At 61.8% G+C, this 86,927-nt stretch carries 69 protein-coding genes, 1 tRNA gene, 4 pseudogenes and 1 riboswitch (1 of these 75 only partly in view); of the genes and pseudogenes, 36 read left to right on the plus strand and 38 right to left on the minus strand.

Annotation, left to right across the window (positions count from 1 at the left end; genetic code table 11):
- Together rlmM and R3F00_RS03065 are read left to right on the plus strand one after the other, a co-directional pair.
- A protein-coding gene (rlmM, locus tag R3F00_RS03060) for a 23S rRNA (cytidine(2498)-2'-O)-methyltransferase RlmM (protein ID WP_371280234.1) crosses the window boundary here: on the plus strand, positions 1-634 show its 3' portion. It extends 434 nt beyond the left edge of the window; 634 of the gene's 1,068 nt are visible here — the last part of the coding sequence; its start codon lies beyond the left edge, outside the window; it ends in the stop codon at positions 632-634.
- A 122-nt stretch (positions 635-756) separates the two neighbouring features.
- Positions 757-3,570, plus strand: coding sequence for a lamin tail domain-containing protein (locus tag R3F00_RS03065; protein ID WP_371280235.1), 2,814 nt, complete (start codon positions 757-759; stop codon positions 3,568-3,570).
- A 94-nt stretch (positions 3,571-3,664) separates the two neighbouring features.
- On the opposite strand, the gene rsmI is transcribed toward R3F00_RS03065, so the two are convergent.
- Positions 3,665-4,501 (minus strand): 16S rRNA (cytidine(1402)-2'-O)-methyltransferase, encoded by an 837-nt coding sequence (gene rsmI / locus R3F00_RS03070; protein WP_371280236.1) that lies wholly within the window; start codon positions 4,499-4,501, stop codon positions 3,665-3,667.
- 157 nt (positions 4,502-4,658) lie between these two features.
- On the opposite strand from rsmI, the gene R3F00_RS03075 reads away from it, so the two are divergent.
- From R3F00_RS03075 to R3F00_RS03090, 4 genes are read left to right on the plus strand one after another with little or no spacing between them, the layout of a single operon-like run.
- Positions 4,659-6,476, plus strand: coding sequence for a penicillin-binding protein activator (locus tag R3F00_RS03075; RefSeq protein ID WP_371280237.1), 1,818 nt, complete (start codon positions 4,659-4,661; stop codon positions 6,474-6,476).
- 11 nt (positions 6,477-6,487) lie between these two features.
- The gene (locus R3F00_RS03080; RefSeq protein WP_371280238.1) at positions 6,488-6,844 is read left to right on the plus strand and encodes a YraN family protein; all 357 of its coding nucleotides are present in this window, start codon (positions 6,488-6,490) and stop codon (positions 6,842-6,844) included.
- A gap of 13 nt (positions 6,845-6,857) precedes the next feature.
- Positions 6,858-7,460, plus strand: a complete 603-nt coding sequence (locus tag R3F00_RS03085) for a BON domain-containing protein (RefSeq protein ID WP_371280239.1) — start codon at positions 6,858-6,860, stop codon at positions 7,458-7,460.
- Positions 7,461-7,482: 22 nt separating this feature from the next.
- A complete protein-coding gene (locus tag R3F00_RS03090; RefSeq protein ID WP_371280240.1) occupies positions 7,483-8,874 on the plus strand; it encodes an FAD-binding oxidoreductase in 1,392 nt (463 codons plus the stop codon).
- A gap of 1,160 nt (positions 8,875-10,034) precedes the next feature.
- On the opposite strand, the gene R3F00_RS03095 is transcribed toward R3F00_RS03090, so the two are convergent.
- Genes R3F00_RS03095 through ribH form a run of 4 tightly spaced genes read right to left on the minus strand, consistent with a single transcriptional unit; the run spans position 10,035 to position 12,437 of the window.
- Positions 10,035-10,526: a phosphatidylglycerophosphatase A gene (locus R3F00_RS03095; RefSeq protein WP_371280241.1), complete on the minus strand. Its 492-nt coding sequence runs from the start codon at positions 10,524-10,526 to the stop codon at positions 10,035-10,037.
- A complete protein-coding gene (thiL, locus tag R3F00_RS03100; protein ID WP_371280242.1) occupies positions 10,523-11,494 on the minus strand; it encodes a thiamine-phosphate kinase in 972 nt (323 codons plus the stop codon). The genes R3F00_RS03095 and thiL overlap by 4 nt, the downstream gene beginning before the upstream one ends.
- A 20-nt stretch (positions 11,495-11,514) precedes the next feature.
- Positions 11,515-11,976: a transcription antitermination factor NusB gene (nusB, locus tag R3F00_RS03105; protein WP_371280243.1), complete on the minus strand. Its 462-nt coding sequence runs from the start codon at positions 11,974-11,976 to the stop codon at positions 11,515-11,517.
- On the minus strand, positions 11,973-12,437 hold the full coding sequence (ribH, locus tag R3F00_RS03110; protein ID WP_371280244.1) for a 6,7-dimethyl-8-ribityllumazine synthase: 465 nt from the start codon (positions 12,435-12,437) through the stop codon (positions 11,973-11,975). Before ribH ends, nusB begins: the two co-directional genes overlap by 4 nt.
- 303 nt (positions 12,438-12,740) lie before the next feature.
- On the opposite strand from ribH, the gene metK reads away from it, so the two are divergent.
- The 4 genes from metK (at position 12,741) to R3F00_RS03130 (ending at position 19,153) form a co-directional block, all read left to right on the plus strand.
- Positions 12,741-13,937 (plus strand): methionine adenosyltransferase, encoded by a 1,197-nt coding sequence (metK, locus tag R3F00_RS03115; RefSeq protein WP_371280245.1) that lies wholly within the window; start codon positions 12,741-12,743, stop codon positions 13,935-13,937.
- Between the two features lie 116 nt (positions 13,938-14,053).
- Positions 14,054-15,100 carry a hypothetical protein gene (locus R3F00_RS03120; RefSeq protein WP_371280246.1) on the plus strand — a complete coding sequence of 349 codons (1,047 nt, stop codon included), beginning with the start codon at positions 14,054-14,056 and terminating at the stop codon, positions 15,098-15,100.
- An 83-nt stretch (positions 15,101-15,183) separates the two neighbouring features.
- Positions 15,184-18,084, plus strand: coding sequence for a hypothetical protein (locus R3F00_RS03125; RefSeq protein WP_371280247.1), 2,901 nt, complete (start codon positions 15,184-15,186; stop codon positions 18,082-18,084).
- A 280-nt stretch (positions 18,085-18,364) separates the two neighbouring features.
- Positions 18,365-19,153: a hypothetical protein gene (locus R3F00_RS03130; protein WP_371280248.1), complete on the plus strand. Its 789-nt coding sequence runs from the start codon at positions 18,365-18,367 to the stop codon at positions 19,151-19,153.
- Between the two features lie 155 nt (positions 19,154-19,308).
- Here R3F00_RS03130 and R3F00_RS03135 read toward each other — a convergent pair whose 3' ends face one another.
- Entirely contained in the window at positions 19,309-20,076 is a 768-nt protein-coding gene (locus R3F00_RS03135) for an isocitrate lyase/phosphoenolpyruvate mutase family protein (protein WP_371280249.1), read from the minus strand.
- 109 nt (positions 20,077-20,185) lie between these two features.
- Positions 20,186-20,272: riboswitch (S-adenosyl-L-homocysteine riboswitch) on the plus strand.
- 18 nt (positions 20,273-20,290) lie between these two features.
- Here R3F00_RS03135 and ahcY point away from each other — a divergent pair.
- The 3 genes and pseudogenes from ahcY (at position 20,291) to metF (ending at position 22,979) form a co-directional block, all read left to right on the plus strand.
- Positions 20,291-21,721, plus strand: a complete 1,431-nt coding sequence (ahcY, locus tag R3F00_RS03140; RefSeq protein WP_371280250.1) for an adenosylhomocysteinase — start codon at positions 20,291-20,293, stop codon at positions 21,719-21,721.
- A 65-nt stretch (positions 21,722-21,786) separates the two neighbouring features.
- Positions 21,787-22,128 (plus strand): annotated as a pseudogene (locus tag R3F00_RS03145) (four helix bundle protein); the annotation flags it as partial.
- Positions 22,125-22,979 (plus strand): methylenetetrahydrofolate reductase [NAD(P)H], encoded by an 855-nt coding sequence (metF, locus tag R3F00_RS03150; RefSeq protein ID WP_371280251.1) that lies wholly within the window; start codon positions 22,125-22,127, stop codon positions 22,977-22,979. The pseudogene R3F00_RS03145 and the gene metF, both read left to right, overlap by 4 nt.
- Before the next feature lie 181 nt (positions 22,980-23,160).
- Here the strand turns inward: metF and asnB are convergent, their stop codons facing one another.
- Positions 23,161-24,834, minus strand: coding sequence for an asparagine synthase B (gene asnB / locus R3F00_RS03155; protein WP_371280252.1), 1,674 nt, complete (start codon positions 24,832-24,834; stop codon positions 23,161-23,163).
- Between the two features lie 249 nt (positions 24,835-25,083).
- Between asnB and R3F00_RS03160 the strand changes: the two genes are divergently transcribed.
- Positions 25,084-25,674: a hypothetical protein gene (locus R3F00_RS03160; protein WP_371280253.1), complete on the plus strand. Its 591-nt coding sequence runs from the start codon at positions 25,084-25,086 to the stop codon at positions 25,672-25,674.
- 928 nt (positions 25,675-26,602) lie between these two features.
- On the opposite strand, the gene R3F00_RS03165 is transcribed toward R3F00_RS03160, so the two are convergent.
- Together R3F00_RS03165 and R3F00_RS03170 are read right to left on the minus strand one after the other, a co-directional pair.
- A complete protein-coding gene (locus tag R3F00_RS03165) occupies positions 26,603-27,139 on the minus strand; it encodes a hypothetical protein (RefSeq protein WP_371280254.1) in 537 nt (178 codons plus the stop codon).
- Between the two features lie 112 nt (positions 27,140-27,251).
- Positions 27,252-27,782 carry a hypothetical protein gene (locus R3F00_RS03170; protein ID WP_371280255.1) on the minus strand — a complete coding sequence of 177 codons (531 nt, stop codon included), beginning with the start codon at positions 27,780-27,782 and terminating at the stop codon, positions 27,252-27,254.
- A 3,188-nt stretch (positions 27,783-30,970) separates the two neighbouring features.
- Between R3F00_RS03170 and R3F00_RS03175 the strand changes: the two genes are divergently transcribed.
- Positions 30,971-31,321, plus strand: coding sequence for a hypothetical protein (locus R3F00_RS03175; protein ID WP_371280256.1), 351 nt, complete (start codon positions 30,971-30,973; stop codon positions 31,319-31,321).
- 50 nt (positions 31,322-31,371) lie between these two features.
- On the opposite strand, the gene R3F00_RS03180 is transcribed toward R3F00_RS03175, so the two are convergent.
- The 6 genes and pseudogenes from R3F00_RS03180 to R3F00_RS03205 all read right to left on the minus strand — a co-directional run bounded on the left by R3F00_RS03180 (position 31,372) and on the right by R3F00_RS03205 (position 34,968).
- A complete protein-coding gene (locus R3F00_RS03180) occupies positions 31,372-32,124 on the minus strand; it encodes a sensor histidine kinase (RefSeq protein WP_371280257.1) in 753 nt (250 codons plus the stop codon).
- 67 nt (positions 32,125-32,191) lie between these two features.
- A complete protein-coding gene (locus R3F00_RS03185) occupies positions 32,192-32,599 on the minus strand; it encodes a hypothetical protein (RefSeq protein WP_371280258.1) in 408 nt (135 codons plus the stop codon).
- A gap of 186 nt (positions 32,600-32,785) precedes the next feature.
- A pseudogene (locus tag R3F00_RS03190) lies at positions 32,786-33,464 on the minus strand (response regulator transcription factor).
- A gap of 395 nt (positions 33,465-33,859) precedes the next feature.
- Positions 33,860-34,585, minus strand: coding sequence for a 30S ribosomal protein S6--L-glutamate ligase (locus R3F00_RS03195; protein ID WP_371280259.1), 726 nt, complete (start codon positions 34,583-34,585; stop codon positions 33,860-33,862).
- Positions 34,564-34,860: a hypothetical protein gene (locus tag R3F00_RS03200; RefSeq protein WP_371280260.1), complete on the minus strand. Its 297-nt coding sequence runs from the start codon at positions 34,858-34,860 to the stop codon at positions 34,564-34,566. Before R3F00_RS03200 ends, R3F00_RS03195 begins: the two co-directional genes overlap by 22 nt.
- Positions 34,861-34,894: 34 nt before the next feature.
- Positions 34,895-34,968: transfer RNA gene (locus R3F00_RS03205), tRNA-OTHER, on the minus strand.
- 520 nt (positions 34,969-35,488) lie between these two features.
- Here R3F00_RS03205 and R3F00_RS03210 point away from each other — a divergent pair.
- The 3 genes and pseudogenes from R3F00_RS03210 (at position 35,489) to R3F00_RS03220 (ending at position 36,585) form a co-directional block, all read left to right on the plus strand.
- Complete coding sequence (locus R3F00_RS03210) at positions 35,489-35,776, plus strand: hypothetical protein (RefSeq protein ID WP_371280261.1); 288 nt, start codon at positions 35,489-35,491, stop codon at positions 35,774-35,776.
- A 222-nt stretch (positions 35,777-35,998) separates the two neighbouring features.
- Positions 35,999-36,214: pseudogene (locus R3F00_RS03215) on the plus strand (DUF6600 domain-containing protein); the annotation flags it as partial.
- A 65-nt stretch (positions 36,215-36,279) separates the two neighbouring features.
- On the plus strand, positions 36,280-36,585 hold the full coding sequence (locus R3F00_RS03220) for a hypothetical protein (protein WP_371280262.1): 306 nt from the start codon (positions 36,280-36,282) through the stop codon (positions 36,583-36,585).
- Positions 36,586-37,262: 677 nt separating this feature from the next.
- Here the strand turns inward: R3F00_RS03220 and R3F00_RS03225 are convergent.
- On the minus strand, positions 37,263-37,664 hold the full coding sequence (locus tag R3F00_RS03225; protein ID WP_371280263.1) for a hypothetical protein: 402 nt from the start codon (positions 37,662-37,664) through the stop codon (positions 37,263-37,265).
- 209 nt (positions 37,665-37,873) lie between these two features.
- Here R3F00_RS03225 and thiS point away from each other — a divergent pair, with 209 nt between their 5' ends.
- From thiS to R3F00_RS03245, 4 genes are all read left to right on the plus strand, one after another.
- Complete coding sequence (thiS, locus tag R3F00_RS03230) at positions 37,874-38,074, plus strand: sulfur carrier protein ThiS (RefSeq protein ID WP_371280264.1); 201 nt, start codon at positions 37,874-37,876, stop codon at positions 38,072-38,074.
- Between the two features lie 102 nt (positions 38,075-38,176).
- A complete protein-coding gene (locus R3F00_RS03235) occupies positions 38,177-38,968 on the plus strand; it encodes a thiazole synthase (RefSeq protein ID WP_371280265.1) in 792 nt (263 codons plus the stop codon).
- Between the two features lie 4 nt (positions 38,969-38,972).
- The gene (trmB, locus tag R3F00_RS03240) at positions 38,973-39,689 is read left to right on the plus strand and encodes a tRNA (guanosine(46)-N7)-methyltransferase TrmB (protein WP_371280266.1); all 717 of its coding nucleotides are present in this window, start codon (positions 38,973-38,975) and stop codon (positions 39,687-39,689) included.
- A gap of 52 nt (positions 39,690-39,741) precedes the next feature.
- Positions 39,742-41,592, plus strand: coding sequence for an SLC13 family permease (locus tag R3F00_RS03245; protein ID WP_371280267.1), 1,851 nt, complete (start codon positions 39,742-39,744; stop codon positions 41,590-41,592).
- 242 nt (positions 41,593-41,834) lie between these two features.
- On the opposite strand, the gene R3F00_RS03250 is transcribed toward R3F00_RS03245, so the two are convergent.
- From R3F00_RS03250 to R3F00_RS03260, 3 genes are all read right to left on the minus strand, one after another.
- Positions 41,835-43,754, minus strand: a complete 1,920-nt coding sequence (locus tag R3F00_RS03250) for a TonB family protein (RefSeq protein WP_371280268.1) — start codon at positions 43,752-43,754, stop codon at positions 41,835-41,837.
- Positions 43,751-44,155, minus strand: a complete 405-nt coding sequence (locus tag R3F00_RS03255; protein ID WP_371280269.1) for a BlaI/MecI/CopY family transcriptional regulator — start codon at positions 44,153-44,155, stop codon at positions 43,751-43,753. Before R3F00_RS03255 ends, R3F00_RS03250 begins: the two co-directional genes overlap by 4 nt.
- 182 nt (positions 44,156-44,337) lie before the next feature.
- Entirely contained in the window at positions 44,338-44,667 is a 330-nt protein-coding gene (locus R3F00_RS03260; RefSeq protein WP_371280270.1) for a Rieske (2Fe-2S) protein, read from the minus strand.
- A gap of 109 nt (positions 44,668-44,776) precedes the next feature.
- Between R3F00_RS03260 and R3F00_RS03265 the strand changes: the two genes are divergently transcribed.
- The 3 genes from R3F00_RS03265 to R3F00_RS03275 all read left to right on the plus strand — a co-directional run bounded on the left by R3F00_RS03265 (position 44,777) and on the right by R3F00_RS03275 (position 47,223).
- On the plus strand, positions 44,777-45,091 hold the full coding sequence (locus R3F00_RS03265; RefSeq protein WP_371280271.1) for a hypothetical protein: 315 nt from the start codon (positions 44,777-44,779) through the stop codon (positions 45,089-45,091).
- Between the two features lie 117 nt (positions 45,092-45,208).
- Entirely contained in the window at positions 45,209-46,132 is a 924-nt protein-coding gene (yedA, locus tag R3F00_RS03270; RefSeq protein ID WP_371280272.1) for a drug/metabolite exporter YedA, read from the plus strand.
- Positions 46,133-46,284: 152 nt separating this feature from the next.
- Complete coding sequence (locus R3F00_RS03275; protein ID WP_371280273.1) at positions 46,285-47,223, plus strand: hypothetical protein; 939 nt, start codon at positions 46,285-46,287, stop codon at positions 47,221-47,223.
- Positions 47,224-47,465: 242 nt separating this feature from the next.
- On the opposite strand, the gene R3F00_RS03280 is transcribed toward R3F00_RS03275, so the two are convergent.
- From R3F00_RS03280 to R3F00_RS03295, 4 genes are all read right to left on the minus strand, one after another.
- A complete protein-coding gene (locus tag R3F00_RS03280) occupies positions 47,466-48,782 on the minus strand; it encodes an ABC transporter permease (RefSeq protein WP_371280274.1) in 1,317 nt (438 codons plus the stop codon).
- Between the two features lie 10 nt (positions 48,783-48,792).
- Entirely contained in the window at positions 48,793-49,956 is a 1,164-nt protein-coding gene (locus tag R3F00_RS03285; RefSeq protein WP_371280275.1) for an ABC transporter permease, read from the minus strand.
- A 16-nt stretch (positions 49,957-49,972) separates the two neighbouring features.
- A complete protein-coding gene (locus tag R3F00_RS03290) occupies positions 49,973-50,659 on the minus strand; it encodes an ABC transporter ATP-binding protein (protein ID WP_371280276.1) in 687 nt (228 codons plus the stop codon).
- An 85-nt stretch (positions 50,660-50,744) separates the two neighbouring features.
- Complete coding sequence (locus R3F00_RS03295; protein ID WP_371280277.1) at positions 50,745-51,974, minus strand: efflux RND transporter periplasmic adaptor subunit; 1,230 nt, start codon at positions 51,972-51,974, stop codon at positions 50,745-50,747.
- A 100-nt stretch (positions 51,975-52,074) separates the two neighbouring features.
- Between R3F00_RS03295 and R3F00_RS03300 the strand changes: the two genes are divergently transcribed.
- The 6 genes from R3F00_RS03300 (at position 52,075) to R3F00_RS03325 (ending at position 59,786) form a co-directional block, all read left to right on the plus strand.
- Entirely contained in the window at positions 52,075-52,533 is a 459-nt protein-coding gene (locus R3F00_RS03300) for a DUF3052 family protein (RefSeq protein WP_371280278.1), read from the plus strand.
- Positions 52,530-53,216 carry a fumarylacetoacetate hydrolase family protein gene (locus R3F00_RS03305; protein WP_371280279.1) on the plus strand — a complete coding sequence of 229 codons (687 nt, stop codon included), beginning with the start codon at positions 52,530-52,532 and terminating at the stop codon, positions 53,214-53,216. The genes R3F00_RS03300 and R3F00_RS03305 overlap by 4 nt, the downstream gene beginning before the upstream one ends.
- A gap of 253 nt (positions 53,217-53,469) precedes the next feature.
- On the plus strand, positions 53,470-53,868 hold the full coding sequence (gene mscL, locus R3F00_RS03310; protein ID WP_371280280.1) for a large-conductance mechanosensitive channel protein MscL: 399 nt from the start codon (positions 53,470-53,472) through the stop codon (positions 53,866-53,868).
- Positions 53,869-53,979: 111 nt separating this feature from the next.
- The gene (locus R3F00_RS03315; protein ID WP_371280281.1) at positions 53,980-55,416 is read left to right on the plus strand and encodes a M20/M25/M40 family metallo-hydrolase; all 1,437 of its coding nucleotides are present in this window, start codon (positions 53,980-53,982) and stop codon (positions 55,414-55,416) included.
- A gap of 133 nt (positions 55,417-55,549) precedes the next feature.
- Positions 55,550-56,638 carry a transporter substrate-binding domain-containing protein gene (locus R3F00_RS03320; protein WP_371280282.1) on the plus strand — a complete coding sequence of 363 codons (1,089 nt, stop codon included), beginning with the start codon at positions 55,550-55,552 and terminating at the stop codon, positions 56,636-56,638.
- Between the two features lie 244 nt (positions 56,639-56,882).
- Positions 56,883-59,786: an EAL domain-containing protein gene (locus tag R3F00_RS03325; protein ID WP_371280283.1), complete on the plus strand. Its 2,904-nt coding sequence runs from the start codon at positions 56,883-56,885 to the stop codon at positions 59,784-59,786.
- 89 nt (positions 59,787-59,875) lie between these two features.
- On the opposite strand, the pseudogene R3F00_RS03330 reads toward R3F00_RS03325, so the two are convergent.
- From R3F00_RS03330 to R3F00_RS03360, 7 genes and pseudogenes are all read right to left on the minus strand, one after another.
- Positions 59,876-60,807, minus strand: a pseudogene (locus R3F00_RS03330) (TrmH family RNA methyltransferase).
- The gene (locus R3F00_RS03335) at positions 60,761-61,315 is read right to left on the minus strand and encodes a GNAT family N-acetyltransferase (RefSeq protein ID WP_371280284.1); all 555 of its coding nucleotides are present in this window, start codon (positions 61,313-61,315) and stop codon (positions 60,761-60,763) included. Before R3F00_RS03335 ends, R3F00_RS03330 begins: the two are co-directional and overlap by 47 nt.
- On the minus strand, positions 61,312-64,434 hold the full coding sequence (locus R3F00_RS03340) for an efflux RND transporter permease subunit (protein WP_371280285.1): 3,123 nt from the start codon (positions 64,432-64,434) through the stop codon (positions 61,312-61,314). The genes R3F00_RS03335 and R3F00_RS03340 overlap by 4 nt, the downstream gene beginning before the upstream one ends.
- The gene (locus R3F00_RS03345) at positions 64,431-65,486 is read right to left on the minus strand and encodes an efflux RND transporter periplasmic adaptor subunit (protein WP_371280286.1); all 1,056 of its coding nucleotides are present in this window, start codon (positions 65,484-65,486) and stop codon (positions 64,431-64,433) included. The genes R3F00_RS03340 and R3F00_RS03345 overlap by 4 nt, the downstream gene beginning before the upstream one ends.
- A gap of 129 nt (positions 65,487-65,615) precedes the next feature.
- Positions 65,616-67,148 carry a DHA2 family efflux MFS transporter permease subunit gene (locus R3F00_RS03350; protein ID WP_371280287.1) on the minus strand — a complete coding sequence of 511 codons (1,533 nt, stop codon included), beginning with the start codon at positions 67,146-67,148 and terminating at the stop codon, positions 65,616-65,618.
- A 143-nt stretch (positions 67,149-67,291) separates the two neighbouring features.
- The gene (locus R3F00_RS03355) at positions 67,292-68,410 is read right to left on the minus strand and encodes an HlyD family secretion protein (protein ID WP_371280288.1); all 1,119 of its coding nucleotides are present in this window, start codon (positions 68,408-68,410) and stop codon (positions 67,292-67,294) included.
- A 13-nt stretch (positions 68,411-68,423) separates the two neighbouring features.
- Positions 68,424-68,882: a MarR family winged helix-turn-helix transcriptional regulator gene (locus R3F00_RS03360; protein ID WP_371280289.1), complete on the minus strand. Its 459-nt coding sequence runs from the start codon at positions 68,880-68,882 to the stop codon at positions 68,424-68,426.
- A gap of 147 nt (positions 68,883-69,029) precedes the next feature.
- On the opposite strand from R3F00_RS03360, the gene R3F00_RS03365 reads away from it, so the two are divergent.
- Complete coding sequence (locus tag R3F00_RS03365; RefSeq protein ID WP_371280290.1) at positions 69,030-69,557, plus strand: O-acetyl-ADP-ribose deacetylase; 528 nt, start codon at positions 69,030-69,032, stop codon at positions 69,555-69,557.
- Between the two features lie 271 nt (positions 69,558-69,828).
- On the opposite strand, the gene R3F00_RS03370 is transcribed toward R3F00_RS03365, so the two are convergent.
- On the minus strand, positions 69,829-70,575 hold the full coding sequence (locus R3F00_RS03370; RefSeq protein WP_371280291.1) for an NYN domain-containing protein: 747 nt from the start codon (positions 70,573-70,575) through the stop codon (positions 69,829-69,831).
- 177 nt (positions 70,576-70,752) lie between these two features.
- On the opposite strand from R3F00_RS03370, the gene R3F00_RS03375 reads away from it, so the two are divergent.
- From R3F00_RS03375 to R3F00_RS03390, 4 genes are all read left to right on the plus strand, one after another.
- Positions 70,753-72,555: an assimilatory sulfite reductase (NADPH) flavoprotein subunit gene (locus R3F00_RS03375; protein WP_371280292.1), complete on the plus strand. Its 1,803-nt coding sequence runs from the start codon at positions 70,753-70,755 to the stop codon at positions 72,553-72,555.
- 33 nt (positions 72,556-72,588) lie between these two features.
- On the plus strand, positions 72,589-74,280 hold the full coding sequence (gene cysI, locus R3F00_RS03380) for an assimilatory sulfite reductase (NADPH) hemoprotein subunit (protein ID WP_371280293.1): 1,692 nt from the start codon (positions 72,589-72,591) through the stop codon (positions 74,278-74,280).
- Positions 74,277-75,002: a phosphoadenylyl-sulfate reductase gene (locus R3F00_RS03385; RefSeq protein ID WP_371280294.1), complete on the plus strand. Its 726-nt coding sequence runs from the start codon at positions 74,277-74,279 to the stop codon at positions 75,000-75,002. The genes cysI and R3F00_RS03385 overlap by 4 nt, the downstream gene beginning before the upstream one ends.
- A 243-nt stretch (positions 75,003-75,245) precedes the next feature.
- On the plus strand, positions 75,246-76,988 hold the full coding sequence (locus R3F00_RS03390) for a bifunctional sulfate adenylyltransferase/adenylylsulfate kinase (RefSeq protein WP_371280295.1): 1,743 nt from the start codon (positions 75,246-75,248) through the stop codon (positions 76,986-76,988).
- A gap of 311 nt (positions 76,989-77,299) precedes the next feature.
- On the opposite strand, the gene R3F00_RS03395 is transcribed toward R3F00_RS03390, so the two are convergent.
- The 7 genes from R3F00_RS03395 to murD all read right to left on the minus strand — a co-directional run.
- Positions 77,300-79,315 (minus strand): alpha/beta hydrolase family protein, encoded by a 2,016-nt coding sequence (locus tag R3F00_RS03395; RefSeq protein ID WP_371280296.1) that lies wholly within the window; start codon positions 79,313-79,315, stop codon positions 77,300-77,302.
- Between the two features lie 336 nt (positions 79,316-79,651).
- A complete protein-coding gene (locus tag R3F00_RS03400) occupies positions 79,652-81,688 on the minus strand; it encodes an alpha/beta fold hydrolase (protein ID WP_371280297.1) in 2,037 nt (678 codons plus the stop codon).
- A 43-nt stretch (positions 81,689-81,731) separates the two neighbouring features.
- Positions 81,732-83,171, minus strand: coding sequence for a mannose-1-phosphate guanylyltransferase/mannose-6-phosphate isomerase (locus tag R3F00_RS03405; RefSeq protein WP_371280298.1), 1,440 nt, complete (start codon positions 83,169-83,171; stop codon positions 81,732-81,734).
- Positions 83,168-84,112, minus strand: a complete 945-nt coding sequence (rfbD, locus tag R3F00_RS03410; RefSeq protein ID WP_371280299.1) for a dTDP-4-dehydrorhamnose reductase — start codon at positions 84,110-84,112, stop codon at positions 83,168-83,170. Before rfbD ends, R3F00_RS03405 begins: the two co-directional genes overlap by 4 nt.
- Complete coding sequence (gene rfbC / locus R3F00_RS03415; RefSeq protein ID WP_371280300.1) at positions 84,109-84,663, minus strand: dTDP-4-dehydrorhamnose 3,5-epimerase; 555 nt, start codon at positions 84,661-84,663, stop codon at positions 84,109-84,111. Before rfbC ends, rfbD begins: the two co-directional genes overlap by 4 nt.
- The gene (gene rfbA, locus R3F00_RS03420) at positions 84,660-85,550 is read right to left on the minus strand and encodes a glucose-1-phosphate thymidylyltransferase RfbA (protein WP_371280308.1); all 891 of its coding nucleotides are present in this window, start codon (positions 85,548-85,550) and stop codon (positions 84,660-84,662) included. Before rfbA ends, rfbC begins: the two co-directional genes overlap by 4 nt.
- 136 nt (positions 85,551-85,686) lie before the next feature.
- The coding region (gene murD / locus R3F00_RS03425) for a UDP-N-acetylmuramoyl-L-alanine--D-glutamate ligase (RefSeq protein ID WP_371280301.1) at positions 85,687-86,927 on the minus strand (1,241 nt) is incomplete at its 5' end.

The raw sequence follows: 86,927 nt of genomic DNA on the forward strand, positions 1-86,927 counted from the left end.
GACCTGCCGGTTGCATGTCTGCCTGACCGATGCGCAGAACGCCTTCATTGCCGAAGCGGAATCGGACAGGACGTGTCGCTGGCCCGGCGGCATTCCACGCCTGCGTTTTCCGGCGGCCGCGCCGAGCCGATCCACGCTCAAGCTCGAAGAAGCCCTGCTGACCCTGCTTGACGCGGACGAACGCGAGCGCTGGCTCAAGCCCGGCATGACCGCAGTCGACCTGGGCGCGGCACCGGGAGGCTGGACCTGGCAACTGGTGCGCCGTTCGATGAGCGTCACCGCGGTGGACAACGGCCCGATGGACCAGAAGCTCATCGATTCCGGGCTGGTCACGCATCTGCGCGAGGACGGCTTCCGCTATCGCCCGGCCGAGGCCGTTGACTGGATGGTCTGCGACATGGTCGAACAGCCGCGAAAAGTGGCCGCCCGCATGGCCGAATGGCTGGCTGGCGGCTGGTGTCGTCAGACCGTCTTCAATCTGAAATTGCCGATGAAGAAGCGATTTGACGAAGTCCAGCTTTGCCGGAACATGATCGAGGAAGCCGTTGCCACCAACGGCAAGCGCATCGAATGGCGAGCCCGGCAGCTTTATCACGACCGCGAGGAAATTACGGTTTTCGCCAGAACGGCCTGAGTTTCACTTGATCAGTCGGCATCGGCTACCCGATTCTTTCGAAACAATCAATACTCGCTGCGCAATGACAGTGTCAAATTCCACGGCTATCCTTTTTCGTTTGACCAAACCGTGGAGTGTTCATGTTCCAGCCCAGAGGATTTCTGCTCGCAGGCCTGCTGCTTTCATTGGCAAACCCTGCCAGCGCCCAGGTCGTCATCAGCCAGGTGTATGGCGGTGGCGGCAATTCAGGCGCGACCTATACCAATGATTTCGTCGAACTCTTCAATCGAGGCAACAGCGCGCAGAGCCTGGCCAACTGGTCGATCCAGTACAGCAGCGCAACCGGCACCGGCAATTTCGCCTCCAACCTGACGACCTTGTCGGGGACTATTCCCCCAGGCGGCTACTTTCTGGTGGGTCTCAGCAGCGGCGGCGCGGTGGGCAATGCCTTGCCGACACCGGATGCCACCGGGTCGATCAACATGAGCGGCAGTTCGGGCAAGGTCATCCTCGCCAATGTCGCGACTGGCATCGCGTGCAATGGCGGGTCCACGGCGTGTAGCGCCGGACAACTCGCCCAGATTGTCGATCTGGTTGGATTTGGCACGGCCAACTTCTATGAAGGCTCGGCTGCAGCCCCCACTCTGAACAATACGTTGGCCGCCTTTCGCGCTGGCGCAGGTTGCACGGATACCAACCAGAACAGCGCGGACTTCAGCGCGGCCACACCCGCCCCGCGCAACGCGGCAACCACGGCCGCCCCATGCGGCGGCCAAGGCATCCCGGCCATCAGTGTCGCGAACCTGTCCCTGGACGAAGGCGATATCGGCCTGACTCCATTCGTTTTCACCGTCCAGTTGAGCGAAGCTGCACCGAGCGGCGGTATCACCTTCGACTTCGCTAGCGCCGACGATACCGCTATCGCCGGCGTGGACTATCAGACCGCAAGCGGCAGCGAAACGATCGTGGAAGGCGAGGAGTCTGTGCAGATCACGGTCAACGTGATCGCGAATTCGACAAGCGAGCCGAACCGCGCGTTCACCCTTGCGCTGAGCAATGTCAACGGCGCGATTCCGGCCAGCCTGAGCGCAACCGGCACCATCCAGGACGACGACATCGGTACTTTTGCCATCCACGGCATCCAGGGGTTCACGGACACTTCGCCCGTGGCCGGCCAGCGCGTCGCGAGCAACGGCAACATCGTCACCGCAGTCGCCGCACAGGGCTTCTTCATGCAAAGCAGGGACGCCAGCGCCGATGCGGATCCGATGACGTCTGAAGGCATCTACGTCTTCACCGGATCAGCCCCCACCGTGCAGGTCGGCGACGAGGTCGACCTGGTCGGCGACGTGTCCGAATTCTTCGGCACCACCGAGCTGAGCAATATCAGCGATCTGGTCATCGTGTCGACCCTGAATGATCTGCCCACGCCCATTCAGTTCGACGCGAGCACGCCTTCGCCGGACCCGATCGCGTTGAGTTGTGGCTCGAGCAACTTCGAGTGTTTCGAAGGCATGCGCGTGCAGATCGACAATGGCATCGTGGCGCGCGCCAATCCGTATTTCAGCAGCGACAACTACGCCCAGATCTTCGTATCCGCCTCCGATACGCGTTCGTTGCGATCGCCGGGCCTGCTCTATCCGCTGGTTCCCGGCGTGGACAATCCGGACGCGGAAATGTTCAGCGGCAATCCGCACATCTTCGAGCTCGACGCCGATGCGCTCGGCGCAGTGCCGCCGAACACGGCGATCACGGGCGGCAGCCGATTCAGCGCAACGGGTGTCGTGGCCTACAACTTCGGTGACTATGAAGTCTGGCCCACCGCATTCACGGTCACCGAAGCCAACACCATTCCCCGACCGGTCAGGGCAGGCCAGCTCGGCGAGGAGCTGCGCATCGGCAGCTTCAACATGTATCGGCTGTGCGACACCCTGGCCAACACCACCTTCACCTGCGGCAACGGCGGCGAGCCGGACGAAGCGGCCCTCGCCCTCAAGGTGTCGCGCCTTTCCGACTATGTCGGCAATGTTCTTGAATTGCCGGATGTGCTCGGCGTCGTCGAAGTCGAGAATCTCGCCGTGTTGCAGATGCTGGCCGATCGCATCGCTCTCGATACGGGCGTGACCTATGCGCCGTTCCTCGAGGAAGGCAACGACGGCGGTGGCATTGATGTCGGCTACCTCGTGCGCAATGACCGCGTCGGCAATGCCGTCGTTACCCAGTTCGACAAGAACGAGATGTGGCTGGATCCGCGTGACGGACTAATGCATGAGCTGCACGATCGCCCGGCCCTCAAGCTCGAGGCGACGTTCTCGGGCCAGGCCTTCGCCACCATCATCGTGCATCCGAAATCGCGCAGCTGCGTGGATGCGCCATCGGGCGCCAACTGCACCCAAGCCGACGTCGACCGCAATCGACTCAAGCGCTTCACCCAGGCCAGCTCGATGGCGGCACGCGTGCAGCAGGAACAGGTCGCCCAGCCAGACCGCCCGCTGCTGGTCATTGGCGACTTCAACGACTATCAATTCAGCGATGGCTTCGTGAACATGACCGGCCTGCTCCAGGGCACCTATGACAATGCCGCCAACGTGATCGACCTGGCCGGCCCGAACATCGTCGATCCGCCACTCTGGAATGCGGTGACCTCGCTGCCGGCCAACGAGCAATACTCGTTCCTGTTCACCGAGCAGTTCGGCGAAATTTTCGGCTACACCCAGGCGAGTTCGTTCGATCGCGGCCGCGATGTGCCCATCATGCAGGTGCTCGATCACGCCCTGCTCAACGGGCCGGCCAGAGCCTGGTTCGCGGGCTTCGAATACGGTCGTGCCGACCTCGATGCCGCCGACCAGGACGAGCGCAACAGCACGACCGCGATCGGAGTATCGGATCACGATGGCTTTGTCGTGCGTCTGGCGACCGACCGGATTTTCGCCGACAGTTTTGGCGGCGACTAGCCGAGCGTTGCTTCAACAAGCAAAGCCCCTCTCCCCCCGCGGGAGAGGGGCAGGCGTGACCCTCCCCCGGTTCGGGAAGGAAAAGGATTTGCCGTCAGTCCGCCGGCTTGCCGTAGAGCAGCTTGCGCGGAGCACCGGTAATTGCCGCGGCCATGCGCGCCGCGCGTGCAGGCGCCATCTCTTCACTGAGCAAGGCGAACACGCGCCGACCTTCAACCAGGGTCGCGTCAGCCTGTTCCCCGCTGGCACCCGCCAACATGACGACAAATTCGCCGCGCTGCTGGTTGGAGTCGGCTTCGATCTGCTCGATGACCTCGGGCAGCGATCCCGACAGTACCGTTTCAAAAACCTTGGTCAGCTCCCTCGCTACCACTACCTGGCGCTCGTCACCGAGGATCGACTGTGCGTCCTTGAGCATCTCGACAATGCGATGGCTTGATTCATGGAAGATCAGGGTCCGTGTTTCGGCCACGAGCTGCTGCAAGCGCTCGCGCCGCGCCGAGGCCTTGGCCACCAGAAAGCCCTCGAAAACAAATCGGTCGCTCGGGAGTCCGGCCACCGAGAGCGCGGCAATGGCCGCACAGGGCCCGGGTACCGGCGATACCGGCACGCGGGCTTCGCGGGCGGCACGCACGAGGCGAAAGCCCGGGTCACTGATCAACGGCGTCCCTGCATCCGAGACCAGCGCCACCTCGGCGCCTCCCTGCACGGCCTCGATGATCCGATAAACCTGCTCACGCTCATTGTGTTCGTGCAACGCGATGGTTGGGGCGCGGCTGCCGATGCGCGCCAGAAGCGCGCCGGTGTGGCGGGTATCTTCTGCCGCGATCAGGCTCACCCTGCACAGGATGCTTTCGGCGCGCCCGGACAGATCATCGAGGTTGCCGATCGGTGTCGCGACGACCCAAAGCTTTCCCTGCACCGTATTCATGATTTTTCCTGCACGGGACCGATCCTTCAGGATAGCGGGTCGGCAGGGAAACTGCGCCTGAACGGTGCTTCCTGCAGTCGCCCGGACCACGGTTTCAGCCCGACAATCGTCCCATCCGGGCTATCATCCGGCTTTCACTTTTCGACCACACCGGCCCATGAGTGCATTGAATCGACTGCAACCGCGAATCTGGATGGTGATATTCCTGCTGGCTGCAGGCATTTCTGCCTGTTCGACGACGACCACCCAGGTACGCCCCGAGGTCGCGGATTCCGAACGCGCCGAACAACTTGTTCGCGAAGGAAGTTTGCAGGCTGCGGCGCAGGAATACCTGAATCTGGCGGACGACAGTCGCGGTTCCACCAGCGCCTACTACCAGCTGCGCGCCGGCGAAATCCTGCGCGAAGACGGTGACTACGCGGGCGCTGCCCAAGCCATTGAGGGCATCAAGCGCAAGCGCCTGGGCGGCGATGCGCCGCTGCGCCTGGACTTGCTGGAGGCCGAAATCGCGTTGCAGCGGGGCGATGTGCAGCGTGCATCGGCGTTGATGGTGGTCGATGAATCCGCGGTGCCGCCCAACCTGCGCGTTCGCGTGCTCGAGCTGCGTGCACGCATCGCCGAGGCCAGCGGAGACCCGTTCGCCTCCGCACGCATACGCGCATCGCTGGAAAGCGATCTGGTCGGCCCGGACCGGGACATCAATCGCGAACAGATCATCGAAACCCTGGCCAGCCTGGACAGCGCAACCTTGAAGGGTCGGGCGGCTTCGCTGCGCCCGGGGGATGCCCTGCTTCCGTGGATCGAACAAACGCTCAAATTGCGAGGCCAGGTGCTGCCCAGGGAAATCCCGCGTCCGCAGCGTCCCGTGGGCACCCTGATCCCGGATTCGGACAACGGCCTGCAGCGGGAAGGGTTCAACGCCGTGCTGCAGGTTGCCGTGATCCTGCCGCTGAGTGGTCAGGTCGCCGGTGTCGCCCAGTCCATACTTGACGGCTTCTTCGCCGCCTATTTTTCCGACGACAGTGCCGAGCGTCCGGTCGTGCGCACCTACGATGCCGGCGGCACGCCGCAGGAGGCGCTGGCGGCCTATCAGACTGCAGTCGCGGACGGTGCCGGGTTCGTGGTCGGACCGCTGCTGCGCGAAGCGGTAGGCGAGCTTTTCCGTCAGTCCCTTCCGGTACGCGTGCTGGCCCTCAACCATCCCGACACCGGCGAGGTACCGCCCAGGGGCAGTGCCGAATTCGGGCTGCTGCCCGACGCCGAAGGTGCGCAGGCCGCGGCGCGCATGATCAGCCTCGGCATCGACCGGGCTGCCGTGATCGTTGTCCAGACCGACTGGGCCGAACGCGCCGCGCTCGCGTTTCGCGCGCAGTACGAGTCGCTCGGCGGTCAGGTCGTCGGCGAGTCGCGTATCAGCGAATCCGAATTCAATTACCGGGGCCCGATCAAGGACGCTGCCGGATCGCTGGGCGATGTCGCCAATCCGGAGGAATCCGGACGGATGCCACAGCCGGGTGCCGGCATCTTCATCAGCATGCGCCCGCAACAGGCTCGCCTGCTGATGCCGCAGCTCAAGCTGGCCGGCATCAATGCACCGGTCTATGCCACCTCGCATGTGAACTCGGGCGAGACCAGCCCGAGTCTGAATCGTGATCTGGACGGTATCGAATTCTGTGATGCGACATGGCTGTTTTCACCAGTACCCGGTCGACCGGATCGCAACGAGATGGCGCACTATCTGAGCAGCGCGAATGGCCTGGGCGGGCGACTCTTTGCCTTCGGCATGGATGCCTATGCCTTGCTGCCCTACATGAACTGGCTGCTGGCCAATCCGGATACCTACCTGGACGGGGCCAGCGGGCAACTCGCTGCCGACAGCTTCGGGCGCATCCACAGGGTCCTGACCTGGGCGCAGTTCTCCGATGGCATGGCGCGGCCGGTTCAGGGCGCATTGAGCCCATTGCCCTTCCAATAGCAAGGGCATCGATGCGCAGTACCGGAAATCATTTCGAGGACCTCGCCCTGGCCCACGCACAGCGCAACGGATTGCGCCTGATTACACGCAATTTCAATTGCCGCTATGGTGAGCTTGATCTGGTCATGCGGGAGGCCGACACCATAGTCTTCCTCGAAGTACGCTATCGCCGCTCGCAAAGCCATGGCGGAGCCTTGGATTCGGTCAGTGCTTCCAAGCGGGAACGTTTGACCAGAACCGCGAGTCTGTTCCTGCAGGCCCATCCGGACCTGGCACGGCATGCCTGCCGGTTCGATGTCATGGCAATCAGCGGCACGCAGGATTCACCCAGCATTGACTGGCAACGCAACGCATTCGAAACCGCCTGAGGATGTCCCCGAAATGAGATTCAGTCTTCGCCTTGTCGCCATGCCCGCACTCCTGCTCGCCCCTCTGCTCGGCGGCTGTGTCGCCGTGGTCGCTGCGGGGGCGGTCACCACGGCCTCGTCAGTCAACGATCGACGCGGTTTCAGCACCGTCATGAGCGACAAGAACATCCAGCTCAGCGCTTACGACCTGCTCAATGCAGACAAGGAGCTGGTGCTGAAGAATCGCGTCATGATCTCCGTCTACGACGGCATGATGTTGCTGACCGGCGAAGTGCGCACCGAGGAACTCAAGCAGCGCGCAGAATCCCTGGTCACCGGCTTCGAAGGTATCGATCGACTGGTCAACGACATCGCTGTGATGGAGCCCGAGGGATTCTGGTCGAATCGCAACGACAACAAGATTACCGGACGCGTGAAGCTGGCCATGGCCGATGCCACCAGCTTGCCGGGCTTCGACGTCACCAAGATCAAGATCAGCACGGCGCATCGGGTGGTCTATCTGATGGGCATACTGACGCCGGAAGAAGAGGAAGTCGTTGTAGAGATCGCGCGAAACGTCCCCGATGTCGAACGCGTGGTGAAGATTTTCAAGTACACGGAAGCGCCGAAAAGCTAGCCAACCCCCACACGGAGCAGTCATGAGTCTGTCGACATCCGTGCTTCCTTCCCTGGAAGCCCTGTTCCCGGCTGATGCCATGAGCACCGAGGCGGCCGAGTGCGCGGTGTACGCCTATGACAATTCCCGCCGCGAGGCGATACCGGATGCCGTGGTCTTCCCATCGACGCACGAGCAGGTCCTCGCGCTGGTCCGTCTGTGCCGGGAACATCGCATCGCCCTGACCGCACGCGGTCGCGGCACCAACACCACCGGAGCCAGTGTTCCGGTTGCGGCAGGCATCGTGGCCAGCTTCGAGCGCATGAACCGGATCCTGAAAATCGATCCGGACAACCGTCTGGCCGTGGTCGAGCCCGGCGTGCTCAATGCCGACCTGCAGGCAGCCCTGAAGCCCCATGGATTTTTCTGGGCACCGGACCCGACTTCGGCGCCGTATTGCTCGATCGCCGGGAATATCGCCTGCAATGCCGGCGGTCCGCGCGCCGTGAAATACGGTGCCACGCGCGACAACGTATTGGCCCTGCGCGCTGTTGATGGTCGCGGTGAAGCCTTTCGCTCGGGCAAGCCGACCACCAAGGGCGCCACCGGTTACGACCTGACCCGATTGCTGATCGGCTCCGAAGGCACCCTCGCCATCGTCACCGAAGCGACGCTGAAGCTGACAGCGTTGGCCCCGGACAAGCGCACGCTGCGCGCAACCTATGTCGACATCAGTACCGCGGCCGCTGCCGTTGCGCGGATCATGGCCCAGCCGGTCACACCTTGCGCGCTGGAATACATGGATGGTGAGGCCCTGAAACTCGCGCGCAACCACGCTGGCGATTCCATTCCGGAAGCCGGCGCCATGCTGATCATCGAGGTCGACGGCGAGACCGGCGCCTTGCCCTCCGCAGTGGCGGCGATCAGCCGCGCCGCCACCGGCGACGGATTGATCGAGCTGCACGCCGCAAGCAACAACTCCGAGGTCGACGCCCTCTGGAGCGCACGCAAGGCCTTGTCGCCTGCGTTGCGCACGCTCGCACCGAACAAGATCAACGAAGACGTCGTCGTTCCGGTCAGCCGCGTACCCGATCTGATCGCCGGCCTGAAAACGATCTCGGAACGCAACGCGATCCCGATCGTCACCTTCGGCCATGCCGGCAACGGCAATATTCACGTCAACCTGCTTTATCGGCCCGAAGATCCCGTGCAGGCCGCCAACGCGCCCGGGTGTCTGTCGGAAGTTTTCGACCTGGTGTTCTCGCTTGATGGTCTGCTCTCCGGAGAGCACGGCATCGGCCTGACCAAGCGCGAGTTCATGCCGCGCGCACTCGATACGGTTTCGCTGGATTTGATGCGCCTGATCAAGGCGCAGTTCGATCCGGACGGGATCTTGAATCCGGGGAAGTTGTTGCCCGATCCCGCATCTTCCTAGGCCGTCGAAATAGAGCAACAAGGAACAGAGCTTGCACTCGCCTGCGGCGAGCGCCCTACTTTCTCTTGCGTACCTCTGCGCCGCAGAAGCGTCGCGAACTGAACAGCTGGCCTCCGCAGGGCGAAGTGCAGGATGCCCGTAGTCAAGAGAAGGCCACCTCAGGCACGCGCCTTGCGCACAGTCCCTGTGCTCCAGGTGCGCGAGTCAGCTCCGAGGTTTGCTGACAGAACGTCCCTGTGCTGGCCGCAACCTGGCACACGTCCTGTGGGTCATCCTTCGGACAGTTCCTGCACATCCTCGCCACGTGCGACGAAACCCTTGTGGCGCGTTTCCTGCGCGCCAAAGCCCCTCATCCGCCCTGCGGGGCACCTTCTCCCGCTACACGGGAGAAGGAAAGTCGCAAGCTAAAGCATAGCTGCATACTTGCGCGAAATTGCTGTTGCTCCCCCTTTGCTGTGCAGGAAACACAGTGACCGGTCCCCTCTGTAGCGGCGGTGCGGTGTAGGCGAGTGCATGGATGCACGAGGTAGAGCAACGCAGGAGCAGTTGCCGAGAAAGCCCGCAGGGTGGCTCGCATGGGTGCGAGCCAGTTCGCTGCCAGCACAAGGATGTGCTGTCAGCAACCTCCGGAGCCGCGCCGTGAAGTCGCAGGGCAGGATGCCCGGAGACCGCTGCATCGGGGTGGCCTTCTCTTTGGTGACCTTTCTCTTGGCCACTCAGGAGAAAGTGGCTCGCTCGCTGGAGGCGAGTGAAAAAAGGCATGGATGCCGCGCCGCGAAGCGGCGTAGCTTTCTAGATCACCTCGCACCGCTGCTCCAGCGCAGTGGTCGCGCATGGAAAAGTGACTCGCTCCTGGGCGTGTGAATGCTGTGCTCTGATGGCACGCCCCGTTGAGGCTCAAGTATCTAGAGGAAGCGGAAGATCTGGATTGCATGCTGCTCCTGCAGCATTTCCTTCCGGCCATTCGCTGCGCGAATGTTCGTTCCGGCATCCTGCCTCCACAATCCAGCCTTCGTCGGGATGACGAGCAGGGAATCATGAGCTTTGCTTCGACTCGCACGCCGCAAGCATGTGAAATTCCTGCACCACGAGTACGGCAATCCCGGACCGGGAGATCACGACCGCATGCAGGAAAATCGAGTCGGTCGACGCCAGAAAAATCAGAAAAAGTGCACCAGTACGGCGAGAGCCATGGCCGCATAAACCCCCGCCAGCGCATCATCGAGCATCACCCCAAATCCGCCCTTGACCCGCCGGTCCGCCCAGGAGCATGGCCACGGCTTCCACACGTCGAACAAGCGGAACAGGAAGAACCCGGCAACAATCCAGGCCCAGTGCGCTGGCCAGATCAGCAAGGGCAGCAGGGTGATCCACTGGCCGACAAACTCGTCCCAGACGATCACGCCGGGATCGCTGATGCGCAGTCGACCGATCACGACATTGGATGCCCAGACGCCCATCGCAAAGGCGAGCACGATGAGGACCGCCACGACGCCCAGGGACAGCTCTCGCATGAACAGCCACGGAATCAGGGCCGCTGCGGAGCCGGCCGTGCCCGGGGCAAACGGGCTGAGTCCGGACCCGAATCCGCTGGCTATCCAGCCTGCCGGATGTCCGAGGACGGCGCGACGCTGTTGTGCATCGAGCTTCATCTGAAATGATCCCATCCCTTGCTTGACGTTTCGCGGCGCCGGCCGTCGCGGTCCAGCACGTGAATGCCAGGCTCCTCGATGACGCGTCCGATCCTCGAGACACGACAGCCCAGTTTCTCCATCGTCGCACGCATGCTGTCGGCCCTGGCTTCGGCGATCGTGAAGGCTAGCTCGTAGTCGTCGCCGCCGAACAGTTGCAGGTCCCGGCAAGTTTCGGCATCGAAGCAATTCTGCAGCGCTGACGACATGGGCAGGCAGTCCTCGCCGATTTCGATGCCGAGCTTGCTGCTCGTGGCGACATGGCCCAGATCTGCCAGCAACCCATCGGAAATGTCGATGCACGCGCTGGCCAGATCGCGCAGCGCGATGCCGGCGGCGACCCGGGCTTGAGGACGATTCAGTCTCGCAACAAGCACCTGCTCGTCGGGGCCCGGATTTCCAGCGTTGGGGTTTGCCGACTGCAGGATGCGCAAGCCACCGGCTGCGTCACCGATGGTTCCGGTAACGAACACCACCTCGCCATGCTTCGCATCGCTGCGTCGCAGCGCTTGGCCCGTGGACACAATCCCGTGCGCGGTCACGCTGAGGGTCAACGGTCCGCGCGTGGTGTCGCCGCCGATCAGGGCCATCTGGTGTTCGTTCGCGAGCTGCGCGAAGCCCTGCATGAGTCGTTCGACGAAACGGGCGTCGGGCTCCGGCAAGGTCAGGGCCAGTGTCGCCCAGGCAGGCAACGCGCCCATCGCGGCAAGGTCACTCAGGTTGACCGCCAGCGCCTTCCAGCCGATGTCGGCCGGATCCGTGCTGTCCGGGAAATGCACTCCGGCAACCAGCGTATCGGTGCAGATCACCAGTTCGTGATCCGGCGGCACGCTGACCACCGCAGCATCATCGCCAATGCCGGTGCGCACGTCGCTGCGCGCTGCGCCGACGTGGCGCCGAATGATATCGATCAGGTCGAACTCGCTCATGCGCGCAGCCTGCTCCGCGTTCAGCGGCCCTTGTTGCGAAACTCGACTTCACGCCATTGCGCGGCGAGCTTGTCGAGCACGCCATTGACGTAGGTGTGTCCCTGATCGGCACCAAAGCGCTTGTTCACCTCGAGCGCCTCATTGATGATCACGCGATAGGGCACATCGGGCCGAAAGCGAAGTTCGTAGGCGCCAATGCGCATTACCGCGCGCTCGATCGGATCGACCTCTGATATTTCCCGATCGATATGCAGGCGAATGCCGGCGTCGAGCTCGGCAAGATGCTTCTCTACGCCGCGAAGCAGATCTTCGAAGTATTCGAGATCGGCGATTTCCATGTCCTGCTCGTGACGGAACTGCTCGATCACCTTGATCATGCGGTTGCCGCCTACCTGCCAGGCGTAGATGGCCTGCAGGGCACGCCGGCGCGAACGCGAGCGCGCGGCCAGGTCGACGCCCTCGGGGCGATTGGGATGATTCACAGTTGTCTCCAGAGATCGATCATTTCCAGGGCGGCCAGTGCGACCTCTTCTCCCTTGTTGCCGTGGGCGCCACCTGCGCGCGCCTCGGCGTCGGCATGCTTCTCGACAGCCAGCACCCCGTTGAGTACGGGCAGCCGGTACTTGACGGCGACGCGCATCAATCCATCAGCGCAGCCATCGGCGACATGTTCATAGTGGCGAGTATCCCCACGAATCACACAGCCAAGGGCGATGATTGCCGCGTATCTGCGCGACTTCGCCAGTTGCGCCGCCAGCACCGGAATTTCCCAGGCACCTGGAACGCGGAACAGCTCGATATCCTCCGCGGCCTGCCCGTGCTCGCGCAAGGCCCGCTGTGCACCATCCACCAGTGCGTCAAGAATGCGCGGGTTCCAGCGACTCGCGACGAGGGCGATTCTGGAATCCGGGGTCGCGCGGGCGGTTCCGCTGAAGACGGTCATGAAAGGTCGGCCGGAGATTTGGGCGGCCAGCGCAGGAAAGCTGCCCGAGGCCGCGCAGTTTAGCCGACAGACGCTTCAGGCAGGAACCATGAAAGGAGACGTCTGCCCGCTAGCCACGACCGACTCGCCGCCTCGCTGCGGCGGCCGGAGACCGGATTCCGTCATTCACGCGCGTCGCACCCTCTGCTGTGCGATGCGTTGGCCCTTGTGGACCCGGTCTTGCTACCCTGCAAATCCCCGAACACCCGTGTATGATTCGCGGCCCGTTCATCCCTCCATCCGCATAGAAGGATAGTTGCCGAAATGAGCAGCACCCTGTTCACCTCCGAATCGGTTTCCGAAGGCCATCCCGACAAAGTCGCAGACCAGATTTCCGATGCCGTCCTCGACGCCATCCTGATGCAGGACAAGCGTGCCAGGGTTGCCTGCGAAACCATGGTCAAGACCGGTGTCGCCATCGTCGCCGGCGAAGTCACCACGAGCGCCTGGATCGACCTCGAAACGCTGACGCGCAAGGTCATTCTCGACATCGGCTACGACAGCTCGCAGGTCGGGTTCGATGGCGAGACCTGCGGCGTGCTCAACCTGATCGGCAAGCAGTCCCCGGACATCAACCAGGGCGTGGATCGCAAGAAGCCCGAGCACCAGGGTGCCGGCGACCAGGGCCTGATGTTCGGCTACGCGACCAATGAAACCAACCAGTTCATGCCGGCCGCGATCCACTACTCGCACCGCCTGGTCGAGCAACAGGCCAAGGTGCGCAAGAAGAAGAACTCGCCAATGCCGTGGCTGCGCCCGGATGCGAAGTCGCAGGTCACCCTGCGCTACGAGAACGGCAAGGCCGTCGCCATCGACGCCGTTGTCCTTTCGACCCAGCACGATCCATCGGTCAAGCAGAAGGACCTGATCGAAGCCGTGCGCGAATACATCCTCAAGCCCGTGCTTCCGGCCAAGTGGTTGCACAAGGGCACCAAGTTCCACATCAACCCGACCGGCAAGTTCGTCATCGGCGGACCGGTCGGCGACTGCGGCCTGACCGGACGCAAGATCATTGTCGATACCTACGGTGGCTGGGCCCGCCACGGCGGCGGCGCATTCTCGGGCAAGGATCCGTCCAAGGTGGATCGCTCGGCTGCCTACGCCGCCCGCTACGTGGCCAAGAACATCGTTGCGGCCGGAATTGCCGCCCGCTGCGAAGTTCAGGTCAGCTACGCGATCGGTGTCGCTGAACCCACTTCGATCTCGGTGACCACGTTCGGCACCGGCCGCATCGCCGATGCGAAGATCGAGAAGCTGATCCGCAAGCATTTCGACCTGAGGCCGTACGGCATCATCAAGATGCTCGACCTGGTCCACCCGATGTACCAGCGCACGGCCAGCTATGGCCATTTCGGTCGCATTCCGGAAGTCGTCACTCTTGCCGATGGCAGCTCGTTCACGGCCTTTTCGTGGGAAAAGACCGACAAGGCCGAAGCACTCAAGGCCGACGCCAAGCTCTGACTGAGCTTCTGCACGATTGCCGGGGAAGCCAGCGGGTTTCCCCGGCAGCAGGCATGTTTTAGTCTGGTCGTCTCGGCGAAGGCCAATCTGGCCGCTGCAAGACTTCCGGAACCTGTATGCAAATAATTCGATTCTGCTCCCTTTCCCTGCGCAATATTCTCGCAACAGCCCTGATTGGCCTGGCCTGGATCTGTCCTCTGGCGCTGGCCGGCACCGTAGAACCCCCGCTGCACATGCTGTTTTCCGACAAGAACAGACTCGTCGTCGGGACGGTCAGCGAGATAAACCCGCCCAACCGCATCGTTTTCAAGCGCGAAAAGGTCTTTGGCGGGCACGATGACGTGCCCGAGCTGGTCGACCTGATTGCCGATTTCCCCGCCATGAAGAACGCCGAAATGGGCGAACGCTATGTCTTCGCCTACGGGTTGATCGAGCGTGACAAGCGCGCGCCTGCTGGCGTGGTCCTGAACAAGAAAGGCGCCACGATCATCACCAGCCTCGGCCTTGAGCCGGCCATGTTCCGGGACACGCGCGACCTGAGGAAGATCCTCGACGCATCGAACACCGAGGAAAAACGGGATTCCAGAGCCCTTCTGGACCTGCTCCTGAAGACCCTGAAGAGGGATGACATTCAGCTCAGGAGTCTCGCTGCGGCACAGATCGCGCTCGATGCCGATCTGGGCAAGCTGCTCGATGACAAGGACAGGCAGCAGATCCGCAGCGTTGCCGCGAATCCGGAAACTACCACCGAGACCCGCCGCGTTCTGCTCCAGGCTGCATTCCTCTATCCCTCCCTGTACGGAACCTGGTGGCAGCCAGAAGCCAAGGAAGTACTGGCAACTACGCCGCTAGACGGATACCCTGAGGGGGCTTGGGACCCGACTGGGCTCGTTCTGCTTGCGTTTGGAGTAGTCGAGAAGCCCGAAGTGCAGTTGCCGAGAGACTCACTCATTCGTTGGCTGCGCAGCCCGCAACCTCTGTTTCGGGAAAGGTCTCTGGCGCTGATCGGGAACAAATTCCCTGATCAGGAACGGGAAATGGTAGAGGAAGTCCTGAATGATCCATCCCTGAATGCCGGGTCCCGCACATATCTCGACGATCAAATGCGCCGCCTCGATCGGCAACCGCCTGGAAATGCCGCGCATGAGCAAGGAACCGAGTGATCGAAAACATTGACGGCGGATTCTGGTTTGATCCGTGCGTTGAAGAGCAAGAACGAACCGTATCTTGATGAGGAGCCTTCAACATGTATTTGCGATACCGATTGACCACCCTGGGTGCAGCAGCGTTGCTTGCACTCGGATCCACCGCACAGGCAGCCAATACGGTTGCGGCACCCAATCAGGTTCCCGAAGTCCGGTATGCCGTGCGCGCCGACGTTTCGGCTCCGATGCGCGACATCATTCGCATGATGCCGCCGTCCGAACCGGTAGGCACGACCAGCTCGCCATTCGAGATTCCGAATATCCTGCTGAAGCGCTCCGACTACCCGACTCTTTTCGAGCCAGACTACTCGAAGTCCCAAAACGCGCCGTTGGGCGTATCCGCACCTCCCGTCGACATTTCCTATGATGCGCTGACTCAGGCAACCGCCTGCGGCGGCTGTCTGCCTCCGGACACGAATGGCGATGTCAGCGATGTTCACTACCTGCAGACCGTCAACAGCCACTGGGCCGTCTACAACAAGACCACGGGCGCCGTCGTGCAGGGCTCCACGCCTGGCAACTCGTTCTATGTCGGTTTCGGCGGCAAGTGCGAAACCACCAATTCGGGTGATCCGACCGCACTCTGGGACGCACAGGCCAAGCGCTGGGTCATCAGCCAGTTCGTGACCAGCGCCCCGTTTGCACAGTGCGTTGCCGTTTCGACGACGTCCGACCCGCTCGGTAGCTATTACCGCTACGAGTTCCAGTGGCCGATCTTTGGCGACTATCCGAAGATGGGCGTGTGGACCGAAGAGTCCACGGCTCAGAACGCCTACACCCTGATCACTCACGATTTCGGCGGCAGCCCCCAGACTTTCCAGGGCGCTTCGCTGATCGCGCTTGAGCGCAACAAGATGCTGGTGGGCGACCCGAGCGCAGCGGTTGTGCGCTTCTCGGGAATCGATGCCTACGGTGTCCAGCCCATTCACCTGAGCGGCCTCAAGCCGGCGGCGGGTGGTGCTTGCCCGACCTTCGTGCATTTCGAGTTCAGTACCGCGCAGTACCGGTTCTGGGACATGTGTCTTGACTGGGAAACTCCGGCCAATACCGTATTCACGAATCCGCCGACATTCATCGACTCCGACGTTTTCGTCCCGTATGGCGGCGCCATTCCCCAGCTTGGAACGGCACAGCAGCTTGATGCGTTCGGTTCGAACACGATGTATCGCGCCACGGCCCGTGCATTCGATGCCACCGCCCCCAACCGCATGTCCCTGGTCATCAACCACGTCATCCAGGGCGGCGGCGGCCAGGCTGGCGTGCGCTGGATGCATTTCAACCTGAAGCCGGGCGCCGAATTCCCGATCACGACAGTCGATCGCATCTTTGGTCACGGCTATGAAGGCCCGGAGTTGCCGAATTCGGTTCCACCGACCCAGATGACCAAGACGGTCATCGACCAGGGCAACTTCACCCCGGACGGCGATTCACGCTGGATGGGCGGCATCGCTGTCGATGGCAGCGGCAACATCGGCCTGGGCTACTCGAAGTCGAGCGCGTCGCTGAATCCGAAGATCATGATCACCGGGCGCACACCGTCCGACCCGCCCGGCACCATGCGTGACGAAGTCAGCTGCACGCCCGGAACTACCGGCTCGCAGACCAGCACTTCGGGTCGCTGGGGCGACTATTCCTCGATGAGCGTCGATCCGGTCGACCAGTGCCGCTTCTACTTCACTACCGAATACCTGGCCACGACATCGGGCGCCTCCTGGCGCACGCGCGTCTGCTCGTTCACCTTCGCCGGTTGCGGTGATCCGGACTTCGCCCTGGTCGCCGAAACGCCGGCTCGCGTGGAAGTCTGCTCGGCTACGGATGCCGATCCGACCTGGGACGTGCGCGTTGGTGTACTGAACGGATTCAACAGCGCGGTCGCGTTCGCGACTCCGGGCATCCCGGGTGGCACCACGCCCAACTTCACGGTCGATCCTGTCGTTGGCGCGGGCACCACCGTGCTGACCCTGACCAACGGCGCGACGATCGCGGCAGGTGAGTATTCGTTCGCAGTATCCGGTGTCAGTGGTCCATTGACTCGCTCCCTGCCGCTTGAGCTCGGTGTCTCCGCTGCAGCAACCGGGGCTTCGAGCCTGGTCTCGCCGGCCAACAACTCGACCGGCAACAAGGTTCTTCCAACCCTGAGCTGGAGTGCGGTTGCCGGCGCACTGAACTACACCGTGGAAATAGCTACTGACGTCGCGTTCGCGAACATCGTCAGGACGGCAACGGTTTCCGGCACGACCTGGAAGGTCACACCGGCCCTGAACGAGTCCACGGCGTACTACTGGCGCATCACGCCGAACAACTACTGCGGCGCGGGCGCCACGTCTGTCGTGTTCCGCTTCGACACCGGCATCATCGGCCAGTGCCCGAGCGGCACCACTGCCACGAATGTCTTCGCTGACAACTTCCAGGGCGGTGTCAATGGCTGGACCACGGTGGGCACGGGCGCGACCAACTGGAGCCAGCTGGCTGCTCCGGCCGGCAGCGGCCTGACAACCACGGTCTGGGGAATCCCGAACAATGCCACTACCAGCGATCGCGGACTGGTCTCGCCAAGCATTGCGATTCCGGCCAACTCGCAGGCCACGTTCCTGATCTACGACACCTGGCACAACTTCGAGGATGACGGCCCAACCGGCTGCTACGATAACGCCACGCTCGACGTCAAAGTGGGCGCCGGCGCGTTCACCTACGTCCAGGGCAATTCGCTGTACACGGATCCGTACGACGGTATCGCCGCCAGCAACCTGCCGAACGCCGGCCTCATGGTCTGGTGCCATACGCCGCCGGGAGCCATCAACTCCATCGTCGACATGGATGATTACGTAGGCCAAAGCGTCCAGTTGCGCTTCCGCGCCTTGTCCGACGCGAATACGGTCGCTGCTACCAATCCGACCGGCTTCTACATCGACAACCTGGTCGTCAGGGCTTGCACGCCGTAAACCGGCAGACAACCTGAGATCCTTTGAACGGGCCGCTCTGCGGCCCGTTTTTTTTTGCCCGGCAACGGAGCCGATCCATGCCGACTGCCATGTTCCCCAGTCACATCAACTGCTAGAATTTTCCTCGCCCGGATCAAGAGCATCACGTCCAGGCCGTCGTTTCATACAAAAACATTTTGCCTTGCAGTGCTCGGAAGCGACGGGCGAGGGTTGACCTGCCACTGGCCAAGCCAAGGGCCAGGCGCATAGCGGAAGTGAGCACCTCGACATGGTCAACCCGATGACAACGAATCCCGAACTCTTCATTGCATCCGTATCCGTATCGCTGCTGGTCAGCATGGTCCTCATCTACGAACTGGGTCGTCAGATAGGGCGCGCACAGATTCGCCGGGATCCGAAAGGCTTGGCCAAGGGTATCGGCGCCGCCGAAGGATCGGTGTTCGGCCTGCTGGGACTGATCATCGCATTCACTTTCTCCGGAGCAGGGAATCGCCTCGAAGCGAGACGCGCACTGATCACCGAGGAAGCCAACGACATCGGCACCGCCTACCTGCGCCTCGACCTGCTCGCCGAGGACGACAAGATGGAGTTGCGCGAGCGCTTCCGCCGATACGCCGAGCTGCGCGCGACCCCGCCCCTGATCGACACGTTTACTGCCGCAGATGACTGGTATCTGCAAACCGACGAGATGCTGCGAACGCTCTGGAAGCGCTCACTGGAAGCCAGCCAGCGCTCAGAAGCCGATCCGGATGCGAAAAAGCTCCTGTTGCCTGCGCTGAACGCGATGATCGACATCACCAGTACGCGCAAGCGAGCGACCATGGATCATCCGCCCCTGGCCATCTACCTGCTGCTCGGCGGGCTCAGCCTGCTCGGCGCCTTGATGATCGGCTACGCCGCTGCCGACAACGACCGGCGCAACTGGCTGCATCCGATTGCATTCGCCGTCATTACGTCGCTGGCGGTCCACCTGATCCTCGACCTGGAATTTCCACGCGTCGGGTTGATAAAGGTGGACTCGTCGGACGCTGCGATCCTTGAAGCACGCAAGCAGATGAACGAGCCTTGATGCCGTGTCCCCAGCGCAGCGCGACGTCGTGATCGCAGCTGCGGCGCTTGCCGCTTCCTGCTGGAGGAGAATGATCTGTCGGATCCGGCGCACTCCGCAGCGCAGCGGCATCCGCACCTTGCATGCGAGGTCGCCTCTGCGGAGAACGCCGTCGATCAGGCCATGGCTGCCCTGCAGGCGTCTTCGAGCGCCTTCATCATCATCCGGTACGGACCCGGTCCGTGACTGATGCGCGCGACGCCCAGCTCGGCCAGCTGGGATAACCGGGGTGACGCGGCACTCTTCATGACATTGAGCGGAAGCGATGATTCCCTCGCCGCACGCTCGATCAGACCGGGATCCACCAGGCCCGGAATGAAAAGGCCGTCGGCGCCGGCAGCGGCATAGGCCCGGCCCCGCTCAAGGGCCAAGCGGAGCAACCCCAGGTCGTGCGCCTCGCGCGGCGCCTGCAGAAACTCGTCAGTGCGCGCGTTGATAAAGAACGGGATGCCGGCGGACTCGACGCCAGCACGCGCGCTTGCCACGCGCCTGGCCGCATCGGCAGGTTCACGCAGCCTGCCATTCTCGGGGAAGCTGTCTTCAAGATTGCAGCCAACCGCGCCGGCCTCGATCACGCGCGCAATGGAGCGCCTGACATGGTCCGGTTTTTCGCCGTAGCCGCTTTCGAGGTCAATCGTGACCGGAAGCTCGGTTGCCGCGACGATACGTTGAAGATTCTGGATGACGAATTCGAACGGGACCTGCTCGCCGTCATCGTACCCGTGTGCGGCCGCCACCGACCAGCTGCCCGTGCCCACAGCGCGAGCGCCGCCCGCAATGACGGCCCGGGCTGAGCCAGCGTCCCAGATATTGAAGATGACCAGCGGGTTCCCCGCGACATGCAGGGATCCAAACTGGGCGGCAAGCGCTTTTTGCGTCGACATGGGTCACTCCCGGCAGCGTCCGGCATCGGATTCCGGCCCGGAATCCTGCCATCGCAGGAGACAATATATCCTTTCATCGCGAATAAGCGATATACTATGCGCCCTCTTCGCTGCCGAGGGGCGCTGCAGGTCAGTTCCGCTAGCGGAACCGGACACAGGCTCGGCACGCGATTCCAGTCAACGGCGCCCGCCCCAATTGAACGGAGCGAACCGCATGAATGCCGTGGTAAAGAACACCCCGAATACCGACTACAAGATTGCCGATATCTCGCTGGCCGACTATGGCCGCAAGGAAATCGACATCGCCGAGCACGAGATGCCGGGCTTGATGTCGATCCGCAAGAAGTACGCAGCCGAAGCACCGCTGAAGGGCGTGCGCGTGACCGGTTCGTTGCACATGACTATCCAGACCGCCGTCCTGATCGAAACGCTGAAGGACATCGGCGCCGACGTGCGCTGGGCGTCGTGCAACATCTTCTCGACCCAGGATCACGCCGCTGCGGCGATCGCAGCCACCGGTACCCCGGTGTTCGCATGGAAAGGCGAGACGCTCGAAGAGTACTGGGACTGCACGCTGGATGCGCTGACCTTCCCGGGCAACAAGGGTCCCGAGCTCGTTGTCGACGATGGCGGCGACGTGACCCTGCTGATCCACAAGGGTTATGAGCTCGAGAACGGTTCGAAGTGGGTCGACGAGCCGGCTTCCTCCCACGAGGAACAGGTGATCAAGAACCTGCTCAAGCGCGTCGCCAAGGAGCGTCCCGGGTTCTGGCACACCGTCGTCAAGGACTGGAAGGGCGTCTCCGAGGAGACCACCACCGGCGTGCATCGTCTCTACCAGATGCTCGAAGCCGGCAAGCTGCTGGTCCCGGCCATCAACGTCAACGATTCGGTGACCAAGTCGAAGTTCGACAACCTCTACGGCTGCCGCGAATCACTGGCCGACGGCCTCAAGCGCGCGATGGACGTGATGCTGGCCGGCAAGGTCGCCGTGGTCTGCGGATATGGCGACGTCGGCAAGGGTTCGGCCCATAGCCTGCGTGCCTACGGCGCCCGCGTCGTCGTCACCGAAATCGATCCGATCAATGCGCTGCAGGCGTCGATGGAAGGTTTCGAAGTCAATACTGTCGAATCGACCCTGGGTCGCGGCGATATCTATGTGACCACGACCGGCAACAAGGACGTGCTGACCGTCGAACACATGCAGTCGATGAAGGACCAGGCGATCGTCTGCAACATCGGCCACTTCGACAACGAGATTCAGGTCGATGCGCTGTACAAGCTGGAAGGCGTGACCAAGCTCAACATCAAGCCGCAGGTCGACAAGTTCACCTTCAAGGACGGTCGCTCGATCTTCCTGCTCGCCGAAGGGCGTCTGGTCAATCTCGGTTGCGCCACTGGCCATCCGAGCTTCGTGATGTCGAACTCGTTCTCGAACCAGACCCTGGCCCAGATCGATCTGTGGGCGAACAAGGGCCGCTACGAGAACAAGGTCTACATCCTGCCGAAGAAACTCGACGAGGAAGTCGCGCGTCTGCATCTGGAAAAAATCGGCGTCAAGCTGACCACGCTGACCAAGGAACAGGCCGCGTATCTCGGCGTACCGGTTGAAGGGCCGTACAAGCCCGAACACTACAGGTACTAAGTGAGCGGTCGAGCGGTGAGCGGGAAAGTCCAGGGCAATGTCCTCGCCACTACGATCTCGACCTCTGGAAGGACGCGATGCGCCTTGTTCGAGAGGTGTATCGCGTCACTTCCGATTTTCCGGACCACGAGCAATTCAGTCTGACCAATCGGATTCGACGCTCGGCAATCAGCATTCCGTCCAACATCGCGGAAGGGGCTGGACGCAGTGGCCGGGTCGAGCTGGTCCGATTCCTCGTGATCGCTCGCGATTCTCTTTCGGAGCTGGATACTCAACTCTGGATCGCATGTGATCTGAACTATTTGAAAGACGCAGGCGAAATGCAGGATTCGATTCAACTGCATTTCGCAATACTCAACGCCCTGATCACATCCAAACGCCAGCCAGATACCCGAGGTTCGGAATGACCGCTCACCGCTCACCGCTATCCGCTCACGGCGCCCCAGTTTCTTTTGAGTTCTTCCCGCCCAAGACCGACGAACAGCGCGAAGCTTTGGACAGGACCGTCCGCCTGCTCAAGCCCGCATCGCCCGAATACGTATCGATGACCTTCGGCGCCGGCGGCTCGACACTGAGCCACACCGTCGATGCCGTGCGCAGCCTGCGCAGCAAACATGCGCTGGATGCAGCACCGCATCTGTCCTGCATGGGTGGATCGCGTGCCGAGGTCCGCTCCCTGATCGAAGACTACAAGTCACTGGGTGTCACCCGCATCGTCGCCCTGCGCGGTGATCTGCCTTCGGGCATGGCCAGCATCGGCGATTTCCGCTATGCCAGCGATCTGGTCGCATTCATCCGCGAGGAAACCGGTGATCGCTTCCGCATCGAGGTCGCCTGCTACCCGGAAGTCCATCCGCAAGCCAACGACGCGCTCGCCGATCTTGCCAACTTCAAGCGCAAGATCGAGGCCGGCGCCAACGGTGCGATCACCCAGTATTTCTACAATGCCGACGGCTATTTCCGCTTCGTCGACGCGATCCGCAAGATGGGCGTCGACGTGCCGGTGGTCCCCGGCATCATGCCCATCGCGAACTTCAGTCAGCTGCGCCGATTCTCCGACATGTGCGGCGCAGAAATTCCACGCTGGCTGGCCAAGCGCCTGACAGCCTTTGGCGACGATGCCTCCTCAATCCGCGACTTCAGCGCCGATGTTGTCGCGGACCTGTGCAGGCGGCTGGTCGAAGGCGGCGCACCGGGCATGCATTTCTACACGCTCAATCGCGCCAGGCCTACGATGGCGGTGCTTGAGCGGTTGTAGCGGGGTTCGATCACCAGCCAAACACGTCCGCCCTGGCGCGTTGCCTCGCAGGAGGCCCGTCAGGGGCGATGCTCCTGTTGTAGTGCACCAAAGAGCATCGCACATGACGGGCCTCCTGCAGAAGTCCGTCATTTTTGCGCAGCTTCGATACTTTCCACCTCGTATGGGCTTTGTTCTCCGCCTATGCGTTGGAAGCCATGTGCACCCCGGCAACAGCGCGACCTGAAGGATCGGCGGCATTGGCGAATGCGGGATCCCAGGCGATCGCCGCCGCGGACGAACAGGCAATCGACTTGCCACCCGGTATCGTCTGCGCGCAGGCGTCACCGGGGAAGTACTGCTCGAACAGGGAGCGATACCAGTAGGCTTCCTTCGTCGCCGGCGGATTGAGCGGAAACCGCTTCGCGGCGGCAGCGAATTCTCGATCGCTGACCTGGGCCTCTGCATGCGCCTTGAGGCCGTCGATCCACCCGTAGCCGACGCCATCGCTGAACTGTTCCTTCTGACGCCACAGGATCGAATCCGGCAGGGCGCCCTCGAAGGCTTCGCGCAGCACCGCCTTTTCGATGCGTCCGTTGCCGGCCATCTTGTGTTTCGCATCCATGCTCATGGCGATGTCGAGGAATTCCAGGTCAAGAAACGGCACGCGCGCCTCGACACCCCAGGCCATCATCGACTTGTTTGCGCGGGCGCAATCATACGAATGCAGGGCATCGATCTTGCGTACGGTTTCCTCATGGAATTCGCGCGCGTTCGGCGCCTTGTGGAAGTACAGATAGCCGCCGAAGATTTCATCCGAGCCTTCCCCGGACAGCACCATCTTCACGCCCATGGCCTTGATCCTCCGCCCGAGCAGATACATCGGCGTCGACGCGCGAATCGTGGTGACGTCATAGGTTTCCACGTGCCGGATCACCTCGGGCAAGGCATCGAGCCCTTCCTCGAAGGTGTAGCGGAATCCGTGATGCACGGTGCCGAGCGATTCCGCGGCGATTTCCGCAGCGGCAAGATCAGGCGAGCCCTCAAGTCCGATGGCGAACGAATGCAGGCGCGGCCACCAGGCTTCGGAAGCATCATTTTCCTCGACACGACGACGCGCAAAACGCGCCGCGCAGGCGGCCACCAGGGAGGAGTCGAGACCACCGGAAAGCAGCACGCCATAGGGGACGTCGGTCATCATCTGTCGATGCACCGCAGCCTCGAAGGCGGCGCGCAATTCCTGCGCAGGGACGCTGACACCCTCGGTGAAGGCATGATCGCGCCACGGCTTGTTGTAGTAGCGTTGCAGCGCGCCGGTTGCGCTGTCGTAGACGTGTCCGGGCGGAAATTCGGCCAGGTCAGCGCAAATACCCGACAGCGCCTTCATCTCTGATGCGACACAAAGCCGGCCTTCACGATCGTGGCCCCAGTACAGGGGACATACGCCAATCGGGTCGCGTGCGATCAGGTAACGGTTGTTGGCGTGATCCCAGAGCGCGAAGGCAAAGATGCCGTTGAGGGCGGCCACGCCATCCGCGCCACGCTCCCGGTACAGGGCGTTGATGACCTCGCAATCGGATCCTGTCTGGAACGCGTATGGCGTGTCGAGACCCTGCTCGAGCGCCTTGTGGTTGTAGATCTCGCCATTCACGGCCAGCACGAGTTCGCCATCGGCTGAACGAATCGGCTGCGCGCCACCGGCCGGGTCAACGATGGCCAGGCGTTCGTGGACGAGGATGGCGCGATCATCCGCATGGACACCGCTCCAGTCGGGCCCGCGGTGACGCTGGCGCTGACTGAGTTCAAGCGCGAGCCGACGCAAGGCCGGCTGGTTGTCGCCGGGCTGTAGGTCGAAAATGCCGAGTATCGAGCACATGATTGGCTTTCCTTTATGAATGAAACCCTGAAAAGCAAAAGGCCCGCTCAGTGGCGGGCCTTCTGCGTGTGTATGGTGTGTAATCCCTAGTGCACGCCGAGCCCGATTGTGGAACGCGCATTATTATTCGTGCCCTCGATCGGGGCAGTCAGGGCGGCATTCGAATGGACGGAAGCAGTGAACATGTGCAGCACTAGACCAGATCAGGGCGAACATGACAAGCCCGCTTCGCATCGGATTTGCTTGCAGATGAAACCAGCGTTCTTCCCGATTGCCCAGCTTCTCGTTGTCGCGATTGCCAGCGCGCAGGACGCAAACATTCACCGCTGCATTGGTGCCAACGGAGAGCCCACATTCAGCGATCAGAAGTGCGCGCAGTCCGGATTGTCGGTAGCACCCGCCGCACCACCCTCTGCGACAAAAACGCTCGACCCGAGCCTGAGCCCCTCGATCAGCCGGCCAGTCACCACGCAGACCTGCCCGACCTCGCCCGAAGACTTGCGTGAGCGCGTGGCGGCCGCCTTCGGAACGGCAAGCGGCGTTGGCCTGTCCGGCCTTTTCCTCTGGGACGGCTTCGGCCAGGGCTCATCCATGGCGCCGCTCAAGGAGCTGGCGGTGATGATGGGGGAGCCACTGATATCCATCGAGCTCGACAGTTACGCCGACGCTCCCGAGACCGTCCGGAGCCCGCGCTCGCGCGTGGACGTCCACAGTCCTGTCGCATATGAACTGATCATCCGCACCATGGCCGAACAGGAGCGCCGCGTCCCCTATGAAGCCGTCAGACGATTCGGCATGACCGAAACGCTCGGCTGCTGGTGGTTGCAGCTACCCTACTGATTCAATGCGCATGCAACCGAGGTCTGCGTGCCCCGACCTTCGAATATTGGGCTCGCCGAAGGATGATAGGCCTCGCCGAGCGGCACCTGTAGGCCAGAAGCGCGCCTCAAGAAGCACTGAGCCGAATCCAGGTGTCTGCTGGACCGGGGGAAGTCCAAACGGATAGTTCAGGGTGTCCACTAAACCGAGGGAATCGTCCAATCCGCTCTAATGCGTAGTTAGATGCCAACTCAGCGTACCTCGCCACGCAGGATGGCGAGTCGATTGGACGGCGCGTGGGGCGACACGAAATCAGGGATGGTCGATGGGGTTCGCCGGGGCCGAGACAGAAACTCTACCGGCCACTCTACAACTCGGCGCTCTTTGACGTGAAGGAACGTGCCGGGCTCCGGCTCGTCGATGAACTCCTCTTGTAACACCAAAGCGAGCGGCTCCTGTGCTCCGGCGGTCTGCTTCGAGAACTCTAGCGCCTCATCGTAGGAATCGAACGTGTAGTAGTAGTCTGACCCCTCACACTCGTCAGAGGCACCAGCGCTCGGGTAGCACCAAACTCGGTACTCGAGCACAGCATCCCAAACGTAGCCGCCTCCCGCCTTCGCAGAGGCGGGATAGCTGCCAACAAGCTCAGGATCCAAAACGTCAGGGTACTTCCGCATCCTATCCACCGGCATCTAACACCAAAGTTAACGCGCCGCACATGGACGCACGATTTTGGCGGCAACACATAACGGTCGCGTTGAACGCCTAGTTAGACCAGAACCTACACCAAAGTGAGACACTGTGGACGCCTTGTACTTTTTAGTTGTGGCGATGCGTTGGTGAGCGACTGGTGGCACGCTGCGAAATATGGCTTTGAATGGGGATGGCGTGCGATGTGCGCTGGTGTCTGAAACGAACCCGCCGCCGATGCCGCTGAATTGCCCACAGGCTACGGCCCGAGCTTGGCAGGTTGATTGGCGCCGGGCTGCGCGGGCACATTGTGTTCACGGCGCGCAATATCTTGAACGACGAATGCAACTGTCGTGAAGACAGTGACCATGAAAACAGCCACAGGCGTGTTTGGCCAGTTGGCGGCAGCGTACGTGCCACGCATTAGGCTGTTCGCAAATCCGGGACCGCTGCATACATCAAAGGCAGCGCACGACGCGACCACAAAATAGTGGAGCACTGGGTCTGCGATGGCCATACAGAACCCCACAGCGAACGCAGCCGCCACTACGCCTACGACTCCGGCGATGCGCTGGAGTATTCCCTTTCCGACGCGACCGAGCCTCAGTACGACGTATGCGCCTGCGGATAGCACTAGGCAGTGAATGCAAAAAAGCAGCGCCAAGATCAGCATCCGTGCGTACGAGTCCTGACTTTGCGCCTCGCAGTGCGCAAGAAGGTTCGGCGCCTCATCGCTGACCGCGAAAATGGCTCCAGCAATGACACCGACTGCTGCAAGAATGTTGGACCAGCGCATGTTGTGTGGACTTGTGGCCTAACGCTGTGGTAAGCGGCCTGCGGCCGACAGTGTTCGGTTCATTCGAAGTATCTCTCCGCAGGTCCGCTTGACCTGCCAGTTAGACTTCACCCTACCGGTAAATAAATTCAACGTCGCGGGCCCAGTGAAGATTGCCGAACTGGTCTCTAAGAGCCACATCGGCCTTGAAGGGCGTGCCTGGTTTGCACACGGGAGGAACGACCCAGAGACTTACACTGACCTGAGAGGTGGCTCTGGTAGGTATTGGGTACGAGCCGTATATGCTTTCGCCCTGCGATTGAGTCAGCACCATGCCGAACGACCTTGGCTTTCTGAGTTGCGCACCTGTGATCAACGCGTCGTAAACACTGATATTCGTGCACTTGAACTCTGCGACGATCTGCATGGCAGGCTCGCCACCCGAACTGCCCATGTGCCACCAGCAGGCCCCGGCCGCAGATAATGGTAGAACTACGAGGGTCTTTGATGGCACCTCAAGCAGCGCACTCGACTCTTTGCGCATAAAGACGTGCTTCAACCCCACCCACAACTTTCCGAACCAACCGAACACTACGCCCATCACGGTTACCGCGGTAAGGGCGATACCTGCAATTATCTGAAGTTGCGAGAGGTCAGGAGGCATGGTGAAGTGGCCAACACCTGAATTGAGCCGCAGGCTAGCACGTCGGCTCGAATGACTAGTTATGTACCAGGATCATCCAGACTTTCGCGATCGAAACGCATATCGCCAAAGTGCAAGATACTGGAGCAACAAGGACAATAGAGAAACTGACTATCGCGAGGAAGGCGAAATCCCGCTGTCCAATGCCTGCTGCAAAGAGCGCAAATCCAAACAAATTGTTTGCCACGACCGACGCAACAAAATACAACACCCAGAACAGCCGCCAGCCGACTGCAACCTGAGATATGTAGCCCCACAAGCCATTGCGTAAACGCGTTGACGATTCCAAATGCGAGCTCAATTGGCGGCTTACGCCCTGATAAGCGAAACGCACTCCAGAAGCAATGAGAGGGCGAAGTAGAACCACCAGATGGGCCCGGCAATGCGTTTTCGGGATGGCTTATTGAGTACAATAACACTGGAAATAAGCCGCTGCTAGCGGTTTGGCTTGATTGAACAGTTATGCGCTCTTCGTGACCTAAATATGCGGCGACCTAAAGGTATAGCGCCATAGTGCAACAAATAGCGGAGCTGCTAGGGCTGAGCTGATAGCGAGACCAGTAAAGAGCCTTCAAGGTGCTTTACGATACTTTCCGCGAGATAGTACAGAGTCACAAGTCCGCCAGGCTGCTATAGATAGCGTAGAAGACCCAAATGCCGCCAACCCATAGGCACCTGACGGATATAGCCCTACAGACCGACAAGAACTTCAGTGCACTCAGGGGAGATCCCATAAACTCAACCGTGATGAGATCTCCGGAACCAGATACACCGCCATGCAAACCGCAAGGAACACGAAATAGAGCTTCCAAAAGAACCCAGGTTGGGAATTTCTACTACCGTTCATGAAGGCATAACACCAGAGTTAAATGCTTCTGGCGCGTCAGCGGTCGGCTTGGACGAAAAGTTAGAACTCTTATACCCACCTAAGTACAGCCCGACGATTATGATTGAACCAAGGATAACAAGAGTAATGGTTTCCTCGACTCTCGCATACGACTTGTAATTAGCCGAATAGGGCTGACAGATGTGCGCCAGAACGCGATAGACAGAATGACAAGAGTGCCCGCCAACCAAGCAAACATAACTTGTTCTTTTGATCGAGACCAAAAGCCCGCCCAGAAACATCCATGCAAAGAAGACCAAAGCGATGGCCTGCAGCAAATAGTCAACTGGTGATTCGCGAACTGGAACAAGTAGCGCAGAGCAATTAGGCAACGACACGGCTTACGCGTGTTTGCGAACAGCCGAGATAAGATAGTTATTTCGCCCTCTTTGCATTCCAGGCATTGCGCTGTGGCCATTTAGTTCTAACGCCGTGGTAAGCGGCAGCGGCACGATGAAACATCCAGAAACACCATAGCCTCCCCCGCTGTCCGCTTGACCACATAGTTAGCCTTCACTGCGAGCATGTTTGGTCGCTTTGATGAAGCCACTCAGAGAAGCGGCGATCGCTTTGATACACGACGGCTACTCGGCCCTCACTGGGAACAAGAATAACCCTGGCTCGCCAACTTGCGGAATGGGTACTCCGCAACCGCCAATGAGAAGCTCCACGATGGACTCCGGCGAACCCTTGAGGCTATGTGTAACCAGTACTCGAACAGAGTATTCGAGCGTTAAACCCGCCCGATGTGTATTGATCTGTTGTTCTGATCCTTCTGCGATCTCACGAAGACGTTTGCGCTCATTCCACGAGTGTACTGCAACTACGTCACCTACGAAAAGTTGTGTGTACGACGGGAGCATTGAATCGAAAGGAACGTGCAGCACAGAGCACGCGCACGCCTGGCCCACTGCGAGAAGCAAACACAATTGCGAGGGCGGCCCTTGATCTCACGCTGCGAAAGTCCCTTCTGTGATGGCTAACACCGCTGGTCTGGCGCGCCGTTTGCAGCGTCGGCTTGAACCTTGGTTGGGCTGGATGAACTTCAACTTGCGCACCAACCAGGTGAAGCATTTGAATGGCATTGTAAAACTCTGCATTGACCAGCAACAGCTCAGATGACTCATGGCAAAAGACTGCCCGTACTAGCGCTTGCCTCCGTGTGACTCATTGGCGTGGATTTGCGAAGCTGGTCGACGAGCATATTCTTGGTATGCGCAATATCCGATGTCCACGCCTTCGCGGAATTCCCACTCGGTGATTTTCAATACAACTGATCGCATGCTTTTCACTAGGCCCAACTACCTTCGGTCCCCACAGTAGGATCTATTCCCACAACCTAACATGGAAAATTGACAAAAGCTGCGGACATTCTCTTAATAAATTCATCGTGTTCCGCCGTCGTGCGGTCTAATCCAACGGTCTAATCTGGGGATATTTCCTGCCTGGATAGCTCAGCATTTTGGGCACTGGCGCAAGGCGGCGCCAGGCAAGTCTTTGCTCGTCATCCCAGCGCAGGCTGAGATCCAGTTCTGCACTTGATTTGCCAAACCAAGATCAAGAACAGGATGACCAGCCGACGGCTGTTGAGAAGCGCCCAGCCTGCTTGGAATGGGAGAGCTTGAAGTCAGTGCCAATCGTGCCCGAATCCAGAGTCCAGGGGACGGTTCTGAATCTGTCGACTGATGCCCGTCGAAGAACAATCAGTTTGTCCGATCTGCTTCGGCACCCTTCGGCCCCCTGTGCCGGTGGATACCACCTTCCTTACTGGACCCGGGAAGCGCTGGATGCACCGTAGCAGGCGTCCAGCCCTTCCCCCTCTGAATCACCTGATTTGGCCCGGGGCCCAGCCGGTTAGCGGCGTGCGACCCGCCGGTTATCTGTTGTGGCTCCGCGATCAGGAATCCGACATGGCTGCGACCTATCCCGAGTTCATCTGGCGAACAGCAGATCAAACCCTGGGCCGAAGCGACCGTGCACGTTATGGCGCATGCCCTGCACTGGCTCCTCGGTCTTCGAAGGCATCCGCAGTTGAGACGCCGAACTGGCCCGGCGATCTTCCGCCTGACCGACCATCCTCAAGCGCCTCTCCTCTCTCGGCCAAGATCACGACATCCGTCATTCCCTACACGATCGACGAACTGGCGGCCGCCTGCCGTGGTAAGTCATCTGAAGAACAGCCTGACCAGGCTATCTGCGACCGGTCGCGTTTCGCGAACTGGGCGGCTTCGGCCTGTCGGCGGATACGCCGACAGATGTGGCCGTGGCGACCTGGGAATGGGCCTGTCTCGGGCCAGGCGTGTCGGCCGGTATCGGCGCCTGTGTTTCGAGCTGGAACCGGATGGCACCGAACACGATTCCGACCGGCGCCAAGGCCGGTGGCTATCTGTCCGGCCAGCTGACAGTCACGCAGGCGCATCGCCATAACCGGCGAAAGGCACCATCGCCTGGCCTCGACGGGTCTGCTCGAGCGCCGGCGAGAATCTGTTCCTGGTTTTCGATGGCCAGCTACTTCACCCCGGCCAGCGCAGCGTCCTCAATGGCATCACCCGGCATACCTGATGCGCTCGCGCGCAGACGGGGCATCGAAGTCATCGAACGCGACATGCCGTGAATACCTGTATCTCGCCGACGAAATCCTGATGTGCGGTACTGCTGCGGAAGTCACCCCGATCCGCTCGGTGGACGGCAAGGCGGTCGGCGAAGGCCGGGCCGTTGACGCGCAAGCTGCAGGACTTGTACTTCGGCCTGTTCACCGGCAAGACCGAAGATCGCTGCGGAACTGGCTGGATCCGGTTTCCTGATCTGCCGCTTCAGGGCCCGATCGGACGATAGTCGAACTGGGGTCGCCACGGCGCCACCTGCGGTGCGGTGCCAGATGCGTTGCATCCGTAGGATTCGCACAGGCGCACGATGGCGAGGCCGAGCCAGGCGCCAGGCCAGGGTCGTGCCGCGTTCCCCGCGTTCGAACAGGCGCTCGGCGTCTTCGGCGGCGATGCCGGGGCCGGTGTCTTCAACCGCAACCGACCGTGGCCGATGATCACGCAGACTTCTCCCCGCCTGGGTGTACTTGAAGGCATTGCTGATCAGGTTGGTCGGGGCCACCGCGACCACGGACGAGGGTGCTGCCGTCAGAAGCGGCTCTTCGACTTCCAGTCGGACTTCGACCGGCTTGTTGCCCAGGTGCGGTCGACTGATATCGATGACCTGCTCGGCAACCCTGGCCACATCCGTGGTTTCACGTCGAACAGGCGCCTGGCGTTCGCTGCGCGACAGCAGCAACAGGGCATCGGTCCAGCTCAGTGGATTGACAGGCCACGCGTTCGATCGCCGCAGGCGTTCGTGCGCCTTGTCCGGCAGGCCCATTCCCATCATCAGTTCCGTGGTCGACGCGATCACGGCCAGGGGCGTGCGCAACTCGTGGCTGACGTCGGCGTTGAACTCGCGATCACGCTCGACCAGGTGGGTGAGGCGCTCGGCATAGTCATCCAGCGCCCGTGCAGCTGGCCGACTTCGTCATCGGCGAATCGGGGCGCCATCGGCGTGCTGGGGTGCCATGCGCAGTTCCTTGAGCGTCCCGCCAGCTCGGTGACGGACTCATCACGCGCGAGGACAGCCACAGGCCCATGATCAGCGACAGCACCGCGAACACGAGCACGGTGAGCCCGGTACGACCAAGCAACTGGCGCTCGGTCCAGCTTCTGCGAACTTTGATCAGCAGGCACCCAGATAGGCCAATCGCTGTCGCCCGGGCCGCCAGCTTGTAGGAGCGCAACTGTCCGGAAGCGTCGAGATCCTGGATGTCGTAGACGCCCGAATCGAACGCTTGCCAGGCAAACGGTACCGTCGCCGTGCGCCCCGCACGCACGATCTGGGCTTCGAAAAGGGACATGCTCCAGCGCGTCCGGTTGCGGATACTCGCGCTTGAAATCGACGAAGTGGACCAGTTCGCGGGTCCAGCGTCTCATTGATGATCTGATCTTCCATGCGCACGCGCAGGTAGATCGTCGCTGCAACGAACAGCGCGGTCAGGCCGAGGCCCGACAGCGCAAACGAGATGATGATCCGGCTGCGGAGCCTACGCCGGTACTGCATCCGGATCGTCATGACGTAGCCAATGCCGTGACGAGTCGGATCAGCGGCTTGTCAAAAGGTTTGTCGATCGCGGCGCGCAGACCGTGGATGTGGACGCGCAAGGAATCGCTGTCTGGAAGTTCTTCGCCCCAGACCCGGGGTTTCCAGCTCCTGACGGGTCGCCACCGGTACCTTGTCCATCAGCGCCTGCAGCGGCGAGACCGATAGGATTGAGCTGGATCGACTTTCCGGCGCGGATACGATCCAGCGTATCGAGGTTGTAGGTGAATCGGCCAGCTTGAGCACGCGACTCTTGATGCCCTTGCCGCGACGACCCAGCACTTCGATGCGGGCAGCAGGCTCCTGCAGCGCAAACGGCTGACCATGTAATCGTCGGCCCGGAATCAAAACCGGTCAGCTTCTGCTCCAGCGCGTCGCGCGCCGTCCAGCATGAGCACCGGGGGTCTGGCGCCGGGCCTCCTGTGCAGCTTGCGGCAGACTTCAAGCCCATCCATGCCGGGCAAACTCGAATCGGCTGATGGCGTCGAATTCGTTGACCACGGCCAGAGTGGGCCGGTGACGCCGTCTCCCCGCGAAATCGACCCTGGCCAGACCGCGATCGGCGAGAAGTCACCGATATTGGCAGCGATATCACTGTTGTCTTCTATGACGAGTATGCGCATGACCTGCCTAAACAACTCGGAATTCTGGAAATTGATGCGGAAGCCCCGCGACGGTTTGTTCATTGGCTCTCTCGCGATCGGATCAAACCTGGGCATGCATCCATGCAACGGCTTTCGGCCGGCGCATCCGCACAGGCATGCAAACGGCCAAATCCAGTCGGGATTCGGGGGCTTGTCGCGGATGTGGAAGCGCGTGGATTCAATGTTGGAAGAAGTCGGAAGCAACACAAATAAAATAGCCAAGGGTGCCTTTGAAGACACACCTCGCTTGGGCCAAGCTTCTGCCCCCGATTACGTAATCTGCCTGTGACCTGACCTTACGCTGAGTGTCGAGCAGAACCTACAGTGAGCAGGACTATGAGGAGCAGGAGCTTAAATGGAGGTTAAAGCGCCCCTCATTCTTCCGTTAACCACCAGTTTTTGCAGGGCCGGTCAACCCTGCTCGCGTCTGTACCGCGGTCAGGCCATTGATGGGCGAGCGAAGCCGGCCTCGACTCCGGCAATGATGCTGCCGGCCAGATCCAGCCCGGTCGCCTGCTCGATGCCTTCGAGGCCGGGGACGCGTTGACTTCCAGTACCTCCAGGGGTCCGCGCCGCCAGGCCTCGGCAAGTCCACGCCGGCGATGCCCAGATTCAGGATTGCCACCGGCGCTCAGGGCGACACTTCGCTCTTCTTCGCTCAGTTCCACCTTGCTGGCCTTGCCGCCGCGATGCAGGTTGGCGGAAATCTCCACTCCGGAGCCCTGACGGTGCATGGCTGCCGCCACTTCATTGCCCACCACGAAGCAACGTAGATCGCCCCCGCCCGCCTCACCGATGATTCCTGGACGACGGTTGGCTGAGCACGAAACGCCTCCGATCGTGCCCTGTGACGACGAGCGTTTTTCCGCAGGCAGCACGCCCTGCCCCTGCGTGCCCTCGTTGAGCTTGATCGTGCGGCGGGTCGCCCAGCATTGCAGAAGGTCGACGGTATCGTCCGGATAGTCGCCAAAAACGGTTCTTGGCAGATCGATTCCCTCGCGTGCGAGCATCTGCAGCGAGCGCAACTTGTCGCGGGCACGCAGTACCGCATCAGAACTGTTCGACGTGTAGACCCCCATCATCTCGAACTGGCGCAACACGGCGGTGCCGTAGAACGTGACCGAAGAGAGCCGATGCGTGGAATGACCGCATCGAATCCGGCCAGGGGCCGACCCTTGTAGTGCATGTCCGAACTTGCCGCGCGAGATGCGCATGTGCGCAGCGCAAGGGATCGGCTCACACGCACGACATGTCCCCTGCGTCGACCCGCATCTACCAGGCGCGAGTCGAATACGGCGAAGCATTGCGTGAAATGATCCCAATTTTCATGGCGGATTCCGAGAGGCCGGGATTTCGCGGTGCGGACGATCCGCACATCAGGACAACAGATCGCCAGGAAGAATTGGAGCTGGAGCAGGTGAAGGGAATCAGACCCTCGTCAGTTGCTGGGAAGCAACAGCTCTGCCATTGAGCTACACCCCGCAGGGGAATACAGATTATCCGCGCGACCGCACAACCGGCAAAGCACCCTGCAACGAATTCCGTGCCGGTGCGGGCCGATGTGCGGCTTCCTCCACGGATTGAGGGCGACCCACATTCATCGCGGATCGATGCTCCCTCGCTGGCGGACGGTTCTCGTTCAGGCAGCATGGGTTCAGATACGCGTGCCGAAATCAGCTCGAGTTTCGCGCTGCCGGTCGGATATTCAGGAGACCACCATGTCGATTTCACGTTTCTCCCTGCCAGTATCCTGGCTTGCTGCATCCTTCATTGCCCTGGCAGGCCTGAGCGCGGCCAGGTACTCGCCGATCCCGCCGATGCGGGTCGCCCGGATCCAGCTATGTGAGCGGAGATGTCAGCATGCAGCCCGCCGGAGCTGGACGAATGGGTGCAAGCCTTGATCAATCGTCCGCTGAGCACCGGTGACGCACTCTATCTTGATCGCGCCTCCTCCTTGACTCGACATTGGTGCGGCCACCCTCCGCATTGACGAACGTACCTCGATGCGCATTCTGGATCTTGATGACCAGCGCGCCCAGATCGAGCTGACTGCCGGCACCCTGAGCCTGAGCGTGCGCAACGTGTACGAAGGCCAATACTACGAAATCGACACGCCGACGCTGGCGTTCGTGGTCGAACAACCCGGCCTGTACCGGGTGGACATTTCGCCTGCCGGCGACTCGACGATGATCTCCGTTGTCGACGACAGCAGCATCGTCTACGGACGCGACAACGCGAGCTACAGCGTCAATGATGGCCGCGCCTATCGCTTCTACGATTCGCCTGGATGACTGCCAGGTGTGTGGGCTGCCCTATAGGACAGGTTCGATCGCTGGTGCCTGCAGCGTGCGCAGCTACGACCAGTCGGTGTCGCGCCGCTACGTCTCCGAAGAAGTCATCGGCTATTCGGATCTGGATGAATACGGCAGCTGGAGCACAGCGCCCACCCGGCTCGATCTGGTACCCCACTCGCGTCGAAGCGGGCTGGGCGCCTATCGCAACGGGCACTGGGCCTGGATAGATCCCCTGGGGCTGGACCTGGGTCATGGTCGCCCTGGGGCTTCGCGCCGTTCCACTATGGACGCTGGGCCTACGTCGGCTCGCGCTGGGGCTGGGTACCGGGCCGCGCCGCATTCGTCCGATCCTATATGTCGCCCGCACTGGTCGCCTTTGTTGGCGGCGGTGGCTTTAGCGTCGGCATCTCGACCGGCCCGATCGGATGGTTCCCGCTCGGCCCGCGTGATGTCTACGTCCCGTGGTACCAGGGCTCGCGCAGTACTTCAACAACATCAACGTGCGCAACACCACGATCATCAACAACACCTACATCACCAACGTCTACAACGACTATTCATACGGTCGCCCGATCAACAACGGCAACTATGCCTATCGCAACAACGACCTCGCCGTCACCGCGGTAACGCGTGACGCCTTCGTCAATGCACGATCCGTGGATCGGGCGCGGAGTGCGCGTCAATCGGGCCGAGTTGCAGCAGGCTCAGGTCGTCCAGCCGGGTCAGGTCGCACCGACCACACAGCTTGCGGGTGGAAGTGTCGCGCGCGGAAATGGGGGCGCAAAATTGCGTACCGCAGACTTTGACCGCAAGGTCATCGCGCGAACACGCCTCCGGCTCGCAATCCCGATGCTGTGACACGCATCCAGGCGATCAGCCGCAATGACAACCAGCCTCTGGCGCGAAGCTGAAATGCGTGAGCTTGCCGCGCGCAAAGCCACGTACGAGTGGAAAGGACGGCAGTCGCGTCCAGGTTGTCGAGGCCGCCAGGCCGTGGCACGAAACAAGCCCTGCCGGCGAAGAGCCCTGCCGAAATCAGGGCCGCGGAACGCGCCGCGCCGATCGATCGCGATCAGGCCAGCCGAGAACCAGCGGCTCCGCAAGCGGTCGAGACAGAGTGAAGGACGTCCGCCGACAACCGTACGCCCGAGCGCAAGCCTCGGCCAACGACCGGCGCGGCGAGTGGAAGGAGTGTTCTCCCCGCCCGCGAAACGCCTGCTCAGCGCACGCCAGACGCACGCAACGAAGAAGCCGGCGCGCGCACCGGCACAGAGCGGCGTGGTCACCAGCCCTCGCAGCAAGCCGGCGACCCGAGAGAACCAGCCGCCGGTGCAGCGCCAACCGCAACCGACGCGCAGCGTACCGCAATCCAGACCCACGACTCGCCACTCCCGAGCCGTCGCAGCGCGTGTCGCCGCAGACCAAGCCGCGCGAAGTGCAACCGCGTTCGGCACCCGAGCCGCGTCCGGTGCAGAGGGCTCCCTCACCACCGCCACAGCAGAAGCGCGAAGTGCAGCCGCGTCAGGTACAGCAGCAGCCGGCACCGCCGCCCAAGCGTGAAGTACAGCAGCGTCCGACTCAGCAACCGCAGCCACGTTCGGTGCAGCAGCAGCCAGCTCCGCGACCACCGCAACAGGGCCGTCAGGCACAACCGCAGCGACCACCGGTCCAGGCCGCTCCGCCGCCGCCTCAGCAGCGCAAGCCGTCCAAGTCGAACAGTGATGACGAAAAGGACAACAAGGGCGATCGCAAGCAGCGTGGCGGCTAGCCTCCATCGTTCCCGATGAATCCCGAAACGCCACGGTTCGCCGTGGCGTTTTCGTATGCGTGCCCGAATGGCGATCGTGCCATCCTCGACGCCAGCGTGACCCTCCAGCGGTACCACCGGGATTTTCCGGTTGCGTGGATGCCCAGGCTTTTTTCCTGATATAGCGGTCGCCCTGGCTTCGACTGAAGGTTCGCCGAAAGGCCCTAGGCTCAGTCGCGGAAGCACGCGGCGCGTTGCCAGAAAATTCCCTGCGGCATGTACCTGCCTCCGACACGCGGGGCGATCTTCCGTGCCCCCTCATCAGGCGTTCGAGCTAGAATGCACGCATGATAATCACGCTGAACGGCAACGAGCGGGAAATTGGCGACAATGTGTCCTTGCTCGAACTGCTCGAGTCAACGGGTTTTGGTGGAAAACGGGTGGCCGTCGAGATCAATCGCCAGATCGTGCCGCGAAGCATGCATGCCGAGCGCCGCATCCTTGCGGGTGATCGGATAGAAATCGTGCATGCGATCGGCGGGGGCTGACCCGGATTGACCTTTTGGCTGGTCTGGACCAGCACCTTCGCTCAGCACGATACCGTTCACCCCACCGACCCGATACCCCATCCAGACCAGTCGAACTACGCAATGACCCCGATCGAAAACGACACACTCGTAATTGCCGGCCGCCACTATCGCTCGCGCCTGCTGACGGGTACAGGCAAGTTCAAGGACCTCGAGGAAACCCGGCTCGCCACCGAAGCCGCGGAATCCGAAATCGTCACCGTGGCCATCCGCCGAACCAATATCGGCCAGGATCCCGATCAGCCGAACCTGCTCGATGTGCTGCCCCCGGACCGCTACACGATCCTGCCGAATACTGCCGGGTGCTACACCGCCGACGATGCAGTGCGAACGCTGCAACTCGCGCGTGAACTGCTGGACGGGCACAAGCTGGTCAAGCTTGAGGTACTCGGCGATCAGAAAACCCTGTTTCCCGACGTGATCCAGACCCTCGAAGCGGCAGAACGCCTCGTGGCCGACGGATTCGATGTCATGGTCTACACGACCGACGATCCGCTGCTCGCTCGACGACTCGAGGAAATCGGCTGCGTCGCCATCATGCCGCTGGCTGCACCGATAGGTTCCGGACTCGGCATTCAGAACCGCTACAACCTGATTGAGATCGTCGAGAACGCCGGGGTTCCGGTGCTCGTTGACGCAGGCGTTGGCACCGCATCCGACGCGTCGATCGCGATGGAACTCGGTTGCGACGGCGTGCTCATGAATACGGCCATTGCCGGCGCACGCGATCCGGTGCTGATGGCGCACGCGATGAAGCTCGCGATCCAGTCCGGCCGCGCGGCCTTTCGTGCCGGACGCATTCCGCGCAAGCGCTACGCCTCGGCTTCCAGCCCGATCGACGGCACCATTGGCTGAAGGAATGACCGATCCACGCCACGCCAATCGTCCTTCGGAAACAGCCTCGGAATCGCGCCGCGTACGCAGCTTTGTCCTGCGTCAGGGGCGCATTACGCCGGCCCAGCAACAGGCCTTCGAGTCGCACTGGTCGCGCTTCGGCCTCGACTTCACGCCGACGAATGTCGATCTTGATGATCTGTATGGAAGGTCGGCCCCGGTTGTTCTGGAAATCGGCTTTGGCAACGGCGAGCAATTGCTGCATGCGGGAATCCACGAGCCGGAAAAGAACTTCATCGGAATCGAAGTCCATCGACCGGGAGTGGGCCGGCTGATGAACGGACTCGCCGAAGCCGGCATCGACAACGTACGCGTCAGCAATCATGACGCGGTGGAAGTTCTGGAAAAGCAGATTTCACCGGGCTCGCTGGCCGAAGTTCGCATCTATTTTCCGGACCCCTGGCCGAAAAAGCGCCATCACAAGCGTCGCCTGATCCAGCCGGATTTCGTCAGGCTGCTCGCGACGCGGGTGGCGCCCGGTGGCCTCCTGCATCTGGCCACCGATTGGGCCGAATACGCCGAACACATGCTCGAAGTGCTCGATGCGAGCGCGGAATGGCGCAACCGGGCCGGTCTCGGGGCATACTCTCCGACACCTGCCTGGCGCATCAACACGCATTTCGAAAAACGGGGCGTCCGACTGGGTCATGGAGTCTGGGATCTGATCCATGAAAAAGTCTGAGACTGCATCCCGCCTGCCCGCAAGCTTGCCCCTGGATTCATAGATCAGCGCAATGGACATGAGCCTGACCTTGACCACCGACATGGCCCTCGTGCTGGGCCTGCTGGTGTTCACTGTGCTCATGCTCGTGCTTGAATGGGTGCGTGGCGACCTTGTCGCCCTGCTGGTCATCGTGGTCATCGGTGTGACCGGCCTGATGCCGGTCGAGCAGCTGTTTGACGGATTCGCCGGCAATGCGGTGATGTCGCTGATCGCGGTGATGATCATGGGTGCCGGTCTGGATCGAACCGGCCTGCTCGGCAAGGCCGCCTCCTTCATCCTGCGACTGGCTGGCGGCGTCGAGACGCGCGTGTCGCACCTGGTCAATGCCATGGTCGGCAGCATGTCGGCGATCATGCAGAGTCAGGCTCTGGCAACCCTGTTCATGCCGGTGGCCAGCCGTCTCAGTTCCCGCACCGGCATTCCACTCAAGCGACTGCTGCTGCCGATGGCCTGCTGCATCCTGGCCGGCACCAACATCACCATGATCTCGAATTCGCCGCTGATCCTTCTCAACGATCTCGTTGCCAGCGCGAACCGCAACCTGCCGCCGGGTGCGCAAAGCATCGAGCCGTTCGAACTGTTCGCGATTGCGCCGATCGGCATCCCGCTGCTGCTGGTCGGTCTTGCCTACTTCGCATTCGTGACGCCGCGACTGTGGCCGAGCGAGGAGGAAAAACAGAAAGTCACGCCAGGCCGCACCGAAACCTACTTCGCCGAAATGTACGGCATCGATGGCGAGGTCATGGAACTGACCGTGACCGCCGAGAGCCCGATGGTCGGCATGAGCGTGGTGGAAGCCGAGCGCCTGCATGGCGCGCCGCTGATCCTGGCCCTGAAAACCGGCAACGAGGCGCGTCTCGCACCGCCGGCCGACCAGATGATCTGGGTCGGCAGCGTGCTGGGCGTGCTCGGCAAGCGCGATGAAATCAATGAATTCGCTAACAATCAGCTGTGCCGCGTGCAGTCGCGCCTGCGCAACTTTGGCGACATGTTCAACCCGACCCGTGCGGGCATTTCCGAAGTGGTCGTAGCGCCCAATTCGCGCTGGATCAAGCAACTCGTCGGCGACCTGCGCCTGCGCAAGCGCTTTGGTGTCAGCGTGCTTGCGGTGACGCGTGGCGACCAGGTCTTCCGCGAGGATGTACGCGAGGTCTCGCTGCGGCCTGGCGACACCCTGGTCCTGCACAGCCTGTGGCGCGATCTGACCCTGGCCGCGGAGTCGCGCGATTTCGTCGTCGTCACCGACTACCCGCAGGAAGAGCAGCGGCCGAGCAAGATCTGGCATGCCGTGTTCTTTTTTGCCCTGGCCATGGGTCTGGGATTGTTCACCGACCTGAAACTCGCCGTGGCCATGCTGGTAGGCGCCGTCGGCATGCTGCTTGCCGGCGTGCTGAGCATGGACGAGGCCTATCACGCGATCAACTGGAAAACGATCTTCATCCTCGCCTGCCTGATTCCGCTTGGCGGCGCTCTCGATTCAACCGGCACGGCGGCCTGGATGGCGCAGGAAGTGATGGTCTATCTCGGCGATCTGCCGCAATGGGTCATCCAGGCCTTCATTGCCATTCTTGCGCTGGCCTTCTCGCAGGTTATCTCGAACGTCGGTGCCGCAGTGATGATGGTGCCGATGGCGATCAACATCGCCCTGGCGTCAGGCGGCAATCCGGCTGCCTACGCGCTGATCGTGGCGATCTCGACTTCGAATACCTTCCTGCTGCCGAGCGCGAATCCGGTTCTGCTCGTTGTCGCCGGTCCCGGTGGCTACAAGACCCGGGACTTCCTCAGGGTCGGCCTGCCGTTGACCGTGCTGATCCTGGCAACGACCCTGATCACGGTCAACATGGTATTCAATCGCGGGTGATCCGCTGCCGCTGCGCCTTGATGCCGGATGCCAAACCCTGAGAGGTCGCTGGCGGGCAGTCACAAGGAAATGCGTGACCGGGGCAACCCCGGTCTTCAGCCTGGTCTGCGCCAGGAACTCACTTCCATTGACCGGGAAAGCGACGCGCGCAGGAAGGCGGAAGACGCTCACCCTGCACGAGGCAGACGCCCGACCGAGGTACTGCCAGCGCTTTCTGGCGTATCGGCTGCAAACAGCGATGGCTAGTGGCTACCGCCCGCCAGGATGATCAGGTGTGCAGCCGTCGCGACTTCAGGCTGTTCATTCGGGTATTCCGAGCCGAGTCCACCGGTTGGACGACACACCAGCGATCCGGTAGGGGGCGTGCAGACGATTTCGCCGGCCCGTGCCAGCTCGAGCGCCTCGTTTTCCCGTTCGATGGTCTTTGCAACCGGAGCCCCGGTAGCACGGACTTTCCGACAGACGTGTGATCCCATCGGGGGCGTGCAACCGAGCTGACTGGCAGCCGCCACGCGCTCGCGTGCGACGAACTCGAAATCCTGGCGGAACCTGGCGCCCGTACCTGCCTGAACCGTGGCGGGGTCGAATTCCCATTGCGACAACGCCCGCCGTGCGGCGGCGGTGAAAGCTCCGGAGCGATCACCCGAAACGACGCGGATATCGCGCACATGGCCCGACGGGTCGATGCCGAACACAAATCCCACTCTCGCATGTGTTTCGCCCGGGCTCGGGTTCGAAAATTCGGGCGATACCTTGCGCAGGATCGTCGGTTGCTCGCTGTCGAGCGACTCTGCGGCCAGGCTCGGCGCAACCGCAACCGCGGGCGCGGCCAGGCGGGTATCCGCAACATCAAGGTCACCCACCTCGATCGGCAGACGCGACACACCTGGCGCCGATGGCTGCTGCAGCACCGCCAGTTTTACCGGCCGGTGAGCGGTGGCGGCTACTTCGGCCTGCTCCTGTTCGGCAACCGTCGATGCGAGCGCAAGCGCGCGGGTGTCCGGTGCGGGCTCGATGGCCAGTGCAAGATCCGGGGCTGCTGCAAACACATCCGGCATGGATGGGGTGACAGCGAAGGGGGCGGGCTGGTCGAAGTCGGACCGCAGGGCAGGTGCGATGACGGAACGTGCGGATGTTTCGAGGCCTTCGGGCTCGCCAGGTTGCGACATGAAGGCGATCGAGACGATCAGTCCTGCACTGCCTGCAGCGACCAGCCAGGCGCCTCGATGCGAGCGCCGGGACGGATGCCGGGCCCCTTTCGAACTGATGATCCGCCGGACACGATCGAGCAGCATGCCTCCGGACGCGGCCACGGCAAGCTGCGGAGACATCTGGCGCACGTCCTCCAGTGCAGCCAGTGTGCGGGCATATTCACTGGGCTCGCTTTCGGTCAGGCTGAGCACGAGGTTGTCGCAGCAGATCTCGCGCTCGTGGCGGACCTCGCGCGAAATCCAGTGCACGACCGGATGGTAGAAGAGCAGGGTCTCGACCACGGTCTGGCCGAGGTTGACCAGATGGTCGAGCCGACGCAGATGACCCAGCTCGTGGGCAAGGATCAACTCTAGCTGTTGACGTGGAAATCCGATCACCACCGCAGCGGGGAGAAGGATCACGGGCTTGATCCAGCCCATCAATGTCGGTGTATCGATGTGCCGGGAAACCAGGATGCGGATCCCGCGCATGCCACCAAAACGGTCCGCCACCTTGAGCAGCAGCGCTTCTATATCGGCCTGTCGATAGGCCAGTTGCGTGGCGATGCGGTCCAGCGCGCGCCACTGGTGGACCGCGCGCCAGATCATGAAGGCGACGCCAAGCACCCAGATCAACACGAGGGCGGGCAGCACCTGACTGATATCGGCACTCGTCGACTCGAGGCTGGAGGCCAGGACTCCTGCCTGCCCTGATACAACCACTTCAACTCCGAGGCTGGAGACCAGGGTCTCGCCCTGCGGCCTCAGGATCCAGAAGGTCAAGAGCGGACACAGCGCCACAGTGCCAAGGGAAAACAGCCCCAGGGCATAGCGCAGCGAACTGTGTTCGCGCGCGACCAGGGAGCGCGCCGCGGCGAAGAGCAGGCCCACCAACAGGCCTTGCCAGATGAAGTGCAGCAAAACCAGGCCCAGCGCTTGCACCCAGGCCATTGCCTCGCCGGGGAGAATCATGACTTCCCGCCCGACTCGATGCTGTCGAGCAAGGCGCGGATCTCCTCGAGCTCTTCGCGACTGGCCTTCGGTTGTCCGCCAAGCGCTTGCAGCACGAGTTGTGACGGCGAGCCATCGAACACACGCTGGACCATGTCGCTGACGAATCTGCGCTGGTTGTGCTGCTTGCTGATGGCCGCGCGATAGACATGTGCGCGTTGCGAATCGTCACGATCGACCAGTCCCTTGGCATGCATGATCTGCAGCATCTTCAGGGAGGTGGTGTATCCGGTTCCGTCGTCGCGATAGTGCGCTTCATGCAGCTCGCGCACGGTCATGTCACCGTGTTCCCAAAGCACATTCAGGATACCCAGCTCGGCCTCGGTAGGCTTCGGAGTCGTCTGGTTGGACTTGCCGCGCATGCAAACCTCCGCTTTGCCGTTTCGACATCAATTCTATGGGGGCCAGGCGCTTTCAGGGGACCGGGCTGACCAGAACCCAAGCGCTCATGATGAGCGTAGTCAGTCCGGTCCGCGCTGTCAACGACATGCCTCGTAGTTATCCCGGCCACTCGACGCGGGCCAGCGGCCGACAGGGCCGGGCATCAGCCAAAAACCACCTTGCCGGCCTCGACGCGCACGGGAACGCGCGCAAGACCGTTGCTGCAGGGCCCGGACAGGCAGTCGCCGGAGTCCACCGCGAACATGGCGCCATGAGCCGCGCACATGATCGCGCCATCCCTGACCATGAATTTTCCAGGCACATAGTCAAGGTTGCGACCCTGGTGCGGACATTCATTGTGATAGCCGAATACCCGCCCTCCCTGACGCAGCAGGATCACCTGGAAACCGCCTGTAGACGAATCGATGCGAACGGAAATGGCGCCCGCGTCGGGAATCTCGTCCAACTGGCACAAGACCTTTGATTCGTTCATCTGGACCTTCGACACTTGCGACGGGCGGGTGCAGCCCCAAGAATAACCTTCCCGGAGCCAATCGCGACGCGAACTTCGGGCTGATTCCCGTGCCCAGCGAGGTGAGAGCATGTTCGTGATCCATTCCGGTCTGCGTCCGCGCAACCCGGTGACTCGCCTGATCGGCTGGGTTCTCGGGCTGCTCGCCGTGCTCGGTGTGCTTGCGCTGGGCTTTTTTGCGTTCGTTGCCATTCTGGTCGTCGGCGCAATCTGGATGCTCGTCAATGCCCTGCGTGGCACCGGGCGTCCACCTGCACGCCCCGCTTCCCGCACGCCCGAGAGCGGGATTATCGATGGCGAATTCATCGTGGTGCGCGAATCCGAGAAGAGAACGCGCATCGAGGCCGCGTCGATGGATGCGAATGACGACGTGAATCGGCGCTAGTCGGCGCTCACGCGGCTCCCTTGCAAGGCCCAAAACCGGTACTGGTGTCCGCCTCGGGAATAGCGGACGCTGGCATCCCGAATTTCCGGTACGCACGGGCCCGCCGTCGCGATGAACATGCCCACGCCCACCGACGCCGGCAATGAACTGGCTGCGACCCTGCCTCTCTGGCACTCCCCGCGGCTGCTCGTGCCACTGGCCCTGCTCGCCGTCTACGTCATCTGGGGTTCAACCTATTTTGCAATCCGGATCGCCCTCGAGAGCTGGCCGCCTTTCCTCCTCGGTGCCGTACGCTTCCTGATTGCCGGCGGACTGCTCTATGCCGCCTTGCGTCTGCGCGGAGTCGCACCACCCACGCGCCGTCAATGGTTCAATGCGGCCATCACCGGCACGCTGCTGCTGGGCGTCGGCAATGGGCTGGTCTGTTTTGCCGAACAGACCGTGGCCTCGGGCCTCGCAGCGATCGCGGTAGCCAGCATGCCGCTCTTCGCAGCCGCATTCGGAGCCATGTACCGGGACTGGCCAAGCCGCCTCGAATGGCTGGGGCTGGTGATCGGATTTTGCGGCGTCATCCTGCTCAACATGGGCGCTGGCATGAGCGGCGCGCCGATCGGCGCCATCGCCCTGATCGTCGCGGCCACCGCCTGGGCGTTTGGCTCGGTCTGGAGTCGACGTCGCGACATGCCGCCCGCTTCGATGAATACGGCAGCGCAGATGATAAGCGGCGGATCCGCTCTTTGCATGGTTGCGATCCTGATGGGAGAACGCTTCCCTGAAGAACCGACCGCGCCCGCGTTGTTGGCGATGCTCTATCTGATCGTTTTCGGTTCGCTGGTCGCGTTTACCGCGTATCTGTATCTGCTCAGGAACGTACGCGCCGTGCTCGCGACCAGCTACGCCTACGTCAACCCGCCCGTCGCCGTACTGCTCGGCGTTGTCTTCATTGGCGAAGTCGCCCGCGCCACGGACCTGGTCGCAATGGCCGTGATCCTGGCAGGCGTGGCGATGATTACACTGGGGAAGGTGAAGAAGCGGGAGTGAGGAGTTTGCCCCTCTCCGCAGCATCAGAAGTTGTCCGCTGGGCGGATGACGACCGCATTGATGCGGAGGCAGAGCAGAGCAAGTAGCAGTTGCCAAGGGCATATGAACCGCTTGGGAGGCAAGACTGAGCGAGCTTGTGTATTGTAGAAATCATGAAATCAACAGCTGCCATCTACACCCTCATCTTGACGGTGGTCGCAATCGGAGCAATCTTTCTGCTCCGGGACTCTGATGACAATGGACCGGCAACGCTTCAGCACGCTAAGCAAATTGAAGAGCCTGCGCCACAAGAAGTTGTTGCGAAAGGGGACTCGACGCCTCAACCCATAGAATCCAGAATTGCAGAACCGAGAGAGCAAGGCAGTCCGCCTGGACTCTACCGCTCGTTCGAAAAATCGCAGGATCTCTCGCAAACACTCGTAGAGCTTGAATATCGAATTGCCGCGGGCGATTCGACCGCCATGGTGTTGGCAGCAAAAGCGCTGGTCGAATGCGCGCTACTGAAGGTGGATCCTCTGCACGTCGAAACCATGCGTCAGATCAGCGAAATTGCCAAGCAAAATGGGTTGCATGAGATTCCACCACGCTTTCTCGCCGAACATGAAGCACGCTGTGGCGCACTGGCTAGATCAGTGGCCCCCGTGGAAAGCGCGGCGAGCCTGATGCATAAAGCGCTGGAGCGCGAAAATCCAGTTGCGCTAGCACAGGAACTGACTTCCAGATCAGCGACAACGTCTGACGTAGAAGCAAAGTCAATTGCAACTCGTGTACTGGAAACCAAAGATCCATATGCCATTGCTCAGCTATCAGAGCTCATGAGCCAGGACGATAGAATGGGCAGGTTTTCAGGAACCCGGGCATCCAAGTTCACGTGGCAGTTCGTAGCTTGCGATCTCGGAATGGACTGCTCGTCTGACAGCTATATCGTAAGACAAACATGCCTCTTCTACTTGGCCTGCGGAAATGGCGGATACAAAGATGTCGTCAGATACACCATGTCAACGCCCGCCGAGTTTCAACGCATTCTTAGCCAAGAGCAGGAAATATTATTCTTGATAGCGCAAGGTCGCTGGGCGGAAATATTTCAATAGAACTTGGCGCCCTTCAATCAACAGCAGTCGTTACAAACCGGTGCATTGCCGACATGATTGTGCGGACCTGCTTCTTCAAGTTGCATGCTTTCCGCAGTCTGGAGTGTAGCGACAACCCCCAGAATTTCCGACCCAGGCGTGGGCTTCCCCCACGCGCGTACCCTCATCCACCCTTCGGGCACCTTCTCCCGGCGGGAGAAGGAAGTGCTATCTCCCCACTCCCTATTCCCCACTCCCGGCTCTCAAGACTCCCGCAGCGCCGTCGTTACCGGCAGGCGCGCAGCGCGAACGGCCGGCAGCAGGCCACCGACGAAACCGATCGCGAGCGCCCACTTGATACCGGACCATAGCAGCGCTGGCGATACCGAGAACTGGAAGACCACCTGGCTGAAATTCGAGCCCAGCGTCGAAACCGAGTAGTTGTTAAACAGCAGCCATGCCACCAGTGCGCCGAGCAGGCCTCCGATCAGGGCCAGCAGCATGGTTTCGAGCATCACCGACACGACCACGGGCGGCGAACGGAAACCGATCGCGCGCAAGGTGGCGATTTCACGGGCACGCGTGGCGACCGCCGCATACATCGAATTGAGCGCGCCGAACACTGCACCGATGGCCATGATCGTGGCGATCGTGATGCCGACGATGCGAATGACCTTGCTCAATCGTTCGGACTGTGCCGTGTAGTACTCAAGCGTCGTTTTTGCTTCCACTTTCAGACGCGGATCGCTGGAAAGGGCTGCCTTGAATGCATCAAGTGCCTCGGGCGATGTCAGCCGCACCGTGACGGACTGGAAACCCTGGCGCCGGTAGGCGGCCGATACGGTGTCGACATCACCCTGCAACTCCGACTCGTGTGCATCGCCCGATTCGAATTCGCCGACGATCGTCCACTGCTGGTTGTTCAGATTGATGGTCGAACCCGGATCGAGACCCGCGAACTGCTGGCGCGCGCCCTTGCCGACAATCATTTCTCTCAGCCCCGGTGTGAACTTGCGTCCCTCGATGATTTTCACGTTCGGACGCAGGGCCCATGCCTGTGGACCGACACCACGGATTTCCACGTTGGCGTCGGTTCCGGTCGACTTCTTCGGCAGGTTGGCAACGACCACCAGCTCGGACGAGGTGATCGGCTTGCCCTCAGCATCGCGGAGGATTCCTGGCGCTTGCGCAATCAGGGTGGAATCATCGCGCGACACACCCGAACTCAATTCCGCGGTCGCCCCACCACGCAGGACAATGGCAGTCTCGCTGTCGCCCGTGCTCTTGAGTGTCTTCTGCAAGCCGTCGCCCATGGCCAGCAAGGCAACCAGGACACCGACCACACCCGCAATACCGACGACGATCACCGAGGATGCACCGAGGCGCTGACCCAGGGTCGAAACGCCGACCCAGGTCACCGCAGCGGCCTGGCGTCCCATGCGGGTCAGCAACATCCACAGACCCAGCAGGACAGCGAGGCCAAGCAGGGCCGGAGCGGGCAACACGACCCAGAGGACCACGGATGCCACGATCGCAAGCGCGAGGCCAAGGCCGGACAGCATCGATTTCAGTTTGCGCATGTCAGTTCTCCTAGCGTCCGGCCAATGCGTCGACAATATTCAGTCGCATCGCCCGTAGCGCCGGCAGCACGCCAACCAGTACGCCGATGCCGACCATCATGATCAATCCGGTTATCCAGGTGCCCGCGCCCACGGACGGCAATTGCAGGGTGCCGCCGCTGGCCGAGCTGATCACCGGCATCAGGATCGAAACGAGCCCGAGCCCCAGCGAACCGCCTATGACAATGAGCAGCACGGCTTCGGCGAACACCAGCAGGAGCAGGCTGACGTCCGAGAACCCCATGGTTTTCATGGTTGCCAACTCTGGCACGCGTTCGCGCACGGCCTGGGCCATGGTGTTGCCGGTCAGCAGGAGCAGGGTGAAAAATACGGCCCCCATGATCGCGCTGACGATCAGGCCGATGTCGCCGAGCTGCTTGGCGAAGGAAAGATTGAAGGCCTGCTCGGTCTGAGTCTTGGTCTCGTGATCCGAGTTCGCCGAAATCGCGTCGATCGCCTTGGCTACGCTGTCGGACTGGTTCGGGTCGCTGACCTGCACAATGATCCAGCCCACCTCGTGCTGGGCGTAGCTATTGGCTTCGTCGAAATAGTCCCAACGAAAGAACAGTTGTTGTTCTGCCCCGCGCAGCTTCTCGTCCCTGGCTTTGAAGGTGCCGACGATGTCGAATATCCAGGTCGTTTCGCCGTTCGCCTTGTTCGGATAAATGGCTCCGGAGACCGGCACCTTGTCGCCCACCTTCCAGCCGAAACGCTTGGCCAGCGTTTCGCCGACCAGGGCCCCGGTACGTGTCTGGCGGAACGCAGTCAGCTGTTCGGGCGCAATCACCAGCTCGGGGTAGATCTCGAAATAATTCGGATCGATGGCGATGTTGATGCCCTGGTTCTTGCGATCCTGGTAGTAGCCGCCGAACCAGTTCGCCCAGGTCAGGTTCTTGACCCCCTCGACATTGCGGATGCGCGCAACAAGACTCTGCGGCAGGCCCTGGATGATCGAATACCTCGACGACACGATCATGCGGTCCACACCGGCCGCGTCGCTGCCGGCATTGAAGGCCGTGCGCACGCCATCAAGCAGGCCAAACAGCAGGAAGGCCGCCAGCACCGAGAGCAGCGTCAGCACGGTACGCGTCTTGCGCCGGAACAGCGCAGCCCAGATCAGATGGAAATACTTCATCGCTCAGTCCTCCGCTTCAGGCGGCTGCTTGCTCGACCAGGGTGCCCTTGTCCAGATGCAAGGTATGCGTGGCGTACTCGGCGGCCTTGGGATCATGCGTGACCATGATGATGGTCTTGCCGTGTTCGCGATTGAGTTGCTGCAGGAGACCGAGTACTTCCTCGGCCGACTGACGGTCCAGATCGCCGGTCGGCTCGTCGCAAACCAGCAGGTTCGGATCAGACACGATCGCGCGTGCTATCGCGACGCGTTGTTGTTGTCCACCAGAGAGTTCGCTGGGCTTGTGACCGCTGCGATCGGCCAGGCCCACCAGTTGCAGGGCGATGGACGCATTGCGCTTGCGCTCGGCCGAGGAGAGCCGGGTCAGCAGCAACGGAACCTCGACATTCTTCTGCGCCGACAGCATCGGCAGCAGGTTGTAGAACTGAAAGATGAAGCCGACATTGGCCGCACGCCACTTGGCCAGCGCTCCGCCGCCCAGTTGATCGATGCGCTGGCCGCCCACGGTCAGTGAGCCGCCGCTGGGTGAGTCGAGACCGCCGATCAGGTTGAGCAGCGTCGTCTTGCCCGATCCGGATGGCCCCATCAGGGCCAGGAAGTCGCCCTGCTCGATGTCCAGATTGACGCTGTGCAGCACTTCGACTTTCTGATTGCCGCGCTCGTAGACCTTGCTGACATCACGCACTTCAACAATGTTCGACATGACCTTCTCCTGCTGCGAATTCGTTTGCCCCGGCACGCCTCTATCTCTACGAAGCGAGCCCCTTCGGACTGCTGCGCGCTGGCAGCTATTTCTTCAACTGGATGGATGAACCGTCCTGCATTTCCGCATCCGGTTCGCGCACGACGGCGACGCCATTGGCGAGGCCCTCGACTAGGCGCAACTCGCCCATGTTCTGTCCTGGCACGACTGCCTGCTGTCGGACCTTGCCATCTTCGATCCGGAATACGACGCTGCGCCCGTCGCGCTGGACGATGGCGCTGGGCGGCAACAGGACCCCGCGCGGTGCCTGCGCAGGTGCCGTGCTGTCCGATGGCTCGTCCATGAAGGACACTCGCGCACCCATGTCGGGCAGGACACGGGGGTCCTTCTGCTCCAGACCGACACGCACCTTGACCGTGGCCTTGCCGCGGTCGGCGGTCGGAATGATGGCGATGACGCGGGCCGGAATCGTCCAGTCCTGGTAGGCATCGAGCACCGCCTCGGCCGGAGCCCCGGGACTGACGCGATTGATATAGGACTCGTTGACGTCGACCTCGATCTCCAGCGAATCCATGTCGACGATCGTGCCGACGCCGGTACGCGTGAAGCCGCCGCCGGCGGACAATGGCGAGATGATCTCGCCCACCTGTGCCGCCTTGGCAATCACCACGCCGGAAAATGGCGCGCGCACGACCGTGTAATCAAGCTGCACCTGTACGCTGCGCAACTGTGCTTCGGCCAGGTCAACAGCCCTGCGCTGGGAGTTCAGTTGTGCGACGTAGGAGTCGACCTGCGTTTGCGCCGTTTCGACCGCCTGGGCCGAAACCAGCTTGCGCCCGACAAGATCCTGGACACGCACGAGGTCGCGGCGGGCCTGTTCCAGTTGCGCCTCGTACTGGCCGACAAGCGCCCGCGCCTGGGCCACCTGGGCCTTGGCCTGGGCCAGACTGGCCTGCTGCGCGGTATCGTCCAGTCGCGCCAGCACCTGTCCCTCGTCGACATGCTCGCCTTCTTCGATCAGCACCTCGGACAGGGTGCCGGTGATCTGTGCGGAGACAGTGGCCTGCCTGCGTGCGGTGACGTATCCGGTAGCCTGCAAGACGGCGGTGTTTCCGCCACCACTGGCCGACGGTGCGATCGCAATGACCGAGCTCACTTCAAAGGACTTTCCCGCCGCCGTGCTCCACCACCATGCGCCGCCGGCAATCAGCGCGGCGACGAGCACCAGGGCGACGATCCACGGCGTGCGCGAGGGCGGTTCGACCTTGTTCCGGTCGATGCGCAACTGGTTGAGCAATTCGCCCTGGTTCTGCATTCTGTGTTCCTGGCCGCCTGCGAGGGCGCTGAGTCTGCCATAGACTGGGCTGCGATCCGATCTGGAACAAGCGGCTGCAATCATGTATGCGGGATGACGAATGTCAGATCGAGCCATCCACGGATATTCGGGCAAGCCGCTCTGGCAGAAACTGGGGCTAAAGCCCGGCCTGCGCATCCTCGTCCTCGATTGCCCCATGGACTACGCCGAACTGACAGGCCTCGGCGCCGATTCGCTGGATCTTGTCGGTCGGCGTGCACGGTTCGATCTTGCCCACGCGTTCACCATCAAGAGCAGGCAGCTTGCTGACCGGGTGCGAACCCTGTCGACGCGCCTGCAGGCGAACGGTGTGATCTGGATTTCCTGGCCAAAGAAGTCTTCGGGCGTACCTACCGACATCACCGAAGACACCATCCGCGAAGTGGCCCTGCCGCTGGGACTGGTCGACATCAAGGTTTGCGCGATCGATGCGACATGGTCGGGACTCAAACTGGTATGGCGCAAGGAGCACCGTGCCAGAATACGGTCAACCCAGCACGCTCAGGAATCCCAGCCATGACGTTTGCCATCGCCCCGCATGCCATTCCGGGAATTCCCGTGGCAGGAACCGACATGCGTTTTCCGGTCCATCGAATCTATTGCATCGGGCGCAATTACGCCGACCACGCCGCCGAAATGTGCTCGGCGGTCGAGCGCGTGAATCCGATCTTTTTCAACAAGCCTGCCGATGCCATCGTCATCAACAACGGCGATGTCCCTTACCCGCCGGCAACGAAGGAGCTGCACCATGAAGTCGAGATGATCGTGGCCCTGGCCACGGGTGGTCGCGACATCGCGGTCGCCGACGCACTCGATCACGTTTATGCCTACGGCGTCGGTCTCGACCTGACCCGGCGCGACCTGCAGTCGATTGCGAAGGCAAAAGGCAATCCCTGGGACACGGCCAAGGGCTTCGATTGTTCGGCACCGGTGTCCGACCTGCACCGGGTCAGCGAGATCGGGCATCCGGGGAATTCACGCCTTGTGCTCAAGGTAAACGGCGAACTGCGTCAGAAGACCGAGACCGACATGATGATTTTCAGTGTCGCCGAGATCATTCATCTGCTGTCCGGGCTCTTCGAACTGCAATCGGGCGACCTGATCTACACCGGCACGCCGGCTGGCGTTGCCCTGCTCGAGCGAGGCGACCGTTACCACGCAGAACTGGAGGGCGTGGCGACACTTGAAGGCCACGTCATCTAGCCGATCCTTGTGTTCGCCATTCCAGCCTGAAGCGGAACAGCGAACGTTGTACAAAGGTCAATCGAGACTTGCCCGACCCCCACAACAGCCGGCCGGGCATGTCATGTCCTTCCCCGCCCATGCTGCGCGATCGCACCGGCGCATCTCGGGCGTGAAAGTTTGCAAGAAACCAGCATCGGCATCGTATGCTGGTTAGAGTACGACTGCGGCGAGTTTGCAGCCGCCCGATTCGCAATACTGGAGGAATACCCTGATGAGCATGATGTCCGAGTTCAAGGCTTTCGCCATGCGTGGCAATGTGGTCGATCTCGCCGTAGGTGTGGTCATTGGCGCCGCGTTCGGCAAGATCGTCACCTCGCTGGTCAACGACGTGATCATGCCGCCCATCGGCAACCTGATCGGCGGCGTGGATTTTTCCGCCTACAAGTGGGTCCTCACGGCCGCCGGTGCCGATGGCAAGGGCGAAGTTGCGATCCAGTACGGCGCGTTCATCAACACGATGATCCAGTTCACGATCATCGCCTTCGCCATCTTCCTCGTAGTCAAGGCAATCAACCGCATGAACCGCAAGGAAGAGGCCGCGCCTGCCCCGCCACCCGCGGATGTCGTTCTGTTGACCGAGATCCGCGACCTGCTGAAGCAGGGAAAATAGCAGGCAAGGTCGACACCATGGTTCGGGGGGCACCGGAACATGACCTTGGCCATGTTCCGGGTCGCCCAGGATCTGGCACTCTACGGAATTGCCTGAACGGAACTCCGAACGATGAAACACCGCGCAGCCCTGCTCCTGGCCCTGTTGCTTCCCTGCGCGGTGCCATGCGCAGCCGAAACCGAAACACGCATTCCGGCAGTCGCCATCGAGACCGCGAGCGAATTGCGTGATCGCGCTCTCAAGGATGATGTCGCGTACGACATCGTCGAATCGCTGACGACGGAAATCGGCTCGCGGCTCGCCGGTAGCGAAAACGATCTCAAGGCACGCGAATGGATGATCGCGAAGTTCAAGGCGCTCGGCTTCGACAAGGTCTGGAGCGAGCCTGTCAGCTTTCCGAAGTGGGTGCGCCGCAGCGAAAGTGCCGCGGTCGTCGAACCCTACCCGCAGCCGCTCACGATCAGCGCGCTGGGCGGATCGGCCGGCACACCGGCTGGTGGCCTGGTTGCCGAAGTGATTGCGTTTCCGGATCTTGAAGCCATGAAGGCCGCGGCGGACTACACGGTGCGCGGCAAGATCGTCTATATCGCCAACCCGCGCATGCATGCGCTGCGCGATGGCCACGACTATGGTGCGGGCTCTGGCGTGCGTGTGCAGGGGCCCGAGCAGGCCGAAGCCAAGGGTGCGGCGGCATTTCTGCTGCGATCGGTCGGCTCGGACGGGAACAGACTCGCACACACGGGCATGACCCGCTTTTCGAATCCTGACAAGGCGATTCCGGCCGCAGCGCTGTCGAACCCGGATGCCGACCAGCTTGATCGCATCATCAAGCGTGGCAAGCCGGTCAAGCTGCGTCTCTCGCTTGATTGCGGAACCGAGGGCAGCTACACGGGCGCGAACATCATCGCCGAATTCACCGGCAGCCAGCGCCCGCGCGAATATTTCCTGACCGGTGGACATCTCGACTCCTGGGATGTCGGCACGGGCGCCATCGACGACGCAGCCGGTGTCGCGATCACGACAGCGGCCGCCGTGCTGATTGGACGGTTGCCGGAACGTCCTGCGCGCAGCATCCGCGTCGTGGCGTTTGCCAACGAGGAATCCGGCCTCTACGGTGGCAAGGCGTATGCCGCCCAGCACCACCTTGAAATCGACAAGGTCATTCTCGGCGCCGAGTCAGACGGTGGCGCTGATCGCATCTATGCCATGAGCGCCACGGTCAAGCCCGAGGCGCGTGCCGCCATCGGTCAGATAGCCGAAGTATTGAGGCCCCTCGGCATCGATTACGACGCCACCCTTCCCGGCAGTGGCGGATCGGATTTGTCCGCCGTGCACGCAGTCGGCATGGCCGGACTTTCGCTACGCCAGGACACTTCGCGCTACTTCGAATGGCACCACACCGACAACGACACTCTGGACAAGGTCGATCCGGAGCAGCTGCGTCAGAATGTTGCGGCTTATGCCGTCGCGATGTACCTGGCAGCGTCGGCCGAAGGAGACTTCGGATCTGCGCCTGGTGCATTCGAGAAGGCAACGGCGTCACACTAGACCCCCTGCTTCCCTTCGAAATCGACCGTCGCACGAATCGCCGACTTTCACGCTTGCCGCAGCCAGCGAATTTTCGCGCTTTCGAATCCTGCGTTACCCTCGGGAATCCGGGAACTGAAAGGGATTGGCTGCGTTGGGCGCTAAATTTCGATTTTTCAGCTGGATTCTGGCCGGGCTGGCTTGCCTCATCGGCGCGGCGCAAGCAGACAACGACGCGAAGGCGGACGCGCCCCTGATCATCGGCGTCAAGGTCGCGCCGCCTTTCGTAATCGCGGAGGACCACGGATATGCCGGGCTCGCCATTGATCTCTGGCAGGAGGCCGCGCTGCAGAACAAGTGGACGTTCGAGTACAGGCAATACGAACTCGAGGACTTGCTGGATGCGGTCAGTCGCGGTGAAGTGGCGGTTGGCATCGGCGCCATCACGGCGACCGCCGAGCGCGAAACCAGGATGGATTTCGCACACGCCATCATCAGCTCGGGCCTTGGCGTGGCCGTTCGCAGCAACCAGCGTTCTGGCTGGCTCGCAGTGATTGGCGCCCTCCTTTCACCAGCCTTTCTGAAGATCATAGGCATCATGATCCTGATGCTGCTCGGAGTAGGCGTGCTCGTCTGGCTACTCGAGCACAAGGGCAATCCAGAGCACTTCGGCGGAGGGAAAAGGCAAGGGATCTTCTCCGGATTCTGGTGGGCCGTCGTCACCATGACCACGGTTGGCTATGGCGATCTCGCGCCTCGGACCGTTGGTGGTCGCATACTCGGCATGATCTGGATGGTGACCGCCCTGCTGGTCGTGTCGTTTTTCACGGCGTCGATTACCAGCGCCTTGACCGTCGGGCAACTCAGCCAGCGGATCAGCAATGCCGACGACCTGGCCGGAGCCAGGGTGGCCAGTATCGCCGACACGACCAGCGCGGAATGGCTTGAGCGTCGCGGCCTCGATTTTGCCACTGCCGACGACGTCAATGCCGCGCTGCGCGACCTGGCCGACGGCAAGGTGGATGCGGTGCTCTACGACGCGCCCCTGCTGCGCTGGGAAATCAGTCGCAAGTATCGTGGCGTGCTGCATATCCTGCCACTCGTTCTCGAACGACAGGACTATGCGTTTGCCCTGCCTGATTCGAGTCCGTTGCGCGAGGCCCTGGATGCATCCATTCTCGGCGCGATCAATGCGCCGGACTGGCACGCACGCGTTTCCGAATACCTGGGCGAACGCGAATAGGCGTTCGGCGGCCCTTCCGCACGTTTTCCGCGGGCTTGCCAGCACGGTTGCCGGAGGTCGGATCCGGACATTGCTCGTCATTCTTCGGGCCTGCCCGCACGGCAACCGTGGTTCCGGCCCGATCCTTGCATCAGATTCCCTTGCCGCGCTTGATCGTGGCAGCGGACCTGCGCTGCCGGGGCGATGCCGGACCCTTTCGACAGTGTGTCGAAGCGGTGATAGGGTGAGGCCACAGGGGGAACATGTGCGAAGGCTGAAAGGGCTGCTTCGTCCTCAAACGCCGATTCGAGGCCAGGCGCTCGACGCTCGCGCTCGCTTCCGCAACCTGCTGGACCCGGCTGGGCTTGATGAACTGGCCCGCGAGATCGAACGACTGGCTTGCGAAACCCTGGGCTGCGAACACGCCACGCTTGTTCTGGACAAGAAGCATCCGCCTGAGATCACCCGACGGGATTCGGCTGCGGCAGAGTCGCTTTGCATGGACCTGGCTGGTGACCGCGCGCAGCTCGTTCTGGAATTCCAGCGTTGCATTCCTGCCCAACGCAGTTGGACCGATTCCGATTGCGCCTGGATCGACATCGCAGACGTTCGACTGCGCGAGGCACTCCGCATCGCCGACCTGACCCGCGACCTCGAGACGGCGCGCAGCGACGAAACCCTCCAGCAGGCGCTCTATACGATCGCCAACCTCGCCTACTCGAACATCGACATCACCGAGATGATGGCCCGCGTGCACGCCGTTGTCGGCCGACTGACATACGCCGAGAACTTCTACGTTGCGTTCTACGACGACACGCGCGACGTCATAACCTTTCCCTACTATTCCGACACCGACGATCAGACCATCGACGAGACCCCGGTCGAACTTTTCGGAAAGGACTACCCGAGCAGCCTGACTTTCGCCGTCGCGCATACCGGCCGATCCATGCTGGGCTCTTCGGCCGGGATTCGGGCACAACTCGGCATCACCGAAATCGACCCGCGCCTGGGCCCTGATTGCGTGGACTGGCTCGGCGTTCCCATGCTGGAAGGCGATCGTGTGCGCGGCGCCGTGGTCGTCCAGAGTTACGACGAATCCCGGCGCTACAGCGAGGACGACCGACGCCTGCTGACGTTCGTCGCGCAGCACGTTCTTTCCGTCGTGTCGCGAAAGAAGGCCCGCGAAGAGCTCGAACTCGAGGTCCAGCGGCGAACCGCAGAACTGGCAGATACCAACCAGACGCTGCGCAACGAAGTTTCCGAACGCCAGCGAGCCCAGCGCATGCAGGCGGCGCTTTTCCGCATCGTCGAACTCGCCAGTGAAAGTACGCGCATGGATGCGTTCTATGTAGGCGTGCACAACGTCGTATCCGGGCTCCTGAATGCCCGGAATTTCTTCATCTCCCTGTTGTCCGAAGACGGTTCCGAACTGAGATTTCCGTACTACGTCGACCAGCACGATACTGCTTTCCCGGCACGACGCCTTGGCAATGGCATTACCGACTGGGTCATCAACCACCGGCGTCCGTTGCTGGCCACCGAAACCGAGATCCGGGACCTGATCGAAGCGGGAGAAATGATCGTCTTCGGCACCTTGCCGAAGTGCTGGCTCGGCGTGCCCTTGCTGCTCGACGAGCGAGCCCTGGGCGTCATGGTCGTGCAGAGCTACGACGCAGAGGACGACTACGGCGTGGCCGAGCAGGAAATCCTGCAGTTCGCCTCGTTCCAGATCGCCACGGCACTGGAACGAAAGCGGTCGCAGGAACGCCTGCTCGAAGCCCATGCCGATCTCGAGCGCCGAGTCGGCGAGCGTACCGAAGAACTCAAGCTGGCCAACGAAGGTTTGCGCCAGCAAATTGCAGTTCGCAAGCGCGCCGAATCGCGACTCAAGCATGAAGCATTTCACGATGGCCTGACCGGCCTGCCGAATCGCGCAGCCTTGCTCATGCGCCTGCGCCAGGTTCTCGGTCGCTTCCAGCACGATCCGTCACGTCTATTCGCTGTTCTGTTCCTCGACCTTGATCGATTCAAGGTCGTCAACGACTCAGTCGGCCACCTGCTCGGCGACGAGCTGCTTGTCGAAGCTGGCAAGCGCATTTCGCGCTGCGTCCGCTCTCCGGATTCAGTGGCCCGGTTGGGTGGTGACGAATTCACGATCCTGCTTGAGGACATCTCCTGCGTCGACGATGCCTGTCAGATCGCCACCCGTGTGCTCGAAGCACTGGTCGACCCGATCCGGCTTGGCGACAAGGAAATCTACACTTCGGCCAGCATCGGCATCGCGCTGGCGCATGAGCGCTACCAGCTTCCCGAGGAGCTGCTGAGAGATGCCGACGTCGCCATGTACCGGGCCAAGGCCCACGGTCGCCAGCGATTCGAGTTGTTCGACGAACAATTGCGCCGCGAAGCGCTCGACATGCTCGACCTGGAAAGCGACTTGCGCCGTGCGCTGACCCGGGACGAGTTCGAGCCCTTTCTGCAACCCATCGTTCGGCTCGCCGACGGCGCCGTTCTCGGCTACGAGGCCCTGTTGCGCTGGCGTCATGCAAAGCGCGGCATTCTGCTGCCGGAGGACTTTCTGGCCGTCGCCGAGGACAGTGGAAACGTCGAGCAGATCGACTGGCAACTGTATGAAAAGGTGTGCAGGGCGATCGCCGGACTCGATGATCCCACCGCCTATGTCGGCATCAACGTATCAGCGCGCCATTTCCGCTCGCCAAACCTGGTCACTACCCTGCTTGAGCTGCTCAAGGCCTATGACGTTCCGACCTGGCGCATTCGCATCGAGGTGACGGAAGGTGCGTTGCTGCAGGATCCGGAGCAGGCCATTGCAACCATGCTGCAACTGCGCGAGGCGGGTGTACTTACCTCACTCGACGACTTCGGCACGGGCTATTCATCGCTTTCCTATTTGCACCGCTTCCCTCTGCATGCCCTGAAAATCGATCAGTCCTTCATCGCCGAACTGAATTCGGACCTGAGCGGCAGCAGCGCTGCTGTCGTGCGGGCCATTCGGGCGCTTGCAGAATCGCTCGGCATGGAGGTGATCGCGGAGGGCATCGAGACCTCGGATCAATGCGACGCCCTGATCCGGCTTGATTGCAAGATTGGACAGGGATTCCTGTTCGCCAGGCCCCAGCCCACCGATAATCTCGCGCGAGTCAATTGAGGCAGTCTGGCTGCACGGGCGGAATGGCTCCTGGCCGACGCAGGGTGGCATTTCGCAGCATGCCGGATCCCTGCAACGGCCTGATCTGGTCAGCCGCGCTGCTGTCGCCAGTATTCGCCCAGCACGACGGCCGCGCTGGCGGCGATATTGAGGCTGTCGACCAGGCCGCTGCCAGGAATGCTGAGGCGTTGATCGGCCGCATCAATCAGCTCCGCGCGCATGCCCTCGCCTTCGGCACCGAACACGATTACCGATCGCGGCGACAACTGCGTGGAGTAGAGATCCTGGCCATCATGCGGGACGGTCGCAGCGATCGCGTAGCCGGCAGAACGCAGTTCGGAGATCGCCGCTGACTCATCCTCGATCCTGGCCAGCGCCACCACCTCGGCACCCCTTCCGCCACACGCGCGGCGGCACCGGAAAGATCCAGCGAGGACGCAGCCGGCACGATCACGCCAGCGGCATTGAAGTGTGCCGCACTCCTCAGCAAGGCACCGAAATTGTGCGGGTTGCCGACCCCATCCAGCCAGATCAGCAGGGATCTCGCGGGTGCCGGCGGCTGCGCGGCAAGCAGTTCTTCCAGGCCGAGCGGAGCCTGGCGACGCATCTCGAAGCACAGACCCTCGTGGTGTCGCGACGCGGTCAGCTTGTCGAGATCGGTCGTCTCCACGACGCGATAACCGAGTCGATGACTTGCACACCAGGCCAGTACGGGCCTCAGATCGTCAATCCGCGACTCCAGCAGGTAAACCTTGCGCAAATCGTCCGGCCGCCTGGCAAACGCAGCCAGGCAAGCGTTCAGTCCGTACAGGCGCAATTCCCCGCTCGGGCGAACGACCCTCGGGCGCTCTTCGGCGTCTCGAACCGGCGACGATTCCGGCTCGATCGCTGCTCGCGCATCCGCCGGTTGCTTTCGATTCTTCCAGGGCGAGGGCCGCCCGGACTTGCCAGTCTTCCAGGGATTGTCGGACATCTCAGCTACCCCGCCTTGCCGAATCGGCTTCCGACCGAAGCATGGCATACATCCACAGGTCGAATACTTCGTTGCGCTTGATGGCGGCACGCCGCAGCGTGCCTTCTCTTGCAAAGCCGCTCTTTTCCAGCACGCGGGCCGAAGCCGGATTGTTCGACAGCACCGTGGCCTGCAGGCGCTCGAATCCGTAGTTCGCAAAAACGTGCTCGCACCAGCGCGGCAGGATGCGGCTCATCAGACCGCGCCCCCAGTAGCGGCGGCCAAGCCAGTAGCCGAGCTGGCTGCCGATACGCAGCGTGTCTTCGCCCGGACGCATGCCGATTCCGCCAACGGCCTCGCCTTCGATCTCGATGGCCAGCACCAGCGAGGGTGGCTCGACCGGATGCGAGAGGAAATTGTCCGCATCCTGGCGCGTGTACGGATACGGGAAACGGTCCGACAAGCCGCGCGAGACGCCTTCATCGTTCGCATGCCGAACCAGCGCCTCGCGATCGTCCAGGCGCCACGGCCGCAGGATGTACCCCTCGCCTGCCACCAGCGGGCGGTCAGCGCTCATGCATGTCCGCCGACAGCCGGCGTTTCCGCATCGAGTTGCTCGATCTTGCGTGTCAGGGCATCGGGCGAGCGCGTGTACGGCGCGAGCAAGGCATAGAAGGAAGGCACGACATACAGCGAAAGCAGGGTTGAAAATGCCACACCAAAGATCACCACGACACCAATCGCCGATCGACTGGCCGAACCAGGCCCGCCGGCCAGCACCAGTGGCACCGCACCCGCCATCGTCGCTACCGAAGTCATCAGGATCGGGCGCAGGCGCACCGCGGCCGATTCGGCGATGGCATCCCTGATGGCCATGCCCTCATCGCGCAGCTGGTTGGCAAATTCGACGATCAGAATGCCGTTCTTTGCAGCCAGCCCGATCAGCATGACGATGCCGATCTGGCTGAAGAGATTCAGTGTGTTTCCGGTCAGCCAGAGTCCGATCAGGGCGCCGAGTACCGCCAGCGGCACCGTGAGCATGATGACGAACGGATGGATGAAGCTTTCGAACTGGGCTGCGAGCACGAGGTAGACGATCAGCAGCGCCAACGTGAAGGTCAGCAGCACGGCGCCACCCGCTTTCATGTACTCGCGCGAATCGCCCTTGTAGTCGAGTTGCGCTTCCGGCGGAAGCTCTTCGGCCGCGGTCTTCTTGACCCATTCCAGCGCTTCGCCGAGCGAATAGTCGGCGGCCAGGCCTGCCGAAATGCTGATGCTGCGCAGGCGATTGAATCGATTCAGGCGTCCGGGCTCGGCCAGCTCGTTGAGAGTGACCAGGTTGGCCAGCGGAATCAGTTCTCCGCTGCGCGCAGAGCGCACGTAGAGATTGTCGAGGTCGGCAGGCTCGGTGCGATCGCTGCGTTGCGCCTGCATGATCACGTCGTATTCCTCGCCACCCTCGACGAAGGTCGTGACGCGGCGACCGCCCATCATGGTTTCCAGCGTGCGGCCGATTTCCTGAGCCGAAACACCGAGATCGGCCGCACGCGAATGGTCGATGTCCACGCGCATCTGCGGCTGGGTTTCCTTGTAGTCGGAATCCGGATTGGTCAGACCGGGGTTTTCCTCCATGCGCGTCAGCATGCGATCGCGCCATACCGCCAGCTCCTTGAAGTCCGGCCCGCCGAGGACGACGTTGAGGGGCTGACCGCCGCTGCGCACGAGTCCGGTCCGGTAGCTCGGAAAGGCGCGCACGCCGGGAAGGCCGGCAAGATCCTTGCGCAACTGGTTGGCGACTTCGGGCGTGGATTCGCTGCGCTGCTGCCAGTCCTTGAGAAATACCGTGATGCGCCCCGTGTGCATGTCCTGGCTGGCGCCATAGCTGCCCGGCACGCGCGAATTGAAGCGTTCGATCGGCCCGCCTTCGCCGATCAGGCCGAAGAATTTTTCTTCCACCTGCTGCATCTGTTCCACCGTGTAGTCGTAGCCTGCACCCTCCGGGCCGCTGACGGAAACGAACAGGACGCCTTGATCCTCGGTCGGGGACAGCTCGTTCGGCACGACCTTGAGCAACATGCCGCTGACCAGAAGCGCGGCGATCATGAGCAAGCCGAAAATCACCGGCTTGCCGCTGCTGCGTACGATCTGGCGACGGTAGACCCGGGTCAGCGCGTCGAGGTGACGGTGGATCCAGACATTGAAACCGCGCTTGCCGCTATGCGGTCTCACCAGTTTGGACGCCATCATCGGTGTCAGCGTCAGCGCAACAAAGGCTGACAGGGCCACCGCGCCAGCGAGGGTCACCGAGAGTTCGCGGAAGAGCCTCCCGGTGTTGCCCTCCATGAAACCGATCGGAAGGAACACCGAGACCAGAACGGCCGTGGTGGCAATCACGGCGAAGGCGACCTGGCGCGTGCCGCGCTTCGCGGCAATCAGTGGCGGCTCACCGAGATCGGTTCGGCGCTGGATGTTTTCCAGCACGACGATGGCGTCGTCGACCACCAGGCCGATACAGAGCACCAGGGCCAGCAGGGTCAGGAGATTGATCGTGAAACCGAACGCGTAAAGGCCGATGAAAGCCGCAATCAGGCAGACCGGAACCGTGACCGCCGGAACAAGCGCCGATCGTGCGCTGCCAAGAAAGAGGAAAATGACGATGACAACGAGCACGCCACCCTCGATCAGCGTTGCGTAGACCCGTTCGACTGCCGCCTCGATGAAGAGGGTCGAATCATAGGCGACGAAAATCTCCGTGCCTTCGGGCAGCGATTCCTGCACACGCTCGGCCTCGGCCCGCGCCGCGCGGGCGACATCGAGACTGTTGGCCGTCGAGGTCTTGACGATTCCGAGACCGACATTGAACTGACCGTTGCTGCGCAGGTAGGAACGACGTTCCTCGGGGCCCAGCTCGACTTTCGCGACATCGCCCAGACGCACCACGTAGCCGTCCTCGCCCTTGGCCAGGGACAGGGTCGCGAAATCCTCCGCGGTCTCGTAGCCACGCTGCACGCGCAGGGTGAAATCGCGCGAACCCGATTCGATGCGCCCTGCAGGCAGCTCAATATTCTCGCGGCGCAGGGCCGCCTCGACATCGGAGACGGCAAGACCACGTGCAGCGAGAGCCTCGCGGTCGAGCCAGATGCGCATGGCGTAGCGCTGGCCACCGCCCACGAACACGCGTGCGACACCCTCGATCGCCGACAAGCGATCCGATACGTAGCGCTCGGCATAGTCGCTCAGCTCGAGCGCATTCATCCGGTCCGAGCGCATGTTCAACCAGAGTATCGGGCTGGAATCGCTCTCGACCTTGGAAACTTCCGGCGGATCGGCCTCCTCGGGCAGGCGATCCTGCACGCGGCTGACGGCATCGCGAACGTCGTTCGCGGCGGCTTCGATGTCGCGCGTGAGATTGAATTCCATCGAGACATCCGAGCTGCCATTGCGGCTGCTCGATTCGATCACGTCGACGCCTTCGATGCCGGCCAAGGCATCTTCGAGCACCTGGGTGATGCGGGTCTCGACGACTGCCGCGGAGGCGCCTGGATAGTTGACGCCCACCGAAACGATGGGCGGATCGATGGCCGGCAACTCGCGCAAGGTCAGGCGCGAAAACGACATCACGCCAAGCACGATAAGCAGCAGGCTGACCACGGCCGCGAATACCGGACGCCGGATTGAAATGTCGGAAATGCTCATTCTTGCGGCGCCCCCGCGCGACGGGTGTCGGCGATCTTCGCGCCCTCGCGCACCTTCACCGTGCCGTCCTTCACGATGCGGGTCCCTGCAGCCAACCCGCTGCGGACCTCGACCATGCCATCCTTGCGTACACCGAGTTCGACCCTTTCGCGCTTGACCGTGTCTTTTTCATCCACGGTGTAGACGAACGAGTCCGAGCCGATCTGCTCGATCGCGATTTCGGGAACAGCCAGCACCTCGCGCGCCGGGCGAAGTACACGCACGTTGAGCAGCATGCCCGCTCGCAAGGCGCCATCGTTGTTCGGAATTTCGGCACGCACGAGGACTGCCCGGGTCACCGGATCCACGCGCGAGTCCACCGACACGATGGTTCCATCGAAGCTGCGCCCTGGGTAGGCCACGCTGCTGGCCTGGATATCGAGGCCGGGTCTCAGCGCGGCCAGAAAGCGCTCCGGCATGCCGAAGTCGACCGTGATCGTATCGATGTTGTCCAGTGTCGTGATGACCGTGCCCGGCGTTACCAGGGCACCGACACTGACCTGGCGCAGGCCGAGCACGCCAGCGAAGGGCGCCGTGACCACGCGATCGGCAAGCTGAGCGCGAAGAAACTCGACCCGCGCCTTGCTCGACTCCTGGGTGGATCGGGCCGTGTCGGCGACCTGCTGCGACACCGTGCCCTTGCCGACCAGATCGTCATTGCGCCGCATGAGGCGCAGAGCATCCTTGTAGTTCGCCTGTGCTTCGGCGAGTGCGGCAACCTGCTGTCCGGACGTCATTTCGACCAGCACATCACCGGCGTCCACGTGTTGCCCATCCTTGAAATTCACCTTGCGCACGGTCTCGGTGATCTTTGCAGTAAGGGTGATCGACTCGCGTGCCTTGGTGGTACCGACAGCCTCGAACGAATCAACCCAGGTCACAGGCTCGACCAATGTGGTGGTAACCGGAATCGCGGGCGCGGGCCCCCTCGAGCCAGAACCCGAATCCGGGCTCGAGCAGGCGGCCAGCACAAGCATCGATGTTGCAAGAAATGTCGCTTTCCACTTCAGCATGACTCGTCGGATTCCCAGGTTGTTGGTTTCGTACGCTTGATGGTGGAACCGATACGGGTACGGTTACCGCGACCGGCGTGCCTGAGCAAGTCGCTCGGCGAGGAAGCTCCCGCTACCGCATGCGACGCGCTAGTGATCCATGGCTGCGGCAGGTTCCGGCAACGCAGACTTGCGTCGCGGAACCTTGAACAAAAGCAGGAAGGGTAGCGCGAACAGGGTCAGCCACATCATCAGCCAGAAGTCATTGATGTAGGCGATTGCGGCTGCTTGCCGGGTCACTTCGGCATTCAGCGCCATCAGCCCCTGCGCTGAATCGGCATTCAGGATTCCTCCGGGCATATTGAGTGAATAGGGTGTGATTCGCGAGGCAAGTTCCGCATGGCTGGTCTGTGTACCCCGTGCGACCAGGGTGAACATGATGGAGATGCCGACACTCGAACCGATGTTCCGAGCCAGGCTGAAGATGCCGGCCGCCTCGGTCCGGGCTGATCCGGGAAGGGTCGCATAGGCCAGGGTCGAGACCGGCACAAAGACCAGACCCAGGCCGAGCCCCTGCAGCACGCCGACATTGATGATAGGCCACATCGGCACGTCCGGACCGAACCGGGCACTCAATCCCAGCGACAAGGCGATCAGCAGGATGCCGATTGCCATGGGCTTGCGAGGGTCGATTCCCGCGGCAAGCAATCGCCCGACCGCGGTCATCGCTACCAGGGTACCGAGCCCGCGCGGTGCCAGCAGCAGGCCGGTCGTGACCACCGGATAGTTCATCAGGTTCTGCAGATAGGGCGGCATCAGCGCCATCGTAGCGAACAGGAGGACGCCAACGATGAAGATGAACAGGGTCGCGACGCCGAAGTTGCGGTCACGCAGCAGGCTCAGATTCACGAAAGTCCGTTCGCTGCTGCGCCAGTGCACCCAGTAGAGGTAGAAGCCGAGGAATGCGAGCGCGAGGTCGATCTGCATTTCAACCGAGGTGAACCAGTCCTGTTCATTGCCGCGGTCCAGCAACAACTGCAAGGCGGCAATACCGATGGCCAGGAAGGCGAAGCCGCGCCAGTCGAAGCGGCTTTGGTGGGTTTCATCCGCAGGGACGCTGGCCATCACGCCGAGCAAGGCAACGATGCCGACCGGCACATTGATCAGGAATACCCAGTGCCAACTGTAGTTCTCGGTCAGCCAGCCTCCCAACGGCGGACCCACGATCGGACCAACCATCACGCCCATGCCCCACAGGGCCATGGCAGCGCCGTGCTTTTCCGGCGGAAATGCATCCAGCAACGACGACTGCGAGATCGGTACCAGGGCCGCACCAAACAGGCCCTGAAGTACGCGGAAGAAAACCATTTCGGTGATGTTCGTGGCGATGCCGCAGAGCACCGAGGCCACGGTGAACCCGGCGATGGCGACCATCAGCAATTGCCTGCGCCCGAAGCGTGCCGCCAGCCAGCCGGTGGCGGGCGTGGCAATTGCGGCAGCGACGATGTAGGAGGTCAGGATCCAGGCCGCCTGGTCCTGGGTCGCCGACAGCGATCCCTGCATGTCGGGCAGGGCCACATTGGCAATCGTCGAATCGATCACCTGCATCAGGGTCGCCAGCATGATCGAGACGACCAGCAATGGCAGGTTGTGGACCTCGCGATGCGAGGCTGCGGTCGTCATGGAAGTTTCCAGATATTCCTGAACGAGGCTGGGGAAATGTCCCCGGCCTCAGCGGCCTTACCGGCCAGTTCGAGACGCGGGCCGTTGATTCGACCTTGCATGCAGGCGCAGTTCCGATTTCGCTGCACGCGAAGGCCTGCTGATCAACGTGTCATTGCGACCTTGCTGTCCGGGCCAGTCTTGCCGGTCCAGCGCCCGAGCAGCGAGTTCTGCTTGCCTGTATCGATCTTCACGTCGGCGCTCATGCCTGCACGCAGGATGAGGCCATCCTCGTCTCCGGTCGTGATCTCGAAACGCACCGGGATGCGCTGCACGATCTTGACCCAGTTGCCGGTGGCGTTCTGTGCCGGCAGGATCGAGAACTGCGAACCGGCAGCCGGGCTGATCGAGGACACGGTTGCCGTCCAGGTGTGGCCGGGATAGGTATCAACTTCGATCTCCGCAGGCTGGCCCACGCGAACGTGGGTCAGGTCGGTCTCCTTGAAGTTGCCCTCGACCCAAACGGTGTGCGAAACCAGCGGCATGGCGGCCTGGCCCACATTGAGGAAGTCGCCCGCCTGCAAATGCGTCTTGCCAACCGTGCCATCGATGGGGGCACGTACTTCGGCATGAGAGAGATCGAGCTTCGCCTTGGCCAGTTGTGCCAGGGCGACCTTGTATCCGGACAATTCGGTCAGCGGCGTATTCACCGCACCGCCGAGCATCGTGCGCGCCTTGGCCAGTGCCGCGGCATCGGCATCGCGCGAACCGCGCGCCGTGGCCACATCGTTGTCGGCGTCATCCAGGGCCTTCTGCGCGACGATGCCCCTGGCGCGCAATTCGCGGACGCGCTGCAACTGCGCTTCGTGATTGCGCAGGGTGGCTTCCGAGGCGCGCAGGTCGGCGCTGGCCGAGCGATAGGTGTCGCGCGAAGCGTTCAGATAGTCGCCGGCCGCTTCGATCTGCGCCTCCATCTGTTCAACGGCAATCTGCAGTGGCTCCGGATCGATGCGGAACAGCAGGTCTCCCTTGCGCACCTGCTGATTTTCGCGAACGGCCACCTCGACCACGCGGCCGCTGATCTGCGGCGCAATCGTGACCTGGTCGGCCTGCACGTAGGCATTGTCGGTCGAGGTGTAGCGTCCGGCCGTGATGTAGAAATAGCCGGCCACCAGTGCGACGACGAGGGGCCCCGCGATCCAGAGGATGCGATTGCTGCGCTTGCGGCGGGGGCCGGCGGCATCTATGGCGTCGGCGGCTTCGGTTGGCTGTTTGCTGGTCATGGCGGGCTCGGACTCAGGAATCGGTGGATTGGTCGGGGGTGTCAATGACGGAAAGGTTGGCGCGCAACCGGGCCAGCACGCGCTGGAACGCGGCGAAATCGTCTTCGTCGACATCGGCCAGGGCCAGATGACGAAGGTCTGCTGCAATCACCTCCATGTCGTCGGTAACCGCATGCGCCTTGCCGGTCAGGTGCAGGCGCCAGCGACGGCGATCGTTCGGATCGGCGCGGCGCTCGACGAATCCCGAGGCCGCAAGCCGATCGATGACACGACCGACCGCGATCGGCTCCATCTCGAGAAACTCGGCCAGTTCGCTCTGGCTCAACCCTTCGCGCCGACGAATGGCCTTGAGCGCGCGCCACTGGGCGCGGGTCAGGCCGAGACGGATCGCACGCCGGTCGAAATGCTTGCGGAACAGGCAAGTCACGTCGTGAAGATCGTATGCGAACGAGGAATCGGGGGTCGCTTTCATGGCTGCCGAGGATATTATGTCCTAGGCAGGTAAATTTCAATACCCATCGGTTCATTTAATTGCTGCCGGCTCGAATTCGCCAGGGTTCGACCGGTTCGTGCTGCGCAATGACTTGGCTTTCCGACGCCTCGGACCGATAGTCCGGGAATGATCCGGATTCTCGATACCGACATCACCGACCTGCGCGTCGATGCCATCGTCAATGCGGCCAACGAGACCCTGCTCGGCGGCGGCGGCGTCGACGGAGCCATCCATCGGGCCGCCGGGCCCGGCCTGCTGAATGCCTGTCGCGCCCTGCCCGAGATTCGCCCCGGCGTGCGCTGCCCGACCGGGCAAGCACGACTGACGGAAGGCTTTGCCCTGCCCGCGCGTTACATCATCCATACCGTCGGGCCGGTCTGGGAGGGCGGCGAAGAAGGAGAACCGGCGCTGCTGGCTGCCTGCTACCGACATGTCCTGGCCATCGCCCGCGAACATGCCTTGAAATCACTGGCCTTTCCCGCGATCAGTTGCGGTGTATTCGGCTATCCAGCCGAAAAGGCAGCGCTGGTTGCGCTGGCGGAAGTCTCCAGACCCGAAGCCCGCGCGTTGTCGATCACGCTCTGCTGCCGCGGCGAGCGGATCATGCGGAGCTATCGCGAAGCTGCGAAACGACTCTCCGTGGAAACCGACTGAACGGGCCAGACAAGGAGAATGTCTTCCACCGTCCTGGCATGTGCATGCGCTCCGTAGGGGTGTGACCAGGACCCGAACAACACGGACAAACGTCGACTCTCAATCTTTTGTCATCCCGGCGCAGGCCGGAATCGAGTCCTGTCTGGGGCTGTGCCGTGGCGGCAGTGAAACTGGATGATCATCCGTTCGGCAGTTGCGAAGCGCTTCAGCCTGCGCTGGATTGAAGGCGCATTCAGCGTCTCCTCACGCAGATGCTTTCGTTCCACCCGAACTAGCGCCCGCGCCGCTCACGCAGATACACGGACTTGCCTGGACCGGCGCCCACCACGCGCTCTTCCATGTCGAACAGCTTGCTGGCCGCGACCAGTTCGCGCAGCTTGCGGAAACCGTAGTTGCGCGGATCGAAGTCGGGCGCCTGCTTGGCGATATGGCTGCCAACCGGCGAAAGATTGGCCCAGCCGGTATCGTCCGACGCCGCGTCGACCGCGTTGCGCAGCAGCCCGGCCAGCTTGCGATCCTTGCCCAGCGCCTTGGTTGCCTGCGATTTCTTGGCTGGCGCGTCGATCTCGTCGTCCTTCTCGATCAGGATCTCGGTGTAGATAAACTTGTCGCAGGCGGCCACGAACGGTGTGGGCGTCTTGCGCTCGCCAAATCCGTAGACGGTCAACCCGGATTCGCGGATGCGCATCGCGATGCGCGTGAAGTCGCTGTCGCTGGAAACAATGCAGAAGCCATCGAAGCGCTCGCTGTAGAGCAGGTCCATCGCATCGATGATCATGGCCGAATCGGTGGCGTTCTTGCCGGTCGTGTAGCGGAACTGCTGGATCGGCTGGATCGAATGCGACAGCAACACGTCCTTCCAGCCTTTCAGCTGCGGAATGGTCCAGTCGCCATAGATGCGTTTGACGCTGGCGGTGCCGTATTTGCTGACCTCGGCAAGCAGGCCATCGACAATCGAGGGTTGGGCATTGTCGGCGTCTATCAGCACGGCGAGTTTGCTTGATGCTGGGCTGGTCATGGGCGCGGCTCCGTGGCTGGATGCTCCGAGCATAGCCGCAATGCCCTGAAATTGCCGTAACACTCATGCAACCAGGGCATATGTCCATGCACATCACTACCTTCCGGGATCTGGCACGGCCCAATAGTCTTTGCATCCCAAGGACGTTTGGACGTCCATTCTGGTTGCGCACCGACGATGTCTGCCCAGTTCATCACCCCGCCGCAAGTTCCCATGCCGCAAGACAAGAGCATCCTGCTGGCGCGCCTGCTTGACGGGCTGGATGCGCACGCGCTCTGGTGGCTTTCCGGGTACAGCGCGGGCCTGGCGGCGAACCAGGCAGGCCTCGTTCCATCGGTTGAAGCTGATGCCGTTGCAGAACCGTCGCCAATTACCATCATTTATGGCAGCCAGACAGGAAACGCAAAACGGGCTGCAGAGAAACTGCTTGGCAACTTCGAATCCGCCGGCACTCCCGCCCGACTGATTCGTGCCGATGCCTATCCGCTGCGAGAGCTCAAGAGCGAAAGGCTGCTCTATGTGGTCATCAGCACCCAGGGCGACGGCGATCCACCGGATGATGCGCGGGGCCTGGTCGAACACCTGCTCGGGAAGCGTGCGCCGCAGTTGGGCGCGCTTCGATACGCCGTTCTCGGCCTCGGCGATTCGAGCTACCCGCAATTCAATGCAGTTGGACGCCTGATTGATGCACGACTGGCCGAACTCGGCGCACAACGCCTGTTCGAACTCGGCGAGGCCGACATCGATATCGAGTCGATCGCTGATCCGTGGCGCCAGCGCGCGGTCGAACTCGGCTCCGTTGCGACACCTTCAACGAAGCCGCGTGCTGAGGTTGTCAACCTGCGTGCGGTTGCCTCGACTCCAGGGCATGGCCGCGATGCACCGTTCGCCGCCGAGGTGCTGGCCAACCAGCGCATCACCGGCCGCGGCAGTGAAAAGGATATTCGTCACATCGAACTCTCGCTCGAAGGCTCCGGTTTGAGCTACGAACCGGGTGATGCTCTCGGCATCTGGCCTCGCAATGCGCCACAACTGGTCGACGACGTACTCGATCTGCTTGAGCTCGACGGCAACGACGCGATCACGCAGTGCAATGAAACGCGCACTTTGCGCAGCTGGCTGGAAACAAGACGCGAGCTGACCCGAATCGGTCGCCCGTTTGTCGCCAGCCACGCTGCACTGGCCGCTCACGCCGGACTCAACCGACTGCTCGCACCAGAACAAGCCGCGGCCCTGATCAAGCTGCTTGAGAGCCACCAGCTGATCGATCTGCTTCGCGCCTATCCTGCTCGCTGGAGCGCCGAAGAACTGGTTGCGGCGCTACGGCCACTCACGCCTCGACTGTACTCGATTGCCTCCAGCCAGAAGCGCGTTGGCGACGAGGCTCATCTGACGGTTGCGCACGTCGACTACGAGGCCTTCGGCACCCGGCATCGTGGTGCCGCCTCGGGTTTCCTTTCGGATTCGACCGGTGAGTCTCGCGTTTCGGCCTACGTCGAACGCAACGAGCGATTCCGCCTGCCCGCTGACGGCAGTCGCGACATCATCATGATCGGTCCGGGCACGGGCATCGCGCCATTCCGTGCCTTCGTGCAGGAGCGTGCCGCAACAGGCGCGAACGGGCGCAACTGGCTGCTGTTCGGCAACCCGCATTTCGACACCGATTTCCTCTACCAGGTCGAATGGCAGCAGGCACTGCGCGAAGGCCAGCTCGATCGTCTGGATCTCGCCTTTTCGCGCGACCAGGTTAACAAGATCTACGTGCAGCACCGCCTGCGCGAGAACAGTCGGGAACTGTATGACTGGCTGGCCAACGGCGCGCACCTGTATGTCTGCGGTGACGCCACGAGGATGGCGCGCGATGTCGATGACGCATTGATCGAGGTGTTCGCGAAGCACGGAAGCGGTGATCGCGAGCAGGCCGCCGAACAACTCGAAAAGCTGCGCCAGCAAGGCCATTACGCACGCGACATCTACTGATCCACCACTCGAACAGCCCATCGAAATCCGCACATGAGCAACACCACCGCCTCCGTAGAGCACATCAAGCGCGACAGCCGAAACTTGCGAGGCAGCCTGCTGGACAGCCTGGAAGACGCGCACACGGGCGCGATCCGCAATGACGACACCGTCCTGATCAAGTTCCACGGCAGCTACCAGCAGGATAATCGCGACCTGCGCGAAGAGCGCCGCCGGCAGAAGCTGGAACCGGCCTGGAGCTTCATGATCCGCACACGCACCCCGGGTGGTGTGGTCAGCCCGAAGCAATGGCTGGCCATGGATGCAATTGCCACGCGCCATGCGAACAGTTCGCTACGCATCACCACGCGCCAGGCCATCCAGTTCCACGGCATCGTCAAGCGCGAATTGAAGGCAACCATGCAGGCCATCAATGCCAGCCTGATCGATACCGTTGCCGCCTGCGGCGACGTCAACCGCAATGTGCTGGTCTCGGCCAATCCTGTCGAGTCGCGGGCACATGGACACGTGCACGACTGGGCGGCACGTCTGTCCGAGCACCTCAAACCCAGGAGCCGCGCCTACTACGAAATCTGGCTGGATGAACAGCAGGTCGCCGGCAGCGAACCCGAATCCGAACCGCTGTATGGCGAAACCTATCTGCCGCGCAAGTTCAAGATCGCCTTCGCCGTGCCGCCGCACAACGATGTCGATGTATTCGCGCACGATCTCGGATTCATTGCGATCCTCGAGGAAGGCGCACTTGCCGGCTTCAACGTCAGCGTCGGTGGCGGCATGGGCGCGACACATGGCGATGCCGAAACCTATCCCCTGCTCGGCCAGGTGATCGGATTCATCCGGCCGGAACGGGTGTTTCGGATGGCCGAAGCGGTACTGACCACGCAGCGCGACTTCGGCAACCGCGAGGTGCGCAAGCGCGCACGCCTGAAATACACGATCGAGGATCGCGGCCTCGACTGGTTCAAGGCCGAGATCGAACAACGCGCGGGCTTCGTGCTAGAAGCCGCACGTCCGTTCACATTCAATCACAACGGTGATCGCTTCGGCTGGGTGGAAGGCCATGAAGGCCTCTGGCACCTCAACCTTCGCATCGAGGCTGGACGTGTCGCCGATCGCGGAGAATCCAGGCAGCTGACCGGCTTGCGCGAAATCGCTCGCATCCATCGTGGCGATTTCCGCCTTACACCGAATCAGAACCTGATCATCGCGAATGTCGCCGCTGACGACCGTGCTGCGATCGATGAGCTCGCTGGCGCACATGGCCTGGACGTGCATCGAACGGCCAGGCCGTTGCGTCTGAATGCGCTGGCCTGCGTCGCCCTGCCGACCTGCTCGCTGGCCATGGCCGAAGCGGAACGCTATCTGCCCGACCTGCTTGGCAAGCTGGAAGACTTGCTGTCGAAGCACGGCCTGGAAGAACAGCCGATCAACCTGCGCGCTTCGGGTTGCCCGAACGGCTGTTCGCGACCGTACCTGGGCGAGATTGCCCTGGTCGGCAAGGCGCCGGGTCGCTACAACCTGATGCTCGGCGCCGACAGCCGTGGCCAGCGACTGAATGCGCTCTACCGCGAAAACATTGATGAAACAACCATTCTCGGCGAGCTCGAAACGCTTTTCGCAAGCTACGCGGCCGGTCGCAACGCGCACGAAGGATTTGGCGACTTTCTGCTTCGTTCCGGTGTCGTCCAACCCCCCGCGGGTATCCCTGTGCAGGTGATCACATGAACACGCTTCCCGACCTGGTCAGTGCCGCCGAAGACACGCGTGCACTCGCCAGTCTGAATCGCTGGCTGGAAAAACAGAGCGCCGAAGATCGAGTAGCCTGGGCGTTCGATACCTTGCCTGCTGCGCATGTCCTGTCTTCGAGTTTTGGCGCGCAATCCGCAGTCTCACTGCATCTGGTCAGCCGCCGGTACGCGCGGATTCCGGTCATCCTGATCGACACCGGCTACCTGTTCGAGGAAACCTACCGCTTTGCCGACGAACTGACCGAGCGGCTCGGCCTCGATCTGCGCGTCTATCAGCCGCGCATCGGTCCGACCTGGATGGAAGCGCGCCACGGCCGCCTTTGGGAACAAGGACTGGAGGGGCTCAATCGATACGATGACCTGCGCAAGGTCGAGCCTCTGCGCCGCGCCCTGGAAGAGCTCGGCGCACGTACCTGGTTCGCCGGCCTGCGCCGTTGCCAGGCCCGCTCGCGGGAAAGCACCGATGTGCTTGAACTGAAGTCCGGTCGCTGGAAGGTGCATCCCTTGATCGACTGGAGCGACAGAGACATCTGGCAATACCTGAGCCGTCACGACCTGCCTTATCACCCGCTCTGGCACGAGGGCTACGTGTCCATCGGCGATGTGCACACAACGCGCCCCTGGCAACCGGGCATGCGCGAAGAAGACACCCGCTACTTCGGCCTCAAGCGTGAGTGCGGCATCCATCTGGAAGTGTGACCGACCCTCTACCCGAGTTTGCACAGACCCATGTGCGGGTCTGGTCAACTTCCATTCGTAGTGAGCTGAGCCTGAACTGAGCCGGTCGATGGAAGCAGATGCCGGAGGAAGGCAACAACCCGGGACTGCCCTTCGACAGGCTCGGGGCACATGCCAGGAACACGTCCGATATGACCTGAATGCTATCCCCTTTGCCCTTCTCCGCGGTGAGAAGCCAATACAAACCGAACCAGTGAAACCGACATGTCCAGAACTGCCATCGCCCAGGAATTCCCCGACCTCTTGAACCCGCCACACGGTGGCGTGCTCAGGGACCTCTATCTGCCTGCAGCACAGGCCGAAGCCCTCAAGCAGCGCAGTGCAAGCTTGCCCGGCTGGGATCTGGATGCACGTCAGCTCTGCGATCTCGAGCTGTTGATGAATGGCGCGTTCTCGCCATTGGAAGGTTTCATGACGCGTCGCGACTACGAGGGCGTTCGCGACGACATGCGACTCGCAGACGGAACCCTGTGGCCGATTCCGATCGCGCTCGACGTGAGCGAAGCATTCGCCGCCACGATCAAGGCTGGCGATGAAGTCGCTCTGCGTGATCGCGAGTGCGTGCCGCTTGCCGTGCTCGACGTCGAAGACGTCTACTTCATCGATCCTTTGCTTGAAGCGCACGCGGTCTACGGCACAACTGACCGCAATCATCCCGGCGTCCACGAGCTGCTTGAACGTCGCCATCGCGTCAACCTCGGTGGTCGGCTGCGCGGCATCCAGGCCCCCCAGCATCACGACTTCCGCGAACTGCGCGACAGCCCGCGCTCGTTGCGTGAACGGTTCATCGCGCAGGGTTGGCAACGCATCGTCGCATTCCAGACCCGCAATCCCATGCACCGGGCGCATCGCGAGCTGACCGTGCGTGCTGCAGAGCGCGCCCATGCCAAGCTTCTGATCCAGCCTGTCGTCGGCCTGACCAAACCGGGCGATGTCGATCACTACACGCGCGTCCGCTGCTACCAGGCCCTGCTCGCAAACACCCCTTCCGACTCGACCACACTCTCGCTGTTGCCGCTGGCAATGCGCATGGCCGGACCGCGCGAGGCGCTTTGGCACGCCATCATCCGCAAGAACTACGGCGCGACCCATTTCATTGTCGGGCGCGACCATGCCGGACCGGGCAACGATGCCAAGGGCATTCCGTTCTACGAACCTTTCGCTGCGCAGGAACTCGTTGCTCGTCATCAGGCGGAACTCGGAATCCAGTTGCTGCCGTTCCCGACCATGGTCTATGCAGCCAACCGCGATGCCTATCTGCCCTCCAGCGACGTGCAGGAGGGCGACGAGATTCGCGATATCTCCGGAACCGAACTGCGTCGGCGTCTTGAGCGTAGCGAGGAAATCCCGAGCTGGTTCAGCTATCCGGAGGTCGTCAGCATCCTGCGCGAACGCTATCCGGTTGGCGCTGCGAAGGGATTTGCGCTGTTCTTCACCGGACTTTCCGGCGCCGGAAAATCGACGATCGCGCAAGCGGTGATCGCCGCACTGCTGGAGCGGTCCTCGCGCCCGATCACGCTGCTCGATGGCGACGAGGTGCGCAAGCATCTGTCGAAGGGGCTCGGCTTTTCACGCGAGGATCGCGCCGCCAACATCACTCGGATCGGCTATGTGGCCAGCGAGATCGTGCGCCACGGAGGGATTGCGGTTTGCGCCCCCATTGCGCCGTACCGCGACAGTCGGGCCGAAGCGCGCGCGCTGATCGAAGCACATGGTGCCTTTGTCGAAATCCACGTCGATACCGCGCTGGAGACCTGCGAAGCACGCGACCGCAAGGGTCTCTATGCACAAGCCCGTGCCGGAAGGATCGCGCAGTTCACCGGAATCAGCGATCCGTACGAAGTGCCGCAGTCTCCCGATCTGCGCCTGGATGGCGGCGCCTCGGACTCCACCACGCTCGCGAAACAGGTTGTGGCGCTACTGCGCAATCGGGGGTTGGTGGCCTGATGCTCGGTCAAGATACGGCTGTCGAGAAGCTCGATCATGGCCTACGCCTGATGTCGGCTTTGGCAGATAGTCCCGTCGAGTTGCGAGCTGTTCGGTGACTGGAAAAGAGCATCACGACCGCAGGAAGCCCCTTTTTCGGGACGGCTGAAGCCGTTTCCTGCGGTGCCAAACGCAATGCCTCTTCGTCGTAGGAGCCAGCTTCAGCTGCGATGCTTTTCGGACAATGCAGCAGAGTACATCGCAACTAAAGCCGCCAGTCGCGGAGAACAGAAGTGGCGCAGCGCTCCGCGATTGAAGTTGATTGGCTCTTCCTAATTCTTGTTCGACGAGCCACTCTTGCTGCCAGATCCGATATTCTGGTCCAGGAAAGCGATGATCTTTTCGTACATGTCGGTCACGTTTTCTTCCTTGTAATAGCCGTGGCCTTCCGACGGCTGGTACAGCCAGACCACGTCCGATCCGTTCTTGTTCAGCGCGGCGCGCATGGCTTCGCTGTGCACGGGTGGCACACGCTTGTCCTCACCCCCGGAAATCAGCATGACCTTGGCCTTGATCAGAGCAGCCTGATTGGCGGGCGAGCGTTGTGCCAATACTCCAGCGTCATTGCCCAAAACCATCTCGAGATAGTTTTCCCCGTACAGTGATTGCGGTATGTCGCCGCGCTTCTTCATCAGGTTGAGATCGTAAACGCCCGCATCGCCAATGGCACACTGGTACAGATCCGGTTCGCGAACGGCACCCTGCAAGGCTGCATAGCCACCATAGCTCGTTCCATAGATACAGATGCGCTTCGGATCAGCCACGCCTTGCTTGATCGCCCAATGGGTTGCATCAGTCACATCGTCCTGCATCTTTGCTCCCCACTCGCGGTATCCGGACTTGACGAAGTCATAGCCGTAGCCACCCGAACCTCGGAAGTTGACCTGCAGAACAGCATAGCCACGACTCGCCAGTGCTTGGACCGTCGGATTGTAGCGCCAGAAGTCGCGCTCCCCGTAGGGCCCACCATGTAGATAGACCACCATCGGGAGGTTCTTGGCATCTTCCTTGCCAGGTGGCTTGCTAAGGTATCCGTGCAGGGCCAATCCATCGCGCGCCTTGATGCCGACCGGCTCCATAGCGGCCAGAGGCTTGTTCTCCAGCCAGGGAGCTTGCGAGAGCAACAGGCTCAGTTTCTTGGTATCGACGTCGTAGAGATAAAAGGTGCCGGGATTGCGGTCGCTCCTGACTTCAACGACAACCTTCTTGCCATCCTTGCTGTTCGACGTGAATGTCACATCCTCGCCCGGAAATACGCCCATCATCTCGGCCAGCAGCTTGCTTTCCGGCGCATCCCGATCAACCAGAGTCACAGCGGTTCGGCCAGGCATCGAGCGAAGTGCGTACACTTCCTTGCCGTCGAAGGTCTTGTCAAAGCTGGTCGGTGCCGCCTCGTTTCCGCTCCAGAGAAGCTTGAATTTCCGGGTGGCTACGCTCCACAAGCACAAACCGCCCACACCCTTGTCACCGCCACAGAAGAAATAGACGCCGTCGCCAGCGCGATTGAAGGCGATCGGATAGACGCGTATGCCATCCTGCGCCTCGTCGACCACCAGTTCCCACTTGTCGCCTTCGCCCTGGCGGTAGTACGCCTTGTATTTCTGGTCGTTGTCCGTACCAAATGTGAAGCGGGCTACGCCTGCGTTATCGGTAAGGAAGCTCGCATCCACGAGGGGTGAGGTTGTCAGGGTGCGATTCTTGCCACTGCGCACGTCGATCTTGCGCACCTCAGGGTGGAATTGTTCACCACCCGCCGTAGCGACGTGGCTCCAGTTCCAGCGCCGAACACCAATGATGGCGTCGTCATCGTTGTCTCGCAGGTCATCGAGCATCCAGGCGCTTGCATTTTCACTCTGCTTTTTTTCGATATGACTGCCGGTGGAACCGGCCGGATCGCGATTTGCGCGGTAGCCGAACAGGATGTCGCGACCCTTGCCGTCGGTATTCACCGCAAACAGCTCACCCGTGGATGCCGGCTGTTCAAGTTGCCCAACCTTGGTGCCCAGAGTATAGAGAACACGCTCGTCCGACACCCACCAGAAATCAACTACCACATCCTCTTCACGAGGACTGATCGAGAACCCGGTGCTGTCCTCGATATTCAAGATGGAAAGGACAGTATTGTCGTCAATGACCGCGTTGATCGCGAGATGTGTGCCATCCGGAGAAATCTTGACTTCCTTGTACTTGGAATGGCGTGCGAAATCGGCCAACGACACAGGCTCCGCTGCCTGCACGCAGAACGAGACTACAAGCGCGGAGAGGAGGGCAAGCAGGCGACTTTTCATGGTGACGGTTCCCTGTCTGTTGCTGGAATGTGGACTATTACATAGCGAGGACACAAATCAAAATTGCCTGTCGCTACCGGTGAGAGACTGATTGTCGAGGATTTTCCTGGACGTCGAATCCTGTGCCAGCCTGGGTCTCGATGAGCCTGGCGACGACCGCCGTTACCGGTATGCCACTACTCGAGACCCTTGCCATCCTGCTCGAGCGCATCGGCTTGTCCGCTCAACCGAGCTGGCTTCCGCTGAGAATACAGGGACAAGCGGGAATGATTCGGGTCCGACAGGCCGCTCTGGCAGTTCATCGCTTCCCGTCACTTCGTCAAGCAACGGGACTGTCTATTTTTTCGGCTCGGGCTCGACTTCCTTGCTGGCGCCCTCGCCGATATTGCGATCAAGAAAGGCAATGAGCTTTTCGTACATTTCGGTGACATTGGATTCGTCGTAATAGCCATGCCCCTCGGTCGGCTGGTACAGCCATTCAACTTCGATGCCGCGCTTGCCAAGCGCACTGCGAAGGTTTTCGCTGTGGATGGGTGGAACGCGCTTGTCCTGACCACCGACAATCAGCATGACATCGGCCTTGAGCCGGTCGAGCTGATTGATGGGCGAGCGCTGGGCCAGAACCGTGTCGTCGCTGCCAAGCACCTTGTCCAGGTAGGCCCCGCCCTTGAGTGATTGTGGAATGTCTCCACGTGATTTCATCAGGCGCAGATCGTAGACACCGACGTAGCCGATTGTGCACTGGTATAGATCAGGCTCGCGGACCGCACCTTGAAGTGCGGCATAACCACCATAGCTTCCACCAAAGATGCATATCCGTTTCGGGTCAGCGTCGCCTTGCTTGATCGCCCAGTGGGTTGCATCGGTCACATCGTCCTGCATCCTTGCTCCCCACTCGCCGAATCCGGCAGTGATGAACGCGTCACCATATCCACCGGAACCACGGAAGTTGACTTGAAGCACGGCGTAGCCACGACTGGCCAGCACCTGCACATAGGGGTCGTATTCCCAGGTATCCCTGACCCAGTAGGGGCCGCCATGGACGAATACCACCATTGGCAGGTCCCTGGCGTCTTCCTTTCCGGGTGGCTTGGTCAGGAAACCATGGAGCTCCACGCCATCTCGCGCCTTGATCGAGAACGGCTCCATGACCGCCATGTCTTCTGGCTTGATCCAGGGTGCACGCGCGAGCAGAAAACTGAGCTTTCTCGAGTCAACGTCATACAGGTAAAACGCACCTGGATCGCGATCACTTTCCACGGACAGGACAACTTTCTTGCCATCGCGAGTGGCATTGATGAAGTGGACGTCCGAGCCGGGGAATTGCTGCAGCATGTCGACCAGGACATGCGCTTCGTCCGCGTTCTTGTCGATCAGGGTTACCGATGTGCGACCCGGCATGGATCGGATTGCGAACAGGTCCTGCTCGTCAAAAGTCTGCTCATAGCCGTTCGGGCCGGCCTCCTTGCCACTCCACAAGGTGCTGAAAGTACGCGTTTTCGTGTCCCACAGGCAGACCCCGCCGCGCGCATTGCGGCCCGGGCATTCGAAATAGACGCCATCACCGGCCCGGTTGAAGTAGACGGGAACGTATCGATTTCCATCATCGGCTTCGGTAAAAATCAGTTCCCATTCCGCATCATTGGCCGCACGGTAATAGACATTGAGCTTGCGCTCCTTGTCCTCCCCGTAGGCAAAACGCACGCCACCGTTGTTGTCGAGCACGAATCGTGAACCGGTAATCGGGGACACCGCGATGGTACGGTTCTTCCCGGTCTTCACATTGATGACCCTGACTTCTTCGGGCAACGACTCACCACCTGCCGAGCCAACGTGGCTCCAGTTCCATCGCCTTACCTGTATCAGCGCTTCTTCATCGTTGTCGCGCAATGCATCCAGCATCCATGCACTCGCGTATTCGCTCTGTTTCTTGGTGATATGGCTGCCCAGCGAACCCGACATGTCCTGGCTGACTCGATAGCCAAAGAGTATGTCCTTGTTCTTGCCGTCCACATCGACCGCGAACAGTTCACCGGTCATGCCGGGTGCTTCGAAATAGCCGATATTCTGGGCAACCGTATAGACAATGCGCGTATTCGAGACCCACCAGAACTGGAAGACCTCGTCATCCTCGCGCGGACGCAGGGTCACTCCGGTGTTCTTGTCGAGGTCGATGACCGACAGCACCACCTTGCCATCGATGACCGAGGTTGCCGCCAGGTGCTTCCCGTCTGGCGCAATCTTGGCAGTCCTGAACTGCATGTGTCTGGCGAAGTCGGCCAGTGGCAGCGGGTCGGCAAGGACCTGAACCGAAGTGAGCAGCAGTGCGATAAACAGAGCAATTTCGCGCAAGCGCATACGGACTTGTTCCATGTCAGTAGATGTCCACAACTCTATCGTCGGTTCAACGATCCCGTCAAACCTTGCGCGGCACCCGGCCATAGCGATCTTCCAGGCGCACGATATCGTCTTCGCCGAAGTAGTCGCCGCATTGCACTTCGATCAGATGGATATCCTGGGCTGTGGGGTTTTCAAGGCGATGCACGGTGTTCATCGGGATATAAGCCGATTCGTTCGCCTGCAACAGGAACTCGCGCTCGCCGATGCGCACCTTGGCCGTGCCGTCGACCACGGTCCAGTGTTCGCTGCGCCGATTGTGCAATTGCAGCGACAACACATGGCCGGGCTTTACGGTCAGGCGCTTGACCTTGCAGTCATCACGGTCTTCGAGGATGGTGTAGCTGCCCCAGGGCCGGTGCACCGTGTTGTGCACGGTGGCCGCCTGGTGATTGCTTGCGCGCAGCTGTTCGACCACGATCTTGACCTGCTGCGAGCGTTCGCGATCGGCGACCAGCACGGCATCGCCGGTGTCGACGATCACGAGATCCTTCACTCCGACCGCAGCCACCATGCGCGCATCGGACTGGATGTAGCAATTCTCGCTTTCGACAATGATGGCCTGGCCGTGCACGCGATTGCCTGCTGCATCGGTGTCGCCTTCCATGTCGCTGATCGCCTTCCATGAGCCGATGTCGCTCCAGTCGAATCGAGCGGGTACGACCGCGACGCGCGATGCGCGTTCCATGATGGCGTAGTCGATCGAGATATCCGGCTGTGCAAGAAACACCTCGCGCGCAAACTCGATCGGGCTCGCCTGGCCGCTCTCGCTGGCATGGCAGGCGCGTGCAGCGGCCAGCACGTCGGGACAGGTTTTCTCCGCAGCCGCAATCAGCGCATCAGCGCGAAAGCAGAACATGCCCGAGTTCCAGGTGTAGTCGCCCGATTCCAGATAGGACTCGGCGGTTTCCCGGTCCGGCTTTTCGACGAACGCCTCGACCACGCGCCCTTCGCAATCATTGACGTCTGCACCCATGCGTATGTAGCCAAAGCCCGTTTCCGGCGCACTCGGCTGGATGCCGAAAGTGACCAGCCAGCCATCGGCAGCGATCTTCACTGCGCGCTCGACGTCGGCGGCGAACCCATCGAGATCGTTGATCAGATGATCGGCCGGCAGGATCAGCAAGGTTGCGTCGGCGGAACAGTGCTCCAGTGCGTGCAGGGCCGCCAGGACGACCGCAGGTGCCGTGTTTCGACCCACCGGCTCGAGCAGAAACGGCAGCTTGTCGAGATCGGCTTCGGCATGCCGGGAATATTCATCGCGGGTCAGGAAGTAATAGTCGCGCCCGGTCACGGTCAGCACCGTGCCGTCGTCGGCCAGTCTTAGTGCGCGGTCGAGGGTCTTGTACAGGAGCGACTCGCCATCGCCCATGCGCATGAACGGTTTCGGGTAGGCACTGCGCGATACAGGCCAAAGCCGGGTGCCGGCGCCGCCGGACAGGATCACCGGAACAATCATCGTGTTTCTCCAATGGGGTGGGCATCGGCCAGTTCACCGATGACCTCGCGCAACCCCTCTCTCCAGGGTGGCAATTGTAGACCGAACACGAGCGCCAGCCTGGCGTTGTCGAGTACGGAAAAGGCAGGACGCGTCGCACGCGTCGGGTAATCGCTGCTGGCAATCGGCAGGAGCCGCGGAATCCGCTGCAGCAAGCCGCGCTGCCGTGCGGCTTCGAATATTGCTGCAGCAAATTCGAACCAACTACAGCGCTGTGACGCGGTAAGGTGATAGGTGCCCAACGCCAGAGCGCGCTCTTGCTCTTTCATCCTTTCGAGGCGCTGCAAAATGTGCACCGTGGCACCGGCAATCCATCTCGCCGGCGTTGGCGAACCGATCTGGTCGTCAACAATGCGCAACTCCTCGCGCTCTGCGCCGAGACGCAACATCGTGCGCAGGAAATTCTGCCCGCGTGCCGCATACACCCAGGCCGTGCGCAGGATCAGGTGTCGCGCCCCGCTGGCTCGCAAGGCCGCTTCACCGGCCAGCTTGCTGCGTCCGTAAGCGCCAAGAGGTCCGGTCGGATCATCTTCCTGGCGCGGCTTCGGATCGCTTCCGTCGAACACGTAGTCGGTCGAATAGTGGACCACCCGCGCTTCGTTGCGGGCGGCCCAACCAGCGATTTCCGCAACCGCGAGATGATTGATGCGATCAGCCAGGTCCGGCTCGTCTTCGGCACGATCGACCGCCGTATAGGCAGCCGCATTGACGATGACATCGGGCTTGTTCGTTTCCAGCACGCGCAGCAAGGCTTCGGAGTCTGCAAGATCGACGCTGGTGCAGCTGCCTGCGTCATCCAGCGTTCCGGTTCGGCTTGCACAGGCCACCCGACCCAGACGTGCAAGAGGTTCACGCAATTCATGGCCGACCTGGCCATTGGCACCGAGCAGCAGGATGTTCACTGGAATACCGGCAATCGTTCAGGCGACACGTCTGCCAGGAAGGGCGCCTTGCTGTCCTTCTCCGAAAGCGAGGGATTGGCCAGCGGCCAGTCGATGGCCAGCCTGGCATCGTTCCAGCGGATGCCCGCGTCGGCCGCGCCGTCGTAATGGGCCGTGCACTGATAGACAAACGTCGCCGGGCCGGAAAGCACGGCGAAGCCGTGCGCGAATCCTTCCGGTACCCAGAAGTGCCGCTTGTTCTCGGCGGAAAGGATTGCTGCGGCCCACCGACCGAAGGTCGGAGAGCCCTGGCGAATATCCACCGCGACATCGTAGACCTCGCCCTCGAGCACGCTGACCAGCTTGCCTTGCGGGTTCGGCCACTGGTAGTGGAGTCCGCGCAGGACACCCTGCTCCGAACGCGACACGTTGGTCTGCACGAAGCGCAGGTCGAGACCGGCTTCGGCGAAGCGGTTCGCGTTGAAGCTCTCGTAGAAGAACCCGCGTGCATCGCCATGGACCCTGGGCTCGATGACCAGACAGCCGTCGAGCGGTGTCTTGATCAGCCTCATCCCGGGCGCCCTTCGCGGACGAGTTCCTGCAGGTACTGACCATAAGCATTCTTGGCCAGGGGCGCGGCAAGTCGCAAGACCTGCTCGGCATCGATCCAGCCCTGGGCGAAAGCGATTTCTTCGGGGCAACAGATTTTGAGGCCCTGGCGATTCTCGATGGTCTGCACATAGCTGGACGCCTCGACCAACGACTCGTGCGTGCCGGTATCGAGCCAGGCGAAACCGCGGCCCATGCGTTCGAGCATCAGCGAACCATCATCCAGGTAGCAGCGATTCAGATCGGTGATCTCGAGTTCACCGCGCGGCGATGGCTTCAGGTCACGGGCAAAGTCCGCGGCGCGGCCGTCGTAGAAGTAGAGGCCGGTGACGGCCCAGTTCGATTTCGGCTTGGCCGGTTTCTCCTCGAGACCGATGACGCGTCCGTGTGCATCGAATTCGGCGACGCCGTAGCGCTCAGGATCGCGCACCCAGTAGCCGAATACACTGGCGCCGGCAACCCGCGCATCGGCTGCGGAAAGCAGCCGGGTCAGACCGTCGCCGTAATAGATGTTGTCGCCGAGGATCAGGCAGCTCGGATCCTTGCCGACAAAATCGCGGCCGATCAGGTAGGCCTGGGCCAGGCCGTCGGGCGATTCCTGCACGGCATAGCGGATCGTCAGTCCCCATTGCGATCCGTCACCGAGCAGCCGCTGGAACAAGGCCTGCTCATGCGGCGTATTGATGATCAGCACTTCGCGAATGCCGGCCAGCATCAGGGTGCTGAGCGGGTAATAGATCATCGGCTTGTCGTAGACCGGCAGCAGTTGCTTGCTGACCGACTGGGTCAGCGGGTACAGACGTGTGCCGGAGCCGCCAGCGAGAATGATGCCGCGTCGTGATGTCACCAGAGGTCTCTTGGGCTGATTTCGGGCCGGGTATTGTAGGCGGCGAGGCTTGCGGGCGCTCGTCTGACAATCAGGGATTGCCCATCTCACTGATTCCTATCGATTTTACCGGATTGGACGGAACCCGGATGTGTGCGCCTCAGGCGATGCCCAGCCCCTCGATCTGACCGATGGCCTGCGCATCGAATCCGGCCAGTTCGGCGAAGCAGCGACCCCGTTCGGCGTAGTCGTGGAACTGATCGAAACTCGGCGCGCCGGGCGAAAGCAGGATCACCCCTCCCTGTTCGGTCAGTTCGCGTGCACAGGCAACGGCTCCGGAGAGATCGGTTCGAATCTCCAGCTTGCAATCCACCTTCGTCGTGCGCAGCACATGACCGATACGCGCCGCATTCGCCCCGTTGGCAACGATCAGGGACGGCGGGTTCGCCAGCACATAGTCGGCCAGTACCTGCCAGTCCAGGCCGCGCTCATGGCCACCGACAATGACGCTGACAGCGCGCCCCGGCAAACTGCGCAACGCCTCGATCGTGGCCTGGGGCGTCGTCGCGATGCTGTCATCGATCCAGCTGCGGCCGTCGCGCTCGCCGAGGGCCTGCAGTCGGTGCGGCAAGGGCTGGAACACGGCCAGATGCTGCGCGGCAGCCAGCGCGTCTTCGCCGAGGATTTCGAGAGCCGCCAGTGCGGCGCAGGCATTCATCGCGTTGTGCCACCCCGGCAAAGGCAGTCGAGACCGTTCGAATACCGCTTGGTCGCCGCGACGAATATGAGCCGCATCCAGATGCCAGCCTTGGGCATTTCCAAACAGTCTGCGGTCTGCATGGCCAGCCGTGCGCTGCAACAGGTCGGCATGGTTTGCATTGACCAGTAGCACATCCGAGACATCGGCCATGGCCAGCTTGTCGCTGACATAGCGCTCGCGGCTGCCATGCCAGTCCAGATGTTCTTCCTCGATGTTCGTGATCACGCCGAGAGCCAGGTGATCGGCCTGCCGGGTCTGGAAACTGGATAGCTCCAGAACCCACCACTCGGGCGCGACTTGCGGATCGAGCAGTTCGAGTACCGGCAAGCCGATATTGCCGGCCAGCGCCGTACGCCGACCGTTGCCGCGCAGCAGATGGGCAATCAGGGCACTGGTCGTGCTCTTGCCCTTGGTGCCGGTCACGCCGATGACACGCGCTTCGGGATGCTCGGCAAACCACAGCGCGGTTGCCGAGGTAAATCGCGTGCCGTTGCGCTGCGCATCGAGCAACTCCAGTCGATAACCGCCGATACCGGGTGACTTGATGATGCAGTCGAATGCGGAAAGGTCTGCCGCCGTGGGCGCCGTCGTGACAAACCGGTCCAGCGGATTGCCATCGATCAGGAAATGGGCTTCGGCGT

The sequence above is a fragment of the Dokdonella sp. genome (assembly GCF_041395345.1).
Taxonomy (GTDB): Bacteria; Pseudomonadota; Gammaproteobacteria; order Xanthomonadales; family Rhodanobacteraceae; genus Dokdonella.

Bases quoted from the DNA above. Each gene is read 5' to 3' on its own strand.
- R3F00_RS03065 (WP_371280235.1), top strand. From the start codon at position 757: ATGTTCCAGCCCAGAGGATTTCTGCTCGCAGGCCTGCTGCTTTCATTG.
- rsmI (WP_371280236.1), bottom strand. From the start codon at position 4,501: ATGAATACGGTGCAGGGAAAGCTTTGGGTCGTCGCGACACCGATCGGC.
- R3F00_RS03075 (WP_371280237.1), top strand. From the start codon at position 4,659: ATGAGTGCATTGAATCGACTGCAACCGCGAATCTGGATGGTGATATTC.
- R3F00_RS03080 (WP_371280238.1), top strand. From the start codon at position 6,488: ATGCGCAGTACCGGAAATCATTTCGAGGACCTCGCCCTGGCCCACGCA.
- R3F00_RS03085 (WP_371280239.1), top strand. From the start codon at position 6,858: ATGAGATTCAGTCTTCGCCTTGTCGCCATGCCCGCACTCCTGCTCGCC.
- R3F00_RS03090 (WP_371280240.1), top strand. From the start codon at position 7,483: ATGAGTCTGTCGACATCCGTGCTTCCTTCCCTGGAAGCCCTGTTCCCG.
- R3F00_RS03095 (WP_371280241.1), bottom strand. From the start codon at position 10,526: ATGAAGCTCGATGCACAACAGCGTCGCGCCGTCCTCGGACATCCGGCA.
- thiL (WP_371280242.1), bottom strand. From the start codon at position 11,494: ATGAGCGAGTTCGACCTGATCGATATCATTCGGCGCCACGTCGGCGCA.
- ribH (WP_371280244.1), bottom strand. From the start codon at position 12,437: ATGACCGTCTTCAGCGGAACCGCCCGCGCGACCCCGGATTCCAGAATC.
- metK (WP_371280245.1), top strand. From the start codon at position 12,741: ATGAGCAGCACCCTGTTCACCTCCGAATCGGTTTCCGAAGGCCATCCC.
- R3F00_RS03120 (WP_371280246.1), top strand. From the start codon at position 14,054: ATGCAAATAATTCGATTCTGCTCCCTTTCCCTGCGCAATATTCTCGCA.
- R3F00_RS03125 (WP_371280247.1), top strand. From the start codon at position 15,184: ATGTATTTGCGATACCGATTGACCACCCTGGGTGCAGCAGCGTTGCTT.
- R3F00_RS03130 (WP_371280248.1), top strand. From the start codon at position 18,365: ATGACAACGAATCCCGAACTCTTCATTGCATCCGTATCCGTATCGCTG.
- R3F00_RS03135 (WP_371280249.1), bottom strand. From the start codon at position 20,076: ATGTCGACGCAAAAAGCGCTTGCCGCCCAGTTTGGATCCCTGCATGTC.
- ahcY (WP_371280250.1), top strand. From the start codon at position 20,291: ATGAATGCCGTGGTAAAGAACACCCCGAATACCGACTACAAGATTGCC.
- metF (WP_371280251.1), top strand. From the start codon at position 22,125: ATGACCGCTCACCGCTCACCGCTATCCGCTCACGGCGCCCCAGTTTCT.
- asnB (WP_371280252.1), bottom strand. From the start codon at position 24,834: ATGTGCTCGATACTCGGCATTTTCGACCTACAGCCCGGCGACAACCAG.
- R3F00_RS03160 (WP_371280253.1), top strand. From the start codon at position 25,084: ATGAAACCAGCGTTCTTCCCGATTGCCCAGCTTCTCGTTGTCGCGATT.
- R3F00_RS03165 (WP_371280254.1), bottom strand. From the start codon at position 27,139: ATGCGCTGGTCCAACATTCTTGCAGCAGTCGGTGTCATTGCTGGAGCC.
- R3F00_RS03170 (WP_371280255.1), bottom strand. From the start codon at position 27,782: ATGCCTCCTGACCTCTCGCAACTTCAGATAATTGCAGGTATCGCCCTT.
- R3F00_RS03185 (WP_371280258.1), bottom strand. From the start codon at position 32,599: ATGTCCCTTTTCGAAGCCCAGATCGTGCGTGCGGGGCGCACGGCGACG.
- R3F00_RS03210 (WP_371280261.1), top strand. From the start codon at position 35,489: ATGCGCATTCTGGATCTTGATGACCAGCGCGCCCAGATCGAGCTGACT.
- thiS (WP_371280264.1), top strand. From the start codon at position 37,874: ATGATAATCACGCTGAACGGCAACGAGCGGGAAATTGGCGACAATGTG.
- R3F00_RS03235 (WP_371280265.1), top strand. From the start codon at position 38,177: ATGACCCCGATCGAAAACGACACACTCGTAATTGCCGGCCGCCACTAT.
- trmB (WP_371280266.1), top strand. From the start codon at position 38,973: ATGACCGATCCACGCCACGCCAATCGTCCTTCGGAAACAGCCTCGGAA.
- R3F00_RS03245 (WP_371280267.1), top strand. From the start codon at position 39,742: ATGGACATGAGCCTGACCTTGACCACCGACATGGCCCTCGTGCTGGGC.
- R3F00_RS03250 (WP_371280268.1), bottom strand. From the start codon at position 43,754: ATGATTCTCCCCGGCGAGGCAATGGCCTGGGTGCAAGCGCTGGGCCTG.
- R3F00_RS03255 (WP_371280269.1), bottom strand. From the start codon at position 44,155: ATGCGCGGCAAGTCCAACCAGACGACTCCGAAGCCTACCGAGGCCGAG.
- R3F00_RS03260 (WP_371280270.1), bottom strand. From the start codon at position 44,667: ATGAACGAATCAAAGGTCTTGTGCCAGTTGGACGAGATTCCCGACGCG.
- R3F00_RS03265 (WP_371280271.1), top strand. From the start codon at position 44,777: ATGTTCGTGATCCATTCCGGTCTGCGTCCGCGCAACCCGGTGACTCGC.
- yedA (WP_371280272.1), top strand. From the start codon at position 45,209: ATGCCCACGCCCACCGACGCCGGCAATGAACTGGCTGCGACCCTGCCT.
- R3F00_RS03275 (WP_371280273.1), top strand. From the start codon at position 46,285: ATGAAATCAACAGCTGCCATCTACACCCTCATCTTGACGGTGGTCGCA.
- R3F00_RS03280 (WP_371280274.1), bottom strand. From the start codon at position 48,782: ATGCGCAAACTGAAATCGATGCTGTCCGGCCTTGGCCTCGCGCTTGCG.
- R3F00_RS03285 (WP_371280275.1), bottom strand. From the start codon at position 49,956: ATGAAGTATTTCCATCTGATCTGGGCTGCGCTGTTCCGGCGCAAGACG.
- R3F00_RS03290 (WP_371280276.1), bottom strand. From the start codon at position 50,659: ATGTCGAACATTGTTGAAGTGCGTGATGTCAGCAAGGTCTACGAGCGC.
- R3F00_RS03295 (WP_371280277.1), bottom strand. From the start codon at position 51,974: ATGCAGAACCAGGGCGAATTGCTCAACCAGTTGCGCATCGACCGGAAC.
- R3F00_RS03300 (WP_371280278.1), top strand. From the start codon at position 52,075: ATGTCAGATCGAGCCATCCACGGATATTCGGGCAAGCCGCTCTGGCAG.
- R3F00_RS03305 (WP_371280279.1), top strand. From the start codon at position 52,530: ATGACGTTTGCCATCGCCCCGCATGCCATTCCGGGAATTCCCGTGGCA.
- mscL (WP_371280280.1), top strand. From the start codon at position 53,470: ATGAGCATGATGTCCGAGTTCAAGGCTTTCGCCATGCGTGGCAATGTG.
- R3F00_RS03315 (WP_371280281.1), top strand. From the start codon at position 53,980: ATGAAACACCGCGCAGCCCTGCTCCTGGCCCTGTTGCTTCCCTGCGCG.
- R3F00_RS03335 (WP_371280284.1), bottom strand. From the start codon at position 61,315: ATGAGCGCTGACCGCCCGCTGGTGGCAGGCGAGGGGTACATCCTGCGG.
- R3F00_RS03340 (WP_371280285.1), bottom strand. From the start codon at position 64,434: ATGAGCATTTCCGACATTTCAATCCGGCGTCCGGTATTCGCGGCCGTG.
- R3F00_RS03345 (WP_371280286.1), bottom strand. From the start codon at position 65,486: ATGCTGAAGTGGAAAGCGACATTTCTTGCAACATCGATGCTTGTGCTG.
- R3F00_RS03350 (WP_371280287.1), bottom strand. From the start codon at position 67,148: ATGACGACCGCAGCCTCGCATCGCGAGGTCCACAACCTGCCATTGCTG.
- R3F00_RS03355 (WP_371280288.1), bottom strand. From the start codon at position 68,410: ATGACCAGCAAACAGCCAACCGAAGCCGCCGACGCCATAGATGCCGCC.
- R3F00_RS03360 (WP_371280289.1), bottom strand. From the start codon at position 68,882: ATGAAAGCGACCCCCGATTCCTCGTTCGCATACGATCTTCACGACGTG.
- R3F00_RS03365 (WP_371280290.1), top strand. From the start codon at position 69,030: ATGATCCGGATTCTCGATACCGACATCACCGACCTGCGCGTCGATGCC.
- R3F00_RS03370 (WP_371280291.1), bottom strand. From the start codon at position 70,575: ATGACCAGCCCAGCATCAAGCAAACTCGCCGTGCTGATAGACGCCGAC.
- R3F00_RS03375 (WP_371280292.1), top strand. From the start codon at position 70,753: ATGTCTGCCCAGTTCATCACCCCGCCGCAAGTTCCCATGCCGCAAGAC.
- cysI (WP_371280293.1), top strand. From the start codon at position 72,589: ATGAGCAACACCACCGCCTCCGTAGAGCACATCAAGCGCGACAGCCGA.
- R3F00_RS03385 (WP_371280294.1), top strand. From the start codon at position 74,277: ATGAACACGCTTCCCGACCTGGTCAGTGCCGCCGAAGACACGCGTGCA.
- R3F00_RS03390 (WP_371280295.1), top strand. From the start codon at position 75,246: ATGTCCAGAACTGCCATCGCCCAGGAATTCCCCGACCTCTTGAACCCG.
- R3F00_RS03395 (WP_371280296.1), bottom strand. From the start codon at position 79,315: ATGAAAAGTCGCCTGCTTGCCCTCCTCTCCGCGCTTGTAGTCTCGTTC.
- R3F00_RS03400 (WP_371280297.1), bottom strand. From the start codon at position 81,688: ATGGAACAAGTCCGTATGCGCTTGCGCGAAATTGCTCTGTTTATCGCA.
- R3F00_RS03405 (WP_371280298.1), bottom strand. From the start codon at position 83,171: ATGATTGTTCCGGTGATCCTGTCCGGCGGCGCCGGCACCCGGCTTTGG.
- rfbC (WP_371280300.1), bottom strand. From the start codon at position 84,663: ATGAGGCTGATCAAGACACCGCTCGACGGCTGTCTGGTCATCGAGCCC.